This window comes from Nocardia stercoris, from assembly GCF_003696265.1.
GTDB lineage: Bacteria > Actinomycetota > Actinomycetes > Mycobacteriales > Mycobacteriaceae > Nocardia > Nocardia stercoris.
On sequence record NZ_RFFH01000010.1, the window covers coordinates 89,056 to 204,398 of the forward strand.

Genomic DNA, 115,343 nt, shown 5'->3' on the forward strand with positions numbered 1-115,343 from the left:
TCGGCTGTTCGACAACAGTTCTGGTGTGGGGTGGAGGAGTTGTTCGCCACGGCAGGCGATTTCGCACCGTTCGGTGACCTGCTACGTACCGGCGGCCGCGCTCCGGGCGGTCGGCACTTCGTCGCGCGGGCCCGGATCGACAGGCTGCCAACGGAATGCGGCGCGAGGTCCGAGGCTGTGCCGGATGGCCACTCCCACAGTCGCTCTCGCCGAAAATCCGTCGAAACTGGACGGTCGCAATGCAAAATGTTGTCATTCCAGAGCAGAGAACAGGGCTGTCATGACACGAACACTCATCGTCGCCGCCACACTCGGTGCGCTACTCACCGCGGCACTGGGCACGGCCGGCGCCGACCCGCTGCCGCTCACCCCGGTGGGCGACGCCGCCGCGCCGGGCGCCCAGCAGCCGGCCGGGCTCGCGTTCCTGCAGGGCTTCGGCACCAACTCCGCGCAGTCCTTCGGCACCGGATCGGTGGTCGGCTGGCTGGAGGGTTCCGCCGCTGGGTCGGCGGGCGGCCCGGCGGGCATCTCGGGTGCCGGGTCCGAGAACGGTGTCCGCAACGGTCTGGAGAGCGGCTCCGGCGCGGGCCTGATGGGCGGCACCCTCGGTGAGGCCGCCAACGACCTGCCCGGCGACCACCCCGAATTGACGCAGGGATCGCTGCACGGCTACCTCACCGGCTCGGCCGGCGGGTCCACCACCGGCACGATCGCGGGCGGCCCGGTTCTGGGTGTGCTCTCCAGCATTGTCAGCGGACTGTTCGGTGCTCTGACCGGCGGCATCTCCGCGGCACTGCAGCAGCCGGCCGGCTGAACGGACGGGCCCGCTCCTCGATCGCGCGGGGAGCGGGCCCGATCAGCTTGCGGGACAGCCTGTTTCGGTTCGCGCGTCAGGGCACGACCGGGGTGGCGAGCAGGTTCGCGGTCCAGGCGTCGATCGCCGACCACATCGCGGGACTGAGCACGCAGTGGGTGCCGTCGCCCAGCACGGTGCGGAAATCGACACCGGCGGCGGCGAACTGGGCGATCAGCGCCAAGTGCAGCGGGGTCGGCACCGTCAGGTCACGCACGTTCGCCAGAATCAGGATCGGCCGGGTGTAGCCGCTGGTCGGCACGGTCAGATAGGTGTCGGCCGCCGCCCGGACCGCCGGCTCGTTCAGCGACCGGGACAGCAAGTCACCGAGGGTGAGACCGGCGACCCGGGTGGTCATCTCGGGCAGGCACAGGTCCGGGGCCTCGTCGAGCAGCGCCCGCCCGGCCGGGCTCAGGTAACCGTCCAAGTCGATCTCGGGGTGAGTGGCCCGCAGTCCGGCGAGGATGCCCGCGCCGAACGCGGTGGTGTCGGGACCCAGATCCAGGGTGGAACTCGGCCCGACCAGGGGCAAGATCGGTTCGATGTCCGACGCCGGGTCGATGGTCACGGTGCCTCGGAAGTCGAGTTCCGGAGCGTAGGTCGCCTGGATCCACGAGGCGCCCAGGGCCGCGTGCCCGCCCTGCGACTGCCCGATCACCGCCCACGTGCGCGACAGTTCCGGATGCGCCGCGCGGGCCGCCCGCACCAGGTCGACGGTCGCGGTGCCCTCGCTGGACAACTCGAGATAGGGGTGGGCGCCGGTGGCGTACGGCCCGAGCCCGATGTAATCCGGTGCGACGACAGCGAATCCGTGCGCGAGGAAGTACCGGAAGATCTCGTCGCCCCGGGCGCTCTCGCTCGCCGTCTGGCCACCGTAGGGCACGGCCTCACCACCGCATCCGGCGCCGAATCCGCTGGTCCCGTGGTCCCACGCGATGATCGGCCAACCACCGGCCGGTGCCGGGCCGGGCGGCACCACGAGCGCCCCGCTCACCGGCACCGCCCGGCCGTCGGAGGCGGTGGTCCAGTAGTCGACGACTTCGCCGCCGGACACGGTGTGCCAGCCGTCGGGCTGCGCGGCCGTGCCGATGATCGCGCCCGGTGCGCCGCCGTCGCCGGGAGCCGGTGTGGCAGTGGCGAATCCGGCGGTGGCGAATCCGGCGGTGGCGAGGAGCGAGGCCGCGAGCGTGGCGGCACACAGCAGGCGAGCGGGGCGACGCGGCGTACTCATGGACGATCCTCCGGTTCGGCGCGATCGAGATGTCCGTACCCTACGTGCCGGAACCGGCGAATCGCCGCAGGTCACGCCGGTATCGTGGCGCTCCGACCGTCTCGCCCCGAACCGCTGCCCGCCCGGCACGGTTCCGGCGGTCGGGTCCACAGCGCTGTGGCGGCAGCGCCCGCGCGCTGCCGCCACACGCCGGTGAATCAGGGCAGGAACCAGCCGATGAGCGCACCGATGCCCGCGCCGATGACGGCACCGGGGATGGCGCCGACGAAGAAGAACCAGACACCCGCCAGGAGTCCGACACCGAGTCCGATCAGCGCGCCGACACCCGCGTTGTACTGGTGCCGGGCGAGGTCGGCGGCCTCGTCCGCGTAGTGCAACTGCGCCCGATCCAGTGCCGCCGGATCCAGTAGGGGTGCTCCTATCGGGGCGAGAGCCATTGTGCGGCCGTCGTTTTCGATACTCGGCCGCAGGGCGTAGGGCTGCCCCGCTACCTGGACCGCCAGCGGCACGGTGGCCATGACCGTGCCGGCCGGATCGGTCACGATCACCGAGTCACCGTCGTCGGCGAGGGTGAACCGGCCCTCGTCGAGGGTGGCGACGACCCGGCCGCCGGCCGGGTCGAGTGCGGTGGTGTAGGACATTCCGGCTTCGCTGCCGTGGAAGCTCGAGGGTGCCGCTTGCGGATCCGCCGGGAAGTCTTGCGCGTAGGCCGTGACGGTGGTGATCGCGGTCGCGGACGTGGCGAGCAGGGCGGTGGCGACAAGTTTGCTGATCTTCATCGGTCATCACTCCAGTCGATCCGTAGGGCTACCCTGGGTGCCCGGCGAGCGCGGTTGCGGTCGAACCGTACTGGCGGCGGTCGCGGGACGGATTTTCCATCTTGCCACCTTCATGATCAGCAACCAAGCAGATCTATCCGATGGCGGGAGTGGGGGAGTGCGGTCGGTGTCCGCGGTCGCTGGGGCGCTGGAGGGTATTCCGCCGCGCCCCGGGAAGGGCATTAGCTGATAGATTGCTGTAGTTGGAATGTGGGGCGTGTCTCGAACCCTCCGGGCCTCGGTGGTAGCCGGATGTCGAAATACGTTGCCCACCAGTGAGATTCGGATCATCGGCGGTGTGGTCGGTGCGGAATGGCCGCGGCGCGCCGCACCGCCGCGGCACGCGAACCGGATGGCGCGACACGATAATGTCCGGCCTTCCGGCCGCGACGTCCGATAACATGCGTTCAAACGCTTTGCGCGGCTTGCGCTTCGTTGTCGCTACCCGGACCCGAGCCGCCACGCCGTCGTCTGGAAGGGGCCTTATGGCTGTCCTGATCGTCGCCATCGTTCTCATCGTCCTGATCGTCGTCGTCATCTTCAGATCCATCGCGCTGGTGCCGCAGGCCGAGGCCGCGGTGATCGAGCGGCTGGGCCGGTACTCGCGAACGGTGTCGGGGCAGCTGACCCTGCTGGTCCCCTTCGCCGACCGTGTGCGGGCCCGGGTGGACCTGCGTGAGCGCGTGGTGTCCTTCCCGCCGCAGCCGGTGATCACCCAGGACAACCTGACCGTGCAGATCGACTCGGTCGTCTACTTCCAGGTCACCACCCCGCAGGCCGCGGTGTACGAGATCAGCAACTACATCGCCGCCGTCGAGCAGCTGACCATCACCACGCTGCGCAACGTGGTCGGCGGGATGACCCTGGAGGAAACGCTGACCTCCCGCGACCAGATCAACTCGCAGCTGCGCGGCGTGCTCGACGAGGCCACCGGCCGGTGGGGGCTGCGGGTGTCGCGAGTGGAGCTCAAGGCCATCGATCCGCCGCCGTCGATCCAGGAGTCGATGGAGAAGCAGATGAAGGCCGACCGGGAGAAGCGGGCCATGATCCTCACCGCCGAGGGTCAGCGGGAGGCGCAGATCAAGACCGCCGAGGGTGCCAAGCAGGCGCAGATCCTCTCGGCCGAGGGTGCCAAGCAGTCGGCCATCCTGGGCGCCGAGGGTGAGCGGCAGAGCCGCATTCTGCGCGCTCAGGGTGAGCGGGCGGCCGCCTACCTGCAGGCGCAGGGCCAGGCCAAGGCGATCGAGAAGGTTTTCGCCGCGATCAAGTCGGGTAAGCCCACACCGGAGCTGCTGGCCTACCAGTACATGCAGACGCTGCCGCTGGTGGCCAAGGGCGACGCCAACAAGGTCTGGATGGTGCCCAGCGACTTCGGCAAGGCCCTGGAGGGCTTCGCGACGCAGTTCGGCAGCAAGGGCGCCGACGGGATCTTCCGGTACGAGCCGCCGGCCGACGACGGCTCGGTCCCCGATGTGGACGACTCGGCCGAGGTCGCGGACTGGTTCGACATCAAGACCGACCCGGACGCGGCCCGTGCGGTGCAGGCCGCCGAGGCCGCGGCCGCGCAGCCGGTGGATCCGCTGGTCCCGACGCCGCGGCAGCCGATGCAGGCGCCGCTGCCGTCGGCGGGCGCCGACCGTGGTGGCTTCGGCCAGCAGTCGATCTACACCCCGCCGCCGGGGCAGCAGACTCCGCCGCCGGTGCAACAACAGCCGCGCTACCAGGAGGAAGAGGGTCCGGGCCGGACCTGGCAGCCGCCGGACTATCCGGCGCGCTAGCCACCGTCAGAGGGGCTTTTTCGGCGCCGGCCGGGTGAGTGGATGACCACCGCCCGGCCGGCGTTTCGTCGTGCCCGCAGCGCTTCGTAGTGTGACCTGGGGCACGAATTTCGTGTGATCTCGTTCATATAACGCCCGCGCGGCGATCTTGAAAGTTGCCACGGTTTTGCCCGTTGAAACGGGGGATCCGTCCAGTACTTCCGAATGGAATTAGATGTTCCGTCCAATATCGAATCGTGATCTGCCGAGATTTCTTCGTTATGGTCGATTGCGGCCCGGAAAGTCGGGCTGAAGCTCGATTCGCCGAACACCGGAAACCCTGTCCCGCGAATCGAGTTCGACCCCTAAGTCATCTGGGGACAGGGACCCGAGCAGTAACGGGCCGGTTGGGCGCAGGCAGGACTCACACGCTTATGTCGAACAAGACTGCTATCTCCCGTACCCGCACCTTCGCTACTCGCACCCTGGGCCTCGCTGCCGTCGCCGGTGCACTCGTCGCCGGCCTGGCCACGACCGCTTCCGCGGAAAGTGGCCACAACTGGGACGCCGTCGCGAACTGCGAGTCGAGCGGTAACTGGGCCGCCAACACCGGTAACGGTTTCTCCGGTGGCCTGCAGTTCACCCCGAGCACCTGGGCCGCCTACGGCGGTACCGGTAGCCCCGAGAACGCCAGCCGTGAGCAGCAGATCGCCGTCGCCGAGAACGTGCTCGCCAGCCAGGGCGCGGGCGCTTGGCCCGTGTGCGGCGCCTACCTGTAATAGGTGAGCCGAGAGCTGAATATACTGTGGGCCCCGCCGGTTTCGGCGGGGCCCACAGTCGTCTGTGGCGCATTTCGCATTTTCTGGAATTTCGCCGGTGACACTCATCGCAGGTCAGTCATCGGATTTCGGTGATCCGAGGATTCCGTAGAGCAGTAAATTCTCCAGCGCGGTGGCGAAACCGTCCGGGTCGTCGATGTCACGGATGCACATCGCGAACAGGGCCGCCCCGCCGATCGCGTCGAGCAGGATGTCCGGGTCACGGCCGGGTCGCGGCGCGCCGCCCTCCGCGGCGAGCAGCGCGGCGAAGTGCCGGCGGGCCGGGGCATCCAGGACGGTGGTCAGCCGTTCGTACAGGCCGGAGTCCGCGCGCATGTCGGCCATCAGCCCGGGGATCGCCGCGCGCGCCTCGGCCGAGCCGAACAACCGGATCGTGTCCCGTACCACCGTGTGGATCTCGGTGCGCAGATCCGCCGCCGGCTCGCCCCCGGCGGCGTCGGGAAAGACGGCTGTCGCGACCACATGCGCCTTCGACGGCCAGCGGCGGTAGATGGCGGTGCGGCTCACGCCGGCGCGGGCCGCGATGGCGTCGATCGAAGTCCCCGCGTAGCCGCGCTCGACCAGCAGGCCGCGCGCGGCGTCGAGGACGGCGGTGTCCACGGCGGGATCGCGGTGGGGTCCGAGTCGATGCTGGTTCGGTCCGGTCACGAATCGATCCTTGTCCCTCGGTGTGAAACTCGTTACAGTCTGTCACGACAAAGCCGCTACAGTATGTAGCGGCTGGGATGTCGAGGAGAATTCATGTCCGCTGCTTCGCACAGCACCGCACCCGCCGAGATGTATCGCCCAGTGCCGCTCCTGCAGGACAAGGTCATCGTGATCTCGGGTGTCGGACCCGGCCTGGGGCATTCGCTCAGTATCGAAGCGGCCCGCATGGGGGCGCGGGTCGTCCTGGTGAGCCGGACCCGCAAGAAGCTGGAGAAGCTCGCCGACGAGGTGCGGGCCGAGGGCGGAACCGCGCTGGTGGTGGACGCCGACATCACCGACGAAGAACAGCGGCGGCGCATCGTCGAGCAGACCCTCGTCGAATACGGGCGCGCGGACTGCCTGATCAACAACGCCTTCGCCATCCCGCCCATGAACCCGATCAGCACCATCGAGCTGGACTACCTGCGCGCCGCGAACGAGACCAATGTCTTCGCGCCCCTGCGACTTTCGACGCTGTTCAGTGACGCGCTGGAACAGAGCCGCGGTTCGATCATCATGCTGAACTCGTGCGTGTCCTACAGCTCGCAGCCCGAGTACTCCGGGTACAAACTCTCCAAGGGCGCCCTGCAGCACCTCGCGCAGTCGCTGGCCACCGAGCTCGGCCCGCGCGGGATCCGGGTCAACAGCGTCGCGCCGTCGTACGTCTACGAGGACATCAACAAGGCGTACTTCGACTATCTCGCGCAGAAAGCGGGAGTCACGCACGAGGACATCTACCGCGAGAAGGCCGCGCCGACCGACCTGCGCCGGCTCGCCGGGCCCGAAGAAGTGGCCCGCGCCACCCTGTTCCTGGCCAGCGACCTGGCGACCGCGGTGACCGGTCAGATGCTGACCGTCGACTGTGGGGAGTTCCACCGATGAGCGGCCGCAAGCGAATCGTGTTGTGGGGCACCGGCGTTGTCGGTTCCATGGTGTTGCGCGAGATCCTGCGGCATCCGCGGTTCGAGCTGGCCGGGGTGGGCGTGAGCAACCCCGACAAGGTCGGGGTCGACGCGGGCGATCTGTGTGGCGAGCCGAAAACCGGTGTGCTGGCCACGAATTCGATCGACGAGCTGATCGCGCTGCGGCCGGATGCGGTGGTCCACTACGGTCCGACCGCGGCCAAGGCCGACGACAACATCCGGGTGATCGGCGCGTTCCTGCGCGCCGGGATCGACGTGTGCTCCACGGCCATGACCCCGTGGGTGTGGCCGGGCATGGCCCAGGTGCCCGACGTCTGGCGGGATCCGATCACCGAGGCCTGCGCCGCGGGCGGGGCCTCCTGCTTCACCACCGGCATCGATCCCGGCTTCGCCAACGACCTGTTCCCCATGACCCTCATGGGCCTGTGCGGCGAAGTGCAATCCGTGCGGGCTTCGGAACTACTCGACTACACCGACTACGAGGGCGACTACGAATTCGAGATGGGTATCGGCCACCCGCCGGAATTCAAAGCGCTGCTGGAATATCCGGACGTGCTGATCATGGCGTGGGGCCCGACCGTGCCGATGATCGCGGCCGCCGTCGGCATCGAACTCGACACCATCACCACCACCTGGGAGAAGTGGGTGACCCCGACGGACCGGCCGTCCGCCAAGGGGGTGATCGAGGCGGGCACTGTCGCCGCGATCCGCTTCACGGTCAACGGCGTGTTCCGTGGCCGCGAGGTCATCACCCTCGAGCACGTCAACCGCATCGGCCGCGACGCCGCCCCCGAGTGGCCCACCGGCACCCGCGACGACGTCTACCGCGTGGATATCGTCGGCTCGCCGTCGATTTCGCAGGAGACGTCCTTCAGCTTCACCGACGCGGGCCCGGGACGCACCCCGGCGGTCGCGGGCTGCCTGGCCACCGGCATGCGGGCGCTTAACGCCGTGCCCGCGGTGAACGACCTGCCGCCCGGCTGGGTGACGGCGCTGGACCTGCCGCTCGTTCCGGGCGTGGGCACCATCCGCTGAACCCCGCACACGCCCTGCCGCGACTCGGCGGTGCGACCTCGACCGAGCACTGGGGCCCCGCCGAATTCGGCGGGGCCCCAGTGTCTTCCGTCGTCCGAGATCAGTTCGCACTGCCCGCGAACGATGCGCCGGCGACGGAGCGGGACGATTCGCCGTCGATCCCGACCGGCACGTCCCCTTCCAAGGTGGTCCGATACAGCACCCGCACCACATCGGTGTGGTCGAGGTCGCTGGGCGCCAGGTGCGCGGTGGCCCGGTTGTCCCAGAAGGCGACGGTGCCCGGCGTCCAGCGCAAGCGCACCGTGTAGGCGGGGTCGGACACCTCGTCGAACAGCAGCGACAGCAGTGCGTCGCTCTGGCGCGGGCTCAGGCCCAGGATGCGGGTGGTGAAGCCCGGATTCACGAACAGCAGCCGCTCACCCGTCACCGGGTGCACGCGAACCACCGGGTGCTCGGTGACCAGCGGGTTCGCCGCGACCCGGCGGCCGTAGTCGCTGTCGGCGTCCCAGAACGGCGCCCGCCCGCCGAAACGGTGCTCGGCACGCAGCCCGTCGACCAGCGTCTTGAGCGAATCGGGCAAACCGGCGTAGGCGGCGGCCAGGTTGGTCCACTGCGTGTCGCCACCGCGCTCGGGCACGATGTCGGCACGCAGCAGCGAGGCCGCGGGCGGGTTGATCAGCGGCGAGATGTCGGTGTGCCACTGATTGGTGTAGCTGACCTTGCGCTTGCCCAGGCGCTTCTCGTACAGCCGGCTGTCGACGGCGAGGATCTCCGGGTACTCGGTCGGGGCATCGGTGTCGTACGGGTGCGACGGAGTGACCGCGCCGAAGCGGCGGCTGAACGCGATCTGCTCGGCGTGCCCGATCTGCTGGTCCCGGAAGAACAGCACCTTGTACTCGTGCAGGGCGGCGGTCAAGGTGGCGATCTGGGCATCGGTGAAGTCGGCGCGCAGATCGATGTCCGATACCTCGGCGCCGATGTGGCCGGCGACCGGGGTGAAGGTGAACGCGCGGATCTCGGTGGTGGTCATGACATTTCCTCTCTACGGGCCGGTCAGGCGCTGACCGGGCTGAGTCGGGTCGGGTCCGGGGCGAACTGGCTCTCCACCGGCTCGAGGCCGTAGTGGCCGCGCAGCGTGGTGGCGGTGTACTCGGTGCGGAACAGGCCGCGCGCCTGCAGGATCGGCACCACCCGGTCCACGAAGTCCTCGAGACCGCCGGGCAGGTACGGCGGCATGATGTTGAAGCCGTCGGCCGCGCCACCGGAGAACCAGGCCTGCAGGTCGTCGGCGATCTGTTCGGGGGTGCCGGCCAGTGTGCGGTGGCCGCGGCCGCCGCCGAGCTTGCCGATCAACCCGCGCACGGTCAGCTGTTCCTGCTCGGCCAGCTCCTTGACCAGGGTGAAGCGGCTCTTACCGCCTTCGATGGCGCTCTCGTCCGGCAGCGGGGGCAGGGGTGCGTCGAGCGCGTGCTCGGTGAGATCGACGCCGAGCAGGGCGGACAGCTGACGCAGCGCGTAGTCGGGGGAGATGAGGTCGGTGAACTCCTGCTCCAAGGCCCGGGCCTGCTCCTCGGTGTCGGCGATGAACGGCACGATGCCCGGCAGAACCTTCAGCTCACCGTGCGCCCGGCCGTATTTCGCGAGCCGGGCCTTCAAGTCCCGGTAGAACCGCTGCCCCTCCTCGAGGGTGCGCTGCGCGGTGAACACGGCCTCGGCGTAACGGGCGGCGAACTCCTTGCCCGCCTCCGAGGATCCCGCCTGGACCAGCAGCGGCCGGCCCTGCGGGCCGCGCGGCGAGTTCAACGGACCACGCACCCGGAAGCGCTCGCTGTGGTGATCGATGGTGTGCACCTTGTCCGGATCGGCGAAGACGCCGGTCTCGGGGTCGAGCACGATCGCGTCGGACTCCCAGCTGTCCCAGAGTTCGATCGCCACCTCGACGAACTCCTGGGCGCGTTCGTAGCGGCGAGCGTGCTCGGGAATCGCGTCGTAGCCGAAGTTGTAGGCCTCGTCGACGCCACCGGAGGTGACGATGTTCCAGCCCGCGCGGCCGTGGCTGATGTGGTCCAGCGAGGCGAACTTCCGGGCCAGGTTGAACGGTTCGTTGTAGCTGGTGGAGGCGGTCGCGATCAGGCCGATCCGGCTGGTCGCGGTGGCGATCGCCGACAGCAGGGTGATCGGCTCGAAGACCGCGAGCGCGTTGCGCTGCACCCGCGGACCGACCGCGAGACCGTCGGCGAAGAACACCGAATCGAGCTTGCCGCGTTCGGCGATCCGGCCCAGTTCCTGGAAGTGGGCCACGTCGAGCACCCGGTGTGCTTCGGTGCGCGGGTGACGCCAGGCGGCCTCGTGGTGGCCAACGCCCATCAGGAAAGCGTTGAGGTGGAAGGTTTTCGGGGACATCGAGCGTCTTTCTGGTGAGGGGATCAGGCGGTGCGCCAGCGGGACAGCCGACGTTCGACGGCGACGAGGACACCGTTGAACAGCAGGCCCAGCAGCGAGATCGCGATGATTCCGGCGTACATCTGCGGAATCTGGAAGTTCTGTTGCGCGGCGGTGATCAGATAGCCGAGACCGGCTCGGGCTCCGGCCATTTCGGCCGCGACCAGCACCAGAATCGAGGAGGAGGCGGCCATCCGGATCCCGGTGAAGATCGAGGGCAGTGCCGCCGGCCAGACCACCTTCTGGAACAGCCGGACCGGGGAAAGTCCCAGCGATGCCGCGGATTTGAGTAGCAGCGGATCCACCGCGCGCACCCCGCTGATGGTGTTCAGCAGGATCGGGAAGAAGGCGGCGTAGACCACGAGCGCGATCTTCGAGGTTTCGCCGATGCCGAGGATCAGGATGAACACCGGCAACAGGGCCAGCGCGGCGGTATTACGGAACAGCTCGAGGACCGGCCCGAGCAGATCGGCCACCAGCCGGTTCCAGGCGATGGCGACCCCGATCGGCACCGCGGTGAGCAGCGCGAGCGCGAACCCGGTCAGGGCGCGGGTGAGGCTGGCCTGCACGTGGTCCTGCATCTGGCCGTTGCGGACCAGATCCGCGAACGCCTGCAGCACCGTCGACAACGGTGGCAGGAAAACCTGGTCCACCAGTCCGGTGCGCGGCGCGATCTCCCACAGTGCGAGAATCACGGCGATGGCGGCCAGCGGGCGCACGATCCGCCAGGTCAGCCGGCCCACGACGCGTGCCGCACGCAGGGCCGCGGGTGAGGTTCGCGCGGTCGCCGCGGACGGTGTCGAGAGCGGCGCGTCCGGTGTCGTTCCGGAGGATTCGGCGCCGGTGGCGGTCGGGGTGTCGGGCTGCGCGGCGTGGGTTTCGCCGGGCGCGGTGGCGGCCGCGGAGTCCGAAGGCGCCGGTGCGGTCGTGTCGCCGACAGCCGGGGCTTCGCCGGGTGCGGTCGCGTCGCCGGCGGCCGGGGTTCGGCCGGGTGCGGTCGACGGACGCTGTGTCGTGGCGCCCGGGGGCGAGAGCTGTTCTGCGGCAGCGGGGTTCGCTTGAGCGGTGTCGGCCGCGCCGACCTGCAGTGCGCTAGACATGGGTGGGGCTCCCCTCGGTTGCGGTACCGGACAGTGCCGCACGCTCGAGCCCCTGGGCGCGGGCCACCTCGTCGTGCAACAGCGTCCAGATCTCGTGGCGGATCTCGCGGAAGCGTTCGGTGGAGCGGATGTCGGTGCCGGCTGCGTCGCCGCGGTCCAGGTCGACGTCGACGATCGCCTTGATCCGGCCCGGACGCGAGGTCAGCACGGCGACGCGTTGACCGAGGTACACCGCCTCGTCGATGCCGTGGGTGATGAACAGGATGGTCTTGCCGGTACTGCGCCAGATCCGCAGCAGTTCGTCCTGCAGCGATTCGCGGGTCTGGGCGTCGAGGGCGGCGAACGGTTCGTCCATCAGCAGCACCTGCGGGTCGAAGGCGAGGCTGCGGGCGATGGCGACCCGCTGTTTCATCCCGCCGGACAACTGGCTGGGATAGCGATCGCCGAAGCCGTCCAGACCCACCAGCTCCAGATAGTGCTGGGCGATCTGCCGCCGTTCCCGCCGCCGGATTCCCTTGGCTTCCAAGCCGAATTCGATATTGCCGCGGGCCGTGCGCCAGGGCAGCAGCGCGTACTGCTGGAATACGATGCCGCGGTCCAGGCCCGGACCGGTGATCGGTGACCCGTCGAGCAGCAAGTGCCCGGCGGTGGGAGTGGCGAGTCCGCCGACCAGGTCGAGCAGCGTCGACTTGCCGGATCCGCTGGGGCCGACCAGGACCAGGAACTCCCCGTCGCGTACCTCCAGGTCGATATCGTCGAGCGCGGTGAACGCGTCGCCGAACTCTTTGCGCAGGCCGCTGATCGTCAGTTTCGCTGTGGCAGTGCTCATTTCGCGATCGCCTCGCCGTTCGGGCCGCTGTCGGAGGGATAGGTGCCGTTGGCGTACGGGTTGTACTGGTTGGTGAACAGGTCGGCGGCGTGCAGCTTGCCGGCCGCCTGATCGCCGTTGCGGCCCAGCCAGTCGATCCAGATCTGGATCTCCTTTTCGGCGATCACCGCGCCGGGCACCGGGATTCCGGGACTCTTCCAGATCTTCACCAGGCCGTCGTTCTCGTTGCGGCCGCGCGCGGCGATGACGGCGCGGAACTTGGCCTGCACCTGATCGGTCGGTGTGGTCTGCAGCCAGCGAATCGCGCGCGCGGTGCCCTGCACGAAGTCCTTCACCGCGTCGGGATGGGCGGCGATGTAGTCGGTGCGGAACACGTAGGTGCCGTAGTCGAATTTGCCGAACAGTGCCTTGTCGGTGAACAACGTCCGCACGCCGCCGCGCTGGTCGGCGACATCGAGGAACGGGCTGCTGAGCGCGGCGACGTCCACTTGGCCGTTGCGCAGCGCCTCCTCCGCGCTGACCGGCGGGATCACCACGAATTGCACCGACTTGATCTCGTCCTCGGTCAAGCCGTTGTCGTGCAGCCATTCCCGGGCCACGAATTCGTAGTGGGCGCCCAGGGTGTTCACCGCGATCTTCTTGCCGATCAGATCGCGTGCCGAGTTGATCGGTGAATTGTCCTTCACCAGATAGGCGCCGAAGGAGAGGTCGTCGGAGCCGTAGGATGCGAGCACCGATTTCACCGGAGCGCCACCGGAGACCAGTTTCACCACCGCGCCGTTGAACGCACTACCGAATTCGATCTGCTTGGTGGCCGCGGCCTGGATATTGGCCGGGCCGCTGGTGGTGTCGCTCTCCCAGTGGAGCTGGATCTTGGAGAAGTAGCCGAGGCTGTCGGCGAGCTCGTAGGCGGTCACGATGCCCGACTGGCCCTGATAACGCAGCACATCCTTGCCGTCGGCGGTGGTTCCGGGACCGGAGTGGCCGCAGGCGGTCGTCAGCGCGAGGACGGCGGACAGCGTCAGCAGGGCGGAGAGGGTGCGCAGCCGGCGTCGGCCTACACGGGTGGTCGGCATTGTCGAAACTTTCGCTGAGAGCACCGCGAATTGCTCGGCGGTGGTGGGGAAGTGGAATCACGCTGATATCCGCCGGGGGTCCCCCGGAAACGGATCAGGGTCGACAGATTCCCTGCGGCACGCGCATGAGGTCGACGACTCGGCGTCTGGTGAAGAGCAAGGTCCGCATCGTCGTCTCCTTTCGGTGCTCGAATATTCGGTGCCCCGGTCGTGTATTCATATTGGGGCGCGAAAGATGCTGGGGCAATGGCTATTTCACGATATGGAAATCAGTGTGAGTCTTATTCGGATGCCGCTGCCGGGGTGTCGAGCAGCGGGCCCACGCGGTGGGCGATCCGGCGCATGGACGGGACGATCCGGTTGACCAGCTCGTCGGTCAGTCGCCGTGACCGCGCCTGCACGGCGAGCGCGCCGTGGACCCGGTTGCCCGCGCCCGCGATCGGCACCGCCAGGCAGCGGATCGGGTCGGCGGCGTCGATCTCGGTCACCGCGAAACCGTTGCGGCGCACCCGGTCCAGGTCCGCATGCAGGCCGTCCGGTGCACCGGACGCCCGGCCCGCCAGTTCCTCGGCGACCGTGTGCGCGGCGGAGAACGCCAGCAGCGCCTGCCCGGCCGCGCTGGACCGCAACGGCTGTCTGGGCGCGGGAATCTGATGCTCGCAGAACCAGATCGGTGGCCGGGCCTGGAAGACGGTGTGGACCTGGCGATCCGCCACGGTACTGACGCTGACCGTGATCCGGATCCCGGCGGCCAGCGCGAACAGATGCGGTGCGGCGGAATCGAGTTCGAACCGCGACAGCGCCGGGCGCGCCAGCGACACCAGGCCGGCACCGATCCGGTATCGGTCGGTCGCCACGTCCTGCTGCAACAGCTTGCCCCGCACCAGCGCCTGCGCGAGCCGATGGGTGGTGCTCACCGGCAGCCCGGCCAGCTGCGCCAGCTCGCTCACCGACAGCTCCGGATCGTTGCTCTCGAAGCAGGCGAGGACCGCGATAGCGCGGTCGACGGCCCGAGCCCCGGAACGAGGTTCCTCGACAGCCATGGGTCCTCCTGCCCGACGGATTCGGTGATGCGCGAACTATCCGCCCGAACGCCGGGCCGGAACAAGGATTGCGCGCACCGCGAGCCGAGCTGCGACCCCGGTCTATTCGAGGATGCGGGTGAGCAGCCGGGTGAGCGTGTCGCGCTCGGTGGCCGACAAGGCGCGCAGGATGTCGTGTTGTACCGCGGTGAGTGGCGCGTCCAGCTCTTCGAGCCGTCGTCGCCCGGCGGCGGTCAGTGTGATCCGATTGCGACGGCGGTCGCTGGGATCCGGGGTGCGCGCGACGTGGCCTTGCGCGGTCAGCTCATTGAGCATCGTGTTCATATCGCTCTGGTCGATTCCGCACCGTTGGCCGATCCGCACCTGGCTGTCCGGGCCGAACTCGTCCAGCGCGGCCAGGATCGCAAAGTGATGGGCGTGCCCATCGACAGCGGTCATCGTTTCCGCGATGGTCCGATGTGCCCGCGCGGAAACCTTGTTGATCAGCCAGCTCGGTTTGTTCCGCAGGCGGGTCGGCGCTTCGCCCATCTCCATGCGCGCAGTCTAATCAATCTCTTGGCTCCACCAAGGAACGGCGCTATGCTTGGTTGGACCAAGATTGGTCGACCCAAGAAATTGAAGGTGGAACGATGTCACTCACTTCGGACGAAGCTCGGGCGATCAGCGACCGGGTCCGCGAACACGCCACCGGACTCGGCGCGGCAGTTACGATCGCCATCGTCGACGACGGCGGGCACCTGCAGGTTCTCGATCGCATGGACGGCGCGTCCCCCATGTCGGCGCGTATCGCTCCGGCGAAAGCATCCAGCGTGGCCCTGTTTCGACGCGACGACACCGACCTGATGAACCTGCAGCAGGCCTACCCCGCGGTGTTCGCGCAGATCATCGAGACCGCCGGAACGCCCATCGTCGCGGGCAGGGCCGCCCGGTTGATCTGGCGCGACGGTGTGGTCGCCGGCGCGATCGCCATCGCCGGCGGGACCCTCGAACAGGACGAAGCGTGTGTCGATGTCGCCGCGCTGCCGTTGGCCGCATCGACCTAGCCGACAACCACGCAACGAGCTCGCCGAGGGGTGACCCTCAGACGGTGACGGTTTCGGGTTGCGGGTCGCGGAAGCGGTCGCGGCCCCAGCGGAGGTCGAGTAGGAGGCCGGCGAGGCCGACGGCCATGCAGGCGCCGGTGACGGCGAGCATGGTGGGGGAGGTGCGGCCAGTGAGGGCATTGCCGAGTAGGACGGTGCCGATGGTGCCCGGGAGGCTGCCGACCGCGGTGGCGATGATGTAGGGCAGCAGGCGGATTCGGGACAGGCCCGCGCAGTAGTTCACCACCGAGAACGGGACCGGGCCGATCATGCGCAACGAGCCGACGGCCAGCCAGCCGCGTTCGGCCAGGCGGCGGTCCACCGAACGGACCGCCGGATGCGTCAGCCAGCCGCTCACCGCCTCCCGGCCCAGCGCGCGGACCAGGAGCAACGCCAGCACCGCGCTGAGCGAGGTCGCCGCGATCGCCAGGCAGACGCCGGGCAGCGGCCCGAACAGCAGACCGGCGCTGAGGGTGAACAGGGTGCGGGGGAAGGGTGCGACCGTCACCAGCGCGTGCACCAGGACGAACACCACCGGCAGCAACGGACCCACCGAATGTCCCCAGTCCCGGATCTGGCCGGGTGCCGGGTGCGGCAACAGCAGGGCCGCCGCCAGCAGGACCACACCGACGGCGAGCAGCGCCATCAGGCGGGGATCACGGAGTCTGCTGAGCACCCGGTCAGGGTATCGGGCAGAGGTGAAGACCGGGCACCGCCCACGGCGGGCCGCGCCTCACCGTGCCGCTGCCCGGTTGGGACTGATCTCGTCGGCGAGGGTCGCCTCGAACGGGGTCTCACCGTGCCGCTGCCGGGGTGAGGCGGATCTCGTCGGGGAGGGTCGCAGGGTCTCACCGCGCCGCTGCGGGGTGGGGGCCGAACGGCTAGCCTGGGAATTGCCTTGTGGGTCAGGGCGGTTCACGGGGCGGGCGAGTGCGCCGGTTCGACGGCCTGCGTGCACTGCGCCGACCTGTCCGAGGTCGGGTCCGATCGGCTGCCTGGTGTGGAACAGCCGGGCGTGATCGAACCCGCCGCCGGACGGTACCGGCGGCGCTGTCGGCGAGCCTCGCGACACCGGCCCGGACCTGCGGGATCGTCCCGCGGGCTGCTTCGCGGTCTTCGCAGCGCCGTCGGTAGCATCCCTGTCGGTGGACTGTGGTCGTCGCCACATCCGGACGAACCGGCTGATCACGCTGTTTTTCGCATTGCGAACGGCTGTGTGGATCGGCGCGAAGCCGTTGCGAAGGTTTGGTTCGGCGCCCGGGAATCCGGTACAGGTGTAGAGGACCGGATCTGGACAGGAAGAGGAACTCGAGCGATGCCGATTGCTTCGGAGTCGGATACCGGCGCGGTACCCGAATACGGCGCCTGGCGGACCGGCGTGGCCGGCGTTCTGGCCAAGGCGCGGCGGGTCGAGCCCGCCGAACTCGGGGACGAGCCCGAGAAGTTGCTGGCCGTCACCACCTACGACGGCGTGACGGTCAATCCGCTGTACACCCGCCGCGACGAACTGCCCGAGCCGCCGCTGCCCGGCGCCTACCCGTTCGTGCGCGGCGGCGACGCCACCCGCGACGTGAACCGCGGCTGGTACGTGTGCGAGAAGTTCGACGGGTCCGACGCCGCCGCGGTGAACGAGGAGATCCTCGCCGCCCTGGACAACGGCACCAGCGCCGTGTGGCTGGGTGCCGGTGAACGCGGCGTGCCTGTGGCGCAGCTGCCGCGCGCGCTGGCCGGGCTGTTGTTCGACCTCGCCCCGCTCGCCGTCGACGCCGGTGCCGACGGTGCCGCCGCGGCCGAGCAGATCTTCGCCGTGCTCGACGGCTACACCGCCGCGACCGACCGGGCCGCGATCCAGGTCGCGCTCGGCCTGACCCCGCTCACCAGCCGGTTCAACGGCACCTCGCACGTGGATCTGGACACCGCGGTCGCGGTGGCCCGCCAGGCCGCGCAGCGGGCCGAGACCGTGCGCGCGCTCACCGTCTGCGGTATCGCGCTGCACAACGCCGGTGCCTCCGACGCCCAGGAACTGGGTGCCGCGGTCGCCGCCGGCCTCGAATACCTGCGTGCCCTCACCGAGGCCGGCTTCGACGCCGCGAGCGCGTTGCGGCAGTTGGTGTTCCGGTTCGCCGCCACCGACGACCAGTTCGCCACCACCGCGAAATTCCGTGCCGCCCGCCAGATCTGGGCCCGCGTCGCCCACGAGCTGGGCGCGCCGGAGGAGGGCAACGCCCCGCAGCACGCGGTCACCTCGGCGGCCATGCTGTCGCAGCGCGACCCGTGGGTGAACATGTTGCGCACCACGCTCGCCGCCTTCGGCGCGGGTGTCGGCGGCGCCGACCTGATCACCGTGCTGCCCTTCGACGCTCCGCTGCCCGCCGGGGAACTCGGTGTGTCGCGGGCGTTCTCGGACCGCATGGCGCGCAACACCCAGCTGCTGCTGCTCGAGGAGTCGCACCTGGGGCATGTCCAGGACCCGGGTGCGGGCTCCTGGTACGTGGAACGCTTCACCGCCGAACTGGCCGCTGCCGCATGGGCTTTCATGCAGGACATCGAGCGGGCTGGCGGCTACGTGGCCGCGCTGGAGTCCGGGTGGCTCGCCGAGCGGATCGCCGCCACCCGCGCCCGGCGCGAATCCGATGTGGCACACCGCAAGACGGCCGTCACCGGCGTGAACGAGTTCCCGAACCTGGCCGAGGACCCGCTGTCGGAGGCCGCCCGGCAGCCCGGCACGGTCGCCCGCTACGGTGCCGCGTTCGAGGCGCTGCGCAACCGGTCCGACGCGTACTTCGTCGCGAACGGGCAGCGGCCCAAGGCGCTGCTGGTGCCGCTGGGCACCGTCGCCGAGCACAATGTGCGGGTGATCTGGTCGCAGAACCTGCTCGCCTCCGGCGGCATCGAGGCGATCACCCCCGGCCCGCTCGCGGCCGGTGAGATCGCCGCCGCCGCAACCGAATCCGGTGCCACGGTCGCGGTGCTGGTCGGTTCGGACAAGCGTTACGGTACCGATGCCCGGGCGGCCGTCGAGGAGCTGCGCGCCGCCGGTGTCACCACCGTGCTGCTGGCCGGACCGGAGAAGGCGGTCGCCGATCTGCCTGAAACGCGGCGTCCCGACGGATTCCTCACCGCCCGCATCGACGCGGTCGAGGTCCTGTCCGGCCTGCTCGAGAAGCTGGGAGCGTAGAAGATGTCCGACATCAAGCACCTGATCGGCAGCTTCGCCGACGTGCCGCTGGGCGACCCGGTCGACGCCGCGCCCGCCGCCACGCAGGTCGAGGCGTTCGTGGCCGACGCCGCGAAGGCCAACAACTACACTCCCGCGGACCTGGTCTGGGCGACCCCGGAGGGCATCGACGTGCCGCCGGTGCTGACCCGCGCCGACCGCGACGCGATTGTGGCGCAAGGGTATCCGCTCGACAGCGTGCCCGGTGTGGCGCCGTTCGTGCGCGGACCGTACCCGACCATGTACGTGAACCAGCCATGGACGATCCGCCAGTACGCCGGTTTCTCCACCGCCGCGGACTCCAACGCCTTCTACCGCCGCAACCTCGCGGCCGGTCAGAAGGGCCTGTCGGTGGCCTTCGACCTGGCCACCCACCGCGGCTACGACTCCGACCATCCGCGCGTCACCGGTGACGTCGGCATGGCCGGGGTCGCCATCGACTCCATCCTCGACATGCGGGAACTGTTCGATCAGATTCCGCTGGACCAGGTCTCGGTCTCGATGACCATGAACGGCGCGGTGCTGCCGATCCTAGCGCTGTACGTCGTGGCCGCCGAGGAGCAGGGCGTCGCCCCCGAGCAGCTGGCCGGAACCATTCAGAACGACATTCTGAAGGAGTTCATGGTCCGCAACACCTACATCTATCCGCCGACGCCGTCGATGCGGATCATCTCCGACATCTTCGCCTACACCAGCGCGCGGATGCCGAAGTTCAACTCGATCTCCATCTCCGGCTACCACATTCAGGAAGCCGGTGCGACCGCCGACCTGGAGCTGGCCTACACCCTCGCCGACGGCGTGGAGTACATCAAGGCCGGTATCGCCGCGGGCATGGAGGTCGACAAGTTCGCACCGCGGCTGTCGTTCTTCTGGGCGATCGGCATGAACTTCTTCATGGAGGTCGCCAAGCTGCGCGCCGGCCGTCTGCTGTGGAGCGAGCTGGTCGCCGAGTTCGAACCGAAGAACGCGAAATCGTCTGCGCTGCGGACACATTCGCAGACCTCCGGCTGGTCGCTGACCGCGCAGGACGTGTTCAACAATGTGGCCCGCACCTGTGTGGAGGCGATGGCGGCGACCCAGGGGCACACCCAGTCGCTGCACACCAACGCCCTCGACGAGGCGCTCGCGCTGCCGACGGACTTCTCCGCCCGGATCGCCCGCAACACCCAGCTGCTGATCCAGCAGGAGTCCAACACGACCCGGCCCGCCGACCCGTGGGGTGGCTCGTACTACGTCGAGTGGCTCACCCACGAGCTGGCCAACCGGGCCCGCGCCCATATCGCCGAGGTGCAGGCGCACGGCGGTATGGCGCAGGCGATCTCGGAGGGCATCCCGAAGCTGCGCATCGAGGAAGCCGCCGCGCGCACCCAGGCCCGCATCGACACCGGCAAGCAGGCCGTGATCGGGGTCAACAAGTATCAGGCCGACGAGGACACCCCGATCGAGGTGCTCAAGGTCGACAACACCCGGGTGCGCGCCGAGCAGGCCGAGAAGCTGGCTCGGCTGCGCGCCGAGCGCGACTCCGCCGCGGTGGAGCGGGCGCTGGCCGAATTGACCCGTGCCGCAGCGTCGTCCGAGGGCGGCATGGAGAACAACCTGCTCGCGCTGGCGGTCGACGCCGCCCGCGCCAAGGCCACCGTCGGTGAGATCTCCGACGCGCTGGAGAAGGTCTACGGCCGCCACCAGGCCGAGATCCGCACCCTGTCCGGTGTCTACCGTGAGGAGGCCGGCGTTGTGACCAACATCAGCAAGGCCATCGAGCTGGTGACCGAGTTCGCCGAGGCCGAGGGCCGCCGCCCCCGCATCCTGGTCGCCAAGATGGGCCAGGACGGGCACGACCGCGGCCAGAAGGTGATCGCGACCGCGTTCGCCGACCTGGGCATGGACGTCGACGTGGGCCCGCTGTTCCAGACCCCGGAAGAGGTGGCGCAGCAGGCGGCCGACAACGACGTGCACATCGTCGGTGTGTCGTCGCTGGCGGCCGGCCACCTCACGCTGGTGCCCGCGCTGCGGCAGGCACTGGCCGATGTCGGTCGCCCCGACATCATGGTCGTGGTCGGTGGCGTCATCCCGCCCGGCGACTTCGACGAGCTGTACGCCGCCGGCGCGGCCGCGGTGTACGGGCCGGGCACCGTGATCGCGGATTCCGCGATCGAGCTGATCAAGAAGCTGGCCGCCGACCTCGGCCACGAGATCGGCGCCGGCACCGCGGAATGAGCACTGCCCGAAGGGATGTCACCGCCGGCCGAACGCACCGGCCGCGGGTGACATCCCTCGGGTCGCCCGCGTCGGGGCCGGATCGATCGCCCGTTCCCGGCGAAGCGGCACTGCGGCCCGGTGGCCTGCCTGCGAGTCCGGTTCGGCCGGTAGCGGATTCGCGGCGTTCGGTGGTGCACCGGCGTTGCGGTGTTGCGGGCCGGATCAAGTGGGCGACGGCCCCGAGTGAACTGTTCGGTGCCGGCGGCTGGCCGGGCGTGGGCTCGATTCCGTCTTCGACGATGTGGGAGTGAGTGTGGCGGAGAACCGGTTTCGGTCCAGGGCTGTGTCGGAAGGCGACGCGACGATCGGGGTGTCGCACCCGCGGCTCGGAACCGTCGCGGGCACGCCGGGTGGTTCGGCGGTGGACCCGGCCGCGGATCCGGCTGCCGCGCAGTCACATCCGCGCTCGGCCCGGCGGCCCGCCGTCGACGTGGAGCAGCTGGCCGAATCGGTGCGGCGTGGGGAGCGGGCCGGTCTGGCGCGTGCCATCACCCTCGTCGAGTCGACCCGCGCGGATCACCGGGCCCTCGCACAGCAACTGTTGCTGCTGCTGATGCCCGATGCGGCGCGGGCGGATTCGAAGCGGGTCGGCATCACCGGTGTGCCCGGGGTCGGCAAGTCGACGTTCATCGACGCGCTCGGCATGTACCTGCTCGGACAGGGACACCGGGTCGCGGTCCTCGCGGTCGATCCGTCCTCGACCCGCACCGGTGGTTCGATCCTGGGCGACAAGACCCGCATGGCGCGACTGTCGGTGGAACGCAACGCCTTCATCCGGCCCTCGCCGACCGCCGGCACGCTGGGCGGGGTCGCGAAGGCGACCCGCGAGACCATGGTGCTGCTGGAGGCCGCCGGATACGATGTGATCCTGGTCGAGACCGTCGGGGTGGGTCAGTCCGAGGTGACTGTCGCCGGCATGGTCGACGTGTTCTGCTTCCTCACCCTGGCCCGCACCGGAGACCAGTTGCAGGGCATCAAGAAGGGCGTGCTCGAACTGGCCGACCTGGTCGCGGTGAACAAGGCCGACGGCCGCCACGAACTCGAGGCCAAGGCCGCCGCCCGTGAACTCCAGGGCGCGATGCGCCTGATCCACCCCCGCGAATCCCTGTGGCGCCCACCGGTGATCACAATGAGCGGCCTGAACGGTGCCGGCCTGGACACCTTCTGGGACACCGTCCTGCGTCATCGTGAAGTGCTCACCGAGGCGGGCGAATTCGCCGAGAAGCGCCGCCGCCAGCAGGTGGAGTGGACCTGGACCATGGTGCACGACCAGCTGCTGCGGCGCCTCGCCGACGACCCGGCCGTGAAAGCGCTACGGCCGGAGGTGGAAGCGGCGGTGCGTTCGGGCGATCTGACCCCCGCCATGGCGGCCGAGGAGATCCTGCGCGTTTTCGACGCCGACTGACACGCGTTGCCTGCCCCGGGCCGGTGGTGATCCGGCTGTGCCGTCCGGCGGTGTTTCTTCGCCGTCGATGACCGTCCGCGGTAGCGGGGGCCGTCGTGGATCACCTCAGCGGTGAACGCGTCCCGTGCCCCACGGCTCGGGGTATTCCCGAACGCTTTTCGGGTGACGGCTCAGGGTTCGTCCCGGATGTCCGTTGCGGCGTGAGTTCTTACCGTCGAAGGATGCGCATCGTACCGGCCGTATCCGTTCTCGCATTGCTTGTCCTCACCGGGTGCTCCAGCGTCCCGGACTCGGCGTCGGGGGCCGCGCCGACTACCGCGGTCACGGTGTCACCGGAGCGGGTTCGGTCGTTGCGCGAGGATATCGACGCGCTGGTACGCGCGGGCGCGACCGGGGCGATCGCCACGCTGACGGAGAACGGGCAGACTCTGACGGTGACCTCGGGTGTCGCCGACCGGTCGACCGGTGCGCCGATGCCTGCCGCGACACCGCAGCAGGTTCGAATCGGCAGTGTTTCCAAGGTGTTCGCGGCCTCGGTCCTGCTGCAACTGGTGTCCGAAGGCCGCATCCGCCTGGACGATTCGGTCGACACCTATCTGCCCGGCCTGCTCACCGGTGACGGAGTGGACGGCAAGGCCGTCACGGTGCGGCAGATCCTGCAACATCGCAGCGGTCTCCCGGAATTGACCGACTTCCCCGAGATTGACGAATACCGCGCCGGGGTGCAGCACCGCACCTTCACCCCGGCCGAGGAGATCGCCATCGCGCTGCGGCATCCGTCCCAGTTTTCGCCCGGCGCGCGTTTCCGGTACACCAATACCAACTACATCGTGGTCGGGATGCTGATCGAAAAGGTGACCGGCCGTGCATATTCCGATGTTCTACGCGACCGGATCCTCACGCCGAACCACCTCGCAGACACGTATCTTCCGGGCGCCGGCGAAGCCGATCTCCGCGGCCCGCATCCGGAGGGTTACGCGATGATCGACAACGTACTCACCGATGTCACCCGCCAGGAGTCGTCGGTGGCGTGGGCGGCGGGCGCGATGGTGTCCAGCGGCGACGACCTCGATCACTTCGGCCTGGCCTTGCTCGCCGGGAAGGTGGTGCCGGACGCCCAGCTCCGGGAGATGCTGGACCTGCAGCACACCGACGACTTCCCGGTGCAGTACGGACTGGGTATCGGCGGTGCCGAGTTGTCCTGTGGCACACAGTTCTTCGGCCACCGGAGGGATCGCCGGATTCGGGACGATCACCGGTGCGACCCGTGACGGTCGAGCCGCCACCATCGCCGTCACCGGCCCCTCGGGTAAGGCTCCGGACACCTCGGCCCTGTTGAGCCACGCCCTGTGCCCGTAGAGCGGGTGGAAACACTCATGACACCGAGCGTCGTAGACAGTTCAGGACGAGCCGTCGGCGGCTGCGGTGAGTCGGTCGGCGAGGGCGCGTACGGCGTCGTTGAGGGTGTCGGGGTGTTCGATGACGAACGGGCGATTCAGGCCGGCGAGGACCGGGGGTATCCAGTCGAGTCGTTCGGCCCGGATTCGGACCCGGACCCACGGGCGGGTATCGGCCGGCGGTGAGTCGATCTCGTGGATGGTCGCGATCGTCGCGGGGAGCAGCGGGCGGACCTGGGTGAGCGTGCCCTGCACTCGGATCGATACCTCGTGCCGGTAGGGCGCCGTGGCAAGTGCGGACAGTAGGTGGGCGGCCGGCTCGAATCCGGTGGGCGGAGTGAACGTTCCGGGCAGCGTGGTCACCGCGGTGATGCGGTCCACCCGGAACCGGCGTAGTTCGGCACTGTTGCTGTCCTGTCCGGTCAGGTACCACCGGCCGGAGTGGTCGGCGAGCCCGTAGGGGTGCACGGTCCGCTCGCTGGGCCGACCGTTTCGGTCGGTGTAGTCGATCGCGACCGGTCGGTGCTCGTGGGTGGCCTCGGCGAGCCGGAGCAGGACGGTGTTCTCGACAGTGACGTACGGGCGCGCGGCGGCGGTGAACTCGACGGTGTCGAGCAGTGCGTCCAGGCGGGCCGTCAGGCGGGCGGGCAGGACGCGGCGGAGTTTGGCCGTCGCGCTGTCGGCTGCGCGGGCGGAAGCTGTCGATCGGTCGGCGCCGTGGTTGGCGAGGAGTCCGAGTAACACCGCCACCGCTTCGTCGTCGGTCAGCATCAGCGGCGGGATCCGGTATCCAGGGGCGAGCCGGTACCCCCCGTAACGGCCCCGAACCGATCGGACGGGGATATCCAGGTCGGTGAGATGGGTGACGTATCGCCTGACGGTGCGTTCGTCGACGCCGAGCCGTCCGGCGAGTTCGCCGACGGTACGGGTTCCGCCGGCCTGCAACAGCTCGAGCAGGGCCAGCACTCGGGCGGTGGGGCGCGTCATCGGAAAATTCTCGTCTCTATACCGGGCGGAAACTGTCCGGTATCGACTCTACCGTGGCATGCGGCGGCGGACCTTCCGCCACATCCGACAGCAGGAGCACACGATGAAACTCGTCTCGATCCGCCTGATCACCGATGACGTCCAGCGGTTGGTCAGCTTCTACCAGCAGGTGACCGGTGTCGAAGCGACCTGGGCTACAACGGATTTCGCCGAAATCGCCACACCGGCAGGCACGCTTGCGATCGGAAGCACCCGCACCGTGGCGCTGTTCGCAGCAGGCAGCGCGCGCCCAGCCGACAACCACACCGCGATCATCGAATTCCTGGTTCCCGACGTCGATGCCGATTACCGGCGGTTGCGGGATGCGGTCGAGGATTTCGTCAACGAGCCCACGACGATGCCGTGGGGGAACCGGTCGTTGCTGTTCCGCGATCCCGACGGCAACCTGATCAACCTCTTCACGCCGGTCACCGCTCGAGCCGTCGCAAAGTTCGGCATTTGACATCCGCACATCGGCACTACAGGGCAGGGAACTCTGCGCGGCCGAGGGGCGCTCAGCCTCTCGCCGCGTAGCGTCTTCGTTTGTCGCGTGCCGGCTGGCCGCCGAGGAAGTCCCGCGCGTCTTCGACGTCGGCGATCAGCGCTGACGGCCACTCGGGAGCTGTTGCCCGGCCGGCTGTTTCGCGGGTCGAGTGGAAATACTCATGGTGCGCGATGCGGTGGCCGATCAGGATAGTGGGCATGGACGAGCAAGGGGGAGCGGCGACGCCGCAAGTGCGCGACCGGGTTTCGATCTGGGTCTGGATCGCCCGGGCGATCGCGATCGCGCTGTTCGTGCCGCCGCGGTTGGTGTGGGAGGGGATCAAGCGGATACCGCGCGCGATCGCGGCGGTGGTTCGGGTGTTCGACCGGTATCTCCTGGAGCCGACGGTGGTTCTGTTCCGGGACTGGGTGTATCGGCCGATCCGCAACTTCGTGCGGAACTACCTGTGGCACTGGCTGATTCAGCACCTGCTGTGGGGCATAGTGCTCACGCCGCTCGGTGCGCTGATCGTGGCGATCGTGCTGCGGCCGCTGCAGCGGGTGATCGAGGACTGGTTGTGGCGGCGGGTCGTCGTGCCGGGCAGCGTGTGGGTCTTCCGCCGGGTCCTGAAACCGGCCGCCGACGGCGCGGTCCGGCTGGCGGTGAACGTAGGGCGCTGGCTGATCGTGGAGCCGAGCGTCGCGCTGTGGCGCTACGTCGTGCGGCCGGTGGCGCACTGGAGTGTGTGGCTGGCCGTCAATGCCGTGAAATGGCTGGTCGTGGCGCCGATCGTCGGTATGTGGCAATATGTCCTGCGGCCGTTGGCGATCGGACTGCGGGACGCGGTGCTGCGGCCGGCGGGTGGCTGGGTGCGGACCCGGATCCTGCCGGGGCTGGCGAGCGTCGCGCGTGCGGTGGGCGGTGCGGTTCGTGCGGCCGCGGAATTCGCGGTGACGTGGCTGGTCGTCGAGCCGGTGCACGCGCTGTGGCGGTGGGTGCTGCGGCCGCTGATCCGGGCGGTGGTCGCCGCGGTCCGGTTCGGCTGGCGGGTCGCCACCGTGGTGGTGGGTGCCCTGGTCATCGCGCCCTGTCGGTGGGTGCATCGAACCCTGTTGCGGCCCTTGGCCGTCGGCTGTGGCCGGGTCTGGCGGGCGGTGGCCGGCCGGGTCCGCTGGACTTACCGCACGGTGATCATGCCGTGGCAGCAGCGTGCGCGGGAGGCGTGGCAGCTGGTCTTCGGGTGAGAATGCCGGAGTAGTGGGCTGCCGTCTCAGCCTGCGGGCAGGCGTGGGCTAGGTAGTGTAGGCATGCCTATATTAGGCTCTCCTCAGGACGGGCAGCGGATGTCCGGGTGATCAGGAGAGTTCGTATGGGGCAACCGGGCCGAGGCCGACGATTCGCTGCCGGTGTCCGGCGGCATCCGCGGGCCTGGATCACCGGCTCGGTAGTCACGGCACTGGTCGTCGCGGGCGGAATCGGCGCCGCCGTCGTCACCACCCGGCACAGCGACGACACCTCCACCGCAGCCCAGGAACGTGGCATGACCGCGGGTCAGGCGCTGCAGCAGCCGCCCGAGGCCACCGGCATGACCGTCACGCTCGACGCCTCCGCCGCGAAGTACGAACTGGCCGGCCGGACCGTCGAGGGCAACGAATACAACGGCGGCGCGGTCGCGCCCACCCTGCGCGCCCAGCCCGGTTCGACCGTGACGCTCACGCTGGTCAACCATCTGCCCGTCGCCACCAACCTGCACTTTCACGGCCTGCACATCGCTCCGACCGGGGACTCCGACGACCCCGACGTGTGTGTGGCGCCCGGCGCCACCCACGTCTACCGGCTGGCGCTACCGGCGAACCACCCCATGGGCACGTACTGGTACCACAGCCACGCCATGGGCCTCACCTGTCCGGACCCGGGCGGCCACGACGCCTCGATGCCCGGCATGTCCATGCCGGGGATGTCGATGCCCGCGCCGGCCACCTTCGTCCCGGGCAATGTCGAGAACCAGATCTTCGCCGGCCTGTCCGGCGCGCTGATCGTCGGCGACGACCGGGCCGGACTGCCCGAACCGCTGCGCGGCATCACCGCGCAGACCCTGGTCCTCAAGGATGTGCAGCTCGACCCGGCGGGCCGAATCGTCCAGGGCGACACGAAGAATCAGATCGAGTCCGGTGCGCCGACCGTGCGGCTGGTCAACGGCCAGCTGCGCCCGGTGCTCACGATGCGCCCGGGCGAAACCCAGCTGTGGCGGCTGGTGAACGCCGGCGCCGACATCTTCTACGACCTGCGGCTGGCCGGATACACCTTCACCGTGATCGGGGAGGACGGTATCCCCGTGGCCGCTACCTCCACCCCGGAGACGGTCCTGATGCCGCCCGGCAAGCGCTACGACGTGCTGGTGACCGCGGCCGCGCAGCCCGGACAGACCTGGCTGCAGACCATGCCCTACAGCAACGGCCCGCAGGGCGATGCGTACCCGCAGACCGACCTGATCCAGGTGCGGATCGACGGCGATCCGGTGCCGGCCGGCCCGGTCGTCTCGGGCGCGCTGCCCGGCGCTCCCGCCGATCTGGCGAACGCCCCGATCGCGTGGCGCCGCTCGGTGCAGCTGTCCGAGGACGAGAGCGGCACGTCGTTCTTCGTCAACGGCAAGCAGTTCAGCATGGGCGACTCCATCTTCACCACACCCGCCCGCCTGGGCACGGTGGAGGAATGGACGCTCACCAACGTCGCCGGCGAGGACCACCCATTCCACCTGCACACCAGCGCATTCCAGGTGGTGTCGATCAACGGTGTGACCCAGCCCTACACGCACCGCCAGGACACCGTCCTGGTCCCGCACCAGGAGAACGACACCCCGGGCAAGGTGGTGATCCGGATCCCGTTCGACGACTACCCGGGCCATTGGATGTTCCACTGCCACATCGCAGCGCACGAAGACAACGGCATGATGAGTTACGTGAACGTGGTGAAGTAGGCGGCCCGGGGGATGTTCCCCTGCGCCGTGTCGTCGAGCCCACGAAGACAACGGCATGATGAGCTACGTGAACGTGGTGAAGTAGGCCGCCCGATCAGGCAGTGGCACCACCGTCGACGACGAGATCGTGGCCCACGACGAACCGGGCGTCGTCGGAGGCCAGCCACACGACGGCGGCCGCGATCTCGGCCGGCTCGGCGACGCGGCCCGCGGGGACCACCGTGGCGACCCGGCCGTCACGGTCGGCGCGAGTTTCGCCGGGGCGGAACGACATCGGGGTGTCGGTCGCGCCCGGACTGACCGCGTTGATCCGGATGCCGTCGGCGATGTGGTCCCGGGCGGCCGCGCGGCTCAGCGCGCTGACCGCCGCTTTGGACGCCGCGTAGGCCGCGGTGCCGGCGCGCCGGGTGTGGGCGCCGATATTCGAGGCGACGTTCACGATGACACCACCGCCGTGGGATCGCATGTGGGCGATCTCGTGCTTCATGCTCAGGAACACCCCGGTCACGTTGACGGCGAGTACCGCGTGCCACGTCTCGTCGTCCAGATCGCCCAATGGTGTACTGCGGCCGAAGATTCCGGCGTTGTTGACGGCCACGTGCAGGCCGCCGTGCCGGGACACCACCGTCGCGACCGCCGCGGCGACCTGATCGGGGTCGGTGACGTCCACGGTGATCCGGTCGATGCCGCCCGCGCCCGGCGGGATGGACTCCGCCGCCGCGGCGAGCCGATCCGGGTCGCGGCCCGCCAGGACCACGGTCGCGCCGCGGTCGGCGAAGTCGCGGGCGACGGCGCGGGCGATGGCGCCACCGCCGCCGGTGAGGAGCACGACCCGGTCGTCGAAGCGTGCGGTCACGAGGAGGTCCCTTCGTCGGACGAGTTCCGCGGTATCGGAACTCGGGGTGTGAATCGAGAACGATCGGTCCAGTAACGGTCAGGACAGGGTGGTGAGCGCGACGCGGGTCGCGTCCCGCAGGCGCGGACCGGCGTCCGGGGTGCGCTCGAGCACTCGCACGCCCTGCAGGAAGACCAGCAGGAACCGGGCCGAGCTGCGTGGATCCACCGCGCCGCTCAGTTCGCCCTGGGCCGCGGCCCGCAGCAGAGCCGACGTCAAGGTGGCCTCCAGGTGCGCCCAGCTCGACTCCACCAGCCGGGCGACGCGCGCGTCGCGCCCGGCCAGCTCGACCGCGCTGTTGACCACCAGGCAGCCCAGCCGCCGATCGTCCACGGCCGCTTCGGCATAGCGCTCGATCAGCGCCTTCACCGCCGGCAGCACGGGTCCGGGCTGCGACAGCTCGGCCGTGATCCGCGGATCGGTCCGGTCGAGATAGCGCTGGAGTGCCTTGGCGAACAGTTCCTGCTTCCCGCCGAAGGTCGCGTAGATACTGGCGCGGGCCACGCCCAGGCGCTCCACGAGATCCGCCATGGAGGTCGCCTCGTATCCGCGTTCCCAGAACAGATCGAGCGCCCGGTCCAGCGCGGTGTCCGGATCGAAGGCCTTGGAACGCGACATGTGGGCACGGTATCGCAATCTGGAACGATCGGTCAAAATGGACGCTCGGGTCGGTGCACGGCCGCAACGGCCGAAAGCGGTCCGGCCGTGTGGAACTCGGGCCGGTCGGCGATCGGTCAGGAGTCGGGCGGGACCGTCACAGGTCGCGGTCGGCGTCCGCGGGATCAGGCGCGCAGCGGAGGCAGCTCGAAGAGGCGGGCGGCGTTGTCGTGGCAGACGCCGCGCAGCCAGTCCCGGCCGAAGTCGAGACGCTCCAGCCCTTCCAGGGCGTGGCCGTAACGGTAGGGAATGTTCGGGAAGTCGCTACCGAACAGGATGCGGTCGCCGAGGTCGCGCAACCGGCCGTATTCGCTCACCGGGTAGGGGGCGGCGTGTTCGAAGTAGTCGGTGAACACCATGGTGGTGTCGAGGTGCACTCGCTCGTATCGCTCGGTGAGGTCGAGGAATTCGCTCGCCTCCGGGGTGCCCATGTGGGCGATGATCAGCGGCAGCCGCGGGAAGCGCTGCAGCAGTGCGGCGATCGGCGCGGGACCGGTGAATTCACCTGGGGCGGGCCCGGATCCGCAGTGGATCACGATCGGGACCCCGGCGTCGGAGACCATGCCCCACACCTTGTCCAGCAGTGGATCGTTCGGCTCGAACGCCCCGACCTGGATGTGCACCTTGAAGACCCGGGTACCGGCGGCCAGCGCCGCCGCGACATACTCCGGCGCGGACGGCTCCGGATAGAAGGTCGAGGTGTGCAGGCAATCCGGTGTGCGCGCGGCGAATTCGGCGGTCCACCCGTTCAGCCACGCCGCCATGTCCGGCTTGTGCGGGTAGACCAGTGCGGTGAACGCCCGGACCCCGAAGGCCCGCAGCGTGTCCAGCCGGGTCTGTTCCTCGTCCCGGTAGGTGATCGGCCACTCCAGGCCGCCGGTCAGCGGGCCGACCGAATCGAAGTACTGCCACACCTTGCGCATGACCTGATCGGGCATGAAGTGGGTGTGCACGTCGACGATCGCGGGCAGTCCGGCGCGCGCCCGGAAGTCCGCCACCCAACGGGTGTCCTCTTCGATCGTCATCAGCCGCCAACCTCCCGCACCACACCGTGCACCCGGGGCCGGCGTGACATCGCCGACCCGTTCGTCTCTGCTCGAGCTTAGGACCAGGTACCTGGACCACCTCGGCGACCCGTCCGGAACAGGCGGCCGGTCCCGGACGGTGCGCCGATGCTCGGCAGCGTGCCCGCGGATACCCCATGCGAGATCGGCAAGGCTCGCCTATCGTGCTCCCCGACGGTGCACTCGGCGGAGCGGAAGGTTCGCATGGCGATCGGCAGGACGAGGTGGCTGCGCGAACTGCGCGCCGCGCCGGCGGCGACCGCGGTCTTGGTGTGCTTCCCGCCCGGCGGCGGATCCGCCGGCGCATACCGTGCGCTGGCGCAGGCGGTCGAACCCGATGTGGCGGTCTACGCGGTGCAGTACCCCGGGCGGCAGGACCGGCTGGGGGAGCCGTCGATCCCCGACCTGGCCGCACTGGCCGCCGCCGTGACCGCGGATCTCGTCGCGTGCGGGCCGGTTCCGAAGCTGTCGCTGTTCGGGCACAGCATGGGCGCCACGGTCGCGTTCGAGGTCGCCCGGGGACTCGAGCGCGAAGGACGGCCGGTGCACCACCTGTTCGTCTCGGGCCGCATCGCGCCCGGACAGCCGTATTCCGGTGCGTTGCATCAGGGTTCGGACGAGGAGCTGATCGCCGAACTGGAACGGCTCGCCAACGATCCGGCGTCGGTGGCGGTGCTGCGCACCGAACCCTCGGTGGCCGAACTGGTCCTGCCGGCCCTGCGGGCCGACTATCAGGCGGTGGAGACCTACGCCTACGAACCCGGGGCGTCGCTGCGCTGTGCGGTGTCGGCCCTGGTCGGCGACGAGGACCCGACCGTCAGCGTCGACCGGGCCCGCCTGTGGGCGCAGGTCGCGGCGGGCGAGTTCGAATCGGCGGTCTTCCCCGGGCGGCACCACTATCTGGACGAATGCCTGCCGGAACTGGCGGCCTACGTCGGCGCCCGCCTGGGGTGAGCGCCCCGGGCGGTGCGACGACGTAGGCCGGCTCCGACGGCGATCCGCGCGGCTATCGGGTGATGTCTACGGTGACGAAGGTGTTGTAGTGGTCGCCGGTGTAGAAGAACTCACCCGCGCCGCCGGTGACGATGCGGCGGGTGCCGCGGGTGGGCGCACCCGGTGTGACGACGGTGAATTCGTGGTAGTAGCCGGTGGCGCAGGCCGGGAGCACACCCTGGCGGTTGCTGAACACGGTGTCGTCCTGGCGGTACGGATAGGGCCCGCCCTGCTCGATCTCGCCGACCGTCGTCGCGGCCTCCGGCGGCAGGGCGGACAGCGGTTCGAGAGTGTAGCCGGAGGTGTCGCCGCACGCGGCGGGGTCGGCTCCGGCCGGGCCCGCAGCCACACCGGTCAGGACCACCGAAGCGCACAGCACTGCCACCGAAAACGTTGCGGCACGGTTCATCACGTGAGTCATAGCGGGAGCGTATCCAGCGCCGGTGAGCGCTGGGCGTCCACGACGTGAACCGCCGTGGACCCCGAGGGCCGCTCCGGTCCGGTCGATGGTAGACAGTGGGCGTGTTGCGATTCTTCCTGTTGGGGACGCTCGGTTTTCTCGGTGCGATCGCGGTACTCGCGGGCGCGATCGGTGGCTGGGGCTGGTGGGTGCTGGTCGCCGTCGTGGCCGCACTGCTCGTGCTGGGCTGCTACGACGTGGTCCAGCGCAGACATTCGGTCCTGCGCAACTATCCGATCATCGGGCACCTGCGGTTCCTGTTGGAGGAGATCCGGCCCGAACTGCAGCAGTACTTCATCGAACGCAACTGGGACGGCCGGCCCTTCGACCGCGACACCCGCTCCTCGATCTACCAGCGCGCCAAGGACATCAAAGAGGAACAGCCCTTCGGCACCGAGCGTGACGTCGACGAGCCCGGCTACGAGTACCTCGTGCACTCCACCCGCCCGGTCCCGCCGGCGGCGACCCCGCCGCGGGTGCGGATCGGTGGCCGGGACTGCACCCGGCCCTACGACATGGCGCTGATGAACGTGTCCGCCATGAGTTTCGGTTCGCTGAGCTCGAACGCGATCGAGGCCTTGAATCGGGGCGCCGCCCGCGGCGGTTTCGCGCACGACACCGGCGAGGGCGGCGTGAGCCCCTACCACCGCCACGGCGGTGACCTGGTGTGGGAGATCGGCAGCGGCTACTTCGGTTGCCGCACAGCCGACGGCGGCTTCGACCCGGAGCGGTTCCGCGCCACCGCCGCCGACGACCAGGTGAAGATGGTGTCGCTCAAGCTCAGTCAGGGCGCGAAGCCGGGGATCGGCGGCGTGCTGCCCGGCGCGAAGGTGTCCGCGGAGATCGCGGCGGCCCGGGGCGTCCCGGTCGGGGAGAAATGTGTCTCGCCACCGGCGCACAGCGTGTTCTCGACGCCGCGCGAGCTGGTGCGCTTCATCGCGACGATGCGGGAGCTCGCGGGCGGCAAGCCGGCCGGATTCAAACTGTGCCTGGGTTCGCGGGTGGAGTTCCTGGCGATCTGCAAGGCGATGCTCGCCGAGGACGTGTATCCGGACTTCGTCATCGTCGACGGTGGTGAGGGCGGCACCGGCGCGGCACCGCTGGAATACGAGGACCACATCGGGACCCCGTTGACCGAGGGGCTGCTCACCGTGCACAACGCCCTGGTCGGGGCCGGGCTGCGCGATCGGATCAAGGTCGGGGCGAGCGGCAAGGTGGCCACCGGGATCGACATCGTGAAGCGTCTCGTACAGGGCGCGGACTTCACCAATTCGGCGCGTTCGATGATGATGGCGGTCGGCTGCATCCAGGCGCAGCTGTGCCACACCAACACCTGCCCGGTGGGTGTGGCCACCCAGGACCCGAAGCGGATTCGCGCGCTCCACGTGCCCGACAAGGCGGAGCGGGTCTTCCACTATCAGCAGCATTGTGTGGAGCAGGCGATGCAGGTAATGGGCTCGATGGGCGTCACCGGCCCGGCGGGGCTGCGGCTCGACATGCTGCGGCGCCGCATCGATCACCGCGAAGTACTCTCCTACACAGAGCTTTTCCCGCATCTCACGCCGGGTGAGCTGCTGCGGGCGCCCGCCGGCGACTGGGCCCGGGACTGGGAGCTCGCCGACGCCGACTCGTTCCATCCCTGAACGCCGGGCGATGCGGCGCCGATCGAGCTGTTCCCCCGGCGCCACCGCAAGTGCGATGCTGTGGGTGCAGCGCTGTTCTCGTCGACCTCGAGGTGTGCCCATGATTGTTCGTTTCACGGTGCCTGTCGCCGCCGCGCTCGTGACGGCCGGACTGCTCACCGCACCGGCGGCCACGGCCGCGCCGATCTGCCCCGGCGCCGGTCAGCCGGTGATCCGAGTGGCCGAGATCCCGGGCACCGCGCTGCAGGCGCTGACCGTCGACCCGGACGGCCGGGCATACGTGGCCGACCTGACCTCCGGCCGGGTGTTCCGGATCGACGCACCCGGCGCGGCGCCGAGCGTGGTGGCTACCGTGCCGGCCGCCGGCGGGCTGGCGTGGCTGCCCGACGGGCGGCTGCTCATCGGTTACGGCTCCGACGCGCGCGTCCTGGTCGGGGACGCGGCGCGGGCCGCCGGCATCGTGGTGTTCGATCCGGCGACCGGGACGGTGAGCCCGTTCGCGGACGGGCTGAGCGCGGCCAGCGGGCTCACCGTGGCCCACGACGGAACCGTGTTCGCCACCAACGACTTCGGTGACCTGGTCGCCCGCATCGCCCCCGACGGGACGGTGCAGGCCGACTGGGCGCACTTCCCGAGTGTCAACGGCGGGGTCCTCGATCCGGCGAACCGGTACATCTACGCCTCCCGTACCTTCGTGAACCCGGGTGTGAGCCGGATCCCGGTGGCCGCGCCGTGGGCGCCCGAGTCACTGCTCGACTTCACCGGCGGCGACCTGCTGGCCGCCCCCGACGACCCGACCCTGGACTCGCTGGAACGCCCGGTGCTGCCGTTGAACCCGTCCGGGCGCATCATCCGGATCGACGCCCCCGGCCGGTACTGCGAACTCGGCTCCGGCGACGGCGAGACCAGCGTCGTCACCTACGGTCGCGGCAGCACGGGCTTCGCCGCCGGCCACCTGTACGCGGCGACCTTCACCGGCATCGTGGACGAGATTCCCGGCGGGTTCGACCCGGCCGCCACTACCCTCGCGCCCTGATCTGCGGGATCAGCTGCCGCCGCCCGAGAGGCTGCTGCCACCGCCGCCGGACAGGCTGCTTCCGGCGCCCGACAGGCTGCCGGGTCCGCCGGACGCGCTGCTGCCGGTGTCGATCCACGGGTTGGCGGTGCACTGCAGGGACGGATTCTGTACCGGGTCGAGCGTATTCAGGATGATGGACAGGGCGCGCGGCGAGTACATCATCGAGACGTGATCGGAAGCGTCCTGGGCGCAGCCGTCCTGGAGGGTGATGTTCTTGACGGTCGCGCCCGGCCCGGCGGTCAGGAAGGTCGATTGGTACGGGGTGGTGACCTCGTCGTATTTCGTGCCCACCACGGTGTAGTCGATGCCGGACACGGTGTCGCCGTTCGCGTTGAGCCGGGTGACCACGTCCGACCCGATCGTCTGCTGAATTCCGCCGTGGCCCACCAGGATCTCGACCAGCCCGAGGACGTCGATGCCGAGGTTGTTGACCGTCCGGCCGAGGGTGGCGATACCGTCGAGGGTGGTGCCGTGATTGGTCGCGCCGAACTCGATCAGGTGGTCGACCTTCGGTGCGCCACCGTCGAATTCGGTGTACCAGCGGGTCATCATCCCGCCCTGCGAGTGGGCGACGATGTCGACCTTCCCGGCGCCGGTCGCGGCCAGCACCCGGTCGACGAAGGTCTGCAGCTGCGTGGCGGACGTCGGGATGTCGCCGGTCCCGCCGATACCGGGGAGCAGGGTGCCCAGACCGCCGCCCTGCAGCAGGCTCGACCGGCCGTAGTTGAACGTGAAGGTGCAGAAGCCCGCCGAGGTGATCGGCTGGCTCACGAACGCGAAGTTGTCGTACGCGTTCTCCCACGTGCCGTGTACCAGGACGACTGGGCGCGGATGCTGGGCGGTGGGTTTGCAGTTCCAGTTGTTGGTGCCGGGCGGGGCGACGTCGGGGTGCTGCAGGGAGTAGCCGAAGGCGCCGGGGAACGTCGTGTCCGCCGGCCCGAATCCGGTGGTGTCACTGGCGGTCGACCCGGTCGAGCCGCTGCTCGAGCCGTCACCGCAGTCGGCCGCGCTGATTCCGGAGCCGACACCGCTGCCCGAACCGCACTGCGCGGCGATCGGCTGGACCGGCTGGCTCAGCCCGGCCGCGATCGTGTCGGCCAGTTGTTGTTCGGTCGCCGGTGATACCGGGTCGGCGGCTGCCGCGGCGCCGACCCCGCCGGCGATCAGCATCGACATTCCGGCCATGAGCGCCGAGCGGGTTCTGTTGCGGCGGATGTTGTTTCCCATTCCAAACCTTCCTGGGGACCTCGTCCTTCGCGGACGCGATCAACAGTGGTTCGGCTGGGGCGGATCGTTGCGGTTCCTTGCCGCACTCTGGGGAGGTCACCAATTGCCTTGTGCGGCGCGGTGAACGATCACAGGGATGCCCGGGCCCTCGATCGCCGACGGATCATCGGCGCCCGGATCGACTTCGCCCGGCCATCCGCCGGCCCCCGCGCACCGAGCCGGCCTGCTTTTCGCTCGGGCTTCGGCAGCCCCTTCGCCAGGGGCGGCACCGACCGCGGTTGGGGTTGGGGAGGAGACCGACCCGCGCATGGCGACGGTGGGTGGCGCACTCGTCAGCGATGTCGAGGACGGTGGTGGCGGGGACGGTCGGTCGAACGATGCCCCGAAGCGAGCGGCGATCGATACCCGCGTACCGCCCGGCGGCATCATTCCCGTCGACGGCTGGGGTGAGACAACCGATCCGCGAGTCTTGATCGCGGCGGTCGGCTTCATCGCCGGCAGTCGCGCGGCCGTGGTCGATCAACGCGCACTCGAGAACATGGCGTAGGGGCGGTCCCGTCGTGGGGTGAATCCGTGTAGGACCGGTATCGGTGGGAACCCGCAGATCATGTACAGAATTCGTCCAACCGGAGATCACCTCGGGGGCGGGCGGTTCGCCGCGGCGCGGATCGTTACGACGCTCGGTGGGATCTTCGCGGTCATCGAGGTCATCTATATCGTGCTGCAGGTCGCGAAGGCCAATACGGCGAACGGGGGTTATCGGTTCATCCAGCGGCTCGCCGACCCGTTGGCGTTGTTCTTCCCCGGGTTGTTCAACTTCTCCAACCACAACCTCACGATCATCGTGAACTACGGGGCGGCTGCCCTGTTCTGGCTGATCGTGACCGGCTTCATCGCGCGGTTGCTGGTGTGACGGGCGGGCGACCGATGCCATGACCCTGCTGGTGGGGACCTCGGGATGGCAGTACGCCGATTGGCGTGGTGTGTTCTATCCGCCCGGGGTGCCCCAGCGGAAATGGCTGGACCACTACGCGAACACCTTCGCCACCGTCGAACTGAACGCGGCCTTCTATCGTCCGGTGAAACCGGAGACCTTCGCGAACTGGCGGGACCGCACCCCCGGCGATTTCGTGATGGCGGTCAAGGCCAGCCGGGTGATCACCCACTATCGACGGCTGCGGGATCCGGACGTCCCGCTCGACCGCGTCCTCGGCGCGGCACGCGAACTCGGCGACAAGCTGGGTCCGATCCTGTTCCAGCTGCCACCCGATCTCGAGGCGGTCCCGGACCGGCTGCGCGACATGCTCGACCTGATTCCACGCCAGCTGCGGGTCGTGGTCGAGCCACGGCACGCGAGCTGGTGGACCCCGGCGGTACGATCCGTCCTCGCCGACCACGGCGCCGCGCTGTGCTGGGCCGATCGCCACAACCGGCCGACGTCACCGCTGTGGCACACCACCGACTGGGCCTACCTGCGCTTCCACGAGAGCACCGGTGCGCGGGCACCGGGTTACCCCGATCGGACACTCGAGCGCTGGATCGGGCGCCTGGACCACATCTGCGGACGCAAGCAGGACGCCTACGTCTACTTCAACAACGATCGCGGCGGCAACGCGATCCACGACGCCGCGCGGTTCGCCGAACTCGCGCGGGCTGCGGGCTGGCCGGTCGCCCGCGCCGGCCGGGAGGCCACCACCGAGTCGGGCGGCCACGCGGTCGTGCAGCGCGGGTAGAACGGGCCGGCTCGGGGCGGCTACCCGCACTGGAGCTCGGTGACCGGGACCGGCGCGGCGGCCCGAGTGGCTCGGATGACCACCAGATCCTCACCGGTGTCCGCGGCGGCGATCAGGCCGCGGGAGGTCAGCCAGGCTCGCCGCGAGCGCAGTACCGGGCCGAACGGCACGCGCCGCTCCGCCACGACCGCGCAGTCGAGCGGGCCGGTGCCGAGCCGCCGCAGGGTGTGGTCGGTCCCGCACAGCGTCGAGTGGACGAGCAGGGCGACCCCGCCGGGCGCCAGCAGCGTCGGCAGCAGGTCACACAGCGGGTCGAGCAGGTCGCGGCCGTCGGGGCCGGCGTCCCAGGCCCGGGCCGATCCCGGCACCGTTCCCGCCCGCGGGCCCGGCACATACGGTGGGTTGGCCAGAACCAGATCGAACTGCCCCAATTCGCTGGTGGCGAAGTCGCCGCAGCGTATGTCGATCCGCATTCGATGCAGATACGCGTTGCACCGCGCGGTGACCGCGGCGCGCCGCGAGATGTCGACCGCGGTGACCGACCCGGCACCCGCGCGCCCCGCGGCGAGCGCGAGATAGCCGGTGCCGGTGAACAGGTCGAGGACGCGGGTGTGCTGGTGAACTACTGTGGCGGACAAGGCTTCCGCCAGCAGCTGCGAGTCGGTCTGTGGCCGGTACACGCCGGGCAGCCGGATCAGCACGGGCGCGCTACTCACGTGACCCCGGCGCGTCGGCGCGGGACAGGCCTGGCGGCCGCAGGGAGGTCCGGCCCGCCTCCCAGGCCCGCAGGAGATGGCGCTCGAACTGTTCCTCGAGGAACTCGGTGGCCCGGATTCCGAACGCGAGCTCGTCACCGATTCCGGGTTCCTGGCGCAGCAGGTCACCGATGACGTCGCGGCGCAGTACCTGTTCGTGCACCGCGTCGGCGACCACGTGCTCGGCGTAGAACCGGACGCAGGCCGGGTCGGCGTCCCACGCGCGCAAGGCGTCGACCATGCGCTGCGCCGCCGGCGGGGAGGAGATCTCCACCGCGGCGAAATGCCCGACCAGCGCGCCACGCCAGCGGCCGTGCAGCGCGAACAGCGACATCATGTTCACGATCGCGAGCATCGGTGCCGGGACCAGGTCGAGGTAGGCCAGGTAGCTCGAATCCAGGCTGGCACCGTCGAGCAGGTCGGCGAACAACCGGGCATGCACCCGGTCGCCGCGGCCACCGCCGAACTCGTCGAACTCGACGGCCACCAGGGCTGCCTTGGCCTGGCCGCGCAGGCGCGGGACGACCCACAGGTACGGGTCGGCCTCCTTGTGGTGGTAGATCGATCGGTGCGCGAAATACTCACGCACCTGCCACCATCGGCCTTCCTGCCGCAGGAACCCGGACACGCCTGAGGCGACCGACGGCGCGGCGAGCAACTGGTCGAGTTCGGTATCGAGATCGCGGCCGGTACCGGCAGCGTCGCGCAACGCTTCGATGAAGCAGCGTTCGAGCCGGGCACGCAGCCGCAGCAGCCGCAGGTCCCATTCCCGATCGGGATGGACTCCGGTGAAACCCAGGTAGTGCGGCTCGTACGCGGTGTACAGCGCCAGATGCAGGTCGTCGCCGAACGGATCCGCGTCCACCGGTCGCGGCAGCCGCCGGACCCGGTTGCCGGACAGCGCGTCCACGACGGCCGCGGACAGTTCACCGCGGGGCTCGGGCAGTGCGCGGGCGGCCGGGGCGGCGGTCAGGGCGCCTGTCACGATTGCCGCCCCCGCGGCCGGTGGCGCCGGCCGGCGGGCAGCCGGCGATGGCTGGTGTCGCACCACGGATAGGTCGCCGAACAGCCGCACAGGCACAGTGCGACCGTGAATCGATCCGACGACACGATCTCGCCGTCGGGCAGCACGATCTCGACCGGCCCGTCGATCAGGGCCGGTCCGTCCGGGGTGATCCGCACCTGTTGTGCGGTGTCGCGTCGCTGGTTCACGATCGCGCCATACCCGGCGCGGCGGCGCGGAAACTGTCGGTTGGCCCGCCGCCGCCCGGGTATCCGCGTACCGACCATGACCACGACGAAAGGGTGACCATGTCCACGTTGTCCGCTGTCGCGCTGGTATGCAGCCTGAAACCGTCACCGGCGCAATCCAGCAGTGCGCTGCTGGCCCGCCAACTGCTCGACGAATTCGAGAAGTTCGACGTGACCGGGAAGTCGGTGCGCGTCGCCGATCTGGATATCCGGCCCGGCGTCACGGTCGACGAAGGCGACGGTGACCAGTGGCCGCAGGTGCGCGAGCTGATCCTGGACGCGGACATCCTGCTGCTGGCCACGCCGACCTGGCTCGGCCATCCGTCGTCGATCACCCAGCGGGTCCTGGAACGGCTCGACGCCGAGCTCGGCGAGACCGACGACGCGGGCCGGCCCTCGATGGCCGGCAAGGTCGCTGTGGTCGCGGTGGTCGGCAACGAGGACGGCGCGCACAAGGTGATCGCCGATGTCTTCCAGGGGCTCGACGACGTCGGGTTCACCGTGCCCGCGCAGGGCGCCACGTACTGGAACGGTGAGGCCATGCACAAGGTCGACTACCAGGACCTGCCCGAGCCGCCGGAACAGACCCTGGCCGCGGGAACGACGTTGGCGCGCAACGCCGCTCACCTGGCCGGGCTGCTGCGGAACGGGCCGTACCCACCGCCGTGACGAGCAGGGAGACCACGCCATGGCCGCCGGCCCGCCCGGGACGGACCGCAGGGAGACCGAAGACGAACGGCTGGACCGGAATTGGAACAGCCTGATCCAGGAGCTGCGGGTCGTCCAGACCGGTGTGCAGTTCCTGACCGGCTTCCTGCTGACCTTGCCGTTCCAGAATCGGTTCGCGGACCTGCCGCTGCCGCAGCGGGTGCTGTATCTGGGCGTGGTGGGTGCGTCGATCGCGGCCACAGTGTGCCTCATGGCGCCGGTGGCGGCGCATCGAATGTTGTTCCGCCGCCATCAGATCGAGAATGTGGTGACCACCGCGCACCGGTACGCGATCGCCGGACTGGGCCTGCTCGGGATCGCGCTGACCGGGGTCACGGTGCTCATCTTCGACACCGTCGCCGGACCGGTCGCGGCCGCGGCCGCGGGTTCGGTCGCCGGGGTGTCGTTCGTCGCGGTCTGGCTCGTGCACCCCTGGCAGCAGCGGCGTGGCCGGCGCGCGTGAGCCGCCCGGCCGGAGGGAAGGAGCGATATGGCGACAACTGCGAAGGTCGTGGTGGTGACCGGTGCGAGCGCGGGAATCGGGCGCGCGACCGCCCGGATGTTCGCCGAACGGGGTTGCGCGGTCGGCTTGCTGGCGCGCGGCAGCAAGGGGTTGGCCGCGGCCGCGGACGACGTCCGCGAACTCGGCGGTACCCCGCTGGCGTTGCCGGTCGACGTGGCGGATCATGCCGCGGTGGCGGCGGCCGCGACCCGTGTCGAAGCCGAACTCGGCCCGATCGACGTCTGGGTGAATTCGGCGTTCACCGCGGTGTTCTCGCCGTTGCGGGAGATGCGGCCCGAGGAGTTCCGGCGGGTCACGGAGGTGACCTATCTCGGCTCGGTGTACGGCACGATGGTCGCGCTCGAGCACATGCGCCCGCGGGACCGGGGTGCGATCGTGCAGGTCGGCTCGGCGCTGGGGGACCGCTCGATTCCGCTGCAGTCGGCGTACTGCGGTGCCAAGCACGCGGTGAACGGTTTCGTGGAGGCCGCGCGGGTGGAACTGATGCACGAGCACAGCAATGTGCACATCACGATCGTGCAGGCGCCCGCGGTGAACACACCGCAGTTCTCGTGGGTGCGCTCCCGGCTGCCACAGACCCCGCAACCGGTGCCGCCGATCTATCAGCCGGAGGTGGTGGCCCGCACGATCCTGTTCGCCGCCGACCACCCGCGGCACAAGCAGTACTGGGTGGGCGCCAGCACGGTCGGCACGGTGCTGGGCCAGCGGCTGGCGCCGGGTCTGCTCGACCGCTACCTGGCGCGCACCGGATATCGCTCCCAACAGACCGATGTGGCGGCGCGCGGGGCGGGCGACAATCTGTGGGCCGCGTGTGACGGCGTCGACGGCCACGATTACGGCGCCCACGGCGAATTCGACGCCCGCGCGCACCGGCACAGTGTCGAGGCGTGGCTGGCGCGCGGGATCCGGTCGGTCGCCGCTCACATCCGGTAGGAGCCGGAGCGCTCCGACAGCGTCATTCCGTGTCCGTACGGTCCGGCGTCGGCGCCGCGCGGCAGCATGCGTCCGTCGGCGACCGTGGGTGCCCCGTCCACGAGCAGCGGTTCGAGCCGCGCGTGGTCGACGAACCATTCGATGTGCCGCAGCCGCGGCACCGCGGCGGCGACGACCGCGTGCAGGGCGGGCGCGCAGTGCGCGGAGACGTCGCGGTGTACCGCTGCGGCGAGGGCGGCGCCGCACAGGAACCCGGAGTACCCGCCGCACCGGGTGACGTCGAGTTGCAGGCAGTCGACGGCATCGATCAGCCGTGCGGCGTCGGATTCGGTGTTCACGTACTCCCCGGCGGCCACGTCGCAGCGCACGGCGTCACGGACCGCCCGCAGGCCTTCGACGTCGTCGCTGGTCACCGGTTCCTCGAACCAGATCACGCCGAGCCGGTCCAGTTCGCTGCCCATCCGCCGGGCCGCCGCGGGGGAGTAGGCGCCGTTGGCGTCCACCATGATTCGGGTCGAGTCGCCCAGCAGGGTGCCGATCTGCGCGACCCGGGCGAGGTCACGGTCGGCGTCGGCGCCGATCTTGATCTTGACCATGGTGCACCCGGCGGCCGCCCAGATCGCGGCCTGTCCGGCCAGCTGATCGTCGGTCAGATTCACGAAGCCGCCGGACCCGTACACCACGGTCGCGTCGCGCACCCGGCCGAGCAACTCCGGCAGCGGCACCTGCAGCAGCCGCGCCTTCAGATCCCACAGGGCGATGTCGACCGCGCTGAGCGCGTAGGTCGTGACTCCGGGAACCCCGATATTGCGGCAGGCTCGGCGCAGCCGATGACCGAGATCGGTGATGTCGGCGGGCGAGCTGTCGAGCAACAGCGGCCGCAGGTGTTCGTTCACCACGGTCGCGACCGCCGGCGACCCGTAGGTCCAGCCGAGCCCGCGCTCGTAGCCGGCGCCGACGGTGACGGTCACCGCGACCGTCGAATCCCAGGTGAGGGTGCCGTCGGCCTCCGGTTGCGGGGTGGGGAACCGGTAGGTGCCGGTGGTGACCGAATCGATCGGCGGCATGGTCACGGCGACTCGTCCCGCAGCGCCGCGGCCAGCACCTCGGCGGTGTGCCGGGGTTGCGCGGCCGGCAGTAGATGGCGGATCTGGGTGCGGCAGCTGAATCCGTCGGCCAGCACGCGGGTCTCGGGCGCGGCGGCGCGCAGGGCCGGGATCAGCTGATCCTGCGCACAGGCCACCGAGACCTCGTAGTGTCCCCGCTCGAACCCGAAATTACCTGCCAGGCCACAACATCCGGCGTCGAGCAGGGTGAGGTCGGCGCCCGCGGCGTCGAACAGTTCACGGTCGGCGTCCGAGCCCAGCAGGGCGTGCTGGTGGCAGTGCGGCTGGGCCAAGACCGGTCCGGTGACGCGCGGCGGCGTCCATTCGGGGGCGCGGGCCCGCAGCAGCTCGGCGAGGGTGTGGGTCTGCCCGGCCAGGCGGTGCGCGTCCTCGTCACCGTCGAGGAGCTCGGGCAGGTCACCGCGGAAGACCGCGGCGCAACTGGGTTCGAGCACGACCACCGGGGTGCCGGCGCGCAGCGCGGGTTCGAGGACGGCCAGCGTGCGACGCAGCACTCGGCGCGCGGTCGCCAGCTGGCCGGTGGAGATCCAGGTCAGGCCGCAGCACACGCTCCGGCGCGGCACCCGGACGTCGAATCCGGCGGCGGTCAGCACCGCCGCGGCGGCGTGCGCGATCTGTGGTTCGAAGTTGTTGCTGAAGGTGTCCGGCCACAGCACGACTCGACCGTGCGTGCCGGATCCGACCGGGCCCGAAAAGCTTTCGGTGAACCGGTGCCGCGCGAACCGGGGCAGCTCCCGGCGGGGATCCACGCCGCCCGCGCGAGCGAGCGCACGGCGCACTCCCGGCGTGTGGGTGAGGGCGTCGACCAGCGGCGACACCGGTGCGGCGAGCCGGGCCCACAGCGGGATCCAGCCCATCGTGTAGTGGGCGCGCGGCCGCAGCCGACCGGCGTAGTGGTGGGACAGGAATTCGGCCTTGTACGTGGCCATGTCGACGTCGACGGGACAGTCGCTGCGACATCCCTTGCACGCCAGGCACAGATCGAGGGCGTCGCGAACCTCGGTGGAACGCCAGCCGTCGTCGATCAGCTCGCCGTTCAGCATCTCGTACAACAGCCGGGCGCGACCGCGGGTCGAATGCTCCTCCTCGTGGGTCACCCGGTAGCTGGGGCACATGACGCCGCCGTCCGCGCCGCGGCATTTGCCCACGCCGACACAGCGATCGGCGGCGTGGCTGAACCGGTGCCCGTCGTCGGGGAAGGCGAAATACGTGTGCGGTTCCCACGGGCGGTACCCCGTGCCCTGGCGCAGATCGGCGTCCAGGGCCCGGGGCGCGACGACCTTGCCGGGATTCATCCGGTCGCCCGGATCGAACAGCGACTTCACCTCGCCGAAGGCCGTGATGATCCGGTCGCCGAACATGATCGGCAGCAGTTCGGCGCGGGACTGGCCGTCGCCGTGTTCGCCGGACAGTGATCCGCCGTAGCGGACGACGAGACAGGCGCTCTCGCGGGCGAATTCGCGGTAGTGGGCGATTCCTTCGGCGGTGCGCAGGTCGAACGGGATGCGCGTGTGCACGCAGCCCTGGCCGAAGTGGCCGTAGAGCGAGCTGGCGCCGTAGTCGAAACGGTCCAGCAGCGTGTGGAATTCGCGCAGGTAGTCGCCGAGCCGCTCGGGTGGGACGGCGGCGTCCTCCCAGCCCTCGTGGGTTTCGGGGCCGTCGGGCGGATAGGCGGTGGCGCCGAGACCGGCTTCGCGGGCCGACCACAGCTCGGCCTCGCGTTCCGGTTCGTCGACCAGGATCCCGGTGATCCCGTTCGCGGCGGTCAGGTCGGCGAGCAGGTCGCGGGCCCGCTCGTCGGCCTCGGCCTGGTCGGTGCCGTCGAATTGGACCATCAGCCAAGCGTTTCCGTCGGGCAGCTGGTGGATCGCCCGCTCGGCGAGCCGGCGCGAGTGCTCCAGCTGGACGAGTCGATGGTCCAGGCCCTCCAGGGCCGCGGGCCGGTGCCGCAGGACGGCCGGCACGGCGTCGGCGGCGGCGTAGACGTCGTCGAAACCGAGGACTGCCAGGGCGATCGCGCCCGGCCGGGGTACCAGGTCGAGTTCGGCGCGCAGCACCGTGACCAGGGTGCTTTCGCTGCCGACGAGGAATTTGGCTATGTCGCAGCCGTTCTCGGGCAACAGGGAGTCGAGGTTGTATCCGGACACGCGGCGCGGAATATGCGGGTAGCCGCGGCGGATGTCCTCGGCGTAGCGGTCCACGATCGAGCCGAGCGGTGCGCGCAGTGCCGGGTCCAGGCCGTGGTCGCCGGGGCCGACCCACATGCGCTGCCCACCGTAGGTGAGGATCTCGAGCCGGCGGACCGCGTCGGCCGTCTTTCCGTAGGCCTGTGCCGAGGCGCCGCACGAGTTGTTGCCGATCATCCCGCCGATCGTGCAGCTGACGTGCGTGGACGGCTTGGGCCCGACCATCAGGTCGTAGGGCGCCAGCCGATCGTTGAGGCTGTCGAGCGCGATTCCGGGCTCGACCACCGTGGTACGAGCCTGCGGATCCACCGCGACCACCTCGCGACAGTATTTGCTCCAGTCCAGTACGACCGCGGCATTGCAGCACTGGCCGGCCAGGCTGGTCCCGCCGCCGCGCGACAACAGCGGCAGATCGTGCGCCCGGCACACGGCGACCGCGGCGACGGCGTCCTCAGGGGTGCGCGGCACGACCACCCCCAGCGGCAGCGCGCGATAGTTCGACGCGTCGGTCGAATAGGCCGCGCGGGAGCCGGAATCGAACCGGACCTCACCGGTGACGGCGTCGGCGAGATCGGCGGCGGCCGCGTCCAGCGGCCATCGCGTCCGGCTGTCGTGTCGAGTGCTCATCGGTCACCTCGATCTCCGATCGGCGGCTCGAGCCGTCTGTTCCGGGCCGACTGCTCACGGCGCGCTTACCCTCATCCGGCCTCGGGAAACGGCCGCCCGCCGCGCCCGTTTCCGCAGGACACGCCGTGGTACTCGCGGGTCGTCGATCGAGAGAAGGGACGGCGGTCATGAGCAACCCGGACGACGATGTGATCGAGGTACTGCTCCGCCAGCACCGGGAGGTCGAATATCTGCTGGATCTGCTGGTCGAGGGCACCACGGCCAGACCGGAGACGTTCGACGCGCTCGTGGGCATGCTGACGCTCCACGAGAGTGCCGAGGAACAGGTGGTCCATCCGGCGGTACGCAGCCTTCCGGGCGGGAACGCGGTGGTGGACGCCCGGCTGGACGAGGAGCACGAGGCGAAACACGTTCTCGCCGACCTGCGGGAACTCGGCGTCGACGATCCGGGGTTCGACGAGCTGTTCGAGAAGTTCGCGACGGCCGTCCGGCATCACGCCAGCTACGAGGAGCTGTACGAGTTCCCGCTGCTGCGGGCCGGTAGACAACCCGAGGACCTGCGCGATATGGCCGTCTCGGTCGAGGCCGCGCAGACCGTCGGGCCCACGCACCCGCATCCGCACGCCGGTGAGTCCGCCCTCGCGAACACCGTGGCCGCGCCGCTGCTGGGTGCGTTCGACCGGGTCCTGGACGCGGTGCGTGACTTCTCCCGGGCCCACGGGCACTGAATTCGGTACGCGTTTCCCCGGTTGACCTGCGGTGAACGTGGTATTCGCCCGGTGCTCGAAACAACGGCAATCTGAGGGGTTCGTGATGATGGGTCAAATGATGGGCGCATTCCTGGACATGGTGATCGACTGGCTCGAGCGCATGCGCAACATGATGGGTATGTGAGCCACAGCGTGATTGGACCGCAGTAGGGCGGGTAGCCGTTGACTGGCAGACGATTCCGTGAGCACCATCAACGCCGATGCGATCACCAGGACGTGACCCGCTCCGCTGTCGTCGCCGGGCGCACCGGGCGAATCGCTCCGGACGCCGAATACCACGGCCGCCGTGGGAAATCCGCGATTCGGAGGTGACCGGAATGCTTCCCCTTCTGGCGATATTGCTTCTCGTACTGATCCTGTTCGGCGTCGGCTTCGCGGTGAAGGTCCTGTGGTACATCGCGGTGGCCGTCCTGGTGATCTGGCTGCTCGGCTTCTTGTTCCGCAGCGCGGACGGCGGTGGGCACTGGTACCGATGGTGACTCCCGCCGTCACCGCCCGGGGGCGAACTCGCCGAGACCGTCTTCGAGCAGGTCGAAGGCGCGGGCGCCCTCCGCGAGCATGTGCGCGGCGATGTCGGCACCGGTTCGGCCCGCCAGGGCCAGGCGGTGCACTTCTCGGGTAAGGGCTCGCGAAATGCCCAGCAGCGCATTGGCACTCGTGTAGGCGAGTACTTCCGGCACCTGCTCGGCGGCGATCAGCTGGGCCAGCTCGGTGGTTGCCCGGTCGATGATCTGCTGTTCGCGGGTGCGCAGGGCGGCGCTGCCGGCGATGAGCCGGGCCATGGTCGCCACGCGTGCGAGGGCCGCGGGGTCGGCGGTCGCCAGGGCACCGCGGCGTTGCACCACGAATTCGCGTGCGGCGGTGAGGATCGGCGTGCCGGTCGGCCGGTCTCGGATCGCCGCGATGAGGGCGTCTTCGTAGGTGCCCATGCCCTGGTAGACGAGATCTTCCTTGGTGGGGAAGTAGTTGAAGATCGTGGCCTCGGAGACCTCGGCGAGCCGCGCGATCTCCGAGACGCGGACGTCGTCGAAGCCGCGTGCGGCGAACAGGTTCAGCGCCGCGTCCATGATCTTCGCGCGGGTCTGCTGCTTCTTGCGCTCCCTGAGCCCTACCTCCACGGTCATCGCTGCAGCCTACCCGGTTGACTTGGTGTGACTCCAATATTAGAGTCGCTCTACGTAAAAGTTGGAGCCACTCCAAGATTTCTGGAGGTAGTCATGACCACCGAATCCGCCGTTCTCGATCTCGTCCAGCGCTGGGCCGCCGCCGAACGCGACGGCGATGTCTCCGCGTTCGACACCCTGCTGACCTCGAACTTCCTCGGCATCGGGCCGGTCGGCTTCGTGCTCGACGTCGAGCAGTGGGTACAGCGGCACCGCGACGGGCTGCTCAACCACGAATTCGAGGTGCTCGAGCCGCACCTGCGTGAGGTAGGGGACGTCGTCCTCGTGGAGGCCGTCCAGCGGCAGCGGACCACCGCGCGGGGACGCGAGATCAACGAGTCGTTCCGGGTCGGCATGGTCGCGGTCCGCGCCGGTGACGAGTGGCGGCTGGCGAAGGTGCAGTTGAGCGGGCCGATGATTCCCGCCGGTACCCGGCCGAGCTTCGCCCGCTGAATCGCGGGGTCCGACCGTGCGCATCAGCATCAGCCTGACCGACATCTCCTGGCCGCACGCGCGATCCGGCCTGCCGCAACGGCTGGCCGACGTGGCCGCCGCGGTGGACGCGGGCGGTATCGACACGCTCTGGGTTCCCGATCATCTGATCCAGGCGCATCCGCGGCTGCCGGAAGACGATCCGGCGCTCGAGGCCTACACGCTGCTCGGCTATCTGGCGGCCCGCACGAGCCGGGTCCGGTTGGGCACCATGGTCAGCGCGGTGACCTTCCGGCCACCGGGCCTGCTGATCAAGGCGGTCACCGCGCTCGACGTGCTGTCCGGCGGCCGGGCCTGGTTCGGGATCGGCGCCGGTCACCACGTCGGCGAGGCCGCGGCCCTGGGCCTGCCGTTCCCCGCGACCGGTGAGCGGTTCGACCGGCTCGAGGAAACGCTGCGGCTGGCCACCCGGATGTTCGACGGCGACGAGCGGCCCTTCCACGGCACCCATTACCGGCTGGAACGCCCACTCAACCACCCGCAGCCGGTCTTCGGCCGCCCGCGCATCCTGATCGGCGGCATGGGGGAGCAGCGCACCCTGCCGCTCGTCGCCCGCTACGCCGACGCCTGCAACCTGGGCGATGTGCCCGACGGCGGCCGCACCATCGGCCACAAACTCCGTGTGCTGGCCGGGCACTGCGAACGAATCGGCCGCTCCTGCAACGACATCGAGAAGACGGTGAGCACCGCGCTGGCGCCGGGGGAGTCCGCCGGCTCGTTCGCGGACCGCTGCGCCTTCCTGGCGACGCTGGGCATCGGCCACGTGACGGTCATCGCCACCACGCCGTGGACGGAGGTGACATTGGCGCCGGTGCTGGCCGCCGTTTCCGCTGTGGGCGAGATGGTTCCGGCCGCCACGCTCGACCACCCGGCCCTCGACCGAGTCGAGGGCCAGATCTAGGACTGGGAACAATGACACAAATCCGTCGGCGCAGTTCAGCGGTGGTGTTAGCGTCACATGATCGTTTCGGTTCATCACTGACTTCCGGTGTGCTCATTCGGTAGGAGTTGATGCGAGATGCTGACAAGAATTGCTGGTTGGGCGGTCACTACCGCCCTGGTTGTGCCGCTGCTCGCATTGGGGACGCCGGCGGCCTTCGCCGACGACGACCCGCCCCCACCACCGCCGGCGGAGGAACCGGCGCCCCCGCCACCTCCGCCCCCGCTCGGATCGGTGAACCTCTGTTTCACCATCCCGATGCCGGGATCGGCTGACTTGTCTCTCTGCATCTGACCCGGCGGCACGATCGATGCTCACTCGATCGCATCGGGTAGGCGTCGCACGGCTCTGTCGGGACGTGGTGCGAGACTCTGGGCGTGCGCTGGGCGGTCGTGGCAACGGAGGGCGGGGGTGCGCGCCTGTGCGCGCTCGCCCCGGACGGTCGCCCTGCCGGCCCGGTCGTCACCGAGACATGTCTCGCCGCAGCCATCCGTTCGCGGCCCGACGTCGAGCGCTGGGTGTGGCGTTCGACCGCAGACATCTACCGGCGCCTGCTCGACGCGGGTGTGTGGGTGGACCGCTGCTACGACGTCGAAGCGGCGGAGTCGTTGCTGGTGGGCGCCGAGGAAGGGCAGTCCGGGCAGCCGCGGTCACTGGCCGCCGCCTGGGCCCGGCTGAACCGGCTGCCGATCCCGGCGGACACGCCCGCCCGGGCGGCCGAGACCCAGCCACTGTTGTTCGACCCGGCGCCGGTGGCCCTGCCGCCGGGGTCCGACGAACTCGCCACGCTGCTGGCGGTCTACGCCGCCCAGCTGGCCCGCACCGAGAAAGTCGCGCAACCGGACCGGATGCGGCTGCTTGTCGCCGCCGAATCGGCCGGCTGGCTGGTCGCCACCGAAATGGCACGAGCCGGGATCCCGTGGCATGCCGATGTTCACCGTGAGGTGCTGGATTCGCTACTGGGCGAGCGGTTTCCGGGTGGTGGACCACCGCGCAGGCTGGCCGAGCTGACCGACGAGATCTCCCGGGCCTTCGGTGCCCGGATCCGGCCCGACCTGCCCGGCGACATCGTCAAGGCCTTCGCGCGCGCCGGAATCGCGGTGTCCTCCACGCGGAAATGGGAACTCCAGCGCATCGACCACCCGGCCGTCGAACCGCTGCTGACCTACAAGGCGCTGTATCGGCTGCACACCGCCCACGGCTGGTCCTGGCTCGAACAGTGGGTTCACGACGGCCGGTTCCGCCCCGAATATCTGCCCGCCGGAACGGTATCCGGCCGGTGGACAACCAACGGCGGTGGTGCCCTGCAGATCCCGAAGGTGATCCGCCGGGCGGTGCGCGCCGACCCGGGCTGGAAGCTGGTGGTCGCCGACGCCGCCCAGATGGAACCGCGTGTCCTGGCGGCGATCTCGCGGGATCCTGATTTGATGGCGGTCGCCGGCCGCGGCGACGACATGTACGCGGACCTGGCCGGCAGCGCGTTCGGCGGTGACCGGGCACACGCGAAGATCGCGATGCTGGGCGCCGTCTACGGCCAGACTTCCGGTGGCGCCCTGGCTCACATGGCCGAACTGCGCCGCCGCTATCCGATCGCGATCGCCTACGTCGACGACGCGGCCCGGGCCGGTGAAGAAGGCCGGTTGGTCCGCACCTGGCTCGGCCGGACCAGTCCACCCGTGACGTCCGGCCCGGCGGAGACGGCCGAACCGGCACCCGGTGCCGGGGACAGCGCCGCGGCCCGGGCGCGGGGCCGCTTCACCCGCAACTTCGTGGTGCAGGGCAGTGCCGCCGACTGGGCCCTGCTGATGCTGGCGGCACTGCGCCGCGAACTGGCCACCGCCGGCTTGCGCGCCGAACTGGTGTTCTTCCAGCACGACGAGGTCATCGTGCACTGCCCGGCGGACGAGGCCGAGACGGTCGCGGCCGCCGTCGCGGCCGCCGCCGAAATCGCCGGGCGCCTCGCGTTCGGTCCCACACCCGTGCGGTTCCCGTTCACCACCGCGGTGGTGGACAGCTACTGGGACGCCAAGTGACCGGGTACCGGCAATCGGGTCAATGCGGCTGTGCCGGCAGCGGATTCAGACCCGACCCGCTGGGCAGGGTACCGCCCGAGCCGGAGCGCACCGCGCACAGCAGCGAATGGCCGTCACCGATGAAATCGCCGAACGAGACCGGGGCCGAGGGGGCGCCGGTGGGGTGCTGGGCGAGATACCGGTCGAGCTCCTGCTGCTGGTCGCCGGAGTTCTGCTGCACGTAGTGGGCGCAGGACTTGTCACTGCCGGCGTCGCGCATGTGTTCCCAGGCCACGAAGGCCGTTGCGCCCACCGCCACCACCAGCGCCACCCGCGCGGCTATGACGATCAGATCGCGCACCACTGCCCCCCGAAGACTCTCTGTATTACGTTACATCCCAGTCTATTTCGTTCCCGAGATGCGAATCCACCGGCCGCCCATAGGACTTCGGCCACAGCACTGCCGCTGCGCTGCCCCGGAAGTCCGGCGGGGGTCGCGAGGGTCACGCCGATCGGAGAATGTGCGGGACCGCCGCGCCTGCCCACGGGCCGACGGCCGGTAGCCGCGCGTGCTGACCGATGCGCCGTCGGCCGATTCGGTGCCGGCGCGGACAACCGGTTTTCTCGGCCCTGATCAGGGCATCCGCTGGACGTCCAGCACTACCGGGCTCGGCACCGCGCCGCGGCGGGTGCCGGGTTCGTTGCTCGCCGAATCGGAGGAGATGTCATGTCGATGGATCCGGATCCCGCCCGCACTCCCGACCTCGAACCCGGTGGCGGCGTCGCCCCGGGCAGGACGCCGCCGGAGACCGCGCAAACCTCGGGGCTGTCCGCGCCCGAACCCCGGACGAGTTACGCTTTCCCGCCGACCGGCATCGCCGCCATCGCGGTGATCATGGTGCTGGTGGCGGTGTTCGTGATCGTCGCGGTGTCGTTGCTCCTGTGAGCGGCACGCAGGCGTGCTCAAAACCCGTCGTATCACTTGACCACCGGGTCGTCGGTCGTCGTCGCCGGGCGGTCGCCGTCGCGGCCGCCACGGCGTCGACGACCGATCACGACGATCGTGATCACGACGGGAACGATCAATAGCAGCGCGAATTCCATGTACGGCGTGATACCCGGCGTCGCCGGTCCCGCACATCCCGGCACCGGGCAGCTGACCGGAGGCCGGTGCGCCGGCGGCCGGTACCCGGTGCTGGCAGGCGAGTTCCCCAGATGGCAGGATGGTCGGGTGGAATCTCCCGTCGAGCCGCCGGCAGAGCCGGGCTTGCCCGAGACGCCGCCCTCCGAGCCCGTGGCGGACACCGAACCGACGAATGAGTCCGCGGGACCGCGGACCGGTAGTTTCCGGTTCTGGTTCGCCACCCGCCGCTGGGAGTGGTCACCCGAGGTGTATCAAATGCACGGCTACACCCCCGGCGAGATCGAGCCGACCACCGACCTGCTGCTGCGGCACAAACATCCCGGCGACCGCGACCAGGTCGCCGAGATCATCGCCCGCTCCATCACCGAGGGCGAGCCGTTCTCGAGCCGCCACCGCTTCATCGACACCCGCGGCACCGAACACCAGGTGATGGTGGTCGCCGACCGCATCCTCGGCCCGGACGGCCGCCCCGTCGGCACCGCCGGGTACTACGTCGACCTGTCGGGCACCATCGCCACCGCCGGCCGGGAAGCGCTCAACGACCAGCTACCCGAGCTGATCGAGGCCCGGGCGGCGATCGAGCAGGCCAAGGGCGTGCTCATGCGCATCTACCGCATCACCGACGAACAAGCGTTCGAACTGTTGGTGTGGCGGTCGCAGGAAACCAACACCCGCGTGCGCGAACTCGCCGAACAGCTCCTGGCGGAACTGCCCGGCGTGCCGGCCGCGGCGGATACCACCGTCGCGGCCTTCGACCATCTCCTGCTCACCCTGCACGAGCGTATCCCGCACTGACGCAACCGAATCCGCATCTCGGGGTAGTACGCCGGAAGGTCAATAGTAATAGCGTCTGCCGCCGATGGGATGCCCCATCGACCCGAACAACAGCAGCACGAGGCCGATGACGAGGGCCACGATGCCGAGCGTCCACAGGATCGGAACACTGAAGATGAATCCGAGGACGAGAAGGATCACTCCGAGAACAATCATGACTGCTACCTGGTTTCGTTCGATGCCGTTGTCGCGGGCACCGAGACTGGGCTCGATGCCCGAAACGCCGGCGTGGCACCGCTGTCAGCTGCGGCCCAGCGCGTGCGCGAGCTGGGACTTGTTCATCTTCGAGCGGCCGTCGATATTGCGTTGGCGTGCCTCGTTGTACAGCTGGTCATAGGTGGGACCTTGCGCACCCGAATGGGATCGCTGGCCGCCCCGGCGTTGCGGGGACATGTCCCGCACCGACGAACGGCTGGCTGTGCGCGTCTGCCCGGCCTGAGCGCGGTTCTTGTTGACGGTTCGAGCGCCGATTTCTTTCGCGCGTTTCTCGCTCGCACCTCGGGCCTTGGCCGAATCCCGAATGTGCTCGTATTCGCGTTCTTGTTTGGCGGTCCATTGCTTCGGCACGACACACCTCCTGTCACGTGTGGTCCGCCGGTCCGGTAACTGTGCGGTATGGGTGCGGACCTAGCGTCCGACTACCCGTCCGTCCGGAATCCACACTCGCGCGACCGTCCACGGTTTTCCCACCGGGCGGGAGAAAGTCGCGGCCGGACCGAGCCGGTGTAGCAGAGTGGTGCCGAGCCTGCGTAGGCACTGTCATTGACGATTCAGGAGCGAACAGATGGCAACTTATGTCCTCACCGGCACCGCCTCCGGGCTGGGCGCCGCGACGGCGGCCCGGCTGACCTCCGGTGGGCATCGCGTCATCGGCGTCGACCGGCACGCGGCCGACGTCGTCGCCGACCTGGCCACCGCCGATGGGCGCGCCGAGGCGATCGCCCGGGTGACCGAACTGGCGGACGGTCCGATCGACGGCTTCGTGCCGTTCGCGGGTCTGGCCGCGGCGGCCGGACGGTCCGCGGATCTGCTGATCGGCGTCAACTACTTCGGCGCGATCGAACTGCTCGAGGGCCTGCGCCCGCTGCTGGTCGCGGGGCAGCACCCGTCGGTGGTGCTGATCAGCTCGAATTCGACCACCTGCCAGCCGAATTGGCCGGCCGAGCTGGCCCAGGCCTGCCTGGACGGGGACGAGGAGAAGGCCCGCTCGATCGCCTCCGGTTACGGCGAACTCGCTGCGGTGCAGGCGTATCCGGCGACCAAGGCGGCGCTGGCGTACTACGCGCGGACCCGGTCCGCGGAGTACATCGCGCAGGGCGTGCGGCTCAACGCGATCGCGCCGGGACTGATCGAGACTCCCATGACCGCGGAGGGCCGCAAGGATCCGCTGGTCGGTGCCGGCATGGAACAGTTCCTGGCGACCATCCCGGCCGGGCGCGGCGGCCGCCCGGAGGAGGTCGCGTCGCTGGTGACCTATCTGCTCGGCCCGGAGGCGAGCTATTTCGTCGGTTCGGTGATCTTCGTCGACGGGGGCACCGACGCGGCGTTCCGCGGCCGGGACTGGCCGCAGATCTGGCAGCTGTAGTCACCGCTTCGGCCGATACCGGACCGGTTCCACCCCGGACGCTGTGTACATTTCTCGGTAGCCAGAGAATTTGCCGATCGGTAGCGGGCCGAAGCGGAGAGGTGACCGATGATCGGAGCGGAGGTGACCGGCTGGCGGGCGGTAGGCGCCTGGTGGCACGATCGCCTGGATTATCGGTGGCTGGTCCGAACGCTCGACGCCCGCGGCGCACTGCCCGTCATGAAGGGGATCGCCGCGCTCGTCGGAGCGGTTCTCGCGGTGATCCTCACCATGGACCTGAAGTCCACGTCCGGGCCGGCCGGGGCCTGGAGCCTGGTGACCACTTTCAACATCGTCTTCTCGGTCGCGTGGGCGTGCTATTGGTGGTACGCGCCCTGGCCGAGCGAGAAGACCTCCCTGATCCTGATGGCGAGCGCCGACGTGCTGACCACCGCCCAGTGTCTGGTCGACAGTGACCGGCTGTTCGGCGCGCTCGGCTTGATGCGGCTGGTGATCCCGGGCGGCTACCTGGCGATCTTCCACGGTCCTCGCATCCTCACCGTCCACAGCGCGTGGTCGGTGCTGTCGGTCCTGACCCTGACCTGGCTGACCGTGCACGACGCCGAGAGCGACGGCCTAGCGAGTGTGTCGATCGTGCTGACGATGGTGTCGGTCACCGCGCTCGTGCTGCCCGCACTGCAACTCTGTTACTGGATCCTGCGGATGGACGCGCTGACCGATCCACTCACCGGTCTGCTCAATCGCCGGGGCCTCGACTATTACGTCTCGTCCTGGTTCCAACCCGGCATCCACGACTCGATCGCCCTGATGACCATCGATCTCGACCGGTTCAAGCAGGTGAACGACACCTTCGGGCACCGCGTCGGCGATGAAGTACTCGTCCGCACCGCGGCGTGCCTACTGGCGGCCCGCCCGCCGGCCTCGATCGTCACCCGCAGTGGCGGCGAGGAATTCGTCGTCCTCGCGCCGCTGGACGCCGGTGCCGCCATGAGTGAAGCGGAACGGCTGTGCCAGGCCGTCGCGGCGGCCATCGGACCCGTCACCGCCAGCATCGGGGTGGCCGTCACCGCGGACGACACCCGCCCCGACCCCGAACAGTTGCTCCGCAGATCGGATTCGGCGATGTACCGGGCAAAGCAATTGGGCGGCAACACCGTGGTGTTCGCGGCCTGACGGGCAGCCCGCGGACCTCACAGGGCGGCCGCCCACTCCCGGACGATCGCACGGGCCGATCGCAGCAACGGTCGCAGTGGGGTCCGGAAGCAGTGCACGAAGGTGAGGCCGATCTCGTGGTCGGCCGGATCCACGCCGTGCCAATAGACCGGCGGGATGTACACCGTCTCGCCCGGCCGGAGGACGGTTTCGTACTTGGTCACCGGCGGCTTGTCCCGAAGCAATGTGGCGGCCTTGCCGACATGATGCAGGTTGTGCGCGATCAGGTACGAATAGAATTTCCGGTTCGTCTCGTCGAGCTCGAACAACGAGAACCGTTTCGTCCCGCGCAATTGTGTGGTGAGTGATTCGTCGGCGATGTGCCAATGCCAATCGGTTCCGGCGTTCCGGTAGCCGAACATTCGATGCCGCGCAGAGGCCAAGGGCGCTTTGTCGTCGGCTTCGCTCAGGAACCGGTGCCGGCCGATGTCGTTCTCCCACTTCGGCGGCAGCAGGAAAGATCCCGACATGACGGCCTCCTCCGGAGGCGCGGCGTGTGCCTGCCGCAGCGCATCGGCCAACCGGACACGCTGGTAGTGCCCGTATCCGTTGTCGAAGAAGTGCTTCCACTGATTGAAATTGAGGCCGGTGCCGACGAGTGCCTCGTGGTCACCGGCCCGTTCCGCGAGATACTCGATATCCGACCACAGTGACACGGCCGGCCAGGTCCGCGCCGCTCCGGTGATCACAACGGGCCGGCGCCGATGAACATACTCGGCCATGAATCGGCCCGGGGTCAGGTCCGCGGCCGCGATGCGCGGCAATTCGCGGACCACCCCCGGAATCAGATCGATGACCTTGACGAGTTCGACATCCATTCGTGCAACCTCCGTAGCCACGCGCCCCGATCGGCGGCCTCAAGTGTTCAGCCGATACCCGCTGCGGCGAAAGACCCGAATTCCGGGGGCATCGTTTCCCGCCGGACGCGGCCGGTGTCCGCGGCTGCACCACGGCGGCAACTCCGCGCAATACACTGCGACGACGGACCGGTTCGAGGAGGCAGCGATGGCACGCACCGGGATCTTCCGGACGAAATCGGTGGAGCAGTCGATCGCGGACACCGACGAGCCCGACAGCAAACTGCGCAAGGACCTCACCGCGTGGGATCTGACCACCTTCGGGGTCGCCGTCGTCGTCGGAGCCGGCATCTTCACGCTGACCGCCCGCACCGCGGGCAATGTCGCGGGGCCGTCGGTCTCGCTCGCCTTCGTGCTGGCCGCCGTCGCCTGCGGTCTCGCCGCCCTGTGCTACGCCGAGTTCGCCTCGACGGTGCCGGTCGCGGGCAGCGCGTACACCTTCTCGTACGCGACGTTCGGTGAGTTCGTCGCCTGGATCATCGGCTGGGACCTCACGCTCGAGTTCGCGCTGGCGTCCTCGGTGGTCGCCAAGGGATGGTCGCTGTATCTGGGCAATGTGATCGGCGCCGAGGGCTCGACCGTGGTCTCGTTCGGCGGGGTGCGCTTCGACTGGGGTTCGGTGCTGCTGATCGCCGTGCTGACCGTGCTCCTGGCGACCGGGACGAAGCTGTCCGCGCGGGTGTCCCAGGTGGTCACCGGTATCAAGGTCGCCGTGGTGTTGCTGGTGATCGTGGTCGGTGCGTTCTACATCAGCAAGGCCAACTACTCGCCGTACATTCCCGCATCCGCACCGAAGAGCACCGGCGCCGGCATCCACCAGTCGCTGTTCTCCTTGCTCACCGGCGCGGGCGGCAGTACGTACGGCTGGTACGGACTGCTCGCCGCCGCCTCCCTGGTGTTCTTCGCGTTCATCGGATTCGACGTCGTGGCGACCACCGCCGAGGAGACCGCGAACCCGCAGCACGCGTTGCCGCGGGGGATCCTGGGCTCGCTGGCGATCGTCACGGTGCTCTACGTCGCGGTCACGCTGGTGCTCACCGGCATGGTCAAGTACACCGAGCTCGCGACCGACAATTCCACGCTCGCAACGGCTTTCGAATACCACGGGGTCACCTGGGCGCAGTGGGTGATCAATCTGGGCGCGCTGGCGGGCCTGACCACGGTCGTGATGGTCATGCTGCTCGGCCAGGCCCGGGTGCTGTTCGCGATGTCGCGCGACGGCCTGATGCCACGGCGACTCGCGCGCACCGGCCGCCACGGCACCCCGGTGCGGATCACCGTCGTCGTCGGTGTGGTCTCCGCCGTCCTCGCCGGGTTCTTTCCGATGGGCACGCTCGAAGAGATGGTGAACATCGGGACGCTGTTCGCGTTCGTCCTCGTCTGTATCGGCGTGATCGTGCTGCGACACACCCGCCCCGATCTGCCCCGCGGTTTCCGGGTTCCGGGGGTGCCGTTGGTGCCGGTCCTGGCGGTGCTGGCCTGCGGATGGTTGATGCTGAACCTGTCGGTGGAGACCTGGATCCGGTTCGTGGTCTGGATGGCGATCGGCATCGTCGTGTACTTCGGCTACGGCTACCGGCACTCGCTGGTCGGCCGGCGGGCCGCCCCTCACCCGGGTGTGGAGACCGACGCGCTCGGTCACCTCGGCGGACCGGAGGGGCCCGGCGGCGTGGGGCTTTGAGGGTGCTCGGCCCCGGGTCAGCCGGCGAGACTGCTGGTCACGGTCGGCTCGATCGCGCCGCGGGGGCCGACGAAAACCGGCGGCAGGGACCCGCAGGCGCCGGTGACCGCCTGCGGGCGGAAATCCGCTGCGAGCTGCATCGTGTGACTCGAGATCGTCCAGTTCGGCACTGTCGTCGGAGCCAGGCTGTAGGAGCAGGTCGCGGAACTGACCGCGATGCCGATCGTTGCGCTGGGCATCGATCCGGAGATCGTGGCCCCGCCCGTGACGGTGAGCGTCGCCGGATGCACCGTCGCGGTGACGGTGACGGGCGCACCCGCGGCGTCGGTGCATTGAGCGAAGGTGACGGCCGACAGGGTGCCGATCGTGCCGGACGAGCCGGCGACGTTCGGCATCGAGCCGCTGAACGTCGCGGTGGCGCAGGTCAACGGCGCCGGCCCACCGAGGAGGCTGAACATCGTCGGCTGACCCGTGACGTGGTAGGCGCCGGCCGGGTCGGTATTGCCCGCCACGGTGTACTGGTAGGTGGCCGCCGCGGCGGGAACGGCGGTCACGAGTCCGCAGACGGTGGCGGCCAGGGCCGCGCACGCGATCGTCGCGCTGCGGATTCGACGGGAACGAGTACGCATCATCATCGGTGCCTTCTTCGAACGAAACCTGCGGGGAGCTCTAATTACCTTGTGTTGCAACGCAATTAGAGTCGCAGCAGGTGGTGTTGGGGACACCGCCTGATGATTCCCGTCCGAAGATGAGCGATCAAGAACTGTTTCACGCGGTTTCGATCAGCGTGGCTAATGTGTCCAGCGACGACCACCGGTCCGAGGCACGAAACGGCTCGACACGGCATACTCCGGCTGAAACCGGCAGGGCCGGGCTCGAGGTAGCGTGGCGGCGGATCTCCAGAACGAGTTGCGCCGGCGTGGCGCAGCCGCACCCGGGGGCCGGCTCAGATGAGAGTGTCGCCGGTCCCGGGGTAGTCGAAAACCCGAGGCAGTTCGGCGGAATCGATCGAATCGCAGGTTGTCATGCAGAACCGCAAGAGAGTGCGTCGCGCCGTAACGCCCGAGGTGGTGTGGCCCGAACCCAGTCCGCTCGCCGCCTGGTGGCGGCAGATCATGTTCGCCTCACCGCCGAGCCGGCCCGATAATCCACCGGCGCCGGCCACCGGGAACGAACACTGACCGGGCATCAGGTCCGCGGTTTCGCGAGCGACAATCGTGCGATGAGTGGCGCGGCTTTCCGCAATCGATTGCGCAGCTCGTCGAAGCGGGCCTGCCCGGCCGCGGACAATCTGCCCTGGTCACTGTAGTGCGCCAGCCGTGGCAGCCGGCCCGACAGCAGCACTCCCCACATGATGCTGAAGTCGTAGAGCCCGTCGCTGTCCGCTGACAGGCCGGGATCGTCCCGCACCAGCTGGTGTAGCCGGTCCAGCTGATCGAACAGCAGGTCCAGGTCGCGCTCGGTGCCCGCGACAGCCGGCGGTATCCGGTCGTTCACATGTCCCTCCCGTGCTATAGGCGTGGTTTCGCGACGGCTACGACATACGGCTGGCCGGACACGGTGACAAAGACCCGGTCGTTGCCGGCGGCGATCCCCGACACGGGCGCGGATCTGGCCGGCCCTTCCGGTAGCGCAGCACGGAAGTCGAAGGTCCGGATCACCGGGATCACCCCGGCGGTGTAGCCCTCGAAGCTGCGGGTCTCGAGCACCGTCACACGCTGCTCGGTGACGGCGTAGATCCGGGTGTCGTCGGTGGCGAGGTAGCGAATCGGCTCACCGAGCGCCGCGGAACCGACCACGCGCAGACTCTCGTTGTCGGACTGTTCGTCGACGGCCAGCAGGCGATCGGAGTCCCGCTCGGCGACATACACCCGCGAGACCTTGGTCCCGTCGCCGGCGGCCGCGACGACGCCGACATCCAGGGCGCTGGTCCGCTCGGCCGGCGGGCTCTCGCCCTCGTAGTGCGTGACACCGCCGGGGCCGACCACGTGGAATTCGAGTTGCCGGCCGCGGTTCGCGCCGCGGACGGTGGCGCCGGGTCCGGCGTCGACACGAGTCGACGACAACCGGATGTTTCGATGCAGCTCCACCGGAGTCACGGTGGAACCGTCGGATGACAGCGCTAGCAGTACCCGGGCGCCGGACTCGAGGCCGAGTTACGACGGTGCGGGTCCGGCCTCGAAAGCGCCTGTCTCGGAAAGGTTCCCGATGTCGACCGCTGCCACCTGCCCACGCTCGGGCCGTGCTACCAGCACCGTCGTGTCGTGCAGCGGGCTGATCACCAGGTTGGACCCGAGATCGGAAAACGGCGCCGAGACGGCGGTGGGCGCCTGAGTCGCGGGCGACGACACGTCGATTCTGGCGATCCGCCGATCATCGGTGAGTCCGAGCAGGACGTGGTCACGATAGGAGTACACCGGCTCACGGATCGCCGCGCCGATCTGCTGCACACGGACGGCTTCGGCTGCTTCGAGTTCGGAACCGGGGGCCGCGCAGCCCACCGCCGCGGTCATCGTGACCGCCGTGGCGGCGACAATCGAGGCCCATTTGTGCACAGTCATCACCGCTCCTTACGTAGCCCCCACGCCGCCGCGACGAATACCGGCGAACAGTCCTCGCCTGCGAATCGAGCGACGACGCGGGTTGTAGTATCCGGAGGGTCGCTTTCAGCCACATGATTCCATATGGCGGAGCACGTGGACGTCCAGCGGCATCCGGTCCAGGCGCGTTTCTCGAGAACTATTCCGCGACTGATGGGAACGGTTGTGGTGCAACTTTTTCGTGGAACCAGGACGTATCGACTGTTGACGGTGCACCGCTATGTGGCATTCGATTTGCCCGGGGTCACCACCGCGCTGGGAATGGCGTCGCTCCTGGGCGCGGCCGCTGTGCACCTCTATCTGCTCGGTACCGAGACCGGGCTTCCGGGCTACCTCACGGCCTATTTCGTCGTCCTCAGCGCCGGGTGGATATTCGCGGCGGTCATGATGGCGCTCGGCCGCTTCGCGGATCGGGGCTGGCTGCTCGCGGGCCTGGTGTCCGCGGTGTTTCTGGTGGGGTATGTCCTCTCACGGCTCACGGGGCTGCCCGGGTTGCCGGCCGTGAAGTATCGGTGGGATTTCACGCCGGGCACCGTCGCGTTGCTGTGCGCCGCGCTGTTCCTGGCGGTGTGGGTGTCGGTACTGCTGGGTATCAATGTCGCCCATCCACGGAAGCGAGATTGGCATGACTGAACTCGATTACCCGGCCTGGCTGCGCATCGAGCACTGGCTCACCGTGCTTTTCGTGACACTGCTGATCCGCAGCGGCGTCGAGATCCTGGCCACCCATCCGAAACTGTATCGGCGCGAGGACAGCAGGCCGGGCACCGAGTGGGCGCGGTTCACCCGCAAGACGATGCCGACCGGCAAGCTCTACGACACCTTGGACGAGGAGGAGAGCTATTCCTCGCTCGTCGCGCTGCCCGGTCACAAACAACTCGGCATGGGTAGGCACTGGCATTTTGTGAGCGTGATCGGCTGGGTTCTGGTCGGTGCCGCGTACTACGTTCTGTTGTTCGCCACCGGCCAATGGCGACGCTACATTCCGACGTCCTGGTCGCTGTTTCCCCAAGCGTGGGACGACATCGTCACCTACCTGAGCTTCAACCTCCCGCCGCTGCTGCCCGGTGAGCCGCTCGACGCGCTGCAGAAGCTCGCCTACGGGGGAGTGGTTTTCATTCTGGCGCCGTTTCAGATCCTCACGGGTGCGGCGCAATCGCCCGCGATCGAGGGCCGGTTCCCCTGGTACGTGCGGTTGTGGGGCGGGCGTCAGTGGGCGCGGAGCCTGCATTTCCTGGGCTTGATCGCCTTCGTCGGGTTCATCGTCGTCCACCTCGCGATGGTGGTGTGCTGGAACTGGGGGCGGCTCAACGCGCTGATGATCTTCGGGCATATCCGCGACACCGGCTGGGCGATCGCGCTGTCACTGGTCATCGTGGCGGTGATCGTCGCCGTCCACGTCGCGGCAACGGTGTGGAGCCTGCGGAATCCTCGATCGGTGCAGCGGGTGCTCGGCGCGCCGGTGACCCGTGCCCGGCGGTGGTTGCTGCGGCCGATGCGGTCGAGGCAGCACTACCCGCCGGAGAAGCTATCCGCCGAGCACCGCGTGAACGGAAAGCCGCCCGACTGCGACCAGTACAAACTGATGGCGGTACACAACTTCGCCGATTGGCGACTCGAAGTCGGGGGACTGGTGGAGAACCCGCTCGTTCTGAGCCTGAACGAGTTGCGCGAACTGCGTCCTCCACAACGACAGCGTGTCCTGCACAACTGCATTCAGGGCTGGTCGAGTATCGGTGAGTGGGGTGGCTTGCCGCTGCGTGATCTCGTCTCGATGGTGCGGCCGCTGCCCGACGCTCGGTACATCTGTTTCATGACCATGCAGGACACCGGCCGTGACGAGCCGAGCGCGGAGGGTACGGGTCACTTCTACGAGGTCGTCGACCTCGAACTCGCCGATCACCCCCAGACGTTGCTGGCGTACGAGATGAACGGTGAGCCGCTGCCGATCAAGCACGGCGCGCCGCTTCGGCTGCGCGTCGAGAACCAGGTGGGATTCAAGATGGCCAAGTGGATCGAGCGCATCGAATTCGTCTCCGACTATTCGGCGATCGGTTTCGGCATGGGCGGCTGGCGTGAAGACAACGTCTACTTCGACAAGGACGTCGAGATCTGATGGGCGGCGCCGGTCTGCCGCCGCGTCCGGAGAACGTCGTGCTGGATTCCGGCGAGAAGTCGCGGGTGCTGGAGCAGGTGCGCCGCCGCGGCGGCGTGTGCCACAACTGCGGCAACGATCGGTTCGTGGTCGGTGACGCCTTGTATCTCGGATTCCATTTCCGCAGTGCGGATCCCGATGCGTACCTGATCGCACTCACTTGTACCGATCCGGATTGCCCGAGTCGGCATACCGGCATCACTCTGGCGCGCCGGCTCTTTCTGTCAGAGACCAGGACAGCGGAATGTGGTGCAGTGCCGCGGCGTAACCGATGAAACCGCTGGCGGTCCCCGGGCCCCCACCTGTTCCGCCGTTGCCGTTGTCGTTTCCGTCGCAGGTCCCGCTGGTGTCGTCGTTGTCGCAGGTCCCGCCGTTGTTGCCGCAGCCGCCACCGGTTCCGCCGCACGTTCCGGTTCCCCCGCTGCCACAGTCGTTGTTGTCGCAACCGTGCGGCGGGACAGGCGCGGGCGGAGGCACCGCTTGGGCGCTACCGACGCCTCCGTGCCCGGACAGATCGATATGCACCGTCGCCGAGACGGCAGCGGGGGCGACGGCGGTCACCGGCGCCGTTATCGCTACGGTCGTCAGCGCGGCCTCGGCCAGCCACCGTCGTCCTGTATGTCGGTGAGTCATCGTGTCGCCTTTCCGCCGGGCAAGCCGACATCGCCGCGGGAGGCGACCACCTCATCCGCGTGAATGCGAGCTGCCGACCGAACCCGGTATCAGCGGGCGCGGCGCGTGTTCATGGTGATCCGGCGCATGCCGACAGTCATCGAGGCCAATCCGAGCAGCAGGGCGAGGACACCGGTCACCACGTTGGTCCAGATCGTCGACGTACGGGCGACATCGCCGCTGACCACCCACGGCGTGATGATCATCCATACACCCAATAGCGGAGCAACCCAGCCGATGCCGTGGAACCGCCCGTACATCGAGGCGAATCCCAGCGCCAGCACCGCAGTTGCTACCCCGACGATCAGGTTGTTCACGGTCAGGGTCGGGAACCGGGTGAATCCGACGATCCACGCGGAGGCCGCGATGAAGAGCCCGGTCAGGAACGTCAGGCCCGTGACCACTTGAGCGGTCGGTTTCTCCGCGGCGAGTTCGTACTTCTCGTGCTTGGCCCGCAGTTCCACGATGTCGGGATGCAGGCTCATGTTCATGGCATCGGTAGCCATGTCCGCCACCACCTTTCGGACGCGCGGTGAAGGCGCTGGAACCCGACGGCCGAGATGGCGGGGGACATGCGACCGAGCCCGATCGCCGGTCCATACGTCATGTCATGATAATATCACTCCATGATATATGAGTCGATGGCGCAGCCCACCCCGCCCACCGACCGGCAATACTCGAGCCTGCTGGCCTTTCGCACCGAGCTGCGGCGGTTCCTGCGCTGGAGTGAACACCGAGCCGCCGATGCGGGACTCACCGGTGCTCAGCATCAACTGCTGCTGGCGATTCGCGGCCATCTCGACCCCGCTGGGCCCAGTATCGGAGAGATCGCGAACTATCTCTGCGCCCGCCATCACAGCGTGGTGCAGCTGATCGATCGCACCGAACAAGCCGGCCTCGTCGCCCGCAACCGGGAGGACGGCAAGGACCGCCGCGTCGTCCGCCTCACCCTGACCGAGGCGGGCCGGCGAACCCTCGCCCAGCTCAGTGCCGCCCACCTCGAAGAGCTCGGGCAAGTGGCCGCGCTCGTCGACACATTGACCGACTTGACCGCGGCCATCCCGGAGGCCGGGTGAGCTGTGTCCGCGAGAGTGTCTACGAATCGTCGAATCGCTTGCCCGGCGGATTACCCGTCGTCGTGTCGGCCCCGGCGGCGCGTCGGCCCGCGCGGTGCCGGACCACCACGACCGCGACGACCACCGGCACGATCAGTAGCAGCAACAGTTCCATAATCGTGGCCCACCCATCCTCGCTGTGTGTCTGCGCGCTGCGCGCGCGAGTTTCTTGTTCATCGTCGAGCGGCCCTTGACATTGCGTTTCCGGGCCTTTTGTAGACCTGATCCCGGCCCGGCTCAGGTGTTGGCCGGGGCGGCGCTGATATCGGCGAGTGCGGAATGCTCGTCGCGGTCGATGGCGGCGTCGCCGATGGAGAACACTCCGACGGCGCGCCCGTTGTCGACGACGGGAATCCGCCGCACGGCACCGTCCCGCATCCGGAAGATGGCCTCGTCGACTTCTTCGTCCGGTGCCGCGGTGATCAGATGCGTACTGCAGACGTCACCCAGGCAGCAGCGGGAGAGGTCGTCGCGGTCGGCGAGCGCCCGGACCACCAGGTCGCGATCGGTGACGATGCCTGGATCCGGTCACCATCGACGACCAGCACCGTGCCGATTTCCCCGTCGCGCATCGCGCGGGCCGCTTCGCGCACCGGCCTGTCCGCCGCCATCGACACCGGGTGGTCGGTCATCAGGTCACGCACATATCGAGTCATCGGAATCCTCCTCGTGGACAGGTCGGGATGTGCACTGGGCGACTACCCACGAAGGGTCCGGCGAGTCGTCGACTCGTGGTGGTTCGCGCGGATCGCGTCGGCCGTATTCCGGCGGGTCCGTTTCGCCGGACTTTGGTCGGGAATTCGCTCGCTGATCGCCCACGAATTTGTCCGCCGGACAAAGCAGCCTCAGCCGCTGGATCGAGGTTTCCGGGCGACAGCGGGCGTCGGGAACTGTCATGAGATATCGCGAGCTGGTCGATTCGGTACAACGGGCGGCGGGTCTGCAGACCGCGGAACAGGCCGACCGGGCGGTGATCGCGGTTCTGGCCACCTTCGCGCACTGTTTGCCGGCCCAGCTCCGGCAACGGTACGCCGAACGGTTGCCGGAACTGCTCGAGCCAGCGATGGATGAAAACGACCGGCCCCGGCGGGTCGACTTCACCACCGCCGTGGCCGAGGTCGGCTGGCGTCTCGACCTTCCGCCCGACCGTGCCCGTCGCTTGATCCGGGCGGTGCTGAACAGTCTGCGGATCTACGAGCCGAACCTCGTCGGCGACCTCACCGCGCTCCTGCGCGCCGACGTCGTGGATCTGCTGACCAGCGCGGAGGCCGAGGCCGTGAGCACGGCGGACCAGTCCCGTACCGGTTTCCCGAGCCCGAGCCCGAGCCCGAGCCCGAGCCCGAGCCCGAGCCCGAGCCCGAGCCCGAGCCCGAGCGCTGTCCGGACCGGGCCGATCACCACGGTGGCCGGGCACGGCGAGTTCCCGGATGCGTCGGGCCGCTGCCGGGAAGAGGCCGGCCGCGATCGGGATCCGGCTGGAAACAGCTGGTAGGCACCCGGGGGCGATCATGGCGCGCTGGTGGGTCCGAGCTCCGGTAGCCGTGGCGACCGGAGCCCTGCGTACGGGAGTCGACCTCGGCACCGCCACCGTCGTACTGCCGGTGCGGGCGGCCGGCCGGGGTGTCGACGTCGCGAGTCGCGTGGTCGAGGTGACGGTTCCCGGGATCGGGCGGCGGATGCGCGACGATCTCCGGACGCTCGCCGACTTCCGGCCGCAGCGGCACCAGCGGCGAGTCGATATCGAACAGAATCGTGTCGGGGTCGAGGTGCGCGGCCTGTCCGGTGCCGACAGCGCCCGGGTCGCCGCCGCGCTCGAGGCGCGCCTGAGCCGGATCGGCTCCGTGCGCTGGTGGCGGATCAACGCGGTGACCGGACGCCTGGTGGCCGGGTTGGGCGATGTCGACACCGGTTTGGCGAAACTGATCGCCACGATCGCCGCGGCCGAGGCCGGCGCGGATGTGGCGGACCGGACGTGGGACCGCGCGGTGGAGCACCCTGCGGATCGGGAACCGTTGTTGGCGGCGGGAATTCAGTTGGCAACCGATGCCACCGCGGTCGGGTTCGCCATGATCGGCTGGTTCCTGCCCGGCGGTGGCCCGCTGCGGTGGCTGCGCAGCGCCGGTCTGCTGATCGACAGCCAGCCACTGGCTCGTACCCGGATGGAGGCGGTCCTCGGCCGGGTCCGCACCGATCTGGTGGTGACACTCGCGACCGCGGTCGGCGGCGCGGCCGGCGAATCGGTGTCCATGCTCGTACTCGATACGGCGCAGCGGGGATTCACCATGTTGGAGGCGGCCGGGTCGTATCTGCGGTGGCGGGAATGGGAGGCCACCGACGCGCGGCGGGCCCAGTCGGAGGCTCGGGTGCCGCTGCGCGCGCACGAGCGGCCCATCCCGCTTCCGCCCGGTCCGGTGGAGCGGGTGGCGGCCGAGACCGCGACCGGAAGTTTGCTGGGCGCAACGGGTTTCGCGTTGGCTGGGCGATTCGGCCGGGCCGTGTCGGCGGTCGAGCTGGGAGCGCCCAAGGCCGCCCGCGCGAGCCGGGAGGTCTACGCCGCGACGGTGTCGACCCTGCTGGCTCGCGCCGGGGTACTGACCCTGCACCCGGCGGCCTGGCGCCGGTTGGACCGGCTCAGCGCGGTCGTCGTGGCCGGTGAGGCCCTGCTGACGTCGCGGCGAATCGTGCTCGAGGCCGAATCGACCGATCCGGGGACCTCGACCGCGTACGTGTGGTCGGAGGCGCAACGGCTGGCCGGCGCATCGGACGGCGAGAGCGGTAGCGCATCGGGCGAGGAGAGCGGTAGCGCGTCGGACGGCGAGAGCGGCGGCGCGTCGGACGGCGAGAGCGGCGGCGCGTCGGACGGCGAGAGCGGTAGCGCATCGGGCGAGGAGAGCGGTAGCGCGTCGGACGGCGAGAGCGGCGGCGCGTCGGACGGCGAGAGCGGCCGCGCATCGGACGGCGAGAGCGGCCGCGCATCGGACGACGAGAGCGGCCGCGCATCGGACGACGAGAGCTGCGACGCATCGGGCGGCGAGAGCGGCCGCGCATCGGGCGATGAGAGCGGCAGCGCGTCGGGCCCGCGCTGGATCTGCACCCGGTGCGGATCCGAGTGCCGCACGACGGAGCACGGCCCCGCCTGGCACGAATTACGCTCCGGGGCAAAGATTCTCGGCCGCGCCCTGGTCGGCCGGGAACTCGATCCGCGCGCGCATTCGATCCTGGCCGCCGCTCGCGCCGCCGGCGTGCTCGTGGTCTTGACCGGCGCCGAGGACGTCGGTGAACTGCGGTCGCTCGCCGACCGATTCGTGCCCGCGGCCGAGCCGTCCAGCACCCTGATCGGCGATCTGCAGCGCGACGGCCACGTCGTGGCGCTGCTCGGCGTGCACAGCCAGCAGGCCCTGGACTGGGCCGATATCGGGATCGGGCTGGCCCGGTTCGACGGAGACGAACTCACGGTGCCCTGGAGCGCGGACCTGCTGTGCCGTGACCTGGCGCAGGCCCAGCGCATCCTGAACGCGATCGGTCCGGCCCGCCAGGTGAGCGAACGGGGCCGCACCCTCGCCCTGTCGGGGTGCGCACTTGCCGGACTGTTGCTCGCCACCACACGCGGCAGGGCCGCCGATTCCGCTCCCCTGGTCGCGGCGAACGTGGGTGCGCTGGTCAGCGGCGCGGTGGCGGGCGTGCGGGCCGGAGCCGGCAGACCTGCCGGACCCGCGGCCCGGCTGTTGCCGTGGCACGCGCTGGAACCCGGCGAGGTGCTCGGCCGCCTGCCCGCACCCCCACCGCCGCCGGAACGATCCGCAGCCGAAAGGCGTTCGCGCATACCGGCTCCGCCGGGTGTGCGCGCGATCTCGGACTTCGCCGGCACGGTCCGCCGTGAACTGTCCGATCCGCTCGCCCCGATCCTCGGTGTCGGCGCGCTGGCGACCGCCATGCTCGGTTCACCGGGCGACGCGTTCCTGCTGTCGTCGGTGCTGACCGCCAACGCGGTCGTCTCCGCCCTGCAACGGCAACGCGCCGAACGGGCGTTACAGCGGATGATCGAACGGGAACAGCGCACCGGGCGGGTGCTGCGTCGCGACGACCTCGACCGGGACGACCCGCCGGCCGAAACCGTTCCGGCCGAGTTGCTCACGGTAGGCGACATCATCGTGCTGCGCGCCGGCGACGTCGTGCCGGCGGACGCTCGCCTCCTGGCAGCCGACAGTCTCGAACTGGACGAATCCGCGTTGACCGGCGAGTCGACCACCGTCGACAAGCAGGTCGACGCCACACCCGGTGTTCCGCTCGGTGATCGCGCGTGCATGGTGTTCGACGGATCGACCGTGGTCAACGGCGCGGGCCGGGCGGTGGTCGTCGCCACCGGCCGCGACACCCAGGCCGGCCGCGCCGGGACGGGAGCCGCGCCGCCGGACAGCGGGGGAGTGCAGGCGCAATTGCGGTCCCTGACCGATCGGGTGCTGCCGCTCACGATCGGCGCGGGCGGGGCGGTGACCGCGCTCGGTGGGATGCGGGGCCGAATCCTGCGGCGCGCGATCGCCGACGGTGTGGGCGTCGCGGTGGCCGCGGTTCCGGAAGGACTACCGCTGGTCGCCACGCTCGCCCAGCTCGCGGCGGCCCGCCGGCTGGCCCGGTACGGAATCCTGGTGCGGGCCAGCCGGACCGTGGAGGCGCTGGGCCGGATCGACACCTTGTGTTTCGACAAGACCGGCACCCTGACCGAGGGCCGCCTGCGACTCACCGCTCTCGCCGACCCCTGGGACCAATGGTCGGTCGATGACGAATCTCCGGACTCGAGACGGCTGTTGCGGGCCGCCGTGCGCGCCTGCCCCGACCCCCGCGACGGCCCGGCCCGGCACGCGACCGATCGGGCCGTACTCGACGCCGGCCGGCAATTCCTCAGCGACGACCCGGGACAGTGGGAGCGGGTCGACGAGCTGCCCTTCGAATCCAACCGCGGCTACGCGGCAACGGTCGGGCGAACCGACAGCACACTGCGCGTGTACGTGAAGGGGGCCCCCGAAGTAGTCGTCCCGCGGTGTGACGGGATCCGTGATTCGGCCGGTGATCGCCGTCCGCTGGGTGCCGAACAGCGCGAACAGGTTCGCCGGACCGTGCTCGATCTCGCGGCACAGGGTCTGCGCGTGCTCGTCGTGGCCCGCCGCGATCTGCGGCAGCGACCGCGGGACATCGAGGAGGAGGTCGACCACCTCACGCTGCTCGGGTTCGTCGGCCTGGCCGATCCGCCCCGGGCGCACAGCGTGGAACTGGTGAAAGCGTTGCAGGACAGCGGAATCGGTGTCCGGATGATCACCGGCGATCATCCCGCGACGGCCGCGGCGATCGCCCGGCAACTCGGTATCGGAGGTGACCGGGTGACCACCGGTGCGGACCTGGACGAGCTCGACGAGGCCGGACAGTCCGCGCTCATCGGCCGCAGTACGGTTTTCGCCCGGGTCGACCCGGAGCACAAGGTCCGGATCGTCGCGCTGCTGCGCCGGGCCGGGCACGTCGTCGGGATGACCGGCGACGGCAGCAACGACGCCGCGGCGATTCGCTCCGCGGATATCGGAATCGGTTTGGCCGCACGGGGTTCGGTGGCGGCACGGAACGCGGCGGATCTGGTGCTGACCGAGCCGGAGCCGCTGGTGCTGCTCGACGCGCTGGTCGAGGGCCGCAGCATGTGGCAGCGGGTGTCCGACGCGGTCGGAGTGCTGGTCGGCGGCAATGCCGGCGAGGTCGGGTTCACCCTGTACGGGACCGCGGTGGCCGGACGCGCGCCGATGACGACCCGGCAGTTCCTCCTGGTCAACATGCTGACCGATATGTTTCCCGCCCTCGCGCTCGCCTTGGCCGAGGACCGCAGCCGCGTCGACGGCGACGGCGACGGCACGGATGTGTCCGATCGCGCGGTCCGCCGGACCGCGGAACTCGCCTTCATCCCGCCCGCGGCGTCGGCGACCGATCTCGCCCGCACCGTGGGTGTCCGCGGTATCGCCACCGCCGTCGGGGCGTCGGCCGCCTGGACGGTCGCCCGCTACACCGGCACCCGGCGCCGTGCCGCCACCGTCGGCCTGGTCTCGCTCGTCGGCACCCAGCTCGGCCAGACCCTGCTGTCCGGGCGGGGCAGCCCGCTGGTCTGGCTGACGACTCTCGGCAGCGGCGTCGTCCTCGTCACGATTGTCATGACACCGGGCTTGAACACCTATTTCGGCTGCCGACCGCTGGGACCGTTGGGCTGGGCCACGGCCCTGACCGCGACGGCGGTGGGAACCGCTGTGGCGCAGCGACTACCGGCGCTGCTGCCCGGCCCGGACGGAACCGAATGACGTGAAGCCGCCGCGGCCGGCGCACACCGGGCGGTAGCGGGACGGGACCCGGCTCGACCGAGTTGTTCGACCGCGTCCGAGCCGGGTCCGGGGGTGGTCGGAGTGGTCGGATCGCACTGTCGTCCACTGCCGGTGCGTGCTACTGTCGTGATATCACTCTGATAGTACGAACGGCGGGCAGGCGCAAAGGTGCGAATGTGCGCGGTCGGCTGGTGCGCGGTGCGCATCCATTTCAGGTGATGGAAGTTGACGTCCGGCAACATGTGAAGACGCAGAGGATGAAGACCATGTCGAATGTCTCGCTGGCGGCGCTGATCCCGGTTCTGGTCCTGGAAGTCGCCTTCGTGGCGTACTGCTGGACCAGCATCTACCGGGTCCGCGCCACCAAGTTCTTGCCCAAAGCGGTGTGGGCGCTGCTGGTACTGCTCGTCATGCCGATCGGCGGCATCGTCTACCTGGTGTGCGGCCGCGACGATGCGGTGGAGCGGTGACCACTGTCGACCCCCGGATCGAAGTTCGCGGCGCCGGTGTCCGATTCGGTGACTTCCAGGCGCTGCGGGATGTGAACTGGTCCCTCGACGGCACCGGAGTGGTCGGCCTGATCGGCCTCAACGGTGCCGGCAAGACCACCCTGATCCGCTCGATTCTGGGGCTGCAGGAACTGGACGCGGGCTCGATCGAGATCCCGATCGGACGGGACGCGATCGGATTCTGCCCGGACACACCGGGTTTCGAGCCGTGGCTGACCGCCACCGAGGTGCTGGCGCAGTCGGCCGCGCTCGGCGGGCACGTCGCGGGGGAGACCGCGTACGCGCCGGCCGACGCGCTGCGGATCGTCGGGCTGGACCGGGCCGGGCACCGGCGGACCGCGGGTTTCTCCCGCGGCATGCTGCAACGTCTCGGCATCGCCGCGGCGCTGGTGCGCGACCCCCAGGTCCTCATCCTCGACGAGCCCACCAGCGCACTGGATCCGGAGGGCCGGCAGACGGTGCTCGATCTGATCCGCACCCTCGGTGAGCACCGGACCGTCGTGTTCTCCAGTCACCTGCTCGCCGACGTCGAGGACCTGACCCAGGAGATCCTGGTCCTGAACCGCGGCGAGACGGTGTATTCCGGCCGCACCGAGGACTTCCTCAAGCAGCATGCCTCGGACCCGACGATCGAGGTGCGGTTCGCCGACGGACGCGTCCGGAAGGCGGCCAAGCCGGAATGGGAGTCGCTGCTGTCGGCCGCGGCGAGCGAGGCCGGGCAGATCGACGAGATCCGCACCGATCTGCCCTCACTGTCGGAGGCGTTCTTCGCGGCGATCGGGGACACACCCGAACCGGTAGGGGAAAAGTCATGAACACGAACGATTTTCGTATCGAATGGTACCGCTGGATCCGCTCCCGGCGGGCGCTCGCCCTGCTGGTGGTGATGATCTTCGTCGGGGTCACCGCACCGTTGCTGACCAAGCATCTGCCGGATCTGATCGGAAGTTCCTCGGGACTTCAGGTGATCAAGCAACCCGAATGGCGCGACGGATTACAGGGTTACATCAAGCAGAGCAGTCAGCTCGGCGGAGTGATCTGCATCGTCATGGTGTGTCAGGTGTGCGGAATCCGGCGGGAGACGCCGCTGGGCATCTTCTATTTCACCCGCACGGAATCACCTCGGGCGCTGTATGTTCCCCGAATGGTCATGTCGCTGGTGGTCGTGACCGCCGTCGCGCTGGCCGGTGCGATCTGCGCGCTGTACGAAACCTGGGCCTCGTTCGGGACCCTGGAGATCCGGCCCGCACTCGGGCCGCTGGCCGTCGAATTGTGTGCCCTGGTGCTTTTCTCGGCGTTGACCGCCGGGTTGGCGGCGGTCACCCGGTCGGCGGCCTGGGGTGGCGGGATCGCGGGTGCGGTCTGGGCGGCCGGGCTGTTCGCGGCGGCGGCCACGAAGATCAGCCCGTACCTGCCCACCTCGGCGCTGGCACCTTCGGTCGTCTCGTTGACCTGGACGGATGCGGCGAAGGCGCTGCTGCCGCTGCTGGCTCTGGCGGTTGCGGCGGTGGTCGCCGCCCTGGTGCGGCCCATTCGGTACAGCGGCCGTGCCCGGTCGTGAAGTGGTCGCTCCGGCGGTAGTCGTGGCACCGCGAATTCGCTAGTGTCGGTACCGCGTTAGTTCCGCCCGGCTGTGAACGGAGAAATACAGTGAGCGTCAATCCATTCGATGATGAAGACGGCCGATTCTATGTTCTGATCAACGAGGAAGAGCAGTATTCCTTGTGGCCCGCATTCGCTGAGATCCCGAACGGATGGACGTCGATATTCGGTGAGGAGTCCCGGGCGGCCTGCATCGACTACATCACCGAGAACTGGACGGATATGCGTCCGAAGAGCCTGCGCGTGGCCATGGCCGAACGGGCCGGTGTGTAGCGAAACCGAATACGACTGTGCCGGGTCTCCCTTCGGGAGGCCCGGCACATTCGTTTCTACGGGACGGGATCCGGCCGGCGGAACATCCGCCGGCCGGGTTACGCTCGATAGTAGCTGTCGGCGACATCCAGCGCGTGATCCAGTGCGCCGAGCGCGAATTCGACTTCGTCGTCGGAGACGATCAGCGGTGGTGCCAGATGGATCCGGTTGGCGACGATCATCGGCCAGACCCGGTGCTCGCGAAGCGACTGTGCCACAGCGGCCATCGCCTCGGTGCCGCCGCGGCCCGGGAGCAGCGGCGCCAACGGTTGCTTCGTGTCCCGGTCGGTGACCAGCTCGAGCGCCCAGAACAGCCCGGCGCCGCGCACGTCACCGATGGACGGATGCCGCTGCTGTAGGGCCCGCAGGCCCGGGGCGAGCGCGGTGGCGCCCAGTGTCCGGGCGCGGGTCAGCAGGTCGCCGGCGGCGATCTGGGCCACCGACGCGACACCCACCGCACAGGCCAGCGGATGGCCGGAATAGGTGGATCCGCCGGGAAACGGTGTGGCGGAGAAGGATTCGACGATGTGCTCGGCGACGATCACCCCACCGAGCGGCACGTAGCCGGACGTGACGCCCTTGGCGAAGGTGACCAGATCCGGCCGGACGTTCCAGCGCTGGTAGGCGAACCACTCGCCGACCCGGCCGAACCCCGACATGACCTCGTCGCAGATCAGGACGATGCCGTGCCGGTCGCACAGCCGCCGCACCCCGGCCAGATAACCGTCCGGCGGCACCAGGATCCCGTTGGTGCCGACGACCGACTCCAGGATCACCGCCGCGACGGTATGCGGCCCTTCGAATTCGATGGTCCGCTCCAAGTGGCGCAGTGCGCGCTCGCACTCGGTGGCATCGTCGGTGGCGTCGAAATCCGAACGGTAGGTATACGGACCGGAGAAATGGACGACGCCCGGAACCCCGGGCTCGTTCGGCCACCGGCGCGGGTCGCCGGAGATGGAGATCGCCGCGGCGGTCGCGCCGTGATAGGAGCGGTAGTGCGCGAGGATCTTCGCGCGGCCGGTGTGCCCGCGCGCCATCCGCACCGCGTGCTCGACGGCTTCGGTGCCGCCGTTGGTGAACAGGACCCGGCCGGCTCCGGTTCCCGAGATGTCCAGCAGTGCCGCCGCGAGTTCGTCGCGCACCTCGTTGAAGAACGTGGGCGCCACCACGCAGAGCCGGTCGGCCTGGGTGTGGACGGCATCGATCAGGGCCGGATGCCGGTGCCCGAGATTGAGATACACCAGCTGGGAGGCGAGGTCGAGGTAGCGGGTGCCCCCGGCGTCGGAGAACCAGCAGCCCGCGCCGTCGGTGATCTCGAGCCGGGCGCCGCCGTCCTGCGCCCCCCACGGCTGGAAGACGTGGCGATCGGCTCGGTAGGTGTCGATCATCGTCATCGGATCACCGCTCGGCCGGGGTGGAGACCAGGGCCAGCAGGGGGTCGGCGCGGTGGTCCGGGCCGCCGGTCGGCGGGACGCCGTCCAGTGTGTCGGCGAAGGCGTTCCATTCGGTGGCGAATGTCCGAGCCAATTCGGCGACGGCCCCGATCCACTGCCCCGGAACCGAATTCTGGTGGGTATGCCATTCGCCGACCACATTGCCGTTGTGTAGCCAGCGGATGAGTTGGCGTCCGGATTCCGAGGATCGCACCGAAGGATCGTTGATGAGTTTACGAAGTAATTCCGCACTGTTCTTGCGGTTTTCGACGAACGTATACCCGGAGGATTTTCCCGGTTCGAGCGCGGGATTTCCGGGAGCGCGGTCGCCCTCGCCGCGCTCCATTCTGCGGCGGATTTCCTGAACTGTCGAATGGGATATTCCCACTTCACGGGCGATACTGCGCGCGGAGGCGGTCGGAGTTCGGGCGAGGAGCTCGACGACCCGCTCGCGCGCGGCCATGCCGTCGACCGGCCGGAGCCGGCCGTCGCGGCCCAGGCGTTTGGTCGATTGTCCAATTTGCCCGGCCGCCTGCCGGAGCTTCCCGACGGTGCCCGGGGCGAGGCCGACCACCCCCGCGATGACCCGGTTCGACCACTCCGGCTGCGTCCTGACCAGGCGAATCGCCGCCGCGGTGCGATCGCTGCGGCTCAACGGAAGTCCGTGCGAGGAGTTGAGATAGACCGCGAGCAGGAAGCATTCCTCCTCGGATCCGGTAAACAACCGGGCCTCGATCGAGGTATCGCCGCGGAGTACCGCGGCCCGAATTCTGTGCACACCGTCGATAACTCGCATCGTGCTCGAGTGGACCACGATGGGTGGCAACTCCACGTCGAGCTCGGCCAGATGGCGGACGTGCGGCTGGGACACTCCACCGAGACGGACGTAGTCAACGGAATCTATCTCCGAGATCGAAAGTCGGACCGAGGGTAGTGAATCGATCGATCCTGGTGCGTATACCGACACATCATTGCCCGCATGGGGCACACTGGTCAGTGTTTGTCCGTCGTGGTGCAAATGCCCTCCCTCAGCCGTCGGGCGGCAGCGCCCGACATTGCACTGGCTCTGCCGCCGACCGTAACGCAGACGTTGCACGCATTCAACTCGTTGCGGACGAATGGCCGCCGACGCCGCAGTCGATTCACAGGAATGCGGCGAGCGCGGTCGGAACCCGCGCAATTCCATTTGGTCTGTTTTCGTTTCCGGTGGACCGGGGAGTGCGTTCCCGCCGGTGGTAACGCCGCCGTCAGGGAGCGGACAGCTGCTCGAAGCCCGCGACCGTGTCCAGATGCCGGCCGAAGATCGCCGCCTCGTCGGGTACCCGGGCCCCGATCGGGCGCGTGACCGTCGTGTAGTTGAGCAGATGCCGCCAGGTGACGTTCTCCGATAGGCTGCAGCCGCCCCAGGTCCCACTCGACAGTGTGGTCGTGAACGGCACTCCGCTGGTGAAACTTCCGGCGTTGGTCATGGTCGACTGGTTCACCACCACCCGCGCGGTGCGCGTCGCGTGCGCCAGCGTCGCGATCCGCTCGGCCGACGAACTGTAGATACCGCAACTGTGGCCGCCCCCGCAGCGGTCCAGGATGGTGTTCACCGCCGCCACCGCCGCGCCGAAGTCCCGGTACCCGCAGACCGTGACGACCGGTGCCAGCTTCTCCAGCAGGAGCGGGCTGTCGCCGGTGGGATCGTCACAGCCGGCGACGAGCAAGTGGGCCGCACCCGCGTCGAAACCGGCCGCGGCGGCGGTCCGGCGCGCGGTGAGACCCACAAGTGCCCGGTTGCGCGTGCTGCCGTCGGGCCACAGCACCCGCTCCAGGCGCGCGGATGCGGCCCGGTCGCACACGTGAGCGCCGTACCGGGACAGCTGCTCGAGGAAAGCCCCGCGCACCGACTCGTGTACCAGGACATTGCTTTCCGACGAGCAACTGGTGCCGTGATTGAAGGCGGCCCCGTCGGCGATGTGCCGGGCCGCGACCGCCGGATCGGCGGTCTCGTCGACGATCACGGTCGGATTGCCGACACCGGCGCCGATGGCCGGTGTGCCGCTGGTGTAGGCCCGCCGGACCGTCCCGGCGCCGCCGACGGCCACCACGAGATCGGCCGCGGTCATCAATCGGCGCGTTTCGTCCTTGCCTGAAATGCCGAGGTGTGCAACGAGATCGACCGGTGCCCCCTGGTCGGCCAGCACCTGCCGGACCAGGGCGACGGTCTGCTCCGACGCCTCCCGGGCGCGCGGATTGGAGGTGAAGATCACCGCGTTGCGGGTCTTGAGCACGGGCAGGATGTTGCAGACGATCGCCGAGGCCGGTGCCGTCGCGGGCCCGGCGACGGCGACCACGCCGACCGGTTTGGCCAGCCGCGCCAGACCCAGCTCGTGGTTCTCCTCGACGACTCCGCCGGTGCGGTGCCCCCGCATGTCCATCAGGATCCCGAGCACCCGTTGCCGGTACAGCCGGAACAGATCCTCGGTATTGCCGAAATGTGTTTCCAGATAACTGACTTCGGCGAGCCGGCGGGCGTTGTCCTCCCGGTAACAGTGCCAGCCGACGGCGGCGACGAGATCGTCGACCCGCTCCTGCGACCACCGTGCGTACTCACGTTGCGCCGCGCGGGCGCTGACGATCTCGTCCATCATGTCGATCCAGTCCTCAGATCAGAGTCCCCGCCGCCGGGCGGATCAGTGGGAGCCGGCTTCGGCGATGATCCGGTCGACGGTCGCGGCGAATTCCGCGACTGTCGGGTGCTCGAGCAGGTCCCGCACCGACACCGCGGCACCCAGCGAGCGCCCGATGCCCCGGACCACCCGGGCAGCCAGCAGTGAATGCCCGCCGAGCTCCACGAAATGCGCGGTGCGGGAGTTGATCCGGCGGTCGAAGACGTCCGACCACACCTGCGCCACCGCCAGCTCGGTCGCCGTGACGAAATCGTCCGCCGGCGCCGCGGCGGTGGTGGTGTCGCCGGCGGGGGACTCGCGCAGGCAGCTCTGCTGCAGCGCGGCCAGATCCGCCTTACCGTTCACGGTCAGGGGGATGGCGTCGACACAGACGAAGGTGCTCGGAATCATGAACTCCGGCAGGGTGTCCTCCATCGCGGCGCGCACCACCGCGACGAGATCGGCCGGCGCGCCCTCGTCGACCACCAGCGCCAGGCCCAGTGCCATGCCGACGGCCTCGGGGATGCCGAAGGCGATCGCCTGCCGCACGCCCGCGACCCCGACCGCCGCGGTCTCGACCGCCTTCAGTTCGACGCGCGAACCGCGGATCTTGATCTGATGGTCGGCGCGGCCGACGAACTCGATCGTGCGGTCGTCGTGCACCCGGACCACGTCGCCGGTCCGGTACATGCGCGCCCCGCTCGCGTGCGGGTCGGCCACGAAGCGGGCCGCGGTGGTCTCGGGCATGTTGCGATAGCCGCGCCCGACGCCGGGACCGGCCAGGAACAGTTCCCCCTCCGCCCCGATCGGGACCGGCTTCAGCTCCGAATCGAGAACCAGCGCACGGTAATTGGTGATCGGACGGCCGATCGTGAGCGGGCTGTCGCCGGCCGCGCTGTCCGCCCAGGTTGCGCAGATGGTGACCTCGGTCGGCCCGTAGGCGTTGATCAGGCGCCGGTTCGAGGACCACAGCTCGGCCAGCGCGGGCGGGCAGGCCTCGCCGGCGACGACGACGGTCCGCGGTCCGGCGCCGGCCGCCACGATCGCGTCGTAGGCCGACAGCAGCGACGGGGTCGCCGTGATGGCGTCCAGCGCGGTGAAGACCTTCTCGCTGTGTTCGTCGAGCGGATCGTGCAGGACCACGGCGTGACCGCCCGCCAGCGGCAGCAGCGTCGACCAGATCCACGCGTCGAACCCGGAGGGCGCGACGTTGCCGCAGGCGCTGCCGTCGGGCAGGTCCAGCCGCCGCAGCGCGTTCGCCAGGTTGGCGACGTTGCGGTAGGTGATCTGCACCCCCTTCGGGGTGCCGGTCGTACCGGAGGTGTAGATGGTGTACGCGGCCGAATCCGGCAGCGCCGCAGCGAAACTCACCGGACCGTCGGAGTCGTCGTCGAGGCTGCGCGGGTCCAGGCGGGGGATCGCGCCGGACACCGGCAGCGTCCCCTCCGGCGCCACGATCACCGCGAGCGCGCTGTCGGCCGCGATCGCCGCCACCCGGTCGTCGGGGTGGCTCGGGTCCAGCGGGACGTACACCGCGCCCAGCCGCCACACCGCGAGCATGGTCGCCACGCTGAACCGCGACCGCCCGAAGGTGACACCGACCGCCACCTCCGGGCCGGCCGCGTAGCCGCGCAACGCCGCCGCGATCCGGTTCGCGTGGCGGTCGAGTTCGGCGTAGCTGAAGTCCCCGTCCGGCGCCTGCACGGCCGGCGCGTCCGGCGAGTGCGCGGCGATCGCCGAAACCTGGTGCGCCAGATTGTATTCGGCGTCGAAGTCGGCGGTGTGGCCGGCGAGCACACTCAGCTGCTCGAACTCGAAATCGATGATGTCGGTCATGTTCGACGTCATGGTGTCTGTCCTTCTGTCGGATCGATGCGGTCGCCGGGCGCTCAGCTCAGTGCGACCGGGAGGTAGTTCAGGCCCCACATGAAGTTCGAGTGCAACCGCTCGATCTCGCCCGCCAGCTCGGGCGTACGGACCTTGTCGACCAGCGTCCGCAGCAGCACGGTGAGTTCGGTGCGGGCCAGCGGGGCGCCGATGCAGAAGTGCTCGCCGATACCGAAGACCAGGTGCCGGCCGATGGTGCGGCCGACGTCGAAGCGGTCGCCGTCGGGGAACACCGCGTCGTCGCGATTGGCGGAGGTGTTCCACACCACCACCGGCTCGCCGGCCCGGACCTGCTGGGATCCGACCAGCACGTCCCGCTTGGCCATGCGCAGCGAGTGCAGGGCCGGGCTGGTGTAGCGCAGGATCTCCTCGACCGCGGTGGCGACCTCGGCGTCACCGGTCTTGAGCCGCTGCCACTGGTCCGGATTCTCGATCAAGGCCAGGAAGCCGTGCGAGGAGGCGTGGCGCGTGGTCTCGGTCGCGCCGGTGAGCAGGCCGTCGCAGTTGCGGATGATCTCCTCGTCGGTCAACTTGCGGCCGTCGATCTCGCCCTGCAACAGTGCGCTCACCACATCGTCACCGAGGTGCTTGCGGCGGTGGTGGATCAGATCGTCGTAGAACATGAAGATCTCCGACGAGGCCGCGGTCTTGTCGATCTCGTCCACCGGGCAGCCGGTGCTGCCGTCCACCGAGGCGCCGAAGACCCGGCTGGTCAGGCCCACCAGCATGTGCCGCTCCGACTGGGGAAGGGCCATGATCTCGCAGATGATCGCGGCCGGCAGCTGGGCGGCGATCTCGCCGACGAAGTCGACGGTGCCCTTCTCCAGGGCCTCGTCGACCAGCGGCTCGATGATCTCGCGCATCGCCTCGGCCAGCGACGCGGTCGCGCGCGGGCCGAAGGCGGAGTTCATGACGCGGCGCAGCTGGGAATGGCGCGGCGGATCGGTGACGATCAGAATCTTTCCGGCGCAGGCCTCGACGGCCGCCGGGTCCGAGTCCAGGCGCATACCGTATTCGGAACTGAAATCCTCGTTGTTCCGGTAGACCGCCAGCGCGGGCGCGTAGGTCATAACCGACCAGAAGCCGCTACCGTCGTGGCGTTCGTTCCAATAAACGGGGCTCTCCGCGCGGAGTCGCGCCCATTCCTGTACCGGGTTCCCGCTTCGATACAGTTCCGGGTCGGAAATGTCGATACGTGCTGTTTCCATCCGCTGCAACCTGCTCTCGCGCATTCGGGGACATCTCGCCGGCTCCGTCGGGTCACCGAATTGCCCGAGGAAATACCGAAACGCGCGGTCGACGTAACGGCTGTCGCCGCGGATTCGGTCCCTACTTTCGTCGAGGATGCCGGTAGTGCGGAAGTGAGGATATCGGCACATTTCGGATGCGGTCAACGAACAGCGGGGGCCGCGGTCGGCGCACCCGCCATCCGCGAGATCGCCTGGCCGACTGTGCATTTTGAGCAGTCGGCCACCGGCGCCGCAGCTCTCTCGGGTCTGCTCCCGGGCGCCGACCAGGGGATCTCCGGCCGCCCGGGCGAGTTGCATCATCATATCCCAGCGGCATGATTCCCGGATTTACCGGCGTATTCATGTGGAGTTTGCGTCCGGTGTTCGGAACCGGGCGGAACCATTCGGCTACCGTCCGGGATCGCGATCGTTGTACTTTGTGGTTTGCGAAAAACCGGTCGTGACGTGGAAAGTGATGACAGACGTGATCGACAATTACGAGTCCAATGCACTTCTGCTGCCCGTCACGAGCGCGCAACGTGAGATCTGGATGGCGTGTCGATTCGCTCCGGAGATTCCCACCTATCGTCTCGGTGAATATTGGGAGATTCGCGGGGACGTCGACGTCGACGCGATGCGTGCGGCGGTACGCCGGGTCGTCGCGGAATCGGATGCGCTGCGGGTGCGTTTCACCGAAGTCGACGGGGAGGTTTTCCAGTCCGTTCTCCCGATGTCCGACTGGGAGTTGCCGTTCCACGATCTGAGCGACCGTCGCGACGCCTTCGCGGCGGCGCTCGCCTGGATGCGCGACGAACTGCGGGATCCGATGGACCCGGGCGCCGGCCCGCTGTTCCGGTACGCGCTGTTCAAGATCTCGCGGTCGCGGTACGTCTGGTTCGGTGCCTGGCACCACATCGTGGTCGACGGGGCCGCCGTCGCGTTGCTCAAACAGCGTGTGGCGGAGCTCTATACGAGCTACGCGGCAGGAGCGGAGGCCGGCGCGTCCGCGGCACCGGCGCTGAGTGAGCTCGTCGCCGCCGACCGGGCCTACGCGGCCTCGGATCAGTACCGGGCCGACCACGACTTCTGGGCGGCGGCCCTCGCCGACCCGCCGGGTGTGTTGTCGTTCGGCGACAAGGCCGCCGGGGGGATCGCCGAGTTGGTCGGCCGGACCGACGAACTCGACCCGGCGACCGACGCCAGCCTGCGCGAACTCGCCGAGCGATGCGGCGTCCGAATGTCGACCCTGTTCATCTGCGTCAGTGGCCTGTACGCGTCGATGGTCACCGGTGAGCGTGACCTGTTGATCGGCATCCCCGTCTCCGCTCGCACCGAGCCTGCCGTGCGGACCGCCGTCGGCTCGGTGGCCAACGTGCTTCCGGTGCGGCTGCGCCTCGACCCCGCCCGCCCCTTCGCGACACTGTTGACCGAGGTGGCCGCGCAGGTCCGGGACGCGTTGCGGCATCAGCGTTTCCGCGGCGAGGACATCATCCGGACGGTGGCCCCGCACACCGCCGCCGGCGAGTCGCCGTTCGGCTTCCACGCCAACTACATGGGATTCGACTACGACTTCCGGTTCGGGGAGTTCGAAGCCGACCGATGCGTACTGACCGCCGGAATCCCGGAAGTCTGCTCACTGAACTACTACGACGTGCGCGGCCGCTTCCCGACCCGGGTCGACTTCTCGGCCAACGGCCGGTACTTCGACACCGACAGCGTCGCCACCCACCTGCGGCGTTACGTCGAACTCCTCCGCACGATCGCCCGGCGCGCCGCGGACCCGCGGTTCCCGATCGGCCGGCTGGAACTCCTGGACGACGGTGAGCGGCACCGGATCCTGCGCGACTGGAGTGGTTCGGATGTCGCTCGCGCGGCGGCCGAACCGGTCGCGACGTCGTTCGCCGCGCGCGTCACGGCCGATCCCGAGGCCGTCGCCGTGGTGACCGCGACGCGGACGCTGACCTACCGCGAACTCGACGAGCGGTCGGGACGACTGGCCCGGCTGCTGGCCGCGCGGGGCGCGGCCGCGGAACAGGTTGTGGCGCTGGCACTGCCGCGCACCGCCGACCTGGTGGTCGCGCTGCTGGCGGTCGCGAAGTCCGGTGCGGCGTATGTGCCGTTGGACCCCGCCTATCCGCGGGACCGGTTGCGGTTCATCCAGTCCGACGCGCACCCGGTACTGGTGTTGACCACCGGTGCGGTCGCCGACCGCGTCCCCGAGACGGGTGTGCCGCGCCTGCTGCTCGACGACCCTGCCCTGTCCGCCGAGCTCGACGCCCTGGAACCCCTGGCGCCGGTGGATGTTCCGGACACGACTGTGGCGTATCTGATCTACACCTCCGGCACCACGGGTGTGCCCAAGGGGGTCGCGGTCGCACGCGCGAACCTGGCCGCGCTGGTGCGGGCGACGGCGTCCCTGCACGGCGCCGCGGATCCGGTACGGGTGCTGGCGTCGACGTCGGTGGCCTTCGACGTGTCGGTGTTCGAACTGTTCACCACGCTGTGTGCGGGTGGTTCGGTCGAGCTCGTCGACGACGCGCTGGCTGTGGCGCAGCGGGATTCGTGGTCCGGTGCGGTGATGAGCATGGTGCCGTCGGCTTTCGACGCGGTGGCCGCGCACACCGAGACCGAACTCGCGGCGGACACGATCGTATTCGCCGGTGAGGCCTTGACCTGGGCGACGATCGAGCGGGCGCGCGACCGGATCCCGGGCGTGCGAGTGATCAACGCCTACGGCCCGACCGAGTCGACGGTGTACGCGACGACGGCGGTGCTGGAGGCCGGTGCGACCGGTCCGGTGCCGATCGGTGTACCGCTGCCGGGTGTCCACGCCCGCGTCCTCGACGGCTGGCTGCGGCCGGTTCCGGCGGGCGTGGCGGGCGAACTGTACCTGGGTGGCGCCCAGGTGGCCCGCGGCTACCTCGGCCGTCCCGACCTGACCGGTGCGCGATTCGTCGCCGACCCGTTCGACGTGAGCGGTGCGGGCGCGCGCCTGTATCGCACCGGTGACGTGGTGCGCTGGAACGCTTCCGGGACGCTCGAGTACCTCGGCCGGGCCGACGACCAGGTCAAGGTGCGCGGCTTCCGGATCGAACTCGGTGAGATCGAAGCGGCCCTCACCGCGCACCCGGAGGTAGCCCAGGCCGCCGCGATCGCCTACGACACGGGCTCGGGCAGCCAACTGGTCGGCTATGTGGTCGCGGCCCGCCGCGACGCCGCCGACCCGAGCCGGAAGGTCCGCGTCGGCGTGCTCGCCGGTGGCACCGGCGCGGCCGGGGAGTTCGCGACACCCGCACCGGCGGACCGGCGCGACGGTGCCGTGCCGCTGGATTCGGCTGCCGTGCGGGCGTTTCTGCGGGACCGCCTGCCGGACTACATGGTCCCGGCGGTGGTCATGGTGCTGGACGCGCTGCCGCTGTCGGCCAACGGCAAACTCGACCGAAAGGCGTTGCCGCAGCCCGTCTTCGCCGCCGCCACTGCCTATCGTGCGCCCGCCACCCCGGCCGAGGCGGCGCTGGCGGACGTGTTCGCCGAGATCCTCGGCCGCGACCGGGTCGGTGTCGACGACGACTTCTTCGAACTCGGCGGTGACTCGATCCGCTCGATCCAGGTGGTCTCCCGGGCGCGCGCTGCCGGGATCGTGATCAGTCCGCAGGACGTGTTCGGGCACCGCACCGTCGCCGAACTCGCGCGGGTCGCCGACGCCACGCGGGACCGGCGACAGCTGGCGGAACTGCCGGGCGGCGGGATCGGCTGGATGCCACTGCTGCCCGTGGCCCACTTCGTGCGCGAACTCGGCGCCGGCCTCGACGAGTTCCACCAGTCGATGCTGCTCGACCTGCCGGTCGGCATCGACGCGACGAGTCTGGCGGCGACCTGGCACGCGGTGCTCGACCGGCATCCGGTCCTGACCGCCCGGCTCGTCGATGTCGCGGGCGGCCCGGGCGAACCGGGGCCGGGGCTGGTGACGAGCCCGGCGGACGGCGTCGACGTCGCCGCGTTGATCCGCCGTATCCCGGTGCCGCACAGCGGTATCGCGGGCACCGACCCGGACTTCGCCGCACTGGTCGACACCGAGCTGGCCGCGGCGGCCGGGCGGCTGGATCCGTGGCGCGGCGTGCTGCTGGCGCTGGTGTGGTTCGATCTCGGCGCGGACGTACCGGGCGTGCTGGGCGTGGTCGCCCACCACCTGGCCGTCGACGGCGTGTCGTGGCGAATTCTGTTGCCGGACCTGGCAACCGCCTGGTCGCAGCTGGACGCGGGAGAGCGGCCGGTGCTGCCGGCGACGGGCACCTCGCTGCGCCGCTGGGCGCACGCGCTGGCCGAGGAGGCCACGACCGGCCGGCGGACGGCCGAACTGGCCTGGTGGACCGGCATGCTGGCCGGACCGGACCCGGTGCTCGGCGCGCGGGAACTGAATCCGGCGCTCGACACCCACGCGACGCTCGAGCAGGTTCGGCTGCGGCTGCCGGCCGACCTGACCGAGACGGTGCTGACCGAGCTGCCGGCCGCCGTGCACGGACGGGCCGACGACGGCCTGCTGGCAGCGCTGCTGGTCGCGGTGACCGTATGGCGGCACCGTCGCGGCGGGGACGCCGATTCCGGTGTGGTGGTCCGGCTGGAGGGCCACGGCCGCGAAGAGGCCGCGGTGCCCGGTGCGGATCTGTCGGCGACGGCCGGGTGGTTCACGACCATGTACCCGGTGCGGCTGACCCTGCCCGCCGACCTGGACCCCGAGGATGTGCTCGCCGGCGGGCCCGCCGCGGGTCGGGTGCTGAAATGGGTCAAGGAACTGCTGCGGGCGGTCCCCGATCGCGGGATCGGCTACGGTCTGTTGCGGTACCTGAACCCCGAGACCGGACCGGTGCTGGCCGGATTGCCTTCGGGCCGAATCGGTTTCAACTACCTGGGCCGATTCACCGGCGGTGACCCGATACCGGCTCGGGGCTGGACCGTCACCCGGCACCGCCTCACCGAATTCGAGCTGGCGGCCGGGGCCGGTGCCGCGATGCCGGCCTGGTCGGCGCTGGAGATCAACGCCCTCGTCACCGAGGACGCCACCGGACCGGTGCTGGGCGCGACCTTCGACTACCCGGCCGGCGTGCTCGACCGGGCGGTGGTCGAGGAACTGTCCGCGCTGTGGCGTGCCGCCCTGACCGGTCTCGCGCGGTACACCCGCGCCGGCGCCGGTGGCCGCACCCCGTCGGACGTGCCGATGACCGGGCTCGATCAAACCGCCATCGAGGTCCTGGAAGCGAGATACCCACAGCTGCAGGACATCTGGCCGGTGACCGACATGCAGGCGGGACTGCTGTTCCACGCCCGGCTGGCCGGGACCGGATTCGACGCCTACCACATGCAGGTCATGTTCGACCTGTCCGGACCGGTGGACCCGAGCCGGCTGCGCAGCGCAGGTCAGGTCCTGCTGGACCGGCACCCCAGCCTGCGCACGGCCTACCCGATCACCGACGACGGCACCACCGTCGCGGTGGTGTGCGACCAGGTCACCCTGCCCTGGCACGAACTCGACCTGCGCACCCAGCCCGCGCACCGGCAGGCGGAATTGGTCGCCGAATTCCTCGACACCGACCGGGCGACGCATTTCGACCCCGTCGCCGCACCCATGCTGCGGCTGGCCCTGATCCGGTTCGGCGCCGACCGGTCGCGGCTGGTGCTGACCGCGCACCATGTGCTGCTCGACGGCTGGTCGCTGCCCCTGCTGCTGGCCGAACTGCTGGTGCTGCACGCCACAGCGGGTGACCCGGCGCCGCTGCCCGCCGCCGCGAACTACCGGGACTTCCTGCGCTGGCGGCACACTCAGGATCCGGAGCGCGCCGCGCGGGCCTGGCAGCGATACCTGGGCGGAGTCGCCGAACCGACCCTGCTGGCCACCGCCGACCGGCCGGACGGCGACGACCCGGCCATCGCGTCGGATGTGCTGGAGACAGTGGACATTCCGCTGCCGGCGCCGGTGTCGCGGGCGCTGTCGGCGCGCGCGATCGAATGCGGTGTCACGCTCAACACCGTCGTGCAGGTGGGCTGGGGCATGCTGCTCGCGACCGTGACCGGTCGCGACGATGTGTTGTTCGGCGCCACCGTATCCGGACGCCCGGCCGACCTGCCGGGCGCGGACACCATGCTGGGCCTGCTGATCAACACCGTGCCGGTGCGGGTCCGGATCGACGCCGCCGACACGCTGGCGACCCACTTGCGCCGGCATCAGGCCGAACAGCTCGGCCTGCTGGAACACCACCAGCACCCGCTGACCGAGATGCACCGGATCACCGGCGTCCCGGCCCTGTTCGACACCCTGCTGGCCTTCGAGTCCTATCCGATCGACGAGAAGTCCCTCACCGGATCCATCACCATCACCGGCGTCGAACACCGCAGCGGCACCAACTATCCGGTGACCGTCACCGCGACCGTGTCCGACACCCTCGCGCTCACACTGCAATTCGACACCGGATTGTTCACGCGCGGCGAGATCGACCGGCTCACCACCGGTTTCGTCACCCTGCTGTCGGCCTTCGCCGCCGACCCCGACACACCGGTCGCCCGACTCGGACTGCTGGACGCGGCCGACCGCGACCGGCTCGCGCGGTGGAACGACACCACCGCGACTCCGTCGGTGCAGACCGTCGCGCAGCTCGCGGCCGCACGCGCCGCGGCGGATCCGGACGCGGTGGCCGTGGTCGCCGGAACCGAGTCGCTCAGCTACCGGCAACTCGACGAGCGGGCCAACCGGCTGGCCCACTGGCTGCTCGACCGGCAGGTCGGCGTCGACGACGTCGTGGCGCTCGCGATGCGCCGGTCTGCCGATCTGGTAGTCGCGATGCTGGCCGTCGGCAAGGCCGGCGCGGCCTGGCTGCCGATCGACCCCGACTATCCGGCGGACCGGATCGCCTACATGCTCGACGATGCCCGCCCCCGGCTGACCCTGGACGCCGTGCCGGATCTGGACCCGTATCCGCCCACCGCGCCGGAGCTCACCGTCGCCCCCACCGGCGCCGCCTACGTGATCTACACCTCCGGCTCGACCGGCCGCCCCAAGGGAACCGTGGTCACCCATGCCGGCGTGGCGGCGCTCGCCGGCGCGATGACCCGGCGGTTCGGGCTCACGCCCGCGAGCCGAGTGCTCGCCCTGGCGTCGCCGAGCTTCGACGCCTCGGTCATGGAACTGCTCATGGCACTGGGATCCGGTGCCGCACTGATGATCGCGCCGCCCGGTGTCTGGAGCGGCACCGAACTGGCGGACCTGCTGATCGCCGGTGCGGTCACCCACGCGTTGATCCCGCCCGCGCTACTGGCCACCGTGCCCGAGCTGCCCGACGGTATCCTCGCCGTACCGGTCGTCGGCGCGGACACCTGTCCGCCCGAACTGGTGGACCGCTGGGCCGGTGGGCGCCGGATGATCAACGCCTACGGTCCCACCGAAGCCACCATCGCCGTAACCCTCAGTGACGCACTGGCTCCCGGCGACGGGGTGCCGCCGATCGGGCGGCCGGTCACCGGCACCCGGCTGTACGTATTGGACCGATGGCTGCGCCCGGTGCCGGTCGGCGTCGTCGGCGAACTGTATGTCGCCGGGCCGGGTGTCGCCCGCGGCTACCTGGGCCGGCCCGCGCTGACCGCCGAACGGTTCGTCGCCGATCCGTTCGGCGGCACCGCCCGGTTGTATCGCACCGGGGACCTGGTGCGCTGGAACGCCGACGGCCAGCTTGCCTTCGCCGGACGCGCCGACGACCAGGTCAAGATTCGCGGTTTCCGCGTCGAGACCGCGGAGATCGAGGCCGCGCTGATCACCGACCCGGCCGTGGACCGCGCCGTGGTGGTCGTCGTCGACGGTCCCGCCGGAAAACGCTTGGCCGCCTACGTGACCGTCGCCGCCGGCGCGGCCTTCGACCCGGCCGCGCTGCGCGACCACGTCGCCGCCCGGCTGCCGCACTACATGATGCCCGCCGCGTTCACCGAGATCGCCGCGATCCCGCTCACCCCGAACGGCAAGATCGATCGAAAGGCGTTGCCGGAACCGGTATTCGCCGCGACCACCGAGTACCGTGCGCCGGCCAACCCGGTCGAGCGGACGCTCGCCGCCCTGTTCGCCGAAGTGCTCGGTGCCGAGCGGGTCGGCGCGGACGACAGCTTCTTCGATCTCGGCGGCCACTCGCTGCTGGCGACCCGGCTGCTCGGGCGGATCCGGGCCGAACTGGGGGTGGAGGTACCGATCCGGGCGGTCTTCGATCTGCCGACCGTCGCGGGCCTGGCCACCCGGATCGGCGCCGCCGACGCCACCGGACCCGAACTGGTGCGGCGGCCCCGACCCGAGGTCGTGCCGCTGTCGGCGGGACAACGCCGGCTGTGGGTACTGCACGAGCTCGACGGTCCCGCACCGACCTACAACATGCCGGTCGTGATCCGCTGGGCGGGCGCGGTGGACGTCGGTGCGCTGCGGGCCGCGCTGGCCGATGTGGTCACGCGGCACGACACGCTGCGGACCGTCGTCACCCGGGTCGGCGACCTCCCCGCGCAGCACATCGTGGCGGACGCGCGCCCGGAGCTGATCACCGGTGCGGTGACCGGCGGCGAGCTGCCGGCCGCGTTGGCCGCGAGCGCCGCACACGGCTTCGATCTCGCCACCGAGATCCCGATCCGGGCCTGGCTGTGGACCGTCGGCGCCACCGACCACGTGCTGGCCCTGGTGATCCACCACATCGCCGCCGACGGCTGGTCGATGGCGCCGCTGCTGCGTGACTTCGGCTCGGCCTACCGGGCCCGGATCGCCGGGCACGCACCGGAGTTCGCCCCGCTGCCGGTCGACTACATCGATTACACGCTGTGGCAGCGCGAACTGCTGGAGTCGGGGCCGCGGGCCGAGGGCGTGGTCGCCGGTCAACTGGCCTTCTGGCGAGAAACCTTGCGGGACATGCCGACCGACCTGATGCTGCCCACCGACCGCCCGCGTCCCGCGATGCCGACCGGTCGTGGTGCGGTGGTGCCGGTAGCGCTGGACGCCGTGACCCACGCCCGGCTGACGCAGCTGGCCCGCGACCACCGGGCCTCGGTGTTCATGGTGTTGAACGCGGTGCTGGCGACCGTGCTGTCCCGGCTCGGCGCGGGCGCGGACGTCCCGGTCGGGGCCGCGGTCGCCGGCCGCGGCGCCGCGGCCCTCGACGCGGTCGTCGGCTTCTTCGTCAACACGCTCGTGTTGCGCGGCGACCTGTCCGGGGACCCGGAATTCGGCGAACTGCTGGACCGGATGCGGCGCACCCACCTCGACGCGCACGCGAACTCCGACGTGCCGTTCGAACGCGTCGTGGACGCGCTGGCGGCGGACCGCTCCGCGGCCCGCGACAGCCTGTTCCAGGTGATGCTGGTCCTGCAGAACAACGAGAACGCCACGGTCGCCGAACTCGGCCTGCCGGACGCCCGGGTGTCCCACGAGGCCGTACACACCGCCACCGCCAAGTTCGATCTGACCTTCTCCTTCGCCGAGACCTACGCCACCGACGGCACCCCGTCCGGAATCGGCGGCTGGATCGAATACGCCACCGACCTTTTCGACGCCACGACCGCCGCGGCGCTCGCGGCCCGCTTCACGCTGGTAGCCGAAGCCGTGACCGCGGACCCGCGGCTACGGGTATCCCAGGTCCCGATCCTGCTGCCGGCCGAACAGCGAATGGTGTTGGAGTGGAACGACACTGGCACCGACGCGGCGGTGGTGTCGCTGCCGGCGATGTTCGCCGCGCGGGTCGCGCAGACCCCGGACGCGGTCGCGGTTGTGGCGGCGGCTTGGGCGCGAGAAAGTCACGCGGACAGCGTGTTTGCCGGTGCGGTGTCGGTGACGTATGCCGAGTTGGATGCGCGGGCGAATGCTGTGGCGTGGTGGCTGCTCGAGCGCGGAGTAGCGGCGGAGGAGCCGGTGGCGGTTGTGTTGCCGCGGTCGGTGGATCTGGTGGTGGCGTTGTTGGGTGTGGCGAAGGCGGGTGCGGTGTTCGTGCCGTTGTTGCCGGAGTGGCCGCAGTCGCGTCGTGATCAGGTGGTCGCCCAGGCCGGTATCCGGCTGAGTCTAACCGCCGTGGAAGTTACTGCGGCCGTGGCGGATGCGGCCTCGACGGCGGCGGGATTCGCCGGTCCGGGCGTGGACGTGGACCCCGATCAGCTGGTGTACGTGATGTACACCTCCGGGTCTACCGGTGAGCCCAAGGGTGTCGCGGTGCGGCATCGGGATGTGACTGCGCTGGTGCAGGACCGGTGTTTCGCTGGTGGTGCGCACGAGCGAGTACTCGTGCATTCGCCGCATTCGTTCGACGCGTCGACCTACGAGCTGTGGGTGCCGCTGCTCAATGGCGGTCGAGTGGTTCTCGCCGAACCCGATTCTGGCCCGGTGGAATTGGCGTCGTTGATCAGCGACTCCGGTGTGACCGGATTGTGGTTGACCGCTGGTTTGTTCGCGGTGATGGCGCAGGAGCATGCGCAGTGTTTCTCGGGTGTGCGGCAGGTGTGGACCGGTGGTGACGTGGTCTCGCCTGATGCGGTGCGCCGAGTCCAGCAGGCATGCCCGGAAACGGTGGTGGTGAACGGGTATGGCCCCACGGAGACAACGACTTTCGCGACGTACTATCCCATCCCGACGGCTCACCCCGCGAACAGCTCGGACAGCGCCCACGACGGTAGCGCCGACGTCGGGGAGGACGATCGAGCGTCCACCGCCGCGGGGCCCCAGGACGACCTCAGCGCCGCGGTTCCGATCGGCCGGCCGCTGGACAACATGCGAATGCTGGTCCTGGACAGCGGATTCCGGCCGGTACCGCCGGGTGTGATCGGCGAGCTGTATGTCGCCGGTGCGGGCGTCGCCCGAGGGTACGCCGGTCGCGCGGACCTGACCGCGGCGCGGTTCGTCGCGGATCCGGCGGGATCGGGGGAGCGGGTCTACCGGACCGGTGACCTGGTGCGCTGGAACGGTTCCGGTGCGCTCGAGTACGTCGGCCGGGCCGACGACCAGGTGAAGATCCGGGGTTTCCGGATCGAGCCCGGTGAAGTCGAGGCGGCGCTCGCGGCCGACCCCGCGGTGGGTCGCGCCGTCGTGATCGTCGTGCCCGGGCCGGGCGGAAAACGACTGGCCGCCTACATCACCGCGGCCGTGGACGGCGAGCAGGGCACCGCGACCGCGGCGTCGATCGACACCGCCGCCGTGCGGGAACGGGTCGCGGCGCGCCTGCCCGAATACCTGGTGCCGGCGGCGATCGTCGCGCTCGACCGCATCCCGCTGACCACCAACGGCAAGGTCGACCGGAAAGCCCTGCCGGCACCGGAATTCCGCACCGGCGGCGGCTACCGGGCGCCCGCCGGCGACACCCAACGGCTGCTCGCGGACCTGTTCGCGGAGGTCCTGGGCGCGGAACGAGTCGGCATCGACGACGACTTCTTCGACCTCGGCGGCGATTCGATCGTCGCCATCCGGTTGGTGTCGCGGGCGCGGGCCCACGGTCTGGTGCTCAGCCCCCGGGATGTGTTCCGGCACCGCACCGTCGAGGTGCTCGCGGAGGCGGCCCGTCCGCTCGGCGCGGACCGTCCGGCCGAGGAGGCCGGCGCCGGAATCGGCGAGCTGCCCGCGACTCCGGTGATGCGGTACTTCGCCGAGCTTCCCGGCGCGCTGTCGACGTTCCATCAGCGCATGGGGCTGCCGCTGCCGCCCGGAGTCCGGGCCGACCAGCTGGCCGACGCGCTGCAAGCGGTTCTCGATCATCACGACGCGCTGCGGATGCGGGTCGATTTCCGCACGCCCGGCGTGGTCGAGATCGCGGCCGCGGGCACGGTCGCGGCGACCGAGGTGCTACGGCACGTCGCGGTGGCCGACCACGGCACCGAGCCGATCGCCGAGCTGGTCGAGTCCGAAACTGCCCGCGCCCGAACGGAATTGGACCCGGCGACGGGCCGGTTGGTGCGGGCGATCCGGTTCGACGCCGGACCGGACGAGCCCGGCATGCTGTTGCTACTGGTGCATCACTGGGCGGTCGACGGTGTTTCCTGGCGCATCCTGCTCGACGACCTGCGGGCCGCGCTGGAGGCGGTCCGCGCCGGCGAATCCGTTGCGCTGCAGCCGGTTCCGACCTCCTTCCGGCGGTGGGCGCACCGGCTGGTGGCGCGCGCGCCGGCCCGGCGAGCGGAACTGCCGCTGTGGCGCGAGGTGCACGCCGGGCCGCGGCCGCCCCGGATCGGCAGCCGCGCACTGGATCCCCGCCGCGACACCGTCGCCACCCTGGGGCAGCTGGAGCTGCGGCTGTCGGGCGAGGTGAGCGAAGCGCTGCTGACCACGGTCCCGGCGGCGATCCACGGTGAGATCGACGACGTCCTGCTCACCGCGCTGGCCCGGGCCGTGCGCCGCTGGCTCGGATCCACCGGGCCGGTCCTGGTGGACCTGGAAGGCCACGGCCGCGAAGAGTTCGCCGCCGACCTGGAGCTGTCGCGCACCGTCGGCTGGTTCACCGCGGTGTACCCGGTGCGGCTGGAACCGGCCGCCGCCGACATCGTCACCGAAGCCAAAGCGGTCAAGGAACACCTGCGCCGCATCCCGGACAAGGGACTCGGCTACGGACTGCTGCGCTACCTCGACAGCGACGAATCCGCCACCGAAGTACACGGGCCCACACCGGAAATCGGGTTCAACTACCTGGGCCGCTTCCGCGACGACGCCGACACCGGGCAGTGGGCCGGCCACACCGGACTGCGCAGCGGCGGCGCCGACGACATCGCGCTGACCCACGTCGTCGACGTCACCGCCGTCACCGCGGACACCGCGACCGGGCCGGTGTTCGTCACCTCCCTCACCTGGGCCGGGGAGCTCCTCGACGAGCCGCGGGTGCGCGCCCTCGGCGAACTGTGGTTCGCGGAGCTGACCGAGCTGGTGCGCGCGGTCGCCGCGGGCGGCGGCGGTCACACGCCGTCGGACTTTCCGCTGGTGCCCCTCGCGCAGAACGAGATCGACCAACTGGCAACGGAATTCGCCGAGGACGGCGGGATCGCCGACCTGCTGCCGCTGTCACCGCTGCAGGAGGGCTTGGCCTTCCACGCCGGCTACGGCGCCGACGTGTACACCGCGCAGTTCGTCATCGACTTCGACGGGCCGCTGAACCGCGCGCTGCTGCACGAGTGCCTGCACCAGGTCGTGCGGCGCCACGACAATCTGCGGGCCGGATTCCGGCGGACGGCCGCGGGTTTCGGCGTTCAGGTGGTGCCCGGCACGGTCGGTCCGGCCTACACGGTGACCGACGTGTCGGCCGCGCTGGACCCCGAGGAACAGGCCGCCGAGCTGGCGGCCGCCCAGCGGCGCAAGCCGTTCGATCTGCGCCGGCCGCCGCTGCTGCGCTTCGTCCTGGTGATCCTGGGCACCGACCGGCACCGGTTGATCCTCACCAACCATCACATCCTGCTCGACGGCTGGTCGATGCCGCTGCTGCTGAGCGAGATCTTCGCCCTGTACCGCGGCGCGGGCGAACCCGGCACACTGTCGCGGGTCCGCCCCTACCGCGACTACCTGCGCTGGCTCGCCGACGCGGATCGTGAAGCGGCGGCACAGGCCTGGTCGGGCGCACTGGCCGGACTCACCGAACCCACGCTGCTCGCCGGCGCGGGATCCGCCACGGTGCAGGTGCCCGAGCAGGTCCGCGCCGAGTTGACCGAATCGGCGACCCGGGAGCTGACCGACCGCGCCCGCCGCTGGGGTGTCACACCCAGCACGGTTGTGCAGACGGTGTGGGCGTTGCTGCTGGCCGGGGAGACCGGACGCGACGATGTCGTGTTCGGGTCCATGGTGTCCGGGCGGCCGGTCGAGGTCGAGGGCGCCGACACGATGATCGGGTTGTTCATCAACACCGTGCCGGTCCGGGTCCGGCTGCGGCCCGCGCAGTCCTTCGCCGATCTGGTGCGGGCGGTGCAGGAGCAGCAGAGCGCCCTGTTCGCCCACCACCATCTCGGGCTCGCGGAGATCCAGCAGCGCACCGGCTTCCGGCAGCTGTTCGACACCCTGACCGTGTACGAGAACTATCCGATCGCCGCCGGGAACGGTGGATCCGGTGTCGAGGTGGAGCCCGGGCTGCGGGCCGCCGTCGTGGCCGGCAGCGACGCCACCCATTACCCGCTCGCGCTGATGGTGGTGCCCGGGGACACGATGCGCTTGCGGCTCGACTTCCAGCCCGACGTCGTCGCCGGTGCGCGGGCCGCCGCGATGCTGGACCGGTTCACGACGATCCTGGCCGCCGTCGTGGCCGACCCGTCCGCACTGATCTCGCGGATCCCGGCGATGTCGGCGGCGGAGCACGCGCGGATGGTGCGGGACACCGGCACCGCCGCCGCGGCCGCCCCGCCGCTGCCGGAGGCGTTCGCCGCGCGGGCCGCGGCGCACCCGGACGCGATCGCGATCGTCGCCGGCGGTACGTCGCTGACCTACCGGGAGCTCGACGAGCGGTCCGGCCGGCTGGCCCGCCGGTTGATCGCGCACGGCGCCGGACCGGAACGTGTTGTGGCCGTTGCCTTGCCGCGCACCGCGACGCTGCCGATCGCGTTGCTGGCGGTGCTGCGGTCCGGGGCCGCCTACGTGCCGGTGGACCCGGCCTATCCGCAGGACCGCTCGCGGTTCATCCTCTCCGACGCGAATCCGGTGATGGTGCTGACCGACAGCACGGTCGCCGACCGGATTCCGCGGACCGGGACCGTGTGGCTGCTGCTCGACGAGCCGCAGCCCGTCACCGACACCGCGGCAACCGAATACGCTGCGCCCGTAGCGGTTCCGCCGGAGAGCCTCGCGTATCTGATCTACACCTCGGGCACCACCGGCGTGCCCAAGGGCGTGGCGGTGTCGCGGGCGAACCTCGCGGCACTGGTTCGGGCCACCCGGTTCCTCCAGCCCGCGCAGACCGGTCCCAGCCGGGTGCTGGGGTCGACGTCGGCGGCCTTCGACGTCTCGGTCTTCGAGCTGTTCACCACGCTGTGCGCCGGCGGTTCGGTCGAGATCGTCGACGACGCCCTGGCACTGGGCGAACGCCCGCAATGGTCCGGCGACGTCCTGAGCATGGTCCCCTCGGCGTTCGACGCCGTGGCCGCGCACACCGAGACGGTGCTGCGCGCCGCGACGATCGTGTTCGCCGGTGAGGCACTCACCCACGCCACGATCGAGCGGGCCCGCGACCGGATACCGGGTGTGCGAGTGGTCAACGCCTACGGGCCGACCGAGTCGACGGTCTTCGCGACCACTGCGGTGCCGGTCCCCGGATCGAGCGGTCCGGTGCCGATCGGCGCGCCGCTGCCGGGTGTGCGCGCCCATGTCCTCGACGGCTGGCTGCGGCCGGTGCCGGCCGGGGTGGCCGGTGAGCTGTATCTCGGTGGCGCGCAGGTGGCGCGCGGATACCACGCGCGACCCGAGCTGACCGCCGTGCGGTTCGTCGCCGATCCGGCGGATCCCGGTGCCCGCCTGTATCGCACCGGTGACGTGGTGCGCCGCGACGATTCCGGGGCACTGGAATACCTGGGCCGCGCCGACGACCAGGTGAAGATCCGCGGCTACCGCATCGAACTCGGCGAGATCGACGCCGTCCTGACCACGCACCCGCTGATCGAGCAGGCCGTGGTGGTGGCGCACGACGGTGGTGGCGGCAAGCAGCTGGTCGGCTATGTCGTCGCCGATCCGACTGCCGCCGTACCGGATTCGGCCGAGATCCGGGCCTACGTCGGCGACCGCCTGCCCGAGTACATGGTGCCGGCCGTGGTGATGGTGCTCGACGCCCTGCCGCTGTCGGCCAACGGCAAAATCGACCGGAAGGCTCTGCCGGCACCGGTTTTCGCCGCCGGAACCGCCTACCGGGCGCCGGCCACGCCGCAGGAGCGGGTCCTGACCGCGCTGTTCGCGGAGGTGCTCGGGGCCGAGCGGGTCGGTGTCGACGACAGTTTCTTCGACCTCGGCGGGCACTCGCTGCTGGCGACCCGCCTGGTCAGCCGGATCCGCGCCGACCTGGGGGCGGAGGTCCCGATCCGGGCGATCTTCGATACCCCGACTGTCGCCGCGCTGGCCCCGATCGTGGGCGACCGGGCGCGGCACCAGGTGCGGACCGCACTGCGCCGGCGGGAGCGGCCGCGGCGGCTGCCGCTGTCCTACGCGCAGCAACGATTGTGGTTCCTCTACCAGCTCGACGGACCGTCGGCGACCTACAACCTGCCGCTGGCGGTCCGCCTGACCGGCGCGCTCGATCCGGCCGCGCTGACCGCCGCGGTCGGCGACCTGCTGCACCGCCACGAGAGCCTGCGCACGGTGTTCGGCAGCGACGACGCGGGCACCGGGTACCAGCGGGTCCTCGACCTCGCCGATCTCGAAGTCCCCGTACGGATCTCGGACCTCACCGGTGCCGCGGAGCACGAGGTCGAGCGGGAGGTGGCCGCGGCCGCCCGGTATCCGTTCCGGCTCGACCACGAGATTCCGGTCCGGGCCACGATCGTGGTCCGCGGCTCTGCGGAATACCTGCTGGTGCTGGTCGTGCATCACATCGCCGGTGACGGCTGGTCGCTGACCCCGTTGGCCCGGGACCTGGCCGACGCGTACCGGGCGCGGGCCGCCGGCGTCGCGCCCGCGTGGACTCCGCTGCCGGTGCAGTACGCCGACTACACGCTGTGGCAGCGCGAGCTGCTCGGCTCGGAGTCCGACCCCGGCAGCCTGCTGTCGCGCCAATTCGATTACTGGCGTGCGGAACTGGCGGGCCTTCCGGAGCAGCTCGCGTTGCCGTCCGACCGTCCCCGGCCCCGCGTGGCCTCGCATCGAGGTGCCCTCGCGCCGTGGGAGATCGACGCCGCCACGGCGGCCGCCATCACCGGGCTGGCGCGGTCGCGGCAGGCGACGGTGTCGATGGTGCTGCAGGCCGGATTGGCCGTGCTGCTGTCCAAACTCGGTGCGGGCCAAGACATCCCGATCGGCTCGCTGATCGCCGGCCGGACCGACGCGGCACTCGACGACCTGGTCGGATTCTTCGTCAACACCTGGGTGCTGCGGGCCGAGGTGACCCCGGGCGCGTCGTTCGCCCGGCACGTGGACCGGGTCGCGCAGCAGGCGCTGGCGGCGTACGCGAATCAGGACGCGCCCTTCGAGCGGCTGGTCGAACTGGTGAATCCGGTTCGCTCGCAGGCACATCACCCGCTGTTCCAGGTGTCACTGGTGGTGCAGAACACCGGTCCCGCCACCGCCGACTTCGGTGCCGTCACCGTCGAGGACTATCCGGTGACCACCGGCACCGCCCGATTCGACCTGCTGTTCTCGGTGGCCGACGACAATCGCGGCGGACTGACCGGCTCGATCGAATACGCCACCGACCTGTTCGACCGTTCGACCATCGAGGCCCTGGCGGCCCGGTTCACCCGCCTGCTCGCCGATCTGACCGCGGCCCCGGACGAGCCGGTGGGCCGGATCGACGTGCTCGACGCCGTCGAGCGCCGGCGAATTCTGCGGGACTGGAACGACACCGCCGCCCGGACCGATCTCGCCGACCGGTTCGGCAGGGCCGCGGCCGTCGACAATGCCGCTTCGATGGCCGAGTTGTTCACCCGGCGCGCCGGCGCGCAGCCGGACGCGACGGCCGTGGTCGACGGCGGCGGATCGCTGACCTACCGGGAACTCGACGAGCGGTCGGGTCGCCTGGCCCGGATGCTGATCGAGCGGGGCGCGGCGGCGGAACGGCTCGTGGCCGTGGCGCTGCCGCGGACCACCGACCTGCTGGTGGCGTTGCTCGCGGTAGCGAAGTCGGGTGCGGGATATGTGCCGTTGGATCCGGCGTATCCGCGGGATCGGCTGCGGTTCATCCAGTCCGACGCCCAGCCGATCCTGGTGGTGACCGACAGCACGGTGACCGCGCGGATTCCGGCGGTTCGGATCACCGAGCGGGACGTGCCGCGACTGCTGCTCGACGCGCCCGAGGTGCTCGCGGAGCTGGCGGCGGCCGAACCGGCCGATCCCGTGGCGGTGCCGCCGGGCACTGTCGCCTACCTGATCTACACCTCCGGCACCACCGGTGTGCCCAAGGGCGTGGCGGTGTCGCGGGCGAACCTGGTGGCGCTGGTCCGGGCTACCCTGCCGGAGCCGATTCCGGTTGCGGGGGAACAGAGTTCGGCGGTCCGGGTGCTGGCGTCGACCTCGGCGGCGTTCGACGTGTCGGTGTTCGAGCTGTTCACCACGCTGTGTGCGGGTGGTTCGGTGGAGATCGTGGACGACGCGCTGGCTGTGGGGCAGCGGGATTCGTGGTCCGGTGCGGTGATGAGTATGGTGCCGTCGGCGTTCGACGCGGTCGCCGCGCACACCGAGACTGCGTTGGACGTGCATACGGTGGTGTTCGCCGGTGAGGGACTGACCCACGCCACGATCCAGCGCGCACGGGACCGGATTCCGGGTGTGCGGGTGGTGAACGCCTACGGCCCGACCGAGTCCACCGTGTTCGCGACGACCGCGGTGCTCGGCGAGACGGTCGCCGGCGGGCCGGTGCCGATCGGTGTGCCGCTGCCCGGTGTGCGGGCCTACGTCCTGGACGGCTGGCTGCGGCCGGTTCCGGCCGGGGTGCCCGGTGAGCTGTATCTGGCGGGAACGCAGGTCGCGCGTGGCTATCACGCGCGGCCCGAGCTGACCGCGGCCCGGTTCGTCGCCGACCCGTTCGGCGCCGGCCGCCTGTACCGCACCGGTGACGTGGTGCGCTGGAACGCCTCCGGCGTCCTGGAATATCTGGGTCGCGCCGACGACCAGGTGAAGGTGCGTGGCTTCCGGATCGAGCTGGGCGAGATCGAGGCGGCGGCGACCGCGCATCCGGCGGTCGCCCAGGCGGTGGTCGTCGCGCACGACACCGGTGCGGGCAAGCAGCTGGTCGGCTACGTCGTCGGCGGGGAGTCCGAAGGCGAAGGCGCGGTGCCGGATTCGGCTTCGGTGCGGTCGTTCCTGCGGGAGCGGTTGCCGGAGTACATGGTTCCCGCCGTCGTGATGGTGCTGGACGCACTGCCGTTGTCGGCGAACGGGAAGATCGATCGAAAAGCGTTGCCGGAGCCGTTTTTCGCGGCCGGGACGGCGTATCGGGCGCCGGTGTCGGCGGTCGAACGGATATTGGCGGACGTGTACGCCGAGATCCTGGGCCGGGACACGGTCGGTGTGGACGACGATTTCTTCGAGATCGGCGGCGATTCCATCCGTTCCATCCAGGTGGTGTCGCGGGCGCGTGCGGCAGGTGTATTGATCAGTCCGCGTGCGGTTTTCGAGCACCGCACCGTGGCCGCCCTCGCGCGGGTCGCGCAGGCCGGCCCGGAGCGCGAGCTCCTCTCCGAGCTGCCCGGTGGCGGGATCGGCTGGATGCCGTTGCTGCCCGCCGCGCGGTTCGTGCGCGAGCTGGGTGCGGGTTTCGAGCGGTTCAATCAGTCGATGCTGCTGGACCTTCCGGTGGGTATCGACCTGAACGGCCTGGTCGCGACGTGGCGGGCGGTGCTGGACCGGCATCCGGTGCTGACCGCGCGCCTGGTCGACAGTGCGGACGGTCCCGGGCTGCTGACGGTCCCGGCCGACGAGGTCGACCTCGCCGCCGCGATCCGGCGGGTGTGCGTCGCGGACAACGACATTCGTGACGTGGATCCGCTGGTTGTGGCGGGCGAGCTCGACGCGGCGGCGGCGCGCCTGGCCCCCACGGCCGGCGTGCTGCTGGCGCTGGTCTGGTTCGACTTCGGCGTCGACCGGCCGGGCGTGCTGGGCGTGGTCGCCCACCACCTGGCCGTCGACGGTGTGTCCTGGCGGATCCTGTTGCCCGACCTGGCCGCCGCCTGGGCGCGGCTGCGCGACGGCGACCGCCCGGAACTCCCGGCCGCGGGCACGTCGCTGCGCCGCTGGTCGCACGCGCTGGCCGAACAGGCCACGACCGCCGAGCGGGTCGCCGAATTGTCCTGGTGGACAACCGCACTGGCCGGTCACGACCCGGTGCTCGGGCGGCGGGAACTCGATCCGGCCCGCGACACCCACGCCACCGTCGACCAACTGGAACTGCGGCTGACCCCCGCGGTCACCGACGCCGTCCTGACCGCCCTGCCGACCGCGATCCACGGCCACGTCGACGACGGCCTGCTGGCCGCCCTGGCGGTCGCCGTGGCGGTGTGGCGGCGCGACCACGCCGGTCCGGACGCGGGCTCGCCGGCCGACCCGGTGGTCCGGCTCGAAGGTCACGGCCGCGAGGAAGCCCTGGTCGCGGGCGCGGACCTGTCCGCCGCCGTCGGCTGGTTCACCACCATGTACCCGCTGCGCCTCACCCTGCCCGACGACCTCGACCTCGACGACGTGCTAGCGGGTGGGCCGGCCGCGGGGCGCGCGGTCAAGTGGGTGAAGGAGCTGCTGCGGGCGGTGCCCGATCGCGGCGCCGGGTACGGGATGCTGCGCTACCTGAACCCCGACACCGCTGCCACGCTCGCCGGATTGCCCAGTGGCCGAATCGGATTCAACTATCTGGGCCGCTTCGAGACGGCCGACGTGATGCCCGCCCGCTGGCAGGGTCTGGGCTGGACGCCGACCACCGGCGTCGCGGCGCACCCGGGCTATCCCGAGCTGCCGGCGCTGTCGGCGCTGGAGATCAACGCCGCCGTCACCGACGACGGCGCCGGTCCGGTGCTGGGCGCGTCGTTCACCTACGTGCCCGGTGTGCTCGACGCGGCCGCGGTGGACGAACTCGCCGGCCTGTGGCAGGCCGCGCTGACCGGTCTGGCCGGCTACACCGCGACCCCCGGCGCGGGCGGGCTGACGCCGTCGGATCTGCCGCTGGTCGCGCTCGACCAGGACGGGATCGAGTCCTTCGAGGCGCGTTATCCCGCGGTCGAAGACATCTGGCCGGTCACGTCGATGCAGTCGGGACTGCTGTTCCACGCCGACCTCGCCGAATCCGGCTTCGACGCCTACCACATGCAGGTCGTCTTCGATCTGGCCGGCGCGGTCGATCCCGAGCGGTTGCGTGCCGCCGGTCAAGCCGTGGTGGACCGGCACGCGAGCCTGCGCACGGCCTATGCCGCCGCCGCGGACGGTTCGACCGTCGCGGTCGTCGTGCGCGGTGTGACGCTGCCCTGGCAGGAACTGGACCTGCGTGACACGGCAGCCGACCAGCAGGCGGTCGCCGTGTCGAAGCTGCTCGACTCCGACCGGGCCACCCGCTTCGACCTCGCCGAGCCCCCGTTGCTGCGACTGGCCCTGATCCGCACCGGCCCCGACCGGTCGCGGCTCGTGCTGACCGCCCACCACGTGCTGCTCGACGGCTGGTCACTGCCGGTGCTGCTCGGTGACCTGTTCACTCGCTACAGCGGCGGCGCGGCCGCCGCGAACCCCGCGACCTATCGGGACTTCCTGGGCTGGTGGCAGTCTCGCGACACGGCGGCCACCGAACGCGTGTGGACCGGCTACCTGGCCGGGGTCACCGAACCGACCTTCCTGGCCCCCAGCGCGTCCGACTCCTCGGCACTCGACGTGGACGTGCTCGAGACAGTGGATATCGCGCTGCCCGAGCCGGTTTCGCGTGGACTGTCGACGCTGGCCGGTACCTGTGGGGTCACGGTGAACACGATCGTGCAGGTCAGCTGGGCGGTGCTGGTCGCCGCGGTGACCGGCCGCGCCGACGTGGTGTTCGGCGCCACCGTCTCGGGCCGCCCCGCCGACCTCCCCGGCGCGGACTCGATCATCGGGCTGCTGATCAACACCGTGCCGGTGCGGGTCCGGATCGACGCGGCCGACACACCGGCCGGGCTGCTGCGCCGGCATCAGGCGGAACAGGGCGCCCTGCTCGACCACCACCACTTCCCGCTGACCGAGGCGCACCGGATCACCGGCGTCCCGGCGCTGTTCGACACGCTCGTGGCGTTCGAATCCTTCCCGATCGACCACCGTGCCCGCAGCGGCGCCCTCTCGGTCACTGGCGTGGAAAACCGCAGCGGCACCAACTACCCGGTCACCATCACCGCCAACGCGATTCCCGACCTCGTCCTGTCGCTGCAATACGACACCACGGTCCTCGACCGAGCCGAGATCGACCGGCTCACCGCCCGGTATGCGGCAGTACTGAAGTCGTTCGCTACCACACCGGACACCGCGATCGGCTCACTCTCGATCCTGCTGCCCGAAGAACAGCGCATGCTGCACAGCTGGAACGACACGCGCACGGATGCCGCGGTGGTATCGCTGCCGGCGATGTTCGCCGCACGGGTCGCGCAGACCCCGGACGCGGTCGCGGTAATCGCCGCCGGGGCAATAGCCGAGTCGCGAGAAGACCACGCGGACAGTGTGATTGCTGGTGCGACTGAGCTGGGTGAAGGCAGTGTGGGTGCGGGCACGGCGAGCGGGCCGCGGTCAGGTCACAGCGGCATTGTGGTTGCGGGCGCGGTCAACGGACTGCGAGAAGGCCACGCGGACAGCGTAGTGGCTGGTGCGGTGTCGGTGACCTACGCCGAGTTGGATGCGCGGGCGAACGCTGTGGCGTGGTGGCTGCTCGAGCGCGGCGTTGTCGCGGAGGAAGCGGTGGCGGTTGTTCTGCCCCGGTCCGTGGATCTCGTCGTGGCGTTGTTGGGTGTGGCGAAGGCGGGTGCGGTGTTCGTGCCGTTGCTGCCGGAGTGGCCGCAGTCGCGGCGCGATCAGGTCGCCGCGCACGCCGGCATCCGGACGACGGTGACGAGTGCCGTTGTCGCGGGGGCTGTGTCGGCTCGGCCCGATGCGGTGGACCCGGGTGTGATCGTGGATCCCGATCAGCTGGTGTACGTGATGTACACGTCGGGTTCGACCGGTGAGCCCAAGGGTGTCGCGGTCAGGCATCGGGATGTGACCGCGCTCGTGCAGGACCGGTGTTTCGCCGGTGGCGCGCACGGGCGGGTGTTGGTGCATTCGCCGCATTCGTTCGACGCGTCGACGTATGAGTTGTGGGTGCCGCTGCTCAATGGTGGTCAGGTCGTGTTGGCCGAGCCGGATTCGGGCCCTGCGGAATTGGCGGCGTTGATTGCTGACTCTGGTGTGACTGGGTTGTGGTTGACCGCTGGTTTGTTCGCGGTGATGGCGCAGGAACACCCACAGTGTTTCGTGGGTGTGCGGCAGGTGTGGACCGGTGGTGACGTGGTGTCGCCGGATGCGGTGCGCCAGGTGCGCCAGGCGTGTCCGGCAACGGTGATCGTGAACGGGTACGGGCCTACGGAGACAACGACTTTCGCCACCTCCTACGCGATCCGCTCGGCTCGATCCGCAGCCGAGGCTCAGACCGGATTCGGACCTGGCGACCTGCGGCGCGAGTCGGCAGTCGATGCACGGGTGGATGCGGATACTGGCGTGGCCAGTATCGGACGGGCCGAGGTCGAGGGTGGACCGTGGTCTATCGCTCCTGGGAACCCCGTCGGCGTGGAGAACCGCGGTGGCGTCGAGAACCCCGGCGGCGTCGAGTATCGAGGCAGCCTCGTGAAGCGCGGCGGCGTCGAGAACGTGGGCGTCGAGCGCCGCCGCGGCGTCGAGAACCGCTGCGGCGCAGCCGAATATCTCGACGGTACGTCGGTCCCGATCGGGCGTCCGCTGGACAATATGCGGCTGTTGGTACTGGACGGCTGGTTGCGGCCGGTGCCGCTCGGCGCGGTCGGTGAGCTGTATGTGGCTGGTGCCGGTGTCGCCCGCGGGTACGCGGGGCGCCCGGATCTGACGGGCGTGCGGTTCGTGGCCGACCCGAACGGGTCGGGGGAGCGGGTCTACCGGACCGGTGACCTGGTGCGCTGGAACGACTCCGGTGTGTTGGAGTACGCGGGACGTGCTGATGATCAGGTGAAGATCCGGGGTTTCCGGATCGAGCCGGGCGAGGTCGAGGCCGTGTTGGCGGCCGACCCGGTGGTGGGTCGTGCGGTTGTTGTCGTGGTGGACGGTCCGGCCGGGAAGCGGTTGGCGGCCTATGTGACTCCCGCGCAGGACGGTGGTGCCGCCGCGATCGACACCGTGGCGCTGCGGGCCCGCGCGGCGGATCGCCTGCCCGCATACCTGGTGCCGGGGGTGATCACGGCCATCGACGCGGTGCCGTTGACCGGCAACGGCAAGGTCGACCGAAAAGCGCTGCCGGAGGCGGACTTCCGGACCACGTCGTACCGGGCACCGGAGTCACCGGTGGAACGGGTACTGGCCGGCTTGTTCGAGGAGATTCTCGGTGTCGAGCGGGTCGGCGTGGACGACAGCTTCTTCGATCTGGGCGGGCACTCGCTGCTGGCGACCCGTCTGACCAGTCGCATCCGCGCCGAACTGGACGCGGAGATACCCATCCGGACCGTGTTCCGGGAACCGACCGTGGCCGCGCTGGCCGGCGTGGTGGGCCGGGTCGCGGGTGACGGTGTGCGGACGGCGCTGCGGCTGCGGGAGCGGCCGGAGCGGTTGCCGCTGTCGTTCGCGCAGCAGCGGCTGTGGTTCCTGTACCGGCTCGAGGGTCCCTCGGCGACCTACAACATCCCGCTGGCCCTGACCCTCACCGGCGCCGTCGACCCGGCGGCGCTGACCGCCGCGATCACGGACGTGGTCACCCGGCACGAGAGCCTGCGGACGATCTTCACCGTCGACGCGGACGGCATTGCCGCGCAACGAATCCTGGACCCCGCCACAGCCGAGGTCCCGGTCCGGACGCTGGATCTGACCGCTGCGGACGATGCCGAGGTCGACGGCGTGATCGCCGGCGAGGCAGCCCATCTGTTCGAGCTCGACACCGAGATCCCGCTGCGGTCCACCCTGATCCGCCGCGACGCGAAGACCCTGCTCGTGCTGCTGGTCGTCCATCACATCGCCGGTGACGGCTGGTCGCTGGCGCCGCTGGCCCGCGACCTGGCGGAGGCCTACCGGGCTCGGGCGGCGGGCAGCGCGCCCGCGTGGGCACCGTTGCCGGTGCAGTACGCGGACTACACGCTGTGGCAGGGTGAACTGCTGGGCGAGGAGTCCGATCCGGAGAGTGTGCTGTCGCGGCAGTTCGACTACTGGCGGACCGAATTGGCCGGTGTCCCGGAGCAATTGGCGCTGCCGACCGACCGGCCGCGCCCCCGGGTGGCGTCCTACCAGGGTGCAACCGAGCCGCTGACGATCGACCCCATCACCGCAGCCGCGATCGCCGAGCTGGCACGGACACGGCAGGCAACAGTGTCGATGGTGTTGCAGGCCGGTTTGGCGGTGTTGTTGTCGAAGTTGGGTGCGGGGGAGGATATTCCGATCGGCTCGCCGATCGCGGGCCGTACCGACGCGGCGCTCGATGATCTGGTCGGGTTCTTCGTCAACACCTGGGTGTTGCGGGCCCAGGTGCGGCCTACAGCGACGTTCGCCGAGCTCGTCGATCAGGTCGCGGACAAGGCCCTGGCCGCCTACGCCAACCAGGACGCTCCGTTCGAGCGCTTGGTGGAGTTGGTGAATCCGGTTCGTTCGCAGGCGCATCACCCGCTGTTCCAGGTATCGCTGACCGTGCAGAACACCGCCGCCGCGACCGCCGATTTCGGTGACGTCGAGGTCGCCGCTAACCCGGTGTCGACTGGGACCGCGCGCTTCGATCTGCTGTTCGCGCTGGCCGAGCACGAATCCGGTGGGCTCATCGGGTCGATCGAATACGCGACCGACCTGTTCGACCGGGCGAGCGTGCGGCGGCTGGCCGACCGGTTCACCCGCCTGCTGGCGGCACTGACCGACCGGCCGGAGCAGCCGGTCGGGAACCTCGACCTCCTCGCTGCCGACGAACGCCGTCAGGTGCTGCACGACTGGAACGACACCGCGCGCCGGACCGGAGTCCCCGCCGGCACCGCGGTCTCGGTCGTCGCCGCGGTAGCCGCGCGGGCCGCGGCCGAACCGGACGCGGTCGCGGTGGTTTCCACGACGCGGACCCTCACCTACCGGGAGCTCGACGACCGCTGCGGGCGACTCGCCCGGCTGCTGGCCGAGCGCGGCGCGGGCGCGGAAGCGGTTGTGGCCGTAGCCTTGCCGCGCACCGCCGACCTGCTGGTGGCCCTGCTGGCGGTGATCCGGTCGGGGGCGGGCTACGTACCGCTGGACCCGGCGTATCCGTCGGATCGGTTGCGGTTCATCCAGTCCGACGCCCGGCCGGTCCTCTTGCTGACCGACAGCAGCGTGGCGCCGGGTATCCCGGAGGTAGGCGAGTTCGCCGGTGGCGCACCGAGTCTCGCCGAAACCGCCGCCGTGCGGGACTCGGCCGTCCCGCGCCTGCTGCTCGACGACCCGGCGGTCGAAGCGGAACTCGCGCAGCGGGAACCCCTTGCGCCGGTCGATGTTCCGGACGCGGCGCTGGCGTACCTCATCTACACCTCCGGCACCACCGGCGTACCGAAGGGCGTGGCGGTCACTCGAGGGAACCTGGCCGCGGTCGTCGGGGCCACGGTGTCGATGCAGGTCCGGGACTCCGGTGAACCGGGTCCGGTCCTGGCGTCGACGTCGGCGGCGTTCGACGTGTCGGTGTTCGAGCTGTTCACCACGCTGCACGCGGGTGGTTCGGTCGAGATCGTGGACGACGCACTCGCTGTGGGGCAACGGGATTCGTGGTCCGGTGCGGTGATGAGTATGGTGCCGTCGGCTTTCGACGCGGTCGCCGCGCACACAGAGACGGTGCTGGCAGCGGACTCGATCGTATTCGCCGGTGAGGCCTTGACCTGGGCGACGATCGAGCGGGCGCGCGACCGGATCCCGGGCGTACGCGTCCTGAACGGTTACGGTCCGACCGAGTCGACGGTGTTCGCCACCACCGCGGTCCTCGACCGAACCGGAACCGGTCCGGTGCCGATCGGCATGCCGCTGCCCGGCGTGCGGGCCTACGTGCTCGACGGCCGCCTGCGGCCGGTCCCGGCCGGTGTGCCGGGTGAGCTGTATCTCGCGGGCGCCCAACTGGCACGCGGCTACCACGAGCGCCCGGACCTGACCGGTGGGCGTTTCGTCGCCGACCCGTTCGACAGCACGGGCGGCCGGCTGTACCGCACCGGTGACGTGGTGCGCTGGAATGCCTCCGGCATCCTCGAATACGTGGGTCGCGCCGACGACCAGGTCAAGGTGCGCGGCTTCCGCATCGAACTCGGTGAGATCGAGGCGGCCCTGACCGCGCATCCCGACATCGCTCAGGCCGTCGTGGTCGCGCACGACGGTGACGCGGGCAAGCAGCTCGTCGGATACGTGGTCGCGGCCCGGTCCGGCACCGCGCGAGACTCGGCCGCGGTACCGGCGGACCCGGGCTCGGCGGAACTGCGGTCGTATCTGCGGGAGCGGTTGCCGGAGTACATGGTTCCCGCCGTGGTGATGGTGCTGGACGCGCTGCCGTTGTCGGCGAACGGGAAGATCGATCGAAAAGCGTTGCCGGAGCCGGTTTTCGCGGCCGGGACGGCGTATCGGGCGCCGGTGTCGGCGGTCGAGCGGAGCTTGGCGGAGGTCTTCGCCGAGATCCTGGGCCGGGACGCGGTCGGTGTGGACGACGATTTCTTCGAGATCGGCGGCGATTCCATCCGTTCCATCCAGGTGGTGTCGCGGGCGCGGGCAGCGGGCGTATTGATCAGTCCGCGTGCGGTTTTCGAGCACCGCACCGTGGCCGCCCTCGCGCGGGTCGCGCAGGCCGGCCCGGAGCGCGAGCTCCTCTCCGAGCTGCCCGGTGGCGGGATCGGCTGGATGCCGTTGCTGCCCGCCGCGCGGTTCGTGCGCGAGCTGGGTGCGGGTTTCGAGCGGTTCAATCAGTCGATGCTGCTGGACCTTCCGGTGGGTATCGACCTGAACGGCCTGGTCGCGACCTGGCAGGCGGTACTGGACCGGCACCCGGTGCTGACCGCCCGCCTCGTCGACGGAACCGACGGTCCCGGCCTGGTGACCAGGCCGTCCGGCGACATCGATGTCGCGACCTTCGTCCATCGAGTCGACCTCCACGGAACCGATGTCGGCAGTAGCGCCGAACCGGATTCCGGCGAGCGCGACCGGAACATGGTTCCCAGCGGGCCCGGAAACGAACTGTCCGACAGCCTCGCCCGGTCCGCGGCACTGATCTCAGCCGAGCTGGACGCGGCCGCCGGCCGGCTCGCCCCCGAGGCCGGGATCCTGGTGGCGCTGGTGTGGTTCGATCGCGGAGCGCACGCGCCCGGCGCGCTCGGTGTGGTCGCGCACCACCTCGCCGTCGACGGTGTGTCCTGGCGAATCCTGTTGCCGGACTTGGCCGCCGCGTGGGCCCAGCGCAGCGAACACCCCGACGCCACCGAGCGGCAACCGGTGCCGCCGGTCAGCGGAACCTCGCTGCGCCGGTGGTCGCACGCGCTCGCCGAGCAAGCCCGAACCCCGGAACGGACCGCCGAATTGTCCTGGTGGACAAGCATGCTGGCGGGACCGGACCCGATCCTCGGCGCACGGGAGCCGGATCCCGCGGTCGACACCCACGCGACGGTCGCGCAGGTGGAACTGCGGCTGCCGGTCGAGGTGACCGAGGCGGTCCTGACCGGACTGCCCACGGCGTTCCACGGCCACGTCGAAGACGGCCTGCTCGCGGCGCTGCTGATCGCGGTGGCGGTCTGGCGGGAGCGCCGCTGCGGCACCTCCGACCCGTCCGGCATCGTGGTGCGGCTGGAGGGCCACGGCCGCGAGGAGGCCGTGGTCGCGGGCGCGGATCTGTCGGCAGTGGCCGGCTGGTTCACCGCCATGTACCCGGTGCGGCTGACGCTGCCCGAAAAACTCGATCCCGCGGCCGTTCTCACCGGCGGACCGGCGGCGGGCCAGGTGGTGAAGCGGGTCAAGGAACTGCTGCGCGCGATCCCGGATCGCGGCCTCGGCTACGGCATGTTGCGGTACCTGAACCCGGACACCGCGCCGGTGCTGGCCGAACTGCCCACGGGCCGAATCGGTTTCAACTACCTGGGCCGCTTCTCCAGTGGCGATCTGATGCCCGCGCACCTGCGCGGGACCGGCTGGACGCCCGTCCCCGGCGTGCCCGCGAACGCCGGATACCCGCGGCTGCCGGTCCTTTCGGCCCTCGAACTCAACGCGGCGGTCACCGACGACGGCTCAGGCCCGACACTCGGCGCCTCGTTCACCTACGCGACCGGCATTCTGGCGGACGAGTCCGTCGCCGAACTCGCGGCACTGTGGGAGACGGCGCTGACCGGCCTGGCCCGGCACGTCGATGCCGGCGGCGGCGGACTGACCCCGTCGGATCTGCCGCTGGTGAACCTGGACCAGGCCGCCATCGACGCACTCGAGGCCCGCTACGGGCGGGTGCGGGACGTGTGGCCGGTCACCGCCATGCAGTCCGGCCTGCTCTACCACACCCACCTGACCGGCGCCGGCGTGGACGCCTACCAGATGCAGGTGCTGTTCGATCTGGCCGGTCCGGTGGATCCGGGCCGGATGCGGATCGCGGGACAGGCCCTGCTCGACCGGCATGCGAGCCTGCGCACCGCGTACCTGCCGGCCGGCGACGGCTCGACCGTCGCCGTCGTGGTCGCCGATGCCGAATTGCCGTGGCAGCAAATAGATCTGCGCGAGACTTCGGCCGCCGGTCGGTCGACGGCCATCGATGCGCTGCTGACCGCCGACCGCGCCGAGCGCTTCGACCCCACCGTGCCACCGCTGCTGCGGCTGGCCCTGATCCGCACCGCCGCGGACCGGTCCCGCCTGGTACTCACCGCCCACCATGTGCTGCTGGACGGCTGGTCGCTGCCGCTGCTGTTGACCGACCTGCTGGCGCTGTACGCGAACGGCGGTGCCACCGCGGAACTGCCCGCCGCCGGGAACTACCGCGACTTCCTGGCCTGGCTGCAGGCGCGGGACCGGGCGGCGACCGCCCAGGCCTGGACCGAGTACCTGACCGGGGTCGACGAGCCCACCCTGCTCGCCGCGGCCGCCGACGGACCCGCCGCCGAGCCGGAACCGGCGGTGACCGTGGAGATTCCGCTGCCCGCGGATCTGGCCCGGACGCTGACCCGCCGGGCCGGCGAATGCGGCGTCACACCGAACACGGTCGTGCAGGTGAGCTGGGCGCTGCTGCTGGCGGAGTTGACCGGCCGCGACGACATCGTGTTCGGAGCGACCGTCGCGGGTCGCCCGGCAGACCTGCCGGGCGCCGACACGATGGTCGGCCTGCTGATCAACACCGTGCCGGTGCGGGTCCGGATCCGTCCCGGCGACAGCCTCGCCGAGCATCTGCGCCGCCATCAGCGCGAACAGGCCGGGCTGCTCGATCACCACCATCACCCGCTCACCGAGATGCACCGGATCACCGGTGTGCCGGCACTGTTCGACACACTCGTCGCGTTCGAGTCCTACGCGGTCGACCACTCCGCCCTGGCCGGCACCAGCGCCGCCAGCGGACTCGCGGTCGTCGGCCTGGACCATCGCGGCGAGACGAACTACGCGGTCACGATCACCGCGAATGCCGTGCCCGATCTGGTGCTCACCCTGCAGTACGACACGGGTGTGCTCAGCCGGGACTTCGTCGACCGGATGATCGCGCGGTATCGGCGCCTGCTGGAAACCTTCGCCGCCGAACCCGAACTGCCGGTGGCGCGCATCGATCTGCTGCTGGCCGACGAACGGCGAATGATCGCGGAGTTCAACGACACCGGCGTCGCGGTCGACCCGGCCGTGACCGTGGCCCAGCTGTTCGAAGCGCGCGTCGCCGCCGCCCCGGACGCGGTGGCGCTGATCGCCGACGGCGAATCGGTCCGCTACCGGGAACTGGACGCGCGCGCCGCCTGCCTGGCCGGTGTGCTGGCGGCTCGCGGCGCCGGCCCGGAAACCGTTGTGGCCGTGGCGATGCCACGGACCACGGACCTGGCGGTAGCGCTGCTGGCGGTCGTGAAATGCGGTGCCGGCTATGTGCCCCTGGACCCGGGATATCCGCAGGAACGGCTGCGGTACATCCTCACCGACTCCGACCCGACGCTGGTGCTCACCCACAGCGCTGTCGCGGACCGGATACCTGCCACCGGCGCCGAGCGCATCCTGCTCGACGATCCGGGCACGATCGCGGAAACGGCTGCCACCGCAGCCCTTTCCACGGTGCCGGTGGCGCCGGCCGGACTGGCCTACCTGATCTACACCTCGGGCACCACGGGCGTGCCGAAGGGAGTCAGCGGCACGCACGGGGCACTGGCCAACCGGCTGGCGTGGGCGTCCGCGGTGTGGAACGAGCCGGTCCGGATCGCGAAGAGTTCGATCAGCTTCCTCGACGGCACCACCGAACTGCTCGGCGCGCTCGTCAGCGGGACCACGGCGGTCCTGGCAGGCGACGCCGCGGCCAGGGACGGCGTCGCGCTCGCGGACCTGATCGAACGCCACGCCGCGACCCAGTTCCTGGCCATCCCGAGTTTCGCGGCCGCGATCGCCCGGTCCGCCCCGCCCGCTCAGCTGGCCGGTGTCCGGCTCTGGCTGTGCAGCGGCGAGGCGCTGGACTCGGGCACCGTCGGCGAATTGCTGTCCGCGGCACCGGATTCGGTGGTCGTGAACTCCTACGGGTGCTCCGAGATCGCCGGCGACGTGCTGGTCGCCGAGTTGCGTGCCGCCGCGAGCCCGGTGCCGCTGGGCCGGGCGGTCCCCGGCACCCGGGTGTATCTGCTCGACCGCGACCTTTCCCCGACCGTGCCGGGCGCGATCGGCGAGATCTATGTCGGCGGAATCCAAGTGGCACGCGGGTATCTGGGGCAGCCGGAGGCGACCGCGGGCCGGTTCGTCGCGGACCCCTACGGCGAGCCCGGGCAGCGACTGTTCCGGACCGCGGATCTCGGTCGCTGGATCGTCGACGCCACCGGACAGCCGGCACTGGAATACCTGGGCCGCGCCGACGATCAGGTGAAGATCCGGGGCTTCCGGATCGAACCCGGTGAGATCGAAGCGGCGCTGACCGCCCATCCGGGAGTCGCGCAGGCCGTGGTCGCGGCGCGACCCAGCGCGACCGGCACCCGGCTCGTCGGCTATGTCGTGCCGGCCGCGTCCGGGGTGGACGTGGGCGAGCTGCGGGCCTTCGTGGCCGGGCGGCTGCCGGAGTTCATGGTGCCCGCCGTGGCGCTGACGCTCGACGCGCTGCCGCTGTCCCCGAACGGGAAGATCGACCGAAAAGCGTTGCCGGAGCCGGTGTTCGCGTCCGTTGCCGAGTATCGGGCGCCGGTGTCGCCGGTGGAGCGGGCGCTGGCCGGGTTGTTCGCCGAGATCCTCGGTGTCGACCGGGTGGGGCTCGACGACAGTTTCTTCGATCTGGGTGGGCATTCGCTGCTGGCGACCCGGCTGGTCAGCCGGATCCGCGTCGAACTCGCGGTGGAGGTGCCGATCCAGGCGGTCTTCGCGGCGCGGACCGTCGCCGAACTGGCGGTGGTCGTGACGCGTAGCGCCGACGCGGCGCGGCCCGCGCTGCGCCGCCGGGACCGGCCGGAACTGCTGCCGTTGTCCTTCGCCCAGCAGCGGCTGTGGTTCCTGTACCGGTTGGACGGGCCGTCGGCGACCTACAACATTCCGCTGGCGTTCCGTCTGAGCGGGCCTGTGGACGTGACCGCGCTGCGCGTGGCGGTGGCCGATCTGGTGGGCCGGCACGAGAGCCTGCGGACCGTCTTCGCCGACGACACCGACGGCGTGGGCCGGCAGCGGGTGCTCGACACGGGCGCGGTCGCGGTGCCCGTCGAGGTCGGCGACCTGGCCGGCGCCGACGTTGCCGAGGTCGACCGGGTGGTGGCCGAGGCGGCTGCGTACCGGTTCCAGCTGGATACCGAGATTCCGCTGCGGGCCACGGTGATTCGGCTGGGCCCGGACGAGCTGGTGGTGGTGCTCGTGGTGCACCACATCGCGGGTGACGGCTGGTCGTTGGCGCCGCTGGCCCGGGACCTGGCAGTGGCCTACCGGGCTCGGGCGGCGGGCAGCGCGCCGGAGTGGGCGCCGTTGCCGGTGCAGTACGCGGATTACACGTTGTGGCAGCGGGAATTGCTCGGTGACGAGTCGGATCCGGAGAGTGTGCTGTCGCGTCAGTTCGACTACTGGCGGGCCGAATTGGCCGGTGTGCCGGAGCAATTGGTGTTGCCGACCGACCGGCCGCGGCCGCGGGTGGCGTCCTACGCGGGTGCGACCGTGCCGTGGCCTATCGACGCCGCGACGTCTGCGGCGGTTGCGGAGTTGGCGCGGTCGCGGCGGGCGACGGTGTCGATGGTGTTGCAGGCCGGTGTGGCGGTGTTGTTGTCGAAGTTGGGTGCGGGGGAGGACATTCCGATCGGTTCGCCGATCGCGGGTCGTACCGATGCGGCGCTCGACGATCTGGTCGGGTTCTTCGTCAACACGTGGGTGCTGCGCGCACGTGTGTCACCGGAGTTGTCGTTCGCGGACGTGGTCGATCAGGTTGCGGAGAAGGCTCTGGCCGCGTACGCGAATCAGGATGCTCCGTTCGAGCGGCTGGTGGAGTTGGTGAATCCGGTTCGCTCGCAGGCGCATCACCCGCTGTTCCAGGTATCGCTGACGGTGCAGAACACCGCAGCCGTGACCGCGGAATTCGGGGACGCCGAGATCGCCGCCTACCCGGTCTCGAACGGATCGGCGCGCTTCGACCTGCTGTTCGCCGTACACGACGACGGCACGGGCGGGCTGTCCGGCTCGATCGAGTACGCCACCGACCTGTACGACGCGGACAGCGTGCATCGGATCGCGGCCCGGTTCACGGCCCTGCTCGCCCACGTCACCGTTCGCCCCGACGTCCCGGTCGGGCGGATCGACGTGCTCGACGACCACGAGCGTCGCCGCATCCTGCACGAGTGGAACTACACGATGGGGCGGACCGGCGG

The 115,343-nt window shown here is 70.0% G+C and carries 85 protein-coding genes (1 of these 85 running past the window's edge); 43 read left to right on the forward strand and 42 right to left on the reverse strand.

Annotated elements, in window-relative coordinates; genetic code table 11:
- Nucleotides 1-280 precede the first annotated feature (280 nt).
- Nucleotides 281-814 (forward strand): hypothetical protein, encoded by a 534-nt coding sequence (locus EBN03_RS22165; RefSeq protein WP_122190024.1) that lies wholly within the window; start codon nt 281-283, stop codon nt 812-814.
- A 76-nt stretch (nt 815-890) separates the two neighbouring features.
- On the opposite strand, the gene EBN03_RS22170 is transcribed toward EBN03_RS22165, so the two are convergent.
- Nucleotides 891-2,084 carry a lipase family protein gene (locus EBN03_RS22170; protein WP_122190025.1) on the reverse strand — a complete coding sequence of 398 codons (1,194 nt, stop codon included), beginning with the start codon at nt 2,082-2,084 and terminating at the stop codon, nt 891-893.
- A 197-nt stretch (nt 2,085-2,281) separates the two neighbouring features.
- Nucleotides 2,282-2,863, reverse strand: a complete 582-nt coding sequence (locus tag EBN03_RS22175) for a hypothetical protein (RefSeq protein ID WP_122190026.1) — start codon at nt 2,861-2,863, stop codon at nt 2,282-2,284.
- Nucleotides 2,864-3,387: 524 nt separating this feature from the next.
- On the opposite strand from EBN03_RS22175, the gene EBN03_RS22180 reads away from it, so the two are divergent.
- Together EBN03_RS22180 and EBN03_RS22185 are read left to right on the forward strand one after the other, a co-directional pair.
- Nucleotides 3,388-4,680: an SPFH domain-containing protein gene (locus EBN03_RS22180; RefSeq protein WP_122190027.1), complete on the forward strand. Its 1,293-nt coding sequence runs from the start codon at nt 3,388-3,390 to the stop codon at nt 4,678-4,680.
- A 413-nt stretch (nt 4,681-5,093) separates the two neighbouring features.
- Entirely contained in the window at nt 5,094-5,438 is a 345-nt protein-coding gene (locus EBN03_RS22185) for a transglycosylase family protein (protein ID WP_122190028.1), read from the forward strand.
- Between the two features lie 114 nt (nt 5,439-5,552).
- Here EBN03_RS22185 and EBN03_RS22190 read toward each other — a convergent pair whose 3' ends face one another.
- The gene (locus EBN03_RS22190) at nt 5,553-6,146 is read right to left on the reverse strand and encodes a TetR/AcrR family transcriptional regulator (RefSeq protein ID WP_122190029.1); all 594 of its coding nucleotides are present in this window, start codon (nt 6,144-6,146) and stop codon (nt 5,553-5,555) included.
- Nucleotides 6,147-6,239: 93 nt separating this feature from the next.
- On the opposite strand from EBN03_RS22190, the gene EBN03_RS22195 reads away from it, so the two are divergent.
- Both EBN03_RS22195 and EBN03_RS22200 read left to right on the forward strand, forming a co-directional pair.
- Nucleotides 6,240-7,067: an SDR family oxidoreductase gene (locus tag EBN03_RS22195; RefSeq protein WP_233608533.1), complete on the forward strand. Its 828-nt coding sequence runs from the start codon at nt 6,240-6,242 to the stop codon at nt 7,065-7,067.
- A complete protein-coding gene (locus tag EBN03_RS22200) occupies nt 7,064-8,143 on the forward strand; it encodes an NAD(P)H-dependent amine dehydrogenase family protein (RefSeq protein WP_122190030.1) in 1,080 nt (359 codons plus the stop codon). Before EBN03_RS22195 ends, EBN03_RS22200 begins: the two co-directional genes overlap by 4 nt.
- A 100-nt stretch (nt 8,144-8,243) precedes the next feature.
- Here EBN03_RS22200 and EBN03_RS22205 read toward each other — a convergent pair whose 3' ends face one another.
- The 7 genes from EBN03_RS22205 to EBN03_RS22235 form a co-directional block, all read right to left on the reverse strand.
- A complete protein-coding gene (locus tag EBN03_RS22205; protein ID WP_122190031.1) occupies nt 8,244-9,173 on the reverse strand; it encodes a TauD/TfdA dioxygenase family protein in 930 nt (309 codons plus the stop codon).
- A gap of 23 nt (nt 9,174-9,196) precedes the next feature.
- Nucleotides 9,197-10,546, reverse strand: a complete 1,350-nt coding sequence (locus EBN03_RS22210) for an LLM class flavin-dependent oxidoreductase (RefSeq protein WP_122190032.1) — start codon at nt 10,544-10,546, stop codon at nt 9,197-9,199.
- 23 nt (nt 10,547-10,569) lie between these two features.
- A complete protein-coding gene (locus tag EBN03_RS22215) occupies nt 10,570-11,346 on the reverse strand; it encodes an ABC transporter permease (RefSeq protein ID WP_233608546.1) in 777 nt (258 codons plus the stop codon).
- A 331-nt stretch (nt 11,347-11,677) separates the two neighbouring features.
- Complete coding sequence (locus EBN03_RS22220; protein WP_122190034.1) at nt 11,678-12,514, reverse strand: ABC transporter ATP-binding protein; 837 nt, start codon at nt 12,512-12,514, stop codon at nt 11,678-11,680.
- Entirely contained in the window at nt 12,511-13,590 is a 1,080-nt protein-coding gene (locus EBN03_RS22225; protein ID WP_122190035.1) for an ABC transporter substrate-binding protein, read from the reverse strand. The genes EBN03_RS22220 and EBN03_RS22225 overlap by 4 nt, the downstream gene beginning before the upstream one ends.
- Nucleotides 13,591-13,871: 281 nt before the next feature.
- Complete coding sequence (locus tag EBN03_RS22230) at nt 13,872-14,633, reverse strand: IclR family transcriptional regulator (protein ID WP_122190036.1); 762 nt, start codon at nt 14,631-14,633, stop codon at nt 13,872-13,874.
- A 102-nt stretch (nt 14,634-14,735) separates the two neighbouring features.
- Complete coding sequence (locus tag EBN03_RS22235) at nt 14,736-15,167, reverse strand: MarR family winged helix-turn-helix transcriptional regulator (protein WP_122190037.1); 432 nt, start codon at nt 15,165-15,167, stop codon at nt 14,736-14,738.
- Nucleotides 15,168-15,262: 95 nt separating this feature from the next.
- Here EBN03_RS22235 and EBN03_RS22240 point away from each other — a divergent pair, with 95 nt between their 5' ends.
- Nucleotides 15,263-15,676, forward strand: coding sequence for a GlcG/HbpS family heme-binding protein (locus tag EBN03_RS22240; RefSeq protein ID WP_122190038.1), 414 nt, complete (start codon nt 15,263-15,265; stop codon nt 15,674-15,676).
- A gap of 37 nt (nt 15,677-15,713) precedes the next feature.
- Here EBN03_RS22240 and EBN03_RS22245 read toward each other — a convergent pair whose 3' ends face one another.
- On the reverse strand, nt 15,714-16,361 hold the full coding sequence (locus EBN03_RS22245; protein ID WP_407671213.1) for a TVP38/TMEM64 family protein: 648 nt from the start codon (nt 16,359-16,361) through the stop codon (nt 15,714-15,716).
- Nucleotides 16,362-17,030: 669 nt separating this feature from the next.
- On the opposite strand from EBN03_RS22245, the gene EBN03_RS22250 reads away from it, so the two are divergent.
- The 4 genes from EBN03_RS22250 to EBN03_RS22265 all read left to right on the forward strand — a co-directional run bounded on the left by EBN03_RS22250 (nt 17,031) and on the right by EBN03_RS22265 (nt 23,867).
- Nucleotides 17,031-18,893 carry a methylmalonyl-CoA mutase family protein gene (locus EBN03_RS22250; RefSeq protein ID WP_122190040.1) on the forward strand — a complete coding sequence of 621 codons (1,863 nt, stop codon included), beginning with the start codon at nt 17,031-17,033 and terminating at the stop codon, nt 18,891-18,893.
- A gap of 3 nt (nt 18,894-18,896) precedes the next feature.
- Nucleotides 18,897-21,149 carry a methylmalonyl-CoA mutase gene (gene scpA, locus EBN03_RS22255; RefSeq protein WP_122190041.1) on the forward strand — a complete coding sequence of 751 codons (2,253 nt, stop codon included), beginning with the start codon at nt 18,897-18,899 and terminating at the stop codon, nt 21,147-21,149.
- A 403-nt stretch (nt 21,150-21,552) separates the two neighbouring features.
- Nucleotides 21,553-22,596: a methylmalonyl Co-A mutase-associated GTPase MeaB gene (meaB, locus tag EBN03_RS22260; RefSeq protein WP_122190094.1), complete on the forward strand. Its 1,044-nt coding sequence runs from the start codon at nt 21,553-21,555 to the stop codon at nt 22,594-22,596.
- Nucleotides 22,597-22,817: 221 nt separating this feature from the next.
- On the forward strand, nt 22,818-23,867 hold the full coding sequence (locus EBN03_RS22265) for a serine hydrolase domain-containing protein (protein ID WP_233608534.1): 1,050 nt from the start codon (nt 22,818-22,820) through the stop codon (nt 23,865-23,867).
- Between the two features lie 129 nt (nt 23,868-23,996).
- On the opposite strand, the gene EBN03_RS22270 is transcribed toward EBN03_RS22265, so the two are convergent.
- On the reverse strand, nt 23,997-24,980 hold the full coding sequence (locus tag EBN03_RS22270; RefSeq protein ID WP_233608535.1) for a helix-turn-helix transcriptional regulator: 984 nt from the start codon (nt 24,978-24,980) through the stop codon (nt 23,997-23,999).
- A gap of 103 nt (nt 24,981-25,083) precedes the next feature.
- Between EBN03_RS22270 and EBN03_RS22275 the strand changes: the two genes are divergently transcribed.
- The 3 genes from EBN03_RS22275 (at nt 25,084) to EBN03_RS22285 (ending at nt 28,480) form a co-directional block, all read left to right on the forward strand.
- The gene (locus tag EBN03_RS22275) at nt 25,084-25,482 is read left to right on the forward strand and encodes a VOC family protein (RefSeq protein ID WP_122190095.1); all 399 of its coding nucleotides are present in this window, start codon (nt 25,084-25,086) and stop codon (nt 25,480-25,482) included.
- Nucleotides 25,483-25,721: 239 nt separating this feature from the next.
- Complete coding sequence (locus EBN03_RS22280) at nt 25,722-26,747, forward strand: hypothetical protein (protein WP_122190043.1); 1,026 nt, start codon at nt 25,722-25,724, stop codon at nt 26,745-26,747.
- 125 nt (nt 26,748-26,872) lie between these two features.
- Nucleotides 26,873-28,480, forward strand: coding sequence for a multicopper oxidase family protein (locus EBN03_RS22285; RefSeq protein ID WP_199742914.1), 1,608 nt, complete (start codon nt 26,873-26,875; stop codon nt 28,478-28,480).
- A gap of 94 nt (nt 28,481-28,574) precedes the next feature.
- On the opposite strand, the gene EBN03_RS22290 is transcribed toward EBN03_RS22285, so the two are convergent.
- From EBN03_RS22290 to EBN03_RS22300, 3 genes are all read right to left on the reverse strand, one after another.
- On the reverse strand, nt 28,575-29,336 hold the full coding sequence (locus tag EBN03_RS22290) for an SDR family NAD(P)-dependent oxidoreductase (protein ID WP_122190044.1): 762 nt from the start codon (nt 29,334-29,336) through the stop codon (nt 28,575-28,577).
- Between the two features lie 78 nt (nt 29,337-29,414).
- Nucleotides 29,415-29,993, reverse strand: a complete 579-nt coding sequence (locus EBN03_RS22295) for a TetR/AcrR family transcriptional regulator (RefSeq protein WP_122190045.1) — start codon at nt 29,991-29,993, stop codon at nt 29,415-29,417.
- A gap of 164 nt (nt 29,994-30,157) precedes the next feature.
- Nucleotides 30,158-31,057, reverse strand: a complete 900-nt coding sequence (locus EBN03_RS22300; RefSeq protein WP_122190046.1) for an amidohydrolase family protein — start codon at nt 31,055-31,057, stop codon at nt 30,158-30,160.
- A gap of 243 nt (nt 31,058-31,300) precedes the next feature.
- Between EBN03_RS22300 and EBN03_RS22305 the strand changes: the two genes are divergently transcribed.
- A complete protein-coding gene (locus EBN03_RS22305) occupies nt 31,301-32,050 on the forward strand; it encodes a thioesterase II family protein (protein ID WP_122190097.1) in 750 nt (249 codons plus the stop codon).
- Nucleotides 32,051-32,102: 52 nt separating this feature from the next.
- On the opposite strand, the gene EBN03_RS22310 is transcribed toward EBN03_RS22305, so the two are convergent.
- On the reverse strand, nt 32,103-32,510 hold the full coding sequence (locus EBN03_RS22310) for a ribonuclease domain-containing protein (RefSeq protein ID WP_122190047.1): 408 nt from the start codon (nt 32,508-32,510) through the stop codon (nt 32,103-32,105).
- A 101-nt stretch (nt 32,511-32,611) separates the two neighbouring features.
- Here EBN03_RS22310 and EBN03_RS22315 point away from each other — a divergent pair, with 101 nt between their 5' ends.
- A complete protein-coding gene (locus EBN03_RS22315) occupies nt 32,612-34,192 on the forward strand; it encodes an FMN-binding glutamate synthase family protein (RefSeq protein WP_122190048.1) in 1,581 nt (526 codons plus the stop codon).
- A gap of 100 nt (nt 34,193-34,292) precedes the next feature.
- The gene (locus EBN03_RS22320) at nt 34,293-35,228 is read left to right on the forward strand and encodes an SMP-30/gluconolactonase/LRE family protein (RefSeq protein ID WP_122190049.1); all 936 of its coding nucleotides are present in this window, start codon (nt 34,293-34,295) and stop codon (nt 35,226-35,228) included.
- A gap of 9 nt (nt 35,229-35,237) precedes the next feature.
- On the opposite strand, the gene EBN03_RS22325 is transcribed toward EBN03_RS22320, so the two are convergent.
- Nucleotides 35,238-36,497 (reverse strand): esterase/lipase family protein, encoded by a 1,260-nt coding sequence (locus tag EBN03_RS22325; RefSeq protein WP_199742915.1) that lies wholly within the window; start codon nt 36,495-36,497, stop codon nt 35,238-35,240.
- Between the two features lie 307 nt (nt 36,498-36,804).
- Here EBN03_RS22325 and EBN03_RS22330 point away from each other — a divergent pair, with 307 nt between their 5' ends.
- Genes EBN03_RS22330 through EBN03_RS22340 form a run of 3 tightly spaced genes read left to right on the forward strand, consistent with a single transcriptional unit; the run spans nt 36,805 to nt 38,230 of the window.
- The gene (locus tag EBN03_RS22330; protein ID WP_122190050.1) at nt 36,805-37,044 is read left to right on the forward strand and encodes a hypothetical protein; all 240 of its coding nucleotides are present in this window, start codon (nt 36,805-36,807) and stop codon (nt 37,042-37,044) included.
- 60 nt (nt 37,045-37,104) lie between these two features.
- Nucleotides 37,105-37,410, forward strand: coding sequence for a hypothetical protein (locus tag EBN03_RS22335; RefSeq protein WP_199742916.1), 306 nt, complete (start codon nt 37,105-37,107; stop codon nt 37,408-37,410).
- A gap of 19 nt (nt 37,411-37,429) precedes the next feature.
- Nucleotides 37,430-38,230 (forward strand): DUF72 domain-containing protein, encoded by an 801-nt coding sequence (locus EBN03_RS22340; protein WP_122190051.1) that lies wholly within the window; start codon nt 37,430-37,432, stop codon nt 38,228-38,230.
- 20 nt (nt 38,231-38,250) lie between these two features.
- Here EBN03_RS22340 and EBN03_RS22345 read toward each other — a convergent pair whose 3' ends face one another.
- From EBN03_RS22345 to EBN03_RS22355, 3 genes are read right to left on the reverse strand one after another with little or no spacing between them, the layout of a single operon-like run.
- On the reverse strand, nt 38,251-38,946 hold the full coding sequence (locus tag EBN03_RS22345; protein WP_233608536.1) for a HemK2/MTQ2 family protein methyltransferase: 696 nt from the start codon (nt 38,944-38,946) through the stop codon (nt 38,251-38,253).
- Nucleotides 38,939-39,970, reverse strand: coding sequence for an iron-containing redox enzyme family protein (locus tag EBN03_RS22350; RefSeq protein ID WP_233608537.1), 1,032 nt, complete (start codon nt 39,968-39,970; stop codon nt 38,939-38,941). The genes EBN03_RS22345 and EBN03_RS22350 overlap by 8 nt, the downstream gene beginning before the upstream one ends.
- Nucleotides 39,967-40,197 carry a CDGSH iron-sulfur domain-containing protein gene (locus EBN03_RS22355; RefSeq protein ID WP_233608538.1) on the reverse strand — a complete coding sequence of 77 codons (231 nt, stop codon included), beginning with the start codon at nt 40,195-40,197 and terminating at the stop codon, nt 39,967-39,969. The genes EBN03_RS22350 and EBN03_RS22355 overlap by 4 nt, the downstream gene beginning before the upstream one ends.
- Before the next feature lie 99 nt (nt 40,198-40,296).
- On the opposite strand from EBN03_RS22355, the gene EBN03_RS22360 reads away from it, so the two are divergent.
- From EBN03_RS22360 to EBN03_RS22370, 3 genes are read left to right on the forward strand one after another with little or no spacing between them, the layout of a single operon-like run.
- Nucleotides 40,297-40,905, forward strand: coding sequence for a flavodoxin family protein (locus EBN03_RS22360; RefSeq protein WP_122190053.1), 609 nt, complete (start codon nt 40,297-40,299; stop codon nt 40,903-40,905).
- A 19-nt stretch (nt 40,906-40,924) separates the two neighbouring features.
- A complete protein-coding gene (locus EBN03_RS22365) occupies nt 40,925-41,407 on the forward strand; it encodes a DUF6328 family protein (RefSeq protein ID WP_122190054.1) in 483 nt (160 codons plus the stop codon).
- 27 nt (nt 41,408-41,434) lie between these two features.
- Nucleotides 41,435-42,400: an SDR family oxidoreductase gene (locus EBN03_RS22370; RefSeq protein WP_122190055.1), complete on the forward strand. Its 966-nt coding sequence runs from the start codon at nt 41,435-41,437 to the stop codon at nt 42,398-42,400.
- Here the strand turns inward: EBN03_RS22370 and EBN03_RS22375 are convergent.
- Both EBN03_RS22375 and EBN03_RS22380 read right to left on the reverse strand, forming a co-directional pair.
- Nucleotides 42,388-43,467: an enolase C-terminal domain-like protein gene (locus EBN03_RS22375; protein ID WP_122190102.1), complete on the reverse strand. Its 1,080-nt coding sequence runs from the start codon at nt 43,465-43,467 to the stop codon at nt 42,388-42,390. The genes EBN03_RS22370 and EBN03_RS22375 overlap by 13 nt on opposite strands.
- A gap of 2 nt (nt 43,468-43,469) precedes the next feature.
- Complete coding sequence (locus tag EBN03_RS22380) at nt 43,470-46,340, reverse strand: FAD-binding and (Fe-S)-binding domain-containing protein (RefSeq protein ID WP_122190056.1); 2,871 nt, start codon at nt 46,338-46,340, stop codon at nt 43,470-43,472.
- A 167-nt stretch (nt 46,341-46,507) separates the two neighbouring features.
- Here EBN03_RS22380 and EBN03_RS22385 point away from each other — a divergent pair, with 167 nt between their 5' ends.
- The 3 genes from EBN03_RS22385 to EBN03_RS22390 all read left to right on the forward strand — a co-directional run bounded on the left by EBN03_RS22385 (nt 46,508) and on the right by EBN03_RS22390 (nt 47,589).
- On the forward strand, nt 46,508-47,068 hold the full coding sequence (locus tag EBN03_RS22385; RefSeq protein WP_122190057.1) for a hemerythrin domain-containing protein: 561 nt from the start codon (nt 46,508-46,510) through the stop codon (nt 47,066-47,068).
- A 31-nt stretch (nt 47,069-47,099) separates the two neighbouring features.
- Nucleotides 47,100-47,234, forward strand: a complete 135-nt coding sequence (locus EBN03_RS35570; protein WP_267899302.1) for a hypothetical protein — start codon at nt 47,100-47,102, stop codon at nt 47,232-47,234.
- 193 nt (nt 47,235-47,427) lie between these two features.
- Nucleotides 47,428-47,589, forward strand: a complete 162-nt coding sequence (locus EBN03_RS22390; protein ID WP_122190103.1) for a hydrophobic protein — start codon at nt 47,428-47,430, stop codon at nt 47,587-47,589.
- Between the two features lie 9 nt (nt 47,590-47,598).
- Here the strand turns inward: EBN03_RS22390 and EBN03_RS22395 are convergent, their stop codons facing one another.
- Nucleotides 47,599-48,234 carry a TetR/AcrR family transcriptional regulator gene (locus tag EBN03_RS22395; protein ID WP_122190058.1) on the reverse strand — a complete coding sequence of 212 codons (636 nt, stop codon included), beginning with the start codon at nt 48,232-48,234 and terminating at the stop codon, nt 47,599-47,601.
- Nucleotides 48,235-48,327: 93 nt separating this feature from the next.
- Here EBN03_RS22395 and EBN03_RS22400 point away from each other — a divergent pair, with 93 nt between their 5' ends.
- The 3 genes from EBN03_RS22400 (at nt 48,328) to EBN03_RS22410 (ending at nt 51,738) form a co-directional block, all read left to right on the forward strand.
- Complete coding sequence (locus EBN03_RS22400) at nt 48,328-48,726, forward strand: nuclear transport factor 2 family protein (RefSeq protein ID WP_122190059.1); 399 nt, start codon at nt 48,328-48,330, stop codon at nt 48,724-48,726.
- A gap of 16 nt (nt 48,727-48,742) precedes the next feature.
- On the forward strand, nt 48,743-49,666 hold the full coding sequence (locus EBN03_RS22405) for a TIGR03560 family F420-dependent LLM class oxidoreductase (protein WP_122190060.1): 924 nt from the start codon (nt 48,743-48,745) through the stop codon (nt 49,664-49,666).
- Nucleotides 49,667-50,082: 416 nt separating this feature from the next.
- Nucleotides 50,083-51,738 carry a bifunctional 3'-5' exonuclease/DNA polymerase gene (locus EBN03_RS22410; RefSeq protein ID WP_199742917.1) on the forward strand — a complete coding sequence of 552 codons (1,656 nt, stop codon included), beginning with the start codon at nt 50,083-50,085 and terminating at the stop codon, nt 51,736-51,738.
- A 19-nt stretch (nt 51,739-51,757) separates the two neighbouring features.
- On the opposite strand, the gene EBN03_RS22415 is transcribed toward EBN03_RS22410, so the two are convergent.
- Nucleotides 51,758-52,078, reverse strand: coding sequence for a hypothetical protein (locus EBN03_RS22415; RefSeq protein WP_147471668.1), 321 nt, complete (start codon nt 52,076-52,078; stop codon nt 51,758-51,760).
- 366 nt (nt 52,079-52,444) lie between these two features.
- Between EBN03_RS22415 and EBN03_RS22420 the strand changes: the two genes are divergently transcribed.
- The gene (locus EBN03_RS22420) at nt 52,445-52,663 is read left to right on the forward strand and encodes a DUF6480 family protein (RefSeq protein WP_122190063.1); all 219 of its coding nucleotides are present in this window, start codon (nt 52,445-52,447) and stop codon (nt 52,661-52,663) included.
- A 32-nt stretch (nt 52,664-52,695) separates the two neighbouring features.
- Here the strand turns inward: EBN03_RS22420 and EBN03_RS35575 are convergent, their stop codons facing one another.
- On the reverse strand, nt 52,696-52,821 hold the full coding sequence (locus EBN03_RS35575; RefSeq protein WP_267899303.1) for a hypothetical protein: 126 nt from the start codon (nt 52,819-52,821) through the stop codon (nt 52,696-52,698).
- Nucleotides 52,822-52,948: 127 nt separating this feature from the next.
- Here EBN03_RS35575 and EBN03_RS22425 point away from each other — a divergent pair, with 127 nt between their 5' ends.
- Nucleotides 52,949-53,656: a PAS and ANTAR domain-containing protein gene (locus EBN03_RS22425; RefSeq protein ID WP_233608539.1), complete on the forward strand. Its 708-nt coding sequence runs from the start codon at nt 52,949-52,951 to the stop codon at nt 53,654-53,656.
- 39 nt (nt 53,657-53,695) lie between these two features.
- On the opposite strand, the gene EBN03_RS34630 is transcribed toward EBN03_RS22425, so the two are convergent.
- Together EBN03_RS34630 and EBN03_RS22430 are read right to left on the reverse strand one after the other, a co-directional pair.
- Complete coding sequence (locus tag EBN03_RS34630) at nt 53,696-53,851, reverse strand: DUF6131 family protein (protein WP_199742918.1); 156 nt, start codon at nt 53,849-53,851, stop codon at nt 53,696-53,698.
- An 84-nt stretch (nt 53,852-53,935) separates the two neighbouring features.
- Entirely contained in the window at nt 53,936-54,262 is a 327-nt protein-coding gene (locus tag EBN03_RS22430; RefSeq protein ID WP_122190065.1) for a plasmid stabilization protein, read from the reverse strand.
- A 217-nt stretch (nt 54,263-54,479) separates the two neighbouring features.
- Here EBN03_RS22430 and EBN03_RS22435 point away from each other — a divergent pair, with 217 nt between their 5' ends.
- Together EBN03_RS22435 and EBN03_RS22440 are read left to right on the forward strand one after the other, a co-directional pair.
- On the forward strand, nt 54,480-55,280 hold the full coding sequence (locus EBN03_RS22435) for an SDR family oxidoreductase (RefSeq protein ID WP_122190066.1): 801 nt from the start codon (nt 54,480-54,482) through the stop codon (nt 55,278-55,280).
- A 108-nt stretch (nt 55,281-55,388) separates the two neighbouring features.
- Nucleotides 55,389-56,453, forward strand: a complete 1,065-nt coding sequence (locus EBN03_RS22440; RefSeq protein ID WP_122190067.1) for a GGDEF domain-containing protein — start codon at nt 55,389-55,391, stop codon at nt 56,451-56,453.
- 17 nt (nt 56,454-56,470) lie between these two features.
- Here EBN03_RS22440 and EBN03_RS22445 read toward each other — a convergent pair whose 3' ends face one another.
- A complete protein-coding gene (locus EBN03_RS22445) occupies nt 56,471-57,310 on the reverse strand; it encodes a cupin-like domain-containing protein (protein ID WP_122190068.1) in 840 nt (279 codons plus the stop codon).
- 187 nt (nt 57,311-57,497) lie between these two features.
- Here EBN03_RS22445 and EBN03_RS22450 point away from each other — a divergent pair, with 187 nt between their 5' ends.
- Nucleotides 57,498-59,030 carry an amino acid permease gene (locus EBN03_RS22450; RefSeq protein WP_122190104.1) on the forward strand — a complete coding sequence of 511 codons (1,533 nt, stop codon included), beginning with the start codon at nt 57,498-57,500 and terminating at the stop codon, nt 59,028-59,030.
- 17 nt (nt 59,031-59,047) lie between these two features.
- On the opposite strand, the gene EBN03_RS22455 is transcribed toward EBN03_RS22450, so the two are convergent.
- The 4 genes from EBN03_RS22455 to EBN03_RS35195 all read right to left on the reverse strand — a co-directional run bounded on the left by EBN03_RS22455 (nt 59,048) and on the right by EBN03_RS35195 (nt 61,591).
- A complete protein-coding gene (locus EBN03_RS22455; RefSeq protein ID WP_122190069.1) occupies nt 59,048-59,665 on the reverse strand; it encodes a hypothetical protein in 618 nt (205 codons plus the stop codon).
- Nucleotides 59,666-60,218: 553 nt separating this feature from the next.
- Complete coding sequence (locus EBN03_RS22465; RefSeq protein WP_122190071.1) at nt 60,219-60,527, reverse strand: hypothetical protein; 309 nt, start codon at nt 60,525-60,527, stop codon at nt 60,219-60,221.
- Between the two features lie 14 nt (nt 60,528-60,541).
- Nucleotides 60,542-61,120 carry a hypothetical protein gene (locus EBN03_RS35190; protein ID WP_233608540.1) on the reverse strand — a complete coding sequence of 193 codons (579 nt, stop codon included), beginning with the start codon at nt 61,118-61,120 and terminating at the stop codon, nt 60,542-60,544.
- Between the two features lie 66 nt (nt 61,121-61,186).
- Nucleotides 61,187-61,591: a hypothetical protein gene (locus EBN03_RS35195; RefSeq protein ID WP_233608541.1), complete on the reverse strand. Its 405-nt coding sequence runs from the start codon at nt 61,589-61,591 to the stop codon at nt 61,187-61,189.
- Between the two features lie 261 nt (nt 61,592-61,852).
- Between EBN03_RS35195 and EBN03_RS22475 the strand changes: the two genes are divergently transcribed.
- On the forward strand, nt 61,853-62,263 hold the full coding sequence (locus EBN03_RS22475; RefSeq protein WP_147471669.1) for an oxidoreductase: 411 nt from the start codon (nt 61,853-61,855) through the stop codon (nt 62,261-62,263).
- Entirely contained in the window at nt 62,256-63,746 is a 1,491-nt protein-coding gene (locus tag EBN03_RS22480; RefSeq protein ID WP_122190073.1) for a molybdopterin-dependent oxidoreductase, read from the forward strand. Before EBN03_RS22475 ends, EBN03_RS22480 begins: the two co-directional genes overlap by 8 nt.
- 237 nt (nt 63,747-63,983) lie before the next feature.
- Here the strand turns inward: EBN03_RS22480 and EBN03_RS34280 are convergent, their stop codons facing one another.
- Both EBN03_RS34280 and EBN03_RS22490 read right to left on the reverse strand, forming a co-directional pair.
- The gene (locus EBN03_RS34280) at nt 63,984-64,418 is read right to left on the reverse strand and encodes a hypothetical protein (RefSeq protein WP_158675708.1); all 435 of its coding nucleotides are present in this window, start codon (nt 64,416-64,418) and stop codon (nt 63,984-63,986) included.
- Between the two features lie 89 nt (nt 64,419-64,507).
- Entirely contained in the window at nt 64,508-64,963 is a 456-nt protein-coding gene (locus EBN03_RS22490; protein ID WP_122190105.1) for an SPW repeat protein, read from the reverse strand.
- Nucleotides 64,964-65,083: 120 nt separating this feature from the next.
- Here EBN03_RS22490 and EBN03_RS22495 point away from each other — a divergent pair, with 120 nt between their 5' ends.
- Nucleotides 65,084-65,533 carry a MarR family winged helix-turn-helix transcriptional regulator gene (locus tag EBN03_RS22495; protein ID WP_233608542.1) on the forward strand — a complete coding sequence of 150 codons (450 nt, stop codon included), beginning with the start codon at nt 65,084-65,086 and terminating at the stop codon, nt 65,531-65,533.
- Between the two features lie 19 nt (nt 65,534-65,552).
- On the opposite strand, the gene EBN03_RS35580 is transcribed toward EBN03_RS22495, so the two are convergent.
- From EBN03_RS35580 to EBN03_RS34640, 3 genes are all read right to left on the reverse strand, one after another.
- Nucleotides 65,553-65,687, reverse strand: coding sequence for a hypothetical protein (locus tag EBN03_RS35580; protein ID WP_267899304.1), 135 nt, complete (start codon nt 65,685-65,687; stop codon nt 65,553-65,555).
- Nucleotides 65,688-65,809: 122 nt separating this feature from the next.
- On the reverse strand, nt 65,810-66,067 hold the full coding sequence (locus tag EBN03_RS34635; protein WP_199742919.1) for a CBS domain-containing protein: 258 nt from the start codon (nt 66,065-66,067) through the stop codon (nt 65,810-65,812).
- Complete coding sequence (locus EBN03_RS34640) at nt 65,995-66,228, reverse strand: CBS domain-containing protein (protein WP_199742920.1); 234 nt, start codon at nt 66,226-66,228, stop codon at nt 65,995-65,997. Before EBN03_RS34640 ends, EBN03_RS34635 begins: the two co-directional genes overlap by 73 nt.
- A gap of 239 nt (nt 66,229-66,467) precedes the next feature.
- Between EBN03_RS34640 and EBN03_RS22505 the strand changes: the two genes are divergently transcribed.
- From EBN03_RS22505 to EBN03_RS22530, 6 genes are all read left to right on the forward strand, one after another.
- Nucleotides 66,468-67,064: a DUF2267 domain-containing protein gene (locus EBN03_RS22505; protein WP_122190075.1), complete on the forward strand. Its 597-nt coding sequence runs from the start codon at nt 66,468-66,470 to the stop codon at nt 67,062-67,064.
- A 49-nt stretch (nt 67,065-67,113) separates the two neighbouring features.
- Nucleotides 67,114-71,901: a cation-translocating P-type ATPase gene (locus EBN03_RS22510; RefSeq protein ID WP_122190076.1), complete on the forward strand. Its 4,788-nt coding sequence runs from the start codon at nt 67,114-67,116 to the stop codon at nt 71,899-71,901.
- A 287-nt stretch (nt 71,902-72,188) separates the two neighbouring features.
- Nucleotides 72,189-72,392, forward strand: a complete 204-nt coding sequence (locus EBN03_RS22515) for a PLDc N-terminal domain-containing protein (protein ID WP_158675709.1) — start codon at nt 72,189-72,191, stop codon at nt 72,390-72,392.
- Entirely contained in the window at nt 72,389-73,246 is an 858-nt protein-coding gene (locus EBN03_RS22520; protein ID WP_158675710.1) for an ABC transporter ATP-binding protein, read from the forward strand. The genes EBN03_RS22515 and EBN03_RS22520 overlap by 4 nt, the downstream gene beginning before the upstream one ends.
- On the forward strand, nt 73,243-73,992 hold the full coding sequence (locus tag EBN03_RS22525) for a hypothetical protein (protein ID WP_122190079.1): 750 nt from the start codon (nt 73,243-73,245) through the stop codon (nt 73,990-73,992). Before EBN03_RS22520 ends, EBN03_RS22525 begins: the two co-directional genes overlap by 4 nt.
- An 89-nt stretch (nt 73,993-74,081) precedes the next feature.
- Nucleotides 74,082-74,306 carry an MbtH family protein gene (locus EBN03_RS22530; protein WP_122190080.1) on the forward strand — a complete coding sequence of 75 codons (225 nt, stop codon included), beginning with the start codon at nt 74,082-74,084 and terminating at the stop codon, nt 74,304-74,306.
- Between the two features lie 98 nt (nt 74,307-74,404).
- Here EBN03_RS22530 and EBN03_RS22535 read toward each other — a convergent pair whose 3' ends face one another.
- The 5 genes from EBN03_RS22535 to EBN03_RS22555 form a co-directional block, all read right to left on the reverse strand.
- On the reverse strand, nt 74,405-75,739 hold the full coding sequence (locus EBN03_RS22535; RefSeq protein WP_233608543.1) for an aminotransferase class III-fold pyridoxal phosphate-dependent enzyme: 1,335 nt from the start codon (nt 75,737-75,739) through the stop codon (nt 74,405-74,407).
- Between the two features lie 4 nt (nt 75,740-75,743).
- On the reverse strand, nt 75,744-76,964 hold the full coding sequence (locus tag EBN03_RS22540) for a ParB N-terminal domain-containing protein (protein ID WP_122190082.1): 1,221 nt from the start codon (nt 76,962-76,964) through the stop codon (nt 75,744-75,746).
- Nucleotides 76,965-77,025: 61 nt separating this feature from the next.
- Nucleotides 77,026-78,414, reverse strand: a complete 1,389-nt coding sequence (locus EBN03_RS22545; RefSeq protein WP_122190083.1) for an aldehyde dehydrogenase family protein — start codon at nt 78,412-78,414, stop codon at nt 77,026-77,028.
- A gap of 42 nt (nt 78,415-78,456) precedes the next feature.
- Nucleotides 78,457-80,280, reverse strand: a complete 1,824-nt coding sequence (locus EBN03_RS22550; RefSeq protein WP_122190084.1) for a non-ribosomal peptide synthetase — start codon at nt 80,278-80,280, stop codon at nt 78,457-78,459.
- 41 nt (nt 80,281-80,321) lie between these two features.
- Nucleotides 80,322-81,527, reverse strand: a complete 1,206-nt coding sequence (locus tag EBN03_RS22555; protein ID WP_122190107.1) for a cytochrome P450 — start codon at nt 81,525-81,527, stop codon at nt 80,322-80,324.
- 496 nt (nt 81,528-82,023) lie between these two features.
- On the opposite strand from EBN03_RS22555, the gene EBN03_RS22560 reads away from it, so the two are divergent.
- Nucleotides 82,024-115,343: the 5' portion of a non-ribosomal peptide synthase/polyketide synthase gene (locus EBN03_RS22560; protein WP_122190085.1), read on the forward strand. It continues 6,844 nt past the right edge of the window; 33,320 of the gene's 40,164 nt are visible here — the first part of the coding sequence; its start codon is at nt 82,024-82,026; its stop codon lies off the right edge, out of view.

Excerpts from the sequence above, each read along its gene's own strand:
- EBN03_RS22165 (WP_122190024.1), top strand. The coding sequence starts at position 281 with ATGACACGAACACTCATCGTCGCCGCCACACTCGGTGCGCTACTCACC.
- EBN03_RS22170 (WP_122190025.1), bottom strand. The coding sequence starts at position 2,084 with ATGAGTACGCCGCGTCGCCCCGCTCGCCTGCTGTGTGCCGCCACGCTC.
- EBN03_RS22175 (WP_122190026.1), bottom strand. The coding sequence starts at position 2,863 with ATGAAGATCAGCAAACTTGTCGCCACCGCCCTGCTCGCCACGTCCGCG.
- EBN03_RS22180 (WP_122190027.1), top strand. The coding sequence starts at position 3,388 with ATGGCTGTCCTGATCGTCGCCATCGTTCTCATCGTCCTGATCGTCGTC.
- EBN03_RS22185 (WP_122190028.1), top strand. The coding sequence starts at position 5,094 with ATGTCGAACAAGACTGCTATCTCCCGTACCCGCACCTTCGCTACTCGC.
- EBN03_RS22195 (WP_233608533.1), top strand. The coding sequence starts at position 6,240 with ATGTCCGCTGCTTCGCACAGCACCGCACCCGCCGAGATGTATCGCCCA.
- EBN03_RS22200 (WP_122190030.1), top strand. The coding sequence starts at position 7,064 with ATGAGCGGCCGCAAGCGAATCGTGTTGTGGGGCACCGGCGTTGTCGGT.
- EBN03_RS22205 (WP_122190031.1), bottom strand. The coding sequence starts at position 9,173 with ATGACCACCACCGAGATCCGCGCGTTCACCTTCACCCCGGTCGCCGGC.
- EBN03_RS22210 (WP_122190032.1), bottom strand. The coding sequence starts at position 10,546 with ATGTCCCCGAAAACCTTCCACCTCAACGCTTTCCTGATGGGCGTTGGC.
- EBN03_RS22220 (WP_122190034.1), bottom strand. The coding sequence starts at position 12,514 with ATGAGCACTGCCACAGCGAAACTGACGATCAGCGGCCTGCGCAAAGAG.
- EBN03_RS22225 (WP_122190035.1), bottom strand. The coding sequence starts at position 13,590 with ATGCCGACCACCCGTGTAGGCCGACGCCGGCTGCGCACCCTCTCCGCC.
- EBN03_RS22230 (WP_122190036.1), bottom strand. The coding sequence starts at position 14,633 with ATGGCTGTCGAGGAACCTCGTTCCGGGGCTCGGGCCGTCGACCGCGCT.
- EBN03_RS22235 (WP_122190037.1), bottom strand. The coding sequence starts at position 15,167 with ATGGAGATGGGCGAAGCGCCGACCCGCCTGCGGAACAAACCGAGCTGG.
- EBN03_RS22240 (WP_122190038.1), top strand. The coding sequence starts at position 15,263 with ATGTCACTCACTTCGGACGAAGCTCGGGCGATCAGCGACCGGGTCCGC.
- EBN03_RS22245 (WP_407671213.1), bottom strand. The coding sequence starts at position 16,361 with ATGGCGCTGCTCGCCGTCGGTGTGGTCCTGCTGGCGGCGGCCCTGCTG.
- EBN03_RS22250 (WP_122190040.1), top strand. The coding sequence starts at position 17,031 with ATGCCGATTGCTTCGGAGTCGGATACCGGCGCGGTACCCGAATACGGC.
- scpA (WP_122190041.1), top strand. The coding sequence starts at position 18,897 with ATGTCCGACATCAAGCACCTGATCGGCAGCTTCGCCGACGTGCCGCTG.
- EBN03_RS22265 (WP_233608534.1), top strand. The coding sequence starts at position 22,818 with ATGCGCATCGTACCGGCCGTATCCGTTCTCGCATTGCTTGTCCTCACC.
- EBN03_RS22270 (WP_233608535.1), bottom strand. The coding sequence starts at position 24,980 with ATGACGCGCCCCACCGCCCGAGTGCTGGCCCTGCTCGAGCTGTTGCAG.
- EBN03_RS22275 (WP_122190095.1), top strand. The coding sequence starts at position 25,084 with ATGAAACTCGTCTCGATCCGCCTGATCACCGATGACGTCCAGCGGTTG.
- EBN03_RS22280 (WP_122190043.1), top strand. The coding sequence starts at position 25,722 with ATGGACGAGCAAGGGGGAGCGGCGACGCCGCAAGTGCGCGACCGGGTT.
- EBN03_RS22285 (WP_199742914.1), top strand. The coding sequence starts at position 26,873 with ATGGGGCAACCGGGCCGAGGCCGACGATTCGCTGCCGGTGTCCGGCGG.
- EBN03_RS22295 (WP_122190045.1), bottom strand. The coding sequence starts at position 29,993 with ATGTCGCGTTCCAAGGCCTTCGATCCGGACACCGCGCTGGACCGGGCG.
- EBN03_RS22300 (WP_122190046.1), bottom strand. The coding sequence starts at position 31,057 with ATGACGATCGAAGAGGACACCCGTTGGGTGGCGGACTTCCGGGCGCGC.
- EBN03_RS22305 (WP_122190097.1), top strand. The coding sequence starts at position 31,301 with ATGGCGATCGGCAGGACGAGGTGGCTGCGCGAACTGCGCGCCGCGCCG.
- EBN03_RS22310 (WP_122190047.1), bottom strand. The coding sequence starts at position 32,510 with ATGACTCACGTGATGAACCGTGCCGCAACGTTTTCGGTGGCAGTGCTG.
- EBN03_RS22320 (WP_122190049.1), top strand. The coding sequence starts at position 34,293 with ATGATTGTTCGTTTCACGGTGCCTGTCGCCGCCGCGCTCGTGACGGCC.
- EBN03_RS22325 (WP_199742915.1), bottom strand. The coding sequence starts at position 36,497 with ATGGGAAACAACATCCGCCGCAACAGAACCCGCTCGGCGCTCATGGCC.
- EBN03_RS22330 (WP_122190050.1), top strand. The coding sequence starts at position 36,805 with ATGGCGACGGTGGGTGGCGCACTCGTCAGCGATGTCGAGGACGGTGGT.
- EBN03_RS22335 (WP_199742916.1), top strand. The coding sequence starts at position 37,105 with ATGTACAGAATTCGTCCAACCGGAGATCACCTCGGGGGCGGGCGGTTC.
- EBN03_RS22340 (WP_122190051.1), top strand. The coding sequence starts at position 37,430 with ATGACCCTGCTGGTGGGGACCTCGGGATGGCAGTACGCCGATTGGCGT.
- EBN03_RS22360 (WP_122190053.1), top strand. The coding sequence starts at position 40,297 with ATGTCCACGTTGTCCGCTGTCGCGCTGGTATGCAGCCTGAAACCGTCA.
- EBN03_RS22365 (WP_122190054.1), top strand. The coding sequence starts at position 40,925 with ATGGCCGCCGGCCCGCCCGGGACGGACCGCAGGGAGACCGAAGACGAA.
- EBN03_RS22370 (WP_122190055.1), top strand. The coding sequence starts at position 41,435 with ATGGCGACAACTGCGAAGGTCGTGGTGGTGACCGGTGCGAGCGCGGGA.
- EBN03_RS22375 (WP_122190102.1), bottom strand. The coding sequence starts at position 43,467 with ATGCCGCCGATCGATTCGGTCACCACCGGCACCTACCGGTTCCCCACC.
- EBN03_RS22380 (WP_122190056.1), bottom strand. The coding sequence starts at position 46,340 with ATGAGCACTCGACACGACAGCCGGACGCGATGGCCGCTGGACGCGGCC.
- EBN03_RS22385 (WP_122190057.1), top strand. The coding sequence starts at position 46,508 with ATGAGCAACCCGGACGACGATGTGATCGAGGTACTGCTCCGCCAGCAC.
- EBN03_RS22390 (WP_122190103.1), top strand. The coding sequence starts at position 47,428 with ATGCTTCCCCTTCTGGCGATATTGCTTCTCGTACTGATCCTGTTCGGC.
- EBN03_RS22395 (WP_122190058.1), bottom strand. The coding sequence starts at position 48,234 with ATGACCGTGGAGGTAGGGCTCAGGGAGCGCAAGAAGCAGCAGACCCGC.
- EBN03_RS22400 (WP_122190059.1), top strand. The coding sequence starts at position 48,328 with ATGACCACCGAATCCGCCGTTCTCGATCTCGTCCAGCGCTGGGCCGCC.
- EBN03_RS22420 (WP_122190063.1), top strand. The coding sequence starts at position 52,445 with ATGTCGATGGATCCGGATCCCGCCCGCACTCCCGACCTCGAACCCGGT.
- EBN03_RS35575 (WP_267899303.1), bottom strand. The coding sequence starts at position 52,821 with ATGGAATTCGCGCTGCTATTGATCGTTCCCGTCGTGATCACGATCGTC.
- EBN03_RS34630 (WP_199742918.1), bottom strand. The coding sequence starts at position 53,851 with ATGATTGTTCTCGGAGTGATCCTTCTCGTCCTCGGATTCATCTTCAGT.
- EBN03_RS22435 (WP_122190066.1), top strand. The coding sequence starts at position 54,480 with ATGGCAACTTATGTCCTCACCGGCACCGCCTCCGGGCTGGGCGCCGCG.
- EBN03_RS22440 (WP_122190067.1), top strand. The coding sequence starts at position 55,389 with ATGATCGGAGCGGAGGTGACCGGCTGGCGGGCGGTAGGCGCCTGGTGG.
- EBN03_RS22445 (WP_122190068.1), bottom strand. The coding sequence starts at position 57,310 with ATGGATGTCGAACTCGTCAAGGTCATCGATCTGATTCCGGGGGTGGTC.
- EBN03_RS22450 (WP_122190104.1), top strand. The coding sequence starts at position 57,498 with ATGGCACGCACCGGGATCTTCCGGACGAAATCGGTGGAGCAGTCGATC.
- EBN03_RS22455 (WP_122190069.1), bottom strand. The coding sequence starts at position 59,665 with ATGATGATGCGTACTCGTTCCCGTCGAATCCGCAGCGCGACGATCGCG.
- EBN03_RS35195 (WP_233608541.1), bottom strand. The coding sequence starts at position 61,591 with ATGACTGTGCACAAATGGGCCTCGATTGTCGCCGCCACGGCGGTCACG.
- EBN03_RS22480 (WP_122190073.1), top strand. The coding sequence starts at position 62,256 with ATGACTGAACTCGATTACCCGGCCTGGCTGCGCATCGAGCACTGGCTC.
- EBN03_RS34280 (WP_158675708.1), bottom strand. The coding sequence starts at position 64,418 with ATGACTCACCGACATACAGGACGACGGTGGCTGGCCGAGGCCGCGCTG.
- EBN03_RS22490 (WP_122190105.1), bottom strand. The coding sequence starts at position 64,963 with ATGGCTACCGATGCCATGAACATGAGCCTGCATCCCGACATCGTGGAA.
- EBN03_RS22495 (WP_233608542.1), top strand. The coding sequence starts at position 65,084 with ATGATATATGAGTCGATGGCGCAGCCCACCCCGCCCACCGACCGGCAA.
- EBN03_RS35580 (WP_267899304.1), bottom strand. The coding sequence starts at position 65,687 with ATGGAACTGTTGCTGCTACTGATCGTGCCGGTGGTCGTCGCGGTCGTG.
- EBN03_RS34640 (WP_199742920.1), bottom strand. The coding sequence starts at position 66,228 with ATGACTCGATATGTGCGTGACCTGATGACCGACCACCCGGTGTCGATG.
- EBN03_RS22505 (WP_122190075.1), top strand. The coding sequence starts at position 66,468 with ATGAGATATCGCGAGCTGGTCGATTCGGTACAACGGGCGGCGGGTCTG.
- EBN03_RS22515 (WP_158675709.1), top strand. The coding sequence starts at position 72,189 with ATGTCGAATGTCTCGCTGGCGGCGCTGATCCCGGTTCTGGTCCTGGAA.
- EBN03_RS22525 (WP_122190079.1), top strand. The coding sequence starts at position 73,243 with ATGAACACGAACGATTTTCGTATCGAATGGTACCGCTGGATCCGCTCC.
- EBN03_RS22535 (WP_233608543.1), bottom strand. The coding sequence starts at position 75,739 with ATGACGATGATCGACACCTACCGAGCCGATCGCCACGTCTTCCAGCCG.
- EBN03_RS22540 (WP_122190082.1), bottom strand. The coding sequence starts at position 76,964 with ATGGAATTGCGCGGGTTCCGACCGCGCTCGCCGCATTCCTGTGAATCG.
- EBN03_RS22545 (WP_122190083.1), bottom strand. The coding sequence starts at position 78,414 with ATGATGGACGAGATCGTCAGCGCCCGCGCGGCGCAACGTGAGTACGCA.
- EBN03_RS22550 (WP_122190084.1), bottom strand. The coding sequence starts at position 80,280 with ATGACGTCGAACATGACCGACATCATCGATTTCGAGTTCGAGCAGCTG.
- EBN03_RS22555 (WP_122190107.1), bottom strand. The coding sequence starts at position 81,527 with ATGGAAACAGCACGTATCGACATTTCCGACCCGGAACTGTATCGAAGC.